The following is a 95,081-nucleotide window of genomic DNA, read 5'->3' on the forward strand; positions in this document are numbered from 1 at the left end:
GAGCACGGTCGCGTTGTCGTCGCCGAGGGCGAGGACGTCGAGTTTGCGGCCCATCGCGATGAGCACCACGACGGCGAGCACCACGATCGGCGTCATCTGCCCGGTCGCCCGCAGATCGGACACCGTCAGCGAACCGCTGCCCCAGGCGAACAGCCCGGACGTCTCCTGCTCGAACATGAGCAGCAGCAGGATGGTCACCGACTGGAGCGCCAGCATCACCGCCGAACCGACGAGCACCAGCCGCGGACTCGCCGAACCTCCGCCCGCCAGCCCCAGCACGATCACGGCCGCGGCGAGCCCGCCCGCGAACGCCGCCCCGCCCACCGGCACGAGCGGCAGGGAAAGCCCGAACGCGGAAATGGCGACGACGGCGAAATGCGCGCCCGCGTTGACCGCGAGCGTGTCGGGTGAGGCGAGCGGATTCCGCGCCACGGACTGCATTCCCGCCCCCGCGACCCCCAGTGCGACGCCCAGCAGCAACGCGGCGAGCAGCCGGGGGACGCGCGAACCCTCCAGTACCGCGAGGGTCTGCGCGTCCCCGTCGCCGAAGATCGCCTTCACCACGTCCAGCGGACCGGACGTGGAAGTGCCCTGGGTCAGATGGAGGCCGGCGAGGACGGCGATCAGTGCCACCAGTGCCGCCGACACCACCGCGGTGCGCACGGCTTGCGGCGCACGCAGGTCCTCGATCATCAGGCGGTGATGGCCTTCACGATCTGGTCGGCCGTGAAGGCGATCGACTTCGGGCCGCCGAAGGTCCATGTCCCGGCCTCCAGCTTGTGGATCTTCTTCGACACCACGAACGGGAGCCGCTGGTACACCGCGTTCTGCGCGAGCCCGGTGGTGAAGACGTCCTCTTCGGACGCGCTGTAGAACAGCACGGTCTTCGGGTCGGTGATCGCGGTCAGGCCCTCGACGTCGGTCTGGCCGAGGCCCCACTGCGGATCGACCTGGCCGGTCCACACGTTCTTCAGCCCGACGGCCTCGGCGGTGTCGGAGACCAGCGAACCCTTGCCGAACGGGCGGATGCTGACGGTGCTGCCTTCGAGGTAGCCGTCGGCCATCAGGAACGGCGTGCCCGTGGCGCCCTTGGCCTCGACGGCCTTCCTGCCCTCGGCGAGTTTGGCGTCCATTTCGGACAGTTGCTTGTCCGCTTCGGACTCCTTGCCGACCGTTTTCGCGATCAGCTTGAAGTCCTCGCGCAGCCGGTCGAAGTTCCGGCTCGCGTCACTGGATTTGGTGACCACGACCGGGACGTACTTCTCGATCTGCGGCACCAGGGTCGAGTCGCGTTCCTCGGCCATGATGACGACCTCGGGGTTCAGCCCGACGATCGCGTCGACGCTGGGTTCGTTGCGCTTGCCGACGTCCTTGACCTCGGCGGTCAGCGGGACGGCCTTGTCCCAGACGTTGTAGCCCGTGACGTCCGCGGCGCCGACCGGCATGACCCCGAGCGAGGCGACCATCTCGGCCTCGCCCCATTCCAGCGCGACGACCCGCTTCGCCGGGGCCTTCAGGGTGACGGCCTTGCCGCGTGCGTCGGTCACCGTCACCGGACCGCTCGCGGCGGCGGGCTCACCCGGCGCGGCGGCGGGGTTCTCGGTGGTGCCGCAGGCGGACAGCAGCAACGCCGCCGTCACGAGGAGGGCGGGGGGCAGCACTCGCATGGTTCTTTCCTGGATCTCTCAGGCGGGCCGGGGCGAATGCCGCCCGAGTGGCCTGCAGTGGACAGCACCCGTGACCGGGTCGTTCGCGACGTGGACGGTGACGCCGTAGGCCTGGGAAAGGTGCTCGGTGGTGAGCACCCGCCCGATGTCACCCGTGGCCACGATCGTGCCCTCGCTCAGCAGCACGACCTCGTCGGCGATGATCGCCGCGTGGTCGAGGTCGTGCAGCACCACGCCGACCGCGACACCCTCGTTGGCGAGATCGCGGACGACGTCGAGGATCTCGACCTGGTAGCGCAGGTCGAGATGGTTGGTCGGCTCGTCGAGCAGCAGCACCGACGTCTGCTGCGCGAGGCAGGACGCGAGCCAGACCCGCTGGAGCTCGCCGCCGGACAGTTCGTCGACGCCGCGTTCGGCCATCGGCGTCACGCCGGTCAGTTCCATCGCGCGGCGGATCGCGGCGGCGCCGTCGGTGTCCACCCCGCGCCAGCCCGAGCGGTACGGGTAGCGGCCGTAGGAGACGACGTCGCGGACCGACACCCCGCTCGGCGTGGGCCGGTGCTGGGTCAGCAACGTGACCTGACGCGCGAACTCCTTGCCGGACAACGCGTTGCCGCCCCAGACAGACCGCTCGCCGAGCCGGACGTTGCCCTCGCGGGGCTTGTGCAGCCGCGCCAGCGAACGCAGCAGGGTCGACTTGCCGGAGCCGTTCGGCCCGACCAGGGCGGTCACCGCACCGGCGCGCAGCGACAGGGACACGCCGTCCACCACGGCTCGCTCTTGGTGCGCGAGCACCAGGTCCTGGCCGGTGAGCAGCGCGTCTTCCGTAGACATGAGGGGAGCCTAACCTAAGCATGCGCTCCGGCCGGTGTCGTGAGTGACACAGCGCGCGGCGTGTTTGTCCGGTTACCGGGAGCGCGCGATCCAGAAAACGTCCAGTCGTCGTCCGTAGCCTTCCGGGCGACGAGGGCAGGGGGAGACGCATGGAAGGCCTGTACAAACTGCTGTGGGACCGCGTGGACACCAACGCCCGGCGCGCGGTCGACGTCTATCTCGGGGAGCTGCCGGATTTCCGGGTGGTGGCCGAGAACGCGGCCGCCCGGACGGCGATGCTGGACTTCGCGGTCCTGCTCAGACGCCGGGAGGCCGAACTCGCCGCCGATGGCGCCGCCTTCGCCGGTGAGGATCTGGCGATGCTGACGGCTTTCGGTGAGCAACGCGGCGCGCAGGGCATCTCGCTGGCTTCCGGGCGGCGCGTCCTCGATCTGCACGACGTGCTCACGCTGCGGGAGATCCACGAAGCGGCCGGGCTGCACGAGGTCACCCACGTGACCGAGATGATCGGCTGGCTTCCCGCCGCCGGCCTCGCCGGGAAGAACGCGTACCTCCAAGGGTTCCTGACCGGGCAACAGCGGGGCTTGTCGTTCGTCGAACGGGCTTCGGAACTCGCCGTGACGCTGCTCGACGACGGAGCCGCGCCTCCCGGGCTTCCGGAAAGCCTCGACATGGTTTCCACCGACAGGTACCTGATCACGGTCGTGCGGTTCTCCGGTGGCCCCCTGCCGTCGGGGGAACGGCGTGACGAGATCGCCGGCACGTTGCTGAAACGCCATCGGGTGCCGATGCTCTGGCGTGAGCCCGGGGAGCTGATCGCGCTTTTCCCTTGTGGGGAACCCGAAACGGCGCGGGAACGCGCGTTGGGTCTGGTCCGCGATTGCGCGGAGGCGACCGGACGGCAGTGCGCCGCCGGCGCGGCCACCGGACGCGTTCACGCGCTCCGGGACACCGCCAGTCTGGCCCGGCGGATCAGCCGGGTCGCCCCCGTGGAGACCAGGCCCGCCCGGCTGCCGGTGATGACCGACGTCTTCGTCGAACTCGGTGTCGCCCGGCTGCCCCCGATCGACGACTGGCTGCGCGGGATCGCGCGGCGGCTGGAGACCGGGCCCGATCTGGTGGCCACGCTCGACGCCTACTACCGGCACGACATGAACCGGCTGCACACCGCCGCGGCGTTGCACATCCACCCGAGGACCCTGGACTACCGGTTCCGGCGGGTCCGCGAGCTCACCGGGCTGGAGCCGGGTTCGTTCCAGGGTGTACGGGTGCTCGGCGCCGTCATCGCCAGGGTGCTCGCCCGCCGCTGGAGCTGACCTTCGCGACGACGGCCCGCGGTTTCCCCGAATCCGCGGGCGGGCGAGTCCGGGATCCGGTATCAAGGTGCCGGTCGCGTGAGGACGCGACAGAAACTGGGGATGTAACAAATGAAGAGATTCCGTCACGCGCTGGTCGTTCCGGCCATCGCGGGCCTCATGCTGAGCGGGTTCACGCCCGCCTTCGCGACCATCGATCCGGTCGACGAAACCCTGCCGATCAACTCGACGGGAATTCCCGCGAAGTACGCCGAGCAGCCGATCAACTGGCATCCGTGCGCGGACGACGAATTGCCGTCCAAACCGCCTGCCGGTGCGGAGAACATCCAGTGCGCGACTTACCTGACGCCGCGCGACTGGACGAACCTCGCCGACACCCGCGATCTCACCATCGCGATCAGCAGGCTGCCCGCCACCGGTACGGCGACACAATCACTGTTCATCAACCCGGGTGGCCCCGGTGCGGCCGGGCGGATCTGGCCGGTGAAACTGCGCAACCAGTCGCGGGTGCGGGCGAATCAGGAGGTGATCGGCTTCGATCCGCGCGGCACCGGGATGAGCACGACGATCACCTGCGGTGGCGCTCTGGACAACCCCGAGTACCTCGACCCGCGTGACCGGGACCCGGCGAACCTGAGCCGCATTCTCGATGTCACGAAGGAGGCTGTCGGGCTGTGCAAAGAGCGGTCCGGCGACCTCGGGCCGTTGATCACCACCGACCAGACGATCCACGACATCGATCTGCTGCGGGTCCTGCTGAATCGGCCGAAGATCAACTGGGTCGGCTACTCGGCGGGCACCTGGATGGGCGCGTACTACGCCCAGCGCTTTCCGGAGCGGGCCGGGCGGTTCCTGCTCGACTCGCCGGTCGAGTTCACCACCACCTGGCAGAAGGCGTTCGACTGGCAGCCGATGAGCTTCGAGCGGCGCTGGCGTCAGGATTTCCTGCCGTGGATGGCGAAGTACGACAAGCTGTATCACTTCGGCACCACCGCCGACGCGGTCCGGGAGACGTTCGAACAGGTCCGTGCGAAGCTGCGAGCGCGTCCGGTGGACTACGGCGGCTTGAAGGTCGGGCCGAACATCCTCGACTCGTTCGCGGCCGAAGGCATTTACGCCAAGAGCCAGTTCCACGGAACGGCGACCATGCTGGTCGACGTCCGCACCCTGACCGAGCAGACCGCGTCCGCCGACGAACGGGCCGCGGCGGCGAACCGGATCTCCTCGGCGCGCCAGCAGGAAGACGTGCTGATCCCGAGGCTCGGCGCGGCCGCCGCCGACTCGTATCCCACCGCGTTCTGGACGATCCGGTGCAACGAGGGCCCGTGGACCGGTGACCGCGACAGCGTCGTCGTGCAGTCACAGCAGTACCTCGACAAGCAGCAGACGTTGGTCGGCGGCAAGTGGATGGTCCAGCCGTGCATCTACTGGAACAAGCCGCGACCGCCGCTGCCGGTCATCGACGGCAAGGGTGTGCCGCCGGTGCTGATGCTGCATTCGGAACATGACCCGGCCACCGCGATCGAAGGAGGCAGGCGCGCGCACGCGGCCTTCGCGGGTTCCCGGATGGTCACCGTCACCGGTGAAGGCGACCATGGCCTGTACGCCACCAGCGGCGCCAACAACAACAAGACGCTGGACAGTGTCGTCCAGGACTTCCTGGCAGACGGTGTGCTGCCACCCGCGGACATGACCGTTCCGGGGATGCCGCTTCCGGTGCCTCCCGGCGCCTGATCGTTCCGTGGCACGTGAGGGCCACCCTCAGGACAGTGGGACGTCCTGAGGGTGGCCCGCCCGCGCGGCTTCCCGCCTGCGCTTGGCCAGCCGCTTCCCGACGATCCCGTGCCGCGGCCCGAACAGGTACACGAGCGTGAACCCGGCACCCTGCACCAGCACGATCATCCCGCCGGACGCGGTGTCGAGGTGGTAGCTCAGGTACAGCCCGGTCACCGCCGCGAGCACCGAGAACGACGGCGCGATCACGAGCATGCGGCCGAACCGGTCGGTCAGCAGGTACGCCGTCGCACCCGGGATGATCAGCATCGCCACCACCAGGATCACGCCGACCACCTGCAGCGCGACCACCGAGGTCAGCGCGAGCAGCCCCAGCAGCGCCGCGCCGAGCAGCCGCGGGTTGAGGCCGATGGCGTGCGCGTGCGTGGGATCGAAGGCGTACAAGGTGAAATCGCGGCGTTTGAGCACCAGCAGGGCGAGGGTGAGCGCGCCGAGGACGCCGATCTGGATCAGGTCCGAGGTGTCGACGCCGAGCAGGTTGCCGAAGATGATGTGGTTCAGGTCGGTCTGGCTCGGTGTCACCGAGATCAGCACGAGCCCGAGCGCGAACAGCGTGGTGAACACGATGCCGATCGCGGCGTCCTCCTTGACCCGGCTGGTGTCGCGGACCACCCCGATCAGGGCCACGGCGAGGAAACCGAAGACGACGGCGCCCAACGCGAAGGGCGCGCCGAGGATGTACGCGAGGACGACGCCGGGCAGCACCGCGTGGGAGACCGCGTCGCCCATCAGTGACCAGCCGATCAGCACCAGCCAGCAGGAGAGCACCGCGCAGACCAGGGAAGCGACGACCGTGGAGGCCAGCGCCCGGACCATGAAGCCGTAGTTCAGTGGTTCGAGGAGGAGGTCGTAGAGGCTCACGCGGGTTCTTCTTCCCGTTGCAGGACATCGAGTCCGAAGGCCAGCGCGAGGTTCTCGGGCCGGAGCACCTCGCCGGGGGAGCCGTGCGCGAGCACCTTGCGCATGAGCAGGATCGCTTCGTCGGCGAGGCCGGGCAGCGCGTGCAGGTCGTGGGTGGAGATCAGGACGGCGGCGCCGTCGGCCGCGAGTTCCTTGAGCAGGCGCGTGATCGTGGCCTCGGACCGTTTGTCCACGCCGGCGAACGGCTCGTCGAGCAGCAGGACCCGGGCGCCCTGCGCGATCCCGCGCGCGACGAACGCGCGTTTGCGCTGACCGCCGGACAGCTGCCCGATCTGGCGGCCGGCGAGTTCGGTCAGTTCCACCCGCTCGAGTGCCTGCTCGACGGCTTCGTGGTCGGCCCGGCGAGGCCGCCGGGTGAAGCCGAGATGCCCGTAACGGCCGGTCATCACCACGTCGCGGACCGAAAGCGGGAACGACCAGTCGACGTCCTCGCTTTGCGGCACGTAGCCGATCGCGCCGGTTTTGCGGGCCCGGGCGGGCGGGCCGCCGTCGACCGACACCGTGCCGGTGTCCGGCCGGACCATCCCCATGATCGTCTTGAACAGCGTCGACTTCCCGGAGCCGTTCATCCCGACCAGCCCGCACACGCGGCCGTGTTCGAGGCTGACGTCGACACCGTCGAGCGCGAGGACCTCGCCGTAGTGGACGGTGACGTCTTCGACGCGGATCGCGGCGGTCACGGCTTCGCCCCGGTGAGCGCGGCCACGATCGTCTTCGAGTCGTGGCGGATGAGGTCGAGGTAGGTCGGCACCGGGCCTTCGGGGCCGGACAGGGAGTCGACGTAGAGGACGCCGCCGAACGCGGCACCGGTCGCGGAGACGACCTGGCGCATCGGGGCGTCGGAGACGGTCGATTCGCAGAAGACCGCGGGGACCTTGTTCTGCTTGACGAATTCGATGGCGCGGGTGATCTGCTGCGGAGTGGCCTGCTGTTCGGCGTTGACCGCCCAGATGTACCGCTCGGTGAGGCCGGTGTCGCGCGCCAGGTAGGAGAAGGCGCCCTCGCAGGTGACAAGCGCGCGCTCGTTTCGCGGCAGGCCGCTCAGCGCGCCGGTCATCTCGTCCTGCACCTGCTGCAGTTTCGCCTTGTAGGCGTCACCGTTGGCCTTGAACACGGCGGCGTCGCCCGAGGAGACCTCGCTGAACGCCTTAACCATGTTGTCGACGTAGATCCCGACGTTCTTCGGCGACATCCACGCGTGCGGGTTCGGCTTGCCCTGATAGGCGTCTTCGCCGATGGCGATCGGCTGGACGCCTTCGCTGACCACCTTGTGCGGCGCGTCGCTCTCGGAGACGAAGCGAGCGAACCAGGCCTCCAGGTTCAGCCCGTTGTCGAGGATCAGATCGGCCTTCGCGGCCTTCTTGATGTCGTCCGGGGTGGGCTCGTAACCGTGGATCTCCGCACCGGGCTTGGTGATCGACTCGACCCGGAGCTTGTCGCCCGCGATGTTCGAGGCGATGTCGGCGAGGACCGTGAACGTGGTCAGCACGACGGGCCTGCTGTCGCTTTGACCGGCGCTGGGGCCGCCGCACGCGGACAGCACGAGTGCCGCGGCCGCGAGCGCGCACACGGTCTTGCCGAGATTCGCCATCCCGTGAGTCTAGAGTTCGGTGTGCCGAACTTCCAACTCTCGTGTGCCTTAAATCTCCGTGGTCGTCCGGTCGCGTTCCTTCACCGTTTCCAGCAGGAGCTGGGAGACGTCGCGCACGGTGACGTTCTGGCCACGCTGCTCGCTCTGGCGCTGGACGAGGCCGTCGTTCAGCATCACGCGGCAGAACGGGCAGCCGGTGACGATGGTCTCGGCGTCCGTGCCGAGCGCCTCGTCGACGCGTTCGAGGTTGATGCGCTTGCCGATCTGCTCCTCCATCCACATCCGCGCGCCGCCGGCGCCGCAGCACAGTGAGCGGTCGGCGTGCCGGGGCATCTCGCTCAGTGTCGCGCCGGTCGCGCCGACGAGTTCGCGCGGCGGTTCGTAGACCTTGTTGTGGCGGCCGAGGTAGCAGGGGTCGTGGTAGGTCACCGGTCCGGCGTCGACCGGTTTGACCGGGGTCAGCTTGCCCGCGCGGACGAGCCGGTTCAGCAGTTGCGTGTGGTGGAGGACCTCGTAGTGCCCGTCCAGTTGCGGGTACTCGCGGCCGAGGGTGTTGAGACAGTGCGGGCAGGTGGTGACGATCTTGCGCGTGCCCGGCTCGCGGCCTTCGAACACCGCGTTCAGCGTCTCGACGGTCTGCTGCGCGAGCATCTGGAACAGGAACTCGTTGCCGGAGCGGCGGGCCGGGTCGCCGGTGCAGGACTCGTCGGTACCGAGGATCGTGTACTTGACCCCGGCCAGATGCAGTAGTTCCGCGGTGGCGCGGACGGTCTTGCGGGCGTTGTCGTCGAAGGCGCCCGCGCAGCCGACCCAATAGACGTACTCGACGTCGTCGGCGAGTTCGCCGTCGAAGATCGGGACCTCGAAACCGAGGTCCTTCGTCCAGGCGAGGCGGTCGGCATTGTTCTGGCCCCAAGGGTTTCCCTTGGTCTCCAGGTTCTTGAACAGAACGCCGAGTTCGCTCGGGAACGCGGATTCGATCATCACCTGGTAGCGGCGCATGTCGACGACGTGGTCGACATGCTCGATGTCGACCGGGCACTGTTCGACGCACGCGCCGCAGGTGGTGCAGGACCAGAGGACGTCCGGGTCGATCACGCCGAAGTCCTCTTTGGTGCCGACGAGAGGACGCTCTTCGGGAGCTTCCTTGCCGTCCAGGATGTAGGGCGCCTTCTCGAAGAGGTGGTCGCGCAGGTCCATGATCAACAGCTTGGGGGACAACGGTTTCCCGGTGTTCCACGCCGGGCACTGCGACTGGCAGCGGCCGCATTCCGTGCAGGTGGCGAAGTCGAGCATGCCCTTCCAGGTGAAGTCCTCGATCTTGCCGCGGCCGAAGGTGTCGTCTTCGCCGGGATCCTCGAAGTCGATCGGCTTGCCGTCCGATTCCATCGGCAGCAGCGGGCCGAGGGCGTCCGGGAGCCGTTTGGCGGTGACGTTGACCGGTGCCAGGAAGATGTGCAGGTGCTTGGAGTAGAGCACGATGGACAGGAACGCCAGCATCACGCCGATGTGCAGCAGCAGCCCCACGGTCTCCAGTGGTTCGTTGAACGCGGGCCCCAGCGGCTCCAGGAGTTCCCCGACGCCGAGGGAGACCCACGCGCCCGACTCGTACGGGAAGACGCCGACCGCCGCCGACGCGCCGCGGAAGAGGAACATCGTCCAGATCACGTTGAAGATCATGAACAGGATCAGCCAGGCGCCACCGGTGTGCGAGCCGAAGAACCGGGACGCGCGGTCCTTGCGCTCCGGGGCCTGCCGGATCCGGATGACCGCGAAGACCGCGAGCGAGACGAGTACGGCGACCGCGATGAAATCCTGCAGGAAGCCCAGTACCGCCCAGTGACCGATGAGCGGGATGTGGAAGTCGTGGTCGAACAGGGCGCCGTACGCCTCGACGTAGACCGACCCGAGGATCACGAAACCCCAGAACGTGAACAGATGCGCGAGCCCGGGAACCGACCACTTCAGCAGTTTGCGCTGCCCGAAGACCTCGGCCAGATGCGTTTTCGCGCGGACGGCCATGACGTCCGAGCGTTTCTCGTCCGGCTGGCCGGACCGGATCAGCCGGTAGAGCCAGGCGGCGCGGCGGGCGGCGAAGGCGAGACCGACGACGGTGATGAGCAGACCGAGGATGAGACGAACGAGCACGAGCCCTCCGGGGGAGAATCGGCTCAGTGAGAGCCGGTGTAGTACCGGCACGCCTTGCAGGCGTACCGCATTTTGGCCACTCGCCACCGTTTCCGGTAGACCTCGAGATGTCCCGGCCGTGGCGGGTGCACGCCGAGTCTTTGGTGACTTCGCCTTTGGTGGCAGCGGATCCGCCGCCCCGTTTCGAAGAGCTCGGTCGCCAGTCCGAGGTAGGCGCGCCTGAGGGCGACCCCGGTTCCCGTCGTGAGGTTGTCCCGGCAGAACCGGTGCAGGAGGGCGAGGTCCGGCAGGCCGGGCGTGGTCACGCCGGGCAGGTGCTCGACGACGCCGAGGCCGGGATGCCCTGGGGGAAGGGAAAAACGCGTCGGGAGTCCACAATGGACGCAGGTGAGCGTGCAACTCAGGCATCGGGTGACATGGCGGATCCGCCGTTCGCGCTGATCCTCGTCGATCACTTCGCGAACGTGCCACCCCATGGAGCCTCCCAAGACCGTGGTGTGTCCTGTGTCACTCTCAATACTGGAGAGTAGGGCTCGCTCCCGGGGCCGCGACAGGTCCAACCGGATGGCATCACCGCCTCCGGTCGGCGTAACCCCCTCTCGCTCCGCATCCAGAGGACTAAACGCAACCCCGGGCACCCGAGACACGCATCCAGAGGACTAAACGCAGCAGTCAGGGTTGGCGGGGGAGCGCATCCAGAGGACGAAATGCGGTGGATCGGGGCGAGCTGCCCTGCCGTCGCTCGCCGGGGCGGGTGTCCCAAAGGCCCCCTTCAGGACGATGAGCGTCTCAAGGGGAGCCTTCGCGACACCCACCCGGCAGAGACGGCGGGGAAGGGCACGCATCCAGAGGACTAAACGCAGCAGTCAGGGTTGGCGGGGGAGCGCATCCAGAGGACGAAATGCAACGCCGGGCACCCGGGGGAGTGCATTCAGAGGACGAAATGCGGGCGCAAGGCGGTACCGCACGGTTGCGCACACCGTGACCCACTCGTAGCCGAAAACCGCCCGCCGGGCGTCACGCGCTGGTTATAGTCCTGACCCGGGGTAATGGGGGAGGGAACGACGGCGATGGGCGGGTTCGTCACCGCGGCTCTGGGGTTCCCGGCCGTGCTTTTCAGCTTCCTGCTGATCGTGGTGATCGGCTACTGGCTGCTGGCACTGCTCGGCGCCGTCGACACCGACGACTTCGACGGCGGCGACGGCCTCCTGGCGGGCTTCGGTGGGGTCCCGCTGTCGCTTTCGCTCTCTTTGCTGATCGCATTCACCTGGTTCGCCAGCCTGGCAGGGACGGTTCTTCTCGATGATCTGGAGCTTTCGACACCTTCGAGGATCGGCCTCGGGACGGGCGTGCTCGTCGTCGCGCTCGTGCTCGGCACGCTCGGGACGAGGGCGGTCGTAGTGCCGCTACGCCGCGTCTTCGGTTCCGCGAAGGAGCCGAGCAGGATGGACTTCGTCGGCCGCGCCGCGGTCATCCGGACCTCGTCGGTGACCCACGACTTCGGCCAGGCCGAGGTCGCCGCCGCCGACGGGTCGACGGCCATTGTGGACGTTCGCCAGGCGGGCGAAGGCAACCTCACGGCGGGCAGCCGCGTAGTTCTCTATGACTACGACTCCGAAGGCGAGTTCTTCTGGGTCGAGTCCTTGGACATCTGAAGCAGAAAAGGAACACTATGGGTGCCATCAGCGTGGGGGCCGGCGTTCTGATCGCCGTGATAGTTGTCATCCTCCTGGTCTTGCTCTTCACCATCACCAGGTTGTTCAAAAAGGTGCCGCAGGGGAAGGCGCTGATCATCTCGAAGGTCCGCCGGGTCGACGTCACGTTCACCGGCGCGATCGTCCTTCCGGTGCTGCACAAGGCCGAGATCATGGACACCTCGGTCAAGGCGATGGAGATCACCCGCACCGGCCGCGAAGGCCTGATCTGCCGGGACAACATCCGCGCCGACATCCGGATCTCGTTCTTCGTGCGGGTCAACAAGACCGTCGAAGACGTGATCAAGGTGGCGCAGGCGATCGGCACCGAACGGGCCAGCCACGAGGCGACCCTGCAGGAGCTGTTCAACGCCAAGTTCTCCGAGGCGTTGAAGACCGTCGGCAAGCAGCTCGACTTCGTGGACCTCTACACCAAACGCCACGAGTTCCGCGACCAGATCATCCGCGTCATCGGCACCGACCTCAACGGGTACAGCCTCGAAGACGCGGCCATCGACTACCTCGAGCAGACGCCGATGGCGCAGCTCGATTCCGCGAACATCCTCGACGCGCAGGGTATCCGCAAGATCACCGAGCTGACCGCGATCGAGCACGTGCGCACCAACGAATTCCGCCGCGGTGAGGAAAAGGAGATCACCCGGCAGAACGTGGACGCCAGGGAGGCGATCCTCGAACTGGAGCGGCGGCAGGCCGACGCCGAGATCAAGCAGCGCCGCGAGGTCGAGACCATGCGGGCGCGCGAAGAGGCGGAGATCGCCAAGGTCCAGGCCGAGGAGCGGCTCAAGTCGCAGGCCGCCGGGCTGCGCACGGACGAACAGCTGGGGATCCAGCACCAGAACCAGCAGCGCGAGATCGAGGTCGCGGGCAAGAACCGCGAGCGCGTCATCGCCATCGAGAGCGAGCGCATCGAGAAGGATCGCCTGCTGGAGGTCATCGGCCGCGAACGCGAGACCGAATTGTCCCGGATCGCCAAGGACAAGGAAGTCGAGACCGAGAAGCGCTCGATCGCCGAGGTGATCCGCGAGCGGATCGCGGTCGAGAAGACGGTGGCGGAGCAGGAAGAGATCATCAAGAAGCTCCGTGTCGTCGAGGAGGCGGAGCGCCAGCGCGAGGCCATCATCATCAGGGCCGAGGCGGAGGCGCAGGAGAGCCTGGTCAAGGACATCAAGGCCGCGGAAGCCGCCGAGGCGGCCTCGAAACACAAGGCCCGCGAGGAACTGACGCTGGCCGAGGCACGTCAGCAGACCGCCGAACTGGAGACCCGCGCGAAGATCCGCCTGGCCGAGGGGATCCAGGCCGAGGAGGCCGCCGTCGGGCTGGCCGCGGCGCAGGTCAAGGAACGCGACGCCGACGCGCTGGAGAAGGTTGGCCGGGCCGAGGCGATCGTCGCGCGCGAGAAGGCGATCGTGCTCGCCGACGGCATGCGCGACAAGCTCAAGGGCGAGGCCGAAGGTCTCACCGAGAAGGCCGCCGCGATGGCCGCGCTCGACAGCGCCAGCCGCGAGCACGAGGAATACCGCCTGCGCCTGGAAGCCGAGAAGGAGATCCGGCTCGCCGCGCTCAACGTGCAGCGTGAGGTCGCCGAGGCGCAGGCCACGGTCCTCGGGATCGGGCTGGAGAAGGCCGACATCGACATCGTCGGCGGCGAGACGATGTTCTTCGAGAAGGTGATCGGCTCGATCGGGCTCGCCAGGAGCGTGGACGGGTTCGTCGAGCATTCCGACGTCGTCCAGACGCTCGGGAAGTCGTGGCTCGACGGTTCGGGCAGCTTCACCGACGACCTGACGAAGCTGGTCGGTTCGGTGAGCACGGAGGACGTGAAGAACCTGACGCTGTCGGCGTTCCTGGCCAAGCAGCTGCAGGCGGGCGGCCCGGACAGCGACAAGCTGCGTGAGCTGCTGTCGATGGCGCAGCGGCTCGGCCTCGCCGACACGTCCGTGGCCGCCCTCGCCCCCGCGAAGCAGTGACGACGACCGAACCGGCGGCACGAACGGAGCAGCTGGACGCGGGCACCTATGAGGTGCTCCGCGCCCGGCTCGCCGCACAGGCCGCCGAACTGGCCAAACGCGCGGACGAACTCAACACGGCACGGCTGGGTGTGTTCGGCAGCGCGCAGCTCGCGCTGATCGGCACCGAGCGGATCCGGACCGCGAACAACTGCGTGCCGAGGGACGTCGTCTCGGTCGGCGGGCGGATGTTGTTCGGCTACAACGTCTTCATCGGGCTCAAACCCGAGACGACGGTCGACGACGTCTTCTCGCTGCACGGCTTCAGCCACGACGAAGAGGCCTTCCGCTTCGACGACGTGCCGTCCGAAGAACTGCCGGGGCTGTTGCGCGACGGGCAGTTCGTCCGTGACTTCGCCGAGCTGTACCGGTACTACCGGCAGGCGAAGCTGCTGCAGCTGCGGCGGGTCGAGGGCAAGCTGCTCGCGGTGTTCCAGATCGGTCCGCGGACCGAGGACATCCGCGTGCTGCGCTGGGGGATCGCCGCCGACGGCACGGTGTCCTATGTGGACAGCAGAGGGGAACGCGACCACGTCTTCCCGCCGTCGCACGACTTCGAATGGATCGAGACCAGCCGCGAGCAGCACGTCCTCGGGCGGCATCCGCATATCTCGATCGAGGACGAGGTGTTCGTCGAGACCGTCGGCGGCAACCTGACGATCAAGGTCGAGAACAACACCGAAACCGGCGAGGGCGTCTACTCCGAACCGGTCGACGAGCCACTGCAGAGCCTGGCCGACGCCGAGGTCTCCTACGCCAGGATCGGCCCGCTGATCCTGCTGCGGATGTTGCCGTACAAGGAGACCGAATACCGGTACCTGGTGTTCAACACCCGCACGCGCGACGTCGTGCGCCTCGACGGGATCGGACAGGCGTGCCAACGGCTGCCCGAGGACCACGGGATCATCTTCCCCGGCGGCTACTACCTCGACACCGGTGTCAGCAAGACGTTCGACACCACTGTGGACGGTCTCGAATTCGAGCGCGTGATCCGCTCGCCCAACGGGGAGGACGTGCTCTACGTCTTCCACGCGCGGGCCGAGGGGCGCACGCTTCTCCTGCCGTACAACGTGATCCGCAAAGAGGTCTCGAACCCGATCCCGTGTCACGGGTACTCGCTGTTCGACGACGGCACGATGGTGCTGTTCCGGGCGCTGTCCGACGAGCCGAGCCGTGTGCACCCGATGCAGGTGTGGCGGACGCCGTTCCAGTCCGACACCTACGCCGCGTCGCAGCCGGCCGGTACAGGGCCGCTGGAGCGGGTCGGCAACGCGGATCTGGTCCGCGGGATCTCCGACTGCCTCTCGATCGGCCGGATGGTCGACGAGATGGCGCCGTCGGCGGCGGTGTTCGAGGCCCTGATCGCCGCGTGCTCCCGCGTCTTCGATCACTACCACTGGCTCGGCGAGACCGAACTCGGCGATCTGCGGGCGCCGCTGTCGGAGGTCCGGGTCACCGCGGAACAGGTGCTCGACGAGTTCGAGACGGTCACCTCGCTCACCGCGCAGGCGGCCGAAGCCGTCGACGAGGCGGCAGCGGAAACCGCGTCGCTGGTGCGCAGGGTCCGCGGCGAGGCACTGAACGCGGCCGACGCGTGGGTGCGGCGCCTCGCCGAAATGCACCGCGCGCGGGGACATCTCGTCACCGTGCGGGAACTGCGGTATGTCGACACCGGCCGCGTGGACAAGCTGATCGCCGACCTCGACACGGAATTCGGCGAGGCCGCGCAGCGCGCCGTGCGGTTCCTGCAGGGCGAGGACGCGTTCACGAGCTATCACGCCGAGGTCGACGGGCTGATCGCCGCCGCGGGCGCGATCGCCACCGTCGCCGAAGCGCTTCCCGTCGCCGAACGGCTGGACGAGCAATCCGGCGGGCTCGAAGTCCTCACCGACGTCGTCGGCGGGCTGGAGATCGCGGACGCCGTGGTGCGGACCCGGATCCTGGAACGCGTCGGCGAGGTCATCGGCGGGGTCAACCGCGCGAGGGCCACCCTCGAAGCGCGGCGCAAGGAACTGCTGGAGACCGAGGGCCGGGCCGAGTTCGCCGCCGAGTTCGCGCTGCTCGCCCAGGCGATCACCGGTGGGGTCGCAGTGGCGGACACCCCGGACCGCTGCGACGAACAGCTCGGCAGATTGCTGCTGCAGCTGGAAAACCTCGAATCGCGGTTCGGCGAGTTCGACGACTTCCTGGTGTCGCTGGGGGAGAAGCGCACCGACGTCTACGAGGCGTTCTCCTCGCGAAAACAGGCGCTGCTCGACGAGCGGGCGCGCCGCGCGGACCGGCTGGTCGATTCGGCGGAGCGGATCCTCGCGAGTGTGACCCGGCGGGTCGGCACGCTCGGTTCGGTCGACGAGATCAACACCTATTTCGCCTCTGACCCGATGGTCGCGAAACTGCGCAGCGTCGTCACCGAACTGCGTGGCCTCGGCGACCAGGTGCGTGCCGAAGAACTCGAAGGCCGGGTCAAGGCCGCCCGCCAGGAAGCGGGCCGCGCGCTGCGCGACCGGCTCGACCTCTACGGCGAGGGCGGCGAGACGATCCGCCTCGGCCGCAACACCTTCGCGGTCAACACCCAGGACATCGATCTCACACTGGTCCCGCACGAGGGCGGGATGAAGTTCGCGATCACCGGGACCGACTACCGGTCTCCCGTACGGGACGAGTCGTTCGAGGCGACGAGGCCGTACTGGGACCAGTTGCTGGTCTCGGAATCGCCCGAGGTCTACCGCGCCGAGTACCTCGCGACGTCGATCCTGTCCGAAGAGCCGGACCTGCTCGACGCCGACCTGCTCGGCGTCGTCCGGCGGGTGGCAGGGGACCGCTACGACGAGGGATACGCGCGCGGAGTGCACGACCACGACGCCGCCGCGATCCTTTCGGCGTTGCTGCGCCTGCGTTCCGCCGCCGGTTTGCTGCGTTATCCGCCCGCCGCGAGGGCGGCCGCACAACTGTTCTGGGCATTCGGCGCGGAAGAAGCGGCGAAGGGCGCCTGGACGACGCGGGCAGCCTCGCTCGCGCGGGTGCGTGAAGCGTTCGGGCACACCACGGCGATCGACGCGCTGGCCAAGGAATTCACCGACGCGATGGCCGCGTTCGCCGAGAACTCGGGTCTGTCACTCGACTTCGAATTCGCCGGCGAGTACCTGTTCGAGGAATTGGCCGACGCGTCACCGGGTTTCGTCACCAGCGGCGGCGCGCGGACACTGCTTGACAAGTTCCGGCTCGACAGGCGCAGTTTCGCCGAAGACCTGCGCGCGCTCGACGATCTCGCCGACCGCCATCAGCTCGCCGAAGCGTGGCTTTCGTCCTTTGTGGACTCCGCTGGGTTGCCCGCTGACGAACTGGCGGAGGCTGTCGCGATCGAATTGGCCGACCTGCCGCGCTACGACTCGTCGGCGGAACTTGCGGCCACTGTGGACGGTCTGCTCGGTTCGCATCCGCGGATCGTCAACCGGTCACTGACCCTGCGGCTCGACGAGACGCTGGCCAGGACGCAGCGCTTTCGGCGGGATCGGGTGCCGGGTTTCCGCGCGTATCAGCGACAGCGCAACGAACTGGTGGCGGCCGAGCGGGACAGGCTGCGGCTGACGGAGTACAAGCCGAAGGTGATGAGCGCCTTCGTGCGCAACCGGCTGCTTGACGAGGTCTACCTGCCGTTGATCGGCGACAACCTCGCCAAGCAACTCGGCGCAACCGGCGATGCCCGCCGCACCGACCAGTCCGGCTTGCTGCTCCTCATCTCGCCACCGGGGTACGGCAAAACGACGCTGATGGAGTACGTGGCGAGCCGTCTCGGGCTGGTCTTCGTCAAGGTCAACGGACCCGCGCTCGGGCACGACGTCACGTCGGTGGATCCGGCGGACGCGCCCAACGCGACCGCGCGGCAAGAGGTCGAGAAGATCTCGTTCGCGCTTGAGCAGGGCAACAACGTCTTGCTGTACCTGGACGACATCCAGCACACCTCGCCGGAACTGCTGCAGAAGTTCATCTCGCTGTGCGACGCGCAGCGGCGGATGGAAGGTGTCTGGGAAGGTCGCACGCGGACCTACGACCTGCGCGGCAAGCGCTTCGCGGTCTGCATGGCCGGTAACCCGTACACCGAACAGGGCAAGCGGTTCCGGATCCCGGACATGCTCGCCAACCGCGCGGACGTGTGGAACCTCGGCGATGTACTGTCGGGCAAGGAAGAGCTGTTCGCACTGAGCTACATCGAGAACTCGCTCACCGCGAACACCGTGCTGGCACCACTCGTCTCGCGCGAACGGTCCGATGTGGACACTCTGGTGCGACTGGCCCGCGGCGACGGCGCCGTCCGTGCGGATCAGCTGAAGCACGCGTATTCGGCGACGGAACTCGAACAGATCCTCGCCGTACTGCGGAAACTGATCAAGGTGCAGCAGATCGTGCTGAAGAACAATCAGGCCTACATCGCTTCGGCGGCGCAGGCGGACGCGTCCCGCGTCGAACCCCCGTTCCAGCTACAGGGTTCGTATCGGAACATGAACAAGCTGGCCGGCCGGATCGTGCCCGCGATGAACGACGCCGAACTCGAAGCGCTGATCGACGACCACTACGCCGGCGAGGCGCAGACGCTGACCTCGGGCGCCGAGGCCAACCTCCTCAAATTGGCCGAACTGCGCGGACGGCTGGGCCCCTCGGAGGCGCAGCGGTGGGCGGACGTGAAGGCGGCATACCTGCGCGCACAGGCACTCGGCGGGGACGACGAGGACCCGATGAGCCGCGCGGTCGGCGCGGTCGGCCTGCTGGCGGACCGGGTCGGCGCGGTGGAAGCGGCTATCGAGCGGGCTTCGGAGCGGATGGTTGTGCGGGATGTGATGTGAAGGGTTTTCGCGAGAGAACTCCCCATTGCCGGAAAACGGTAACGGCTGTGGTGTGCGTGTGATCGGGAATTGTCGGTGGCCGGTCGTATGTTCGTGGGGTGGATACTTTCAAGGCGCCGGTGGCGCTTCTCGAAGAGCTTACTGATCCTTCCGTTTTGGGGTTGGTCAATGGTTCGGTAGTTTCGTTGGATGGCAGGGATTCCGTGGCTGTGGCGCGGGCGGCGTCGGCGGGGATCGCGCGGTTGGAGGCGGTGCGGTTCCGGGCGTTGGCGCAGTTGAGCCGGCATCGTGGGGGTGCGCGGAGTGTGGTGCAGGAGGTGGCGTTCGAGTTGTCTCTTGTGGACAGTCACGCGGGTGCGATGGTCGCGGCCGCTGAGGCGTTGACGACACGTTTGCCGCGCACTCTGGGGTTGATGGATCAGGGGAAGTTGTGTGGTTTCGGTGCGATGAAGGTCGCCACCGCGACGGCGTGGCTGTCGGATGAGGACGCGCGTGCGGCGGACGCGTTGCTGGAGGGTCGGTTGCCGGGCAGGAATGCCGGTCAGGTCCGGAAGGCGGCGAATCACGCGGCGATCAGTGTCGACCGGGAGGGTGCGGACAGGCGTGCCGCGCAGCATCGGGAGGGGCGTCGTCTGAGTCTGCGGCAGGGGGAGGCGGGGGTGGCGTCGATCGAGGTGGAGGACGGCCCGGTGGAGAAGGTCACCGCGGCGTATCGGCGGATCGATCGTGAGGCTCGTGCGTTGCGGGCGGGTGGGGAGTCCCGGACGTTGGATCAGTTGCGGGCGGATGTGGCGCTTGATCTGTTGCTGGGTGGGCGGGGTGGTGCGGGTGAGCGGGCGGAGGTGTTTCTGTATGTGGATTTGTTCACCTATCTCGGGTTGAGGGATGATCCGGCGGAGTTGGCGGGGCATGGCCGGATCCCGGCTGGGCTGNNGCGGCGGATTGTCACGGATCCGTTGTCGGGGCAGGTGCTGGATGTGGGGCGGGATCGGTATCGGCCGTCGGCGGGTCTGGGGGAGTTCGTGCGGGTGCGGGATCGTGAGTGTCGAAGACCGGGGTGCGGGCGTCCCGCGCAGGCGTGCGATCTGGATCATGTGGTGCCGTGGCAATTCGGTGGTCATACCGCTGCTGGTGAGTTGGTCGATCTTTGTCGTCGTGATCATCGGCTTAAGGATGAGCCTGGTTGGGGTTATCGGCTTGCGCCGGATGGGACGTTGACGGTCATTACGCCGACGGGGCGCAGGTATGACAGCAGTCCGCCGCCGCTTCATGAGCCGCGGCCGGAAGGTCTTTGGGGCGAGGAACCGCCGCCGTTCTGAGCCTCTGTTGCCGGGAAACGGTGACGGCCTTCGCCTGGTCTCCGGCCTGGTGTCCTGACCGGTAGATGCCTTCTGTAGTGCTTCATTGAGCGGTGGACACGTCTTGGGCGTTCTCGGCTGGCTGGGGTGGCTTGGCTGGCTGCTGGAGAGGTGTTGGTTCGCGGTCGGGTAGGCCTCTTCTGGGGCGCAGGGGCTGGTTCCCGTCGCCGGATAGTGGCGACAGCAAACACAGGGCGGGACTCCCGTCGCCGGAAAACGGCGACAGTCTAGGCGCGCCTTTCGCGCTCTTGAGTCAAAGTGGATATCTGTAGCCCTGTTAGTGGCAGCGCCGGTACGGCCGACTTGGTCCTGACGACCGAAGTCGCGCCGATTGCTGACCCACAGACGTACTCCATTGCCGAAAAACGGCAACAGCTCGAGCTGGCTCCTGTCAGGGTGCCTATCCGGCGATGTGGCGGTGATGGGTGTGGCTTGGTCGGTGGGAGCGGGACCGGTTCCCTGCCGGACGGGTCTATTTTGCGCCGCCGGGCTGGACCCGTCGCCGGAAAACGGCGACATCTAGGCGCGCCTTTCGCGCTCTTGAGTCAAAGTGGATATCTGTAGCCCTGTTAGTGGCAGCGCCGGTACGGCCGACTTGGTCCTGACGACCGAAGTCGCGCCGATTGCTGACCAACAGGCGCGCTCGATTGCCGAAAAACGGCGACTGCTCGAGCTGGCTCCTTCCGGGAGCGTCTTCCCGGCGGTGGCAGCGGTGATGTGTGCGGCTTGGGTAACTGGAGCAGCGCCGCTTCCCTGCCGGACAGGTCTTCCGTGCCGTCAAGACAGGACTCCATCGCCGCATAGTGGCGACCGCAACTCCGGCTGGGACTCCCGTCGCCGGAAAACGGCGACATCTAGGCGCGCCTTTCGCGCTCTTGACTCGAAGTGGGTATCTGTAGCCCTGTTAGTGGCAGCGCCACTACAGCCGACTTGGTCCTGACGACCGAAGTCGCACCGATTGCTGACCCACAGACGCACTCCATTGCCGAAAAACGGCAACAGCTCGAGCTGGCTCCTTCCGGGAGCGTCTTCCCCGCGGTGGCAGCGGTGATGGGTGTGGTTTGGGTAATCGGAGCAGTGCCGCTTCCCTACCGGACAGGTCTCTTTCGCGCCGGTTCCTGATCAGGAGACGTACTCCATTGCCGAGAAATGGCGACAGCACAAGCTGGCCTCTGCCATAGGCATCTTCCCAGCGTTGCCAGTGGCGACGGGCTTGTCATGGGCGACTGAAGCAGTACCGGTTCCCCTGCCGAATAGCGGCGACAGCACCACCGCCCCGGAAACCCATCGCCGAAAAACGACGACACTCCCAGAACCCCTACCTACCCCACCCCCAAAGCCGCCACCTGCTCCTCAGTAAGCCGTTCCACCAAAGCAACCGCCCGATACCCACCATCACAAGAAACCACCCGCACCGGACCGGCGACATGCGGATGCTCCTCCGCCACCCGCAAAGCAGCCGAAACCCGCTCAGCGGGCCACCCCAGCGCCGCCGCGAGAGCCGGAACCGACAGCGCGCGTCGAGCGTGCAGTAGGGCGGCCAGCGCGGTCAGGGCGTCGCCGACGTAGACCGCGACGCGGTCATCCAGCATGACTTCGTTGATGCGCGCGTGGAATCGGGAGAGATCGTCCATACGCGCACCTGCCGGGGTCGAGGTGCCGAGGACTTCGGCGCCCTGGCGGGCGATCTTGATCCATTCCTGGTTCGCGCGGACGCTTTCGGCCCAGACCCGCTGGGGCATCTCCTCGTCGATGACGTACTGCTCGCGCCGTCCGGTGCGTTCCCGTTTGAGCAGGGCCTGCGTTTCGAGGTAGCGGACGGCGTTCGAGATCGACGCCGGACTCACCTGGAGCCGCTGGGCGAGTTCGGCCGCGGTGTGGACGCCGTCGTCGCTGACGGACAGGCACGCGAGCACTCGCGACATCATCCGGGGCAGTCCGGTGGCCACCATCATCTCGGTGAAGTCCGCCTCGAAGCGGCGCACGGCTTCCGGGTCGCGCCCGTAGTCGTTCGTGACGACGGGGGCGGCGCGGGGGTGGGGCTTGCGGCGCCGCGCCCGTTCGCCGGTGACCCGGCTCGCTTCGTCGGCGCGGTAGCCGGAATGGCCGCTGTTGCGCGCGACCTCGCGGCTGATCGTCGATGTCGGGCGGCCGAGGCGCCGGGCGATCTCGGCGTATCCGAGGCCGTCCTTGAGCCAGGTCGCGATCAGCCGACGGTCCTCCAGGGTCAGCCTGCCGCCCGGCATGGGCGCCTCCTGTGCGTTCACTCGCAGGTCAATGCAATGAACCGTTGCATTCATTGGCAGCATCGTTGCAACGATTTTCGGAAATCTACCAGCAATTACTCCGCAAGGCACCATCTACAACTTTGAGCGATAAGTGAATGCAACGTAGCCTTTGGTCATAGCTGAAGATCTGGGAGGAACAGCTGTGACCACGTCAGTACCCCATCTCGCGGAACTGCCCCTCGAACGCCCGAAGGGCTGTCCGTTCGACCCGCCCGCGGAACTCGCTTCGCTGCGGGACGAGCATCCACTCGTCCGCCTGACCTTCCCCGACGGGCACGAAGGCTGGCTCGCGACGGGTCATGCGATCACCCGCGCCGTCCTCTCGGATCCGCGGTTCAGTGCCCGGCAGGAGCTGATGCACACGCCGCTGCCGGGTGCGGCCGCGATGGCGGAGATGCCGCCCGCGCAGCCGGGGATGTTCATCAAGATGGACGGTGCGGAGCACGCGCGGTATCGCAAGCTGCTCACCGGCAAGTTCACCGTCCGCCGGATGCGGCAGCTCACCGACCGGGTCGAGCAGGTGACCGTCGAACACCTGGACGCGATGGAGCGACAAGGAACGACGGCCGATCTGGTGACCGCGTTCGCGCAGCCCATTCCGGCACTGATGATCTGTGAGCTGCTCGGGGTCCCGTACGCCGACCACGAGTTCTTCCGGCGCAACGTCGCGCCGTTGAACCGGCCGGACGCGCCGTTGGAGGAACAGGAAGCCGCCATCAACGCACTGGGCGGCTACCTCTACGAACTCGTCGTGGCGAAACGGGCCGAACCGACCGACGACATCCTCGGTGAACTGGCCGCCACCGACCTCACCGACGAGGAACTCACCAGCATCGCGTTCCTTTTGCTGGGTGCGGGCCTGGACACCACGGCGAACATGCTGGCGCTGGGTACTTTCGCGTTGCTGAGCAACCTGGACCAGCTCGCCGTCCTGCGCGAGGACCCGGAGAGCATCGACAATGCGATCGAGGAACTCCTTCGTTACTTGACGATCGCGCACACGGGCGTCCGCACCGCGCTCGAAGACGTCGAGATCGGCGGCCAGGTCGTCAAGGCGGGGGAAGTGGTGGCCCTCTCGGCGGGGGCGGCCAACCGCGATCCGCTGAAGTTCCCGGAACCCGACCGGCTCGATCTCCGCCGGAACGCCGCCGGGCACGCCGCTTTCGGGCACGGGGTGCACCAGTGTCTCGGTCAGCAGCTCGCGCGAGTCCAGATGAAGGTCGCCTTCGCCGGGCTGCTCGGCAGGTTCCCGGCGCTGCGCCTGGCCGTTCCGGCCGAAGAGATCCCGCTGCGGACGGATTCCGACATCTACGGGGTGTACGCGCTCCCGGTGGCCTGGGGCTGATCGCGATGAGGATCCAAGTGGACCGGGAACGGTGTGTGGGCGCGGGAATGTGCGTGCTGACCGCGCCGGAGGTGTTCGGACAGGACGAAGAAGACGGCCGGGTCCGGTTGCTGGACCCGGAACCGGCGGAGATCGGCGACGCCGCGCAGGTGTGCCCGGCGGCGGCGATCACGGCGGACGGCTAGCGAACCACCCAGGCCAGGGGGTGCCGGGCGGGCACCCCCTGGCACGGGATCAGCCGACTTCCGCGAGAACCTTGCCGCTGTCGGCGTTCCGCACGGCGGTGCCGGCGTAGTTCTGCTGGACCCTCGCCTTCTCCTGGGTGTTGGGGTTCACGTTGGCGCAGCTGACCCCACCGGTCGAGCCGGACATCAGCGACGAGCACGGCCCGGGCTTCACGTCGGGCAGGCCGAGGCTGTGGCCGAGTTCGTGGGACGCGATCCGGACCTTGTTGTAGCCCTGCTGGACGGCCTGCCTGCCGTACCAGACGGTGACCGTCCCGCCCGGGCGGACCGGGCCCAGGGTGGCGCGCGGCCAGCCGTCGTCGGCGACGATCCGGATGTTGACCCGCTGCCCCGGCGTCGCCTTCACGATGCGGACGTTGGTGACGTTGGTGTTCCAGACGTTGACGCCTGCCGCCACCACGTCCTTGAACTCCGCGGCCTGGCTGTCGTCGTAGGTCAGGGTGGTCGCCATGATCTCGGCCGCCCCGGCGGAGGGCGCCGAGAGCAGCGAAAGGGAGAGCGCGGCGCCGGTGAGCACCGCGGCGAAGGTACGTCGAAGCACGTTTTACTCCTCGCGTTAAGGCGTGCTGGAATTGCGGAGCAGTGTCGACACTTTGTTCCGGCGGGAGGGACCTCTGAGTAGTCCTCCGTTGCCTCCGCGTGATGTTAGGACCTGACAATGCGGTCACGGAACCCGCCGATAGTCGCCTGTCGTTAACCAAGATCTTGACGCGACCGGAAGACTGTGCGGCTATGACGACGGCACGTTTCACTGGACACGAAGAACCCATCCTGGCCGTCGCCGTGCACGGAAACCGGCTGGTCACCGGCGGTACGGACAAGACGGTGCGGGTATGGGACCTGGAGACCGGTGTGCAGCGGTTCGCGTTGCGCGGCCACGATCGGCCGGTGCTCGCGGTGGGCATCTCCGGTCAGTACGTGGTCGGCTGCGATGGGGCGACGGTGCGGCGCTGGCGGCTCACCGGACGCGAGGCGGCCCCCGCAGAGGTCCAGACCACCAAGCGGACGCTGACGGTCGCGGTGGCGAAGGACTTCGCCGTGTCGGGTGCGGGGAGCACGGTGGAGGTCCAGCGGCTGGACGGCGTGACGGTGCGCGGCCTCCGCACCGGTGGCCCGGAGGTCGAATCCGTCGCGGTGACCCCGGACGGCCGGGTCGTGGTCGCCGGCGACGACACCGGCGGCGTGCGGCTGTGGGACGAGGAAGTCGTTACCCACTACCGGTTCGGTGGCGCGGGCTCGGTACATGTGGTCGCGGTTTCGGCCGACGGCGCGCGGATGCTCTCCGGGGAGGGTGAGACGGTCCGGCTGTGGGGTCGACAGAGCGATCCCGCCCTCGTCTTCCGCGGGCACGGTGGGGTGGTCCGGGCGCTGGCCTTCAGTCCGGACGGGAAGCTGGTGCTCTCCGGCGGTTCCGGCGGCGAGGTCTACGTCCGCGACATCGAGAATCCCGCCGAATACACCGTCCTCAAGGGACACGAGGGGAACGTCCGCGCGATCGCCTGCACCGCGGGCAACGAGAAGATCATCTCGGTCGGGGACGACCGCACGATCCGGGTGTGGGACCGCTTCGGCAACCAGATCGACGGCACCGGTTTCGTCGAGCCCAAACCGGGCCGGGCACGGCCGCGGATCACGCCCGACGTCGAAAGCGCGGTCGATCTGATCGGCTTCCAGGACGACGTGCGCACGCTCGCCGCGGTCATCGCCGACCGCGAGACCAGCCCGCCCCTGTGCGTCGCGTTGCTGGGACCTTGGGGCTCCGGTAAGTCGAGTTTCGTGCGGCAGGTGGCGGACCGGGTGGCCGAACTGGCCCGCCGGTCCCGGGGCGACGCCGCGAACAGCGTGTTCGCCGGCGAGATCCGGCAGATCCGGTTCAACGCCTGGCAGTACCACGACGACCATCTGTGGGTCGGTCTCGTGGACCATCTGTTCCGCAACCTCGGCGCGCCCGAGGCGCACGCGGACGCCGACGAGGTCCGTGCCGAACGTGAACAGCTGCGGACCCGGCTCGCGAGCCTGCGGGCCGTGAAGGCGGATTCCCCGCTCACCTGGCGCTGGCGGCTCCTGGTGTCCGGAGTGGACCGGGCCGAACGCCGACGGCGGAGGTTCACCGTCGCCGGATACGCTGTGCTCGGCGTGCTCGGCCTCGCCGCCGCGATCACCGGCTGGGCCTTGTGGCACAACGCGATCCTCGCCGCGGCGGGGGCCATCGTCGCGCTCGGCGCCGTGCTGACCCCGGCGCTCACTACCGCCAGGGCCGCGCTCGCTCCGGTGAAGTCCACATTGGACAAACTGCGGTACGACGTCGACAAGCGGGCGGAACGGTTCGAGACCGAAGTCCGGGAGACCGAGGAACGGCTCCGGCGGCTGGACGCGGCAACGCGCCTGGGTGAGCTGATCGAAGAGGCGAAGACCGGGAGATACGTTGACTACCAAGGGGTTTTCGCCCGCGTCCGGGACGATCTCACGCGGCTGAGCGCGGATCTGGTGGACGCGCGGAAGGAATGGCGGCTGGCAGGCGCCAAGGGGGACCCGCCGCTGGAGCGGATCGTGCTCTACATCGACGATCTCGACCGCTGCCCGCCGTCGAAGGTGATCGAAGTGCTCGCCGCGGTGCACCTGCTGCTGGCACTGCCCGCATTCGTCGTGGTGGTGGCCGTCGATCCGCGCTGGTTGTCGCGCTGCCTCGACCAGCACCATGAGGAGCTGTTCGGGGCCGGGGAGGCGCGACGGGCGGAATACCTCGACAAGATCTTCCAGATCGTGTTCGCCCTGCGCCCCCTGGGTGCCGCGGCCGACGAGCTGATCGACGCCCTCATGCCGATCGAGGGCCGTGAACCGGAATCGCACGGGCACGAGGAATGGCCGGAGGACGGGGAAACCGTCCATCGTGGGGAAAGCGGCGAACCGGTCGAGGTCATCGTCAAGGAGACGGCCCCGCCCACGTTCTACAACATGCGGCCGGACCGGCTGCGGCTCACCGAGGTCGAACGCGATTTCGTCCACGTGCTGCGGAAACGGCTGAACACACCCCGGGAGATCCGGAAACTGGTCAATCTCTACCGGCTGGTGCGCATCGGCATTCCCGACGCGGAACTTTCGCGGTTCGTCGACGGTCCCTACCGGGCGGTGCTGATCCTGCTGACCCTGCTGGTCGCGGATCCGAACGCCGCGCGCTCGACCTTCATCGCGCTTTCCGAAGGGGAATCGCTGTCCGACGCCTTTCCACCTGAATGGCGGCTAGACGTCGAATCCTTCGATGATCTACAGGTCTATCGGAATTGGGTGGGTACCCTCGCCCGCTTCAGTTTCGAAACCTACGATCTGGTGACCGAGGAAACAGAACCGGGAACCACGTTGTAGCTACACTTGCCCGCTACGACGGCGAGGGGGCGCGCATGCGGAGATCAGGCTGGCTTTCGCTCGCCTTCGGCACGCTGGTCGGGACGCTCGTGATCGTCCTGCTGGCGACGGTCGTCACCGCGCCCTCGAACGCGAACAGGGGCGACTGCATCCGGCTGGTCGCCAGTTCCTCCACGGAGAAGGGCGACCTGATCCACGAGCTGGCCGAGCGGTACAACAACACCGGCCGGACGTTCGACGGCGGCCGGTGCGCGAAGGTCGAGGCGTTCAAGAAGACCTCGGGTGCCGCGCTCGACCTCCTCGCCGAGGGCTGGAACGACATCGATGCGCAGCAGCCCGAGCCGCAGGTCTGGCTGCCGAGTTCGTCGCTCTGGCTCGATCTGCTGCGCCAGCGCGGTAAAGGCGGCCTGATCGAGGACGGCCCGAAGACCTCGCTCGCGACGAGTCCGATGGTGATCGCGATGCCGGAGCCGATGGCCAGGCAACTGGGCTGGCCCGACAAGGGCGTCGGCTGGCGGGACGTGCTCGAACTGAACCGCAACGGCGGCTGGGCGGCCAAGGGCCTTCAGTACGCGCAATGGGGCAACTTCACGCTGGGCAAGGACAATCCGCGCCGGTCGACCTCGGGACTCGCCGCGACCATCGCGACCTACTTCGCGGCGACGGGCGGGGATTACGGCAAGATCGGCACGGCGGACGCCGTCCAGTTCGTCCGCGGGATCGAGGCGTCGGTCGCCTACTACAGCGACGATTCGGTGGCGTTCCTGAAGACACTGTACGAAGAGGACCAGAAGCCCACGCCCTACATCAGCGCGATGGCGATGCAGGAACAGATGGTCTATCTCTACAACCACGGCGCGCCGACCGGGGATCCGAAGCAGCTGCGGGACAAGCCCGTCTCCTTGAACCGGCCGCTCGTGGCCGTGCACCCGAGCGAAGGCACGATGCTGATCGACCATCCCTTCCTGACCACGGCCAAGGCCACGCCGGACCAGCGGGCGGCGGCGAAGGACTTCTCCGCCTTCCTGCGGGAAACCGAACAGCAGGACCGCTTCCGTGATCTCGGCTTCCGTGATCCGGAAGGCCGGAGCAACCCGCAGCTGGCGCAGGGCGCGCACACCGCGGAAACCGGGGAGTCGCGGCGCATCGAGATCCCCACCGGCGAGCAGATCCAGAAGATGCTGGACGGCTGGGAGTACACGCAGCGGCGCGGCCGGATCCTGCTGGTACTGGACCTTTCCGGATCGATGAACGAACCGTTCGACAAGACCCGCAAGGACAAGCCGTACTCCGAGCGCCGGATCGACCTGCTGAAACCCGCGATCAAGAAGCAACTGGACTACCTGCATCCCGAAGACCAGGTCGGGCTGTGGACGTTTTCGACGAACGGGTACGAGGAAAAGGTGCCGATCGGCAAGGTGAAGGACGTCCGCCGCTCGATGACCACCCTGGTCGAGAATCTGAAACCGGACGGGGACACGGCACTCTACAAGTCCGTGGTGGACGCCAACGCCAAGATGCGGCGGGAGTTCGACCCGAACGTCATCAACGCCGTCGTGGTGCTGACCGACGGCGTGAACACCGAGGAGGGGACCACCAAGGAGCAGATGCTGCAGGCGATCGATGCCGAGCGGCTGGACAACTCCGTCCGCGTCTTCACCATGGCCTACGGCGCGCAGGCGGACAGCCGCGTTCTCGACGAGATCGCGCAGAAGTCCAAGGCGCGCGGCTACAAGGCCGTCGATCCGCAGGGCATCGACAAGATGTTCGTCAACGTCTTCAGTAACTTCTGACATGGCCGGTCCCGACAACCGCCCCTTCCACGCCGTCACCGGAGTGCTCACGGTGATCGCCGGGCTGCTCGGTCACGCGGTGACCCTGCCGCATCCGCTGGCCTGGCTCTTCGGCGCCGTCGCGGCGCTCGCCGTGCTGATCCCCGCCGAGGTCGCGTTCTTCGTGTTGAACGCCGAGCGGCCGGTGAAGAAGCGGAAGTTCCGCGCGCCGGAACCCGCCGCCGGCTACGACCACTACAGCCTGCTCGGGCGCGCGCTGACGGCCATCGAAAAGGTGCAGCCGGGCGAGACCGATCTCGCGAGCGCCTTCCGGCGGGCGGTGGCGGAACTCGAAGACCGGGCCGGTGACCACGTGGCGGCCGTCGTCGAGCTGCGGGTGACGGTGAAGCAGACCACCGAGAAGCTGGAGCGGCACGCCCGTGACGAGAACCCGGATCCGGTGATGCTCGTCCAGCGGATGATGCTGTACCGGGAACAACTCGAAGACGCGATCGCGGCTGCTGAAGCGGGCTGAGGGCCACGCGACGGTGGCCCGGTCAGGTGCCCCTGTCGGCACGCACGCTAGGTAGCAACTGTGTGGTGATGGGCACGTGGGTCGTGAGTGGTAAGTCGCGTTAGAACGACACTTACCACTCACGACCCACGTGCCCCGCTCCTCAGGTGCCCCGTGTCGGCATGCTGGCGCGGGTAGCAGCTGTGTGGTGAGGGGCGCTTTCCCCGCATCGGATGCGGGGAAGGTCCCCCTCGGTACGCAGCCGTGGGTAGGCGGTGGGCGGGGGCGGTCGTGAGTGGTGAGTCGCGTTAGAACGACACTTGCCACTCACGACCCACGTGCCCCGCTCCTCAGGCGCGCCGTGTCGGCACGCCGGTCCTCAGGTGCCCCGTGTCGGCATGCTGGCGTGGGTAGCAGCTGTGTGGTGAGGGGCGCTTTCCCCGCATCGGATGCGGGGAAGGTCCCCTTCGGTACGCAGTCCGGATTCCCGCATCGTCGCGCGGATCGTGCCCGTCGTGCCCGAATTCCTCGTCAACGAGACCGAGCGTGGAGGATTCAGGACGTTCACCGTCCCAAATCCTCCACACACGACGTCAGCCGCACCAATGGGTAGGTGGATACGAGTCCGTCAGAACGACACTTGCCACTCACGACCCACGTGCCCGGCTCCTCGGGTGCCCCGTGTCGGCATGCTGGCGTGGGTAGCAGCTGTGTGGTGTAGGTCCCGGGGCGGAGACACCGCGGCTGTCGAGCGCCGCCAACCAGGCTGAGTCGCGCTGAGTGTTCGGTGCCGAACAGACTACGGCCGTGCGTCATGCTGATCTGACAGTATGCCGTTGATCGGGCGCCGGGTTGTCGAGGGCGTGGAACATGTGGTCGTACCGGTGGAGCACCGGTTCAGCCTGGAGGAGGCCGTGCTGGCGGTGATGGCCGCCAAGAGCACCGTGCGGCCCGCCCCCGGGATCAAGGTCGCTCCGCTGAAGGTGTCAGAGGTACGGTCAGCGTTGCTCTACGCGGCGAAACACGCCGATAGGCGACACCAGATCGTGGACAGCTATTTCGTCGAGGCCGAAGACGGGCCGTTGCACCGGCTTGCCGAGTGGATCAGATCGGAGCTGGTCCGGCTGGGCATCTTCACCGCGTACGACGGTTCCGCCGCCGGATCGGGTGGCCGATTCGGTTACTCTCCGCGATAGGTGTTCACGACTGCCTGGGAGGGTGTTTCGTGGGTTTGGGCCCGGAGGCCGCCGAAGAAAGAGAACGTCCGTTCCTGGAGCGGCTGGACGAACCCGTCCGTGCCCGGCTGCTGGAGATGGGCACCCCGCAGACCTACGAGAGCAGACAGGCGCTGATGCGCGCGGGCGAGCCCGGCGACTTCGTCATGCTGCTGCGGCACGGCTACGTGAAGGTGACCAGCGCCGACCGGATGGGGGCGACGGTCATCCTCGACGTCGGGGTGCCCGGTGATCTGCACGGCGAGATCGCGGTGATCGCCGGCGGTATCCGGATGGCCGACGTCGTCGCCATCGAGGAGGTCCACGTCCGGCGGATCGCGGCGAGCGAGTTCAACCGGTTCCTGCTGGACCATCCGTCGGCGATGCGGGAGGTGCTCGTCAGTGTCGCCCGCCGGTTCGTCCTCGCCCAGCGGCAGCGGACGCAGTCGTGGAAACCGCAGGCGGTGGCGCGGGTCGCGACACGGCTGGACTACCTGGTCGACGTCTGCGGGATCCGGACGCCGGCGGGCTGGCGGATCGGGATCCCGCTGAGCCAGGACGAACTCGCGCAGTTCATCCCGATGGGCCGGACCATGGTCGCGCAGGCACTGGACAAGCTCCGGAAGGCGGGAGTGGTGGCCAGTTCGCGCCGTGCGATCACCGTCGTCGACCGCGAGGCATTGCGGGTGATCACGGAAAAAGGTGTGACTTAGCTCACTGGCGTTGACCATGGTGAGGTCAGGTTCTGTTCGGTTCCGAACAGAACTTCCGGTGAGGAGTGGGAACACTGCTTCCTGCCGCCAGTTTTCACCGATCAGGGGAGGGGTCGCAGAGATGCAGGTGCTGACCTCAGGCCGATACAACGCGAACACCCATGCCGTGCTCGCCGTCGACATCGTCGGTTCGTCCAAGGCCAGCGATGACCTGCTGGACCCGATGAAGACCGAGATGGAGACGCTGGTCTCCCGCTCCTTCACCGCGGTCGGGCTCGCGCCGGGGGAAGCCCGTCACTTCCGGGAGACCGGGGACGGGCTGATGGTCGCGTATCCGGATCAGGCCGTCGGGCAGCTCTGCGAGGTCGTGTTCCATTTGGACCACTTGCTCCGCTCCCGCAACCGCTACGCCCGCGTCCCGATGCGGGCGCGGGTGGCCGTCCATATGGGACCGATGGCGGACAATCACCGCTACCACCGCACGTACATCACGCTGACCCGGCTGTTGTGCGCTTCGACCTTCAACGACGCCGTCGGTTACTGGTGCCGTCTCGATCCGACCGGTGACAAGTTCGGCGCCGGGATGATCGTCTCGCAATCGGTGTGGCGCAACGTGGTCGAGCCCTTCGGGGTCGCGTTGATCCCGCCAGCGCGCTGCGGCCGGATCAGCGTCACCACCCCGGATTTCGCCGACAGCGCGTGGATCCATCTGCCGGGCCTGGACGCCGACGCCGTACTGGCCGAGGTGAACCCGGCGATGCCGGCGCCGCTCGTGTTCGACCGGGTGAGCCGGTTGTCGACGACGGCTTAGCCCCAGACCGGGCGGCCCGGCTTCCAGGGAGGGAAGGCCGTGTCGTTCGCCGGTTTCTGGCCCGGTACCCCTACGCCGGGCCAGGAACCGGACCCAGCCCCGCAAACCTCAAGCCCCAAGCCTCGTGAGTGGTAATGACGGTTAGAACCGTCATTACCACTCACGAGAGGTGAGCACCGCTACTGCTTGCAGCGTTTGCCGCTGTTGATGCACTTCACCAGCTGGTTCATCAGGCACTGCGACATGACGTTCGCGAAGTCGTCGTGGTCGGAGCGCGGGTTGTGTTTCTCCTGGTCGAAAGCGTCGACCGCGTACTGCCCGGCGGCCTGGATGTTCGGCGGGATGTTGTACACCAGTGTGATCCGCAGCTGCGGCACGTTCTTGAAACCGCGCGGGCATCGCCCGTCGCGGTCGGAGAACACGATATGCGTGCGGTGGTTGGCGCTGTCGGTGTTCTTCCCGTCCCAGCAGTTCGGGAACGCGTGGACACGCGCGATCTTGCTGCCCTGCGGGCAGATCGGGTACAGCTCGGTGAGCCGGTCCTCGAAGCCGGTGCAGGTCCAGCTGGGCCGGGCGTTGGCCGGGCCGTTGGTGCTCTGCTTGGCGTCGCCGTAGAGCACGCGCAGGAACTTCGGCATCGCGACGACGCGGCGGGCGCCGCCGCTGGTGAAGGTCAGGTCCACCTTTTCGGGGCGCTGGATCTCGCCTTCGTTGTCGCCGACCTCGTTGTTGTCGTTGGCGGGGGGCAGGTCGGCGGCCTTGCCGTCGGACTTCTTCTTCTCGACGTCGCCGCCCGCGTTGACGTTGCTGTTCTCGCCGCCGTTGTCGAGGCCGCCCTTGCCGTTCTGCTTCACGGCGCATCCGGCGAGCTGGTCGTCGTTCTTCGCGACCGGCTTGCCCGCCTGCTTCATGCTGTCGGTGATCTTCTTGATCGACGACTTGCGCTTGTTCTTCAGCTCGTCGAGCACCTGGCCGGCCTGTTTTCCTTGCGCCAGCTGGTTGTTCGCGTTGTCGACGTCCTCGTCGATCTTGGTCAGGCCCTCGTTGACCGCGTTCATGGCCTGGTCGGGGACGTCTTCGAGTTCGCTGACCACGTCGGGACAGTCGGCCTGCGGGGAGGCCTCGTCCTTGGCCGCGTTCTTGCGGTCGGCGGCGAGTTTCTCCTCGTTCGCCTTCTCGTTTTCCTCCTCTTCCTCGGTGTTGATCCGGACGACCGGCCAGAAGTAGGCGGACTTGTCGCCGTTCTTGCAGGTGGTGCCCGCGCGCAGCAGGCTCTTGTTGTTGGAATCCGCGTTGGTCGAAAGGTTTCCGACGTAGTCGTGGAGGTGCGCGGCTCCATTGCGGACACCGGGCTGCGCGATGAAGTTGTCGCTGTTGAAGTGGCCGTTCTCGTTGCGGCCACAGTCGACCGTGAACGTCCCCCGGGCGCCTCGTTTCGCGAGGTCGAGGTTGACGTTGGTGCCGCGGGGGACCTTGGTGATGTCGATGAAGAAAGACTTGTCGGCGCTGTCGGCGCTGGCCGCGTCGGGGGTTCCGGTCGTGTTCACCACGACGATCCCGCCGACGGCGAGGGAGAGCGCGATGGCGCCCGTGGCGACCTTGGTGCGGCGCGCCATGCGGTGGCGGCCGGCGGATCTTTGGTTACGGGGCATGGAATTGTTCACCTCGTTCGGTGTCGTTTCGCGGAGCACGGGGGATGCGCCACCGACGTCGCCGGCGCCACTTACTCCGCGTTGGCTGAAACGGCCCCAGTCCGCACGCGGTTCAAAACGCGATCTCGCCGTTATCCTTTCGTTATCTTCCGTGGAGGTGATGCAAGGCACACGAAGGGCGGCCCCGGCCGGTTCACCGGGACGAAAAAGAAGACCCGGCCTCGGGGCAGTCGAGGCCGGGTCCGGTTCGGATCGCCGCAGGTCAGACGTCCACCTTGTCCTTGGGTTCGGCTTCGGTGGCCGCCGGACGGGCGGGCAGGAAACGCTTGAGCAGCGGGAAGAACACGATCAGCAGGATGATCACGTAGACCACGATCGAGAACGGGGTGTTGAAGAGCCCGCCCAGATCGCCGTCGCTCAGTTGCAGCGCGCGCCGCATCTGCTGTTCGGCGGCCGGGCCGAGGATGACGCCGATGATCGCCGGCAGCACCGGCAGGCCGTAGCGGCGCATCGCGAAGCCCAGCAGACCGATCACGAACATCACCAGCAGGTCGAAGATGTCCGCGTTGACCGCGTACGCGCCGACGCTGGCGAAGAACAGGATGCCCGCGTAGAGGTACGGCCGCGGGATCCGCAGCAGCTTCGCCCACAGCGGCGCCAGCGGCAGGTTCAGCACCAGCAGCAGCGTCAGGCCGACGAACAGCGAGGCGATCAGGCCCCACACCAGCGACGACTCCCGCTCGAACAGCAGCGGTCCCGGCTGGATGCCGTACTGCTGGAACGCCGCCAGCATGACGGCCGCGACCGCGGTGGTCGGCAGGCCGAGCGTCAGCATCGAGACCAGCGTCCCGGCGGCGGAGGCCGACGCCGTCGCTTCCGGGCCCGCGACGCCTTCGATGGCGCCCTTGCCGAACTCGTCCTTGTGCTTCGAGAGCCGCTTCTCCGTGACGTAGGAAAGGAATGTCGGGATCTCGGCACCACCGGCGGGCACCGCGCCGAACGGGAACCCGATCAGCGGACCGCGCAGCCACGGCTTCCAGGTCCGTTTCAGGTCGGCGCGCGAGAGCCATGGCCTGCCCACCGGGATGGGCTTGAACGCGTTGCGCCGCAGGTGCGCGGCGACCCAGAGTGACTCGCCGACCGCGAACAGGGCGACCGCGACGATCACGACGTCGATGCCGTCGGCCAGATGCAGCGAGCCGAAGGTCAGCCGCTGCTGTCCGGTCATCTCGTCCAGGCCGACCAGGCCGATGGTGAGCCCGATCAGCAGCGACGCGACGCCGCGGATCCGGGAGCCGCCGAGCACCGAGGTGACCGCGATGAACGCCAGCACCATGATCGCGAACAGGTCCGGCGCGCCGATGTCGACGGCGTGCTTCGCGATCACCGGCGCCAGCACGACCAGCGCGATCGTGCCGAGGATGCCGCCGACGAAGTGCCCGATGGCCGCGGCCGCAAGCGCTTGCGCCCCACGTCCCTTGCGCGCCATCGGGTTTCCGTCGATGGCCGCGACGACCGCCGCGCTCTCACCCGGGGTGTTCAGCAGGATCGACGTCGTCGAGCCGCCGAACATCCCGCCGTAGTAGATCCCGGCGAACATGATGAACGCGCCGGTGGGCTCCAGCCCGTAGGTGACCGGGAGCAGCAGCGCCACCGCCATCGCCGGGCCGATCCCCGGCAGCACGCCGATCGCGGTGCCCAGCAGCACCCCGATCGCCGCCATCGCGATATGGGTCGGCGTCAGCGCGGTGCCGAAGCCGTCGATGAGTTGCTGAAGCATCAGAACACCTCCATCAACGGGCCACCGGGGAGCGGGACACCGAGCAGATTGTTGAAGATCAGGAAGGTCGCGACGGACATGCCCGCCGCGATCAGCGGGTCACGCACCAGGTTGCGGCTGCCGAGGGCGTAGGCCGCGCCCCAGAACAGGATCGCGCCCGAGATCGGGAAGCCGACCAGCCCGATCAGTGCCGCGTTGGCAAGGAAAGCACCGCACAGCAACAGAACCGTGCGGAGGTCGGCGGGTGCGGTGAGGTCGATGTCCTCGCCGCCCTCGGCCTCGCCCTTGCCGCCGCGCAGCACGTCGCGGGCCAGCAGGACGGCGACGATCAGCAGCAGCGAGCCGACGAGGATCGGCACCGCCTTCGGCCCGACCGGTCCGCGCTGGGCGAAGTCGGTGGGAATGCTCAGCGCGTCGGTGAGCACCAGCGCCCCGAGCACCAGAAGTACCACGCTCACGCCGAGTTCGGAGCGCCCTTTCAGCCACGTGGTCATGCCAGACCCAGCTCTTTCAGCACCGTTGCCACTCGCGTGTTCTCCTCTTTGAGAAACGAACCGAACTGTTCCCCTGGCGCGAACGCGCCGGTCCAACCGTTGCGCTGCAAGGCTTCCTGCCACTGCGGCGTTTTCTGCAACCGCTCGAACAGGCCGACCAGCTTCGCGCGGTCCGAGTCGGTGATGCCCGGCGGCGCGACGATGCCGCGCCAGTTGGTGAACTTCACGTCCACACCGGACTCCGACAGCGTCGGCGCGTCGATGCCCGGGATCCGGTTCGCGCTGGTCACCGCCAGCACCCGGAGCGTGCCCGCCTGGATCTGGTCGCGGTACTCGCCGACGCCGGAGACCCCGAACGCGACCTTGCCGCCGAGGACCGACGCGAGCAGTTCACCGCCGCCGTCGAACTGGACGTAGTTGACCGCCTTGGGTGCGAGCCCGACCGCCTTCGCCATCAGCATCGGCGCCAGGTGGTCCGGCCCGCCCGGGGACGAACCACCGCCGACCTGGACCGCGCCGGGGTCCTTCTTCCACGCCTCGATCAGCTGGCCGATGGTCCGGTACGGCGAGTCCTTGCCGACCACGACGATGTCCGACTCTTCGATCAGCTTCGCCACCGGTGTGGTGTCGAGCAGCGAAGACGGCGACTTGTTCGTGAACACGCTGCCGACGACGCCGAGGCCCATGGACATGACGAGTTTGCCGTTGCCGCGTTCGGCCACCGTGCGGCCGAGGCCGACCGTGCCGCCGGCACCGGGGAGGTTGAACACCTCCGCGTTGCCGAGCAGGTCGGCGTCCTCCATCGCCTTGGTCGCCGTCCGGGCCGTGATGTCGTAACCGCCGCCGGGCGCGTTGGGCACGAGTACCCGCAACGACCGGATCTGCGAGCCCTCGTCGGCCTCGCTGCCCGGGGTGAGCAACGGTGGCACCAGCAAGACGGCGACGAGCGCCGCCGCGATGGCCAACCAGTTACTGGGCTTCACTGTGATCCCCGCCTCTCTGCCGCGTGGTTGGACATGTTGCACTCGTGTAAACAGAGATGTCCCGCTTGCGGGCCCAATGGTTGTTGTGTTCGTTTTGGTCACACGGAGGTGGCGATGGGTGTCCGGGGTTCCTTGGCCCGCCAGCTCCTCGTGTGGCAACTCGTAGTCGTCACCTGCCTACTGTGCGCGGTAGGCGTCCTGGCCGTCACCCAGGCGGGGAGCAATTTCCGCACCACCGAGGGACGCCGGGTGCTCTCGGTCGCGGAATCCGTCGCCGCACAGGAGGTCGTGGGCGATCTCGAAAACGGCCCGTTCGAACTCGCCGCGCCCGCGGAGACCGCGCGGAGTCTGTCCGGAGTGGACTTCGTCGTGATCGCCGACGCCGATCGGTACGTGCTCGCCTCGCCCTACCCGGATCAGCTGCGGACGCGGCTCGGGATCGGCGAGAGCACCGTCCTTTCCGGACGATCCTGGGTCGGCGAACTCGACGGCTCGATCGTGGCGCACGTCCCGGTGCTCGACGAAAAGGGCGGCAAGGTGGTCCGGATGGTCGCGGCGGGTTCGAAGTCGCCCGGGTTCTTCGCGGGCGTGCTCGACTCGCCGGACAACGCCTTGCGGGTGCTGGGGGTCGCGCTGGTGATCGGGGTGAGCGGTTCGCTGCTGCTGGCGCGGCGGGTGAAGAACCAGACGCTCGGCCTGGAACCGCACGAGATCACCGCGCTGGTCGAGAACCGGGAAGCGCTCCTGCACGGCATCAAGGAGGGCGTCGTCGGCCTGGATCCGCAGCACCGGATCACCCTGGTGAACGATCACGCCCGCGATCTGCTGGGCCTGCCGGAAGACGCGCTCGGGCGGCCGGTCGACGAACTCCTCGACCTCAACGAGCGGATCCGCGACGTGCTCACCGGCCGGGCGACCGGCGCCGACCAGATCGTGTTGCGGCAGGGGAAGGTGCTGACGCTGAACCGGATGCCGATCGACGTGCGCGGCGCCGTCGTCACCCTGCGGGACCGCACCGACCTGATGACGCTGCGGGACGAACTCGACGCCAGCAGACACGCCACGGACACCCTGCGGGCGCAGGCGCACGAGTTCAGCAATCGGCTGCACACCATCTCCGGGCTGCTGGAACTCGGGGAATACGACGAGGTCCGCGGGTACGTCAGCCGGATCAGCTCGGCGCAGGGGGAGTGGCGGGCGGAGGTCGGCTCGCGGATCGGCGACCCGGCGGTGGCGGCCCTGCTGATCGCGAAGGCGTCGCTCGCGGCGGAACGCGGGGTCGGGCTGCGCATGGCCCCGGACAGCGAACTGGACCGCGTCGAGGACGGGCTGTCCACGGATCTGGTGACGGTACTGGGAAATCTCGTGGACAACGCGCTGGACGCGTTGGGCGGCGAACAGGGCTGGATCGAAGTCGGCGTATGGCAGGAGGAGGACGAAGTGCGTGTGGAGGTCCGAGATTCCGGGCCCGGTGTCGCCCCGGAGATCGCCGAAGAAGTGTTCGAACACGGCTTCACCACGAAGGCCGCGGCGCACGGCCAGCGAGGTCTCGGGCTGGCGCTGATCCGGCAGGCGTGCGTCCGGCGGGGTGGTTCGGTCGAGGTGCACAACTCCGGCGGCGCGGTGTTCACGGCAAGGCTGCCGCGATGATCCGGGTACTCGTCGTCGACGACGATTTCATGGTCGCGAAGGTCCACAGTGGATACGTCGCGCGCACGGAGGGGTTCGCCGTCGTCGGGGTCGCGCACACCGGCGCCGACGCGATCCGGCTGGCACGGGAACTGAAGCCGGATCTGGTGCTGCTGGACGTCTATCTTCCCGATCTCGACGGGCTTTCCGTGCTGCGGGAACTCCGCGCCACCGAGGACGTCGACGTCATCCTGATCACCGCCGCGACCGACGTGGAGACCGTGCGGCAGGCGATGCGGGGCGGGGTCCTGCACTATCTGATCAAACCGTTCGAGTACGCGTCCCTGCGTGATCAGCTGACCCATTTCGCCACGCTGCACCGGCGGCTGGACCGGCTGGCCGAGGCCGGGCAGGCCGACGTCGATCAGGTCTTCGGTGCCCGGCCGAACGCGAAACCCGTGCTGCCCAAGGGACTCACCGTGCAGACCGCGCGGCTGGTGGAGACCGCGCTGCGCGGCGCGCCGGGCGGGATGTCCGCGAGCGAATGCGCCGAGGCGACCGGCGTCGCGCGGGTGAGCGCGCGCCGGTACCTCGAACACTTCGTGGCGACCGGGCGGGCCGAGGTGAACCTCAAGTACGGCGGGACGGGACGGCCCGAGCGGCGCTACGTGTGGAGCTGACGGGCGGTGGAACGCCGGGCAGCAGGTCCTCGTCCGCGGCGCGGAGGCGGGCCAGCGGACCGGTGATCGCGGTGGTGACGACGGCGATCAGCACGATCACCGTGTAGCCGAGCGGGGTGATCAGGCCGTGTTGCAGGCCGACGTTGGCGATGACCAGTTCGGTGATCCCGCGGCAGTTCATCAGCGCGCCCAGCCGCAGCGACTGGCGCCTGCCCTTGCCCGCCAGGGTCGCGGCCCCGGCGGTGCCCGCGAACTTCGAAAGCATGGCGACGGCCAGCCCGGCCCCCAGCAACAGCCAGCCCTCGCGGCCCCCGAAGGCGGCGAAGTTCGCTTTCTGGCCCACGCTGGCGAAGAAGAGCGGGAGCAGGACCACCACCGCGAAGTCGTTCAGCTTTGAGCCGGCGCGGGTGACGACGTCCTGGCCGCGGGGGAGGAGCACCCCGAACAGGAACGCGCCGATGACGGGGTGCAGGCCGATGGCGTCGGTGGCGGCGGCGAACGCCACGGCGCCGGTGACCAGGAACGCCGCGATCGCCCGCTCTCCGGTGCCGCGCCGCCCGGCCCGACGCAGCACGGCCGCCAATGCGGGCCGGACGAGGGTGAACGAGACGATCAGCAACACGACCGCGATCAGGCCGCGGACGACGACCGTGCCCGGGTCGCCCGTCCCCTTGGCGGCGAGTACGACGGCCAGGATCGCCCAGGCCAGCCCGTCCCCGATCGACGCGACGGCGAGCGCGAGGGTGCCGGTCGGCGATCCCTCGACGCGGTGGTCGGTCAGGATCCGCGCGAGGACCGGCATCGCGGTGATCGAGATCGCGAGTCCGAAGAACACCAGGTACGCCGCGAACGGGACGCCTCGCGGGGCGAACCATTCGCCGACCGAGGCGGCGAAACCGAAGCCCGCCGCGAACGGCACGGTGATCGTGCCCGCCACGACCAGGCCGACGGTCCGCCGGTCGCCGTCGAGCAGGTCGGTCCGGAGCTCACTGCCGAGCAGCAGCATGAACACGACCAGCCCGAGCTGCCCGGCGAGATCGATCGTGGTGAGCAGGGCGGGGGTGAACAGCGCGTGATGCGCACCGGGGGCGAGCGCGCCCAGCAGTGACGGGCCGAGGAGCAGGGCCCCGGCCAGTTCCCCGACCACCGGCGGCTGGCGCAGCCTGACGCACAGCGCGCCCGCCAGATGACAGACACCGAGGATGAGGGCCACCACGAGGAGGAACCGGGTGAGCTGCTCGAAGGCGGGCATGACTCTTCTTTCCGTGCGAAGACCTGTTGGGACCTAAGAAAAGTTGGCGAGTTAGTGGCCGGGGCGGTGTCCCCAATGTGGCATTGGGGGCGCTCAAGGTCTCCAATGTGGCATTGGGGACATCACCCGCTCTCGAAGCGCCACTCGCCGACACCATTGAGGCCGTTCCGGGTCACGGAACACCCGCAGTTGGTCGACTACTTGCGGACGTTGGCCGACCGGTATCGCGACGCGACTCGCGTTTAGTGGGCTAAATGCGAGACGTCAGCGCGCGAAGGTGGCCGACCGCGCCAGAGGGGCGACAAGTCAGGCGGTGACGACCAGTGCGCTGTTGAAGCCGCCGTGCCCGCGGGCGAGGACCAGCGCGGTCCGCAACGGGACTTCCCGCGGCTGGTCCAGCACCAGGTCCAGGTCCGCGGCGAACGGCGACTGTCCGATGTGGATGGTCGGCGGGATCGCCGAATCGCGCAGGGACAGCAACGCCGCAGCGACGTCGAGTGGCGCGCCGCCCGCCGAAAGCCGTCCGGTCATCGTCTTCGGCGCGGTCACCGGGACACCGCGGGGGCCGAAGACGGCGGCGAGCACGCCTGCCTCCTCGGCGTCCTGCGCGGGCACCCCGCTCGCGTCCGCGAACACGACGTCGATGTCCGACGCGTCGAGCCGGGCGTCGTCGAGGGCGAGTTCGATCGCGCGCCGCAGTCCCGGTGGGCGCCCCGAGCCGGGGCGCGGATCGAACGTCGAGGCGTGGCCCGCGATGGCGCCGTACCGGTGCCCGGCCCCGCGTTCGGCCGCGGCCGCCGGGTCTTCCAGCACCAGCAGCGCGCCACCCTCACCGGGGACACCGCCGGAAGCGGCCGCGTCGAACGGCAGGAACGCCCGCGCCGGATCCGCTTCCGGGCTCATCGTCCCGCTGCGGGTCAGGCACAGCCACGACCACGGGCACAGTGACCCGTCCACCCCGCCGGACAGCATCACCGTGGTGCCGGACCGGACGGCGCGCCGGGCCTTCGCCAGCGCGTCCAGACCACCCGCCTGCTCGGCGACCAGCGCGGAACCCGGTCCGCGCATGCCGTGCCGGATGGAGATCTGCCCGGTGTTCACCGGATAGAACCACGCGAACGACTGGTACGCGCTGACGTACGCGCCGCCCTTGCTCCACAACGCTTCCAGCTCACGCTGGCCGAATTCGAAGCCGCCTGCCGAGGCCGCGGTGACCACACCGCAGGCGAAGTCCGGCATCCCCGCCGGGCTCACCCCGGCGTCGGACAGTGCCTCCTCGGCGGCCACCAGCGCGAGCCGGGTCATATGGTCGGTCTGCGGCAGGAGACGGCTCGGCAGATGGTCCTTGGGTTCGAAGTTCACCTCGCCCGCCACATGTGCCCGATAGCCCGACGTGTCGAATCGGCTCACCGGGGCGAGCCCGCTGCGGCCCGCCAGCGTCGCCGCCCAGAACTCCTTCACCCCCCAGCCGTTCGGCGCCACCACGCCGAGCCCGGTCACCGCCACGGGGTCGCGTTCGTCCTCACCCGGCACCTGAGCGTCCTTTCTCTCGTGCAGCACGGAAGTTCAGTGGTTCTTGACGAAGTCCCACAGGGACTCGGCGAGGTAGGCGACCATCTCCGGGGTGAGCAGCGGGTGCACGCCCACCCAGAAGGTCCGCTCGGCGATGACGTCCGAAGTGGACAGATCGCCGGAGACCCGGTACGACCGGCCCTCGTAGGCCGGGTGGCGGGTCAGGTTCCCGGCGAAGAACTGGCGGATGCCGATCTTCCGCGCATCGAGGAACCGCACCAGTTCGAGCCTGCTGAAGGGCGCGTCGGCCCCGACGGTGATCGCGAACCCGAACCAGCTCGGATCGCTGCCCGGCGTCGGACGCGGCAGCACCAGGTTCGGGATGTCTTCGAGCGCGTCGCGCAGCAGACGCCAGTTGCGCCGCCGGGCGTCGGCGAACGAGGGCAGTTTCGGCAGCTGGGTCAGCCCCAGCGCGGCCTGGATGTCGGTCGACTTGAGGTTGTACCCCACATGCGAGTAGGTGTACTTGTGGTCGTAGCCCAGCGGCAGGGTGCCGAGCTGGTAGGTGAACCGCTTGTGGCAGGTGTCGTCCTCACCGGGCAGGCACCAGCAATCCCTTCCCCAGTCCCGCATCGACTCCACCACGCGGCCCAGCACCAGGTTGTCGGTCGACACACAGCCGCCTTCGCCGGTGGTGATGTGGTGCGCGGGATAGAAGCTGACCGTGGAGAGATCGCCGAAGGTGCCGGTGGCCTTGCCGCGGTAGGTCGAACCGAGCGCGTCGCAGTTGTCCTCGATGAGGAAGAGCTCGTTCTCGTCCGCGATCTGGGCAATTTCGTGGGCGGCGAAAGGGTTTCCGAGGGCGTGCGCGAGCATGATCGCCTTCGTGCGCGGGCCGATGGCCGCCCGGATCTGGTCCGGGGTCGGGTTGTACGTGCCCAGTTCGGAGTCGACGAACACCGGGACGAGCCCGTTCTGCAGGATCGGGTTCACCGTGGTGGGGAATCCCGCCGCCGTGGTGATCACCTCGTCGCCGGGCCGCAGCGCGCGGTCCTCCAGCCGGGGCGAGGTCAGCGCCGCCAGCGCGAGCAGGTTCGCCGAGGAGCCGGAGTTCGTCAGGTAAGCCTTGCGCCGTCCCAAAGACTGCGCGAACCGCCGCTCGAACTTCGTGGCGATGGCCCCGGAGGTGATCCGCAGATCCAGCGCGGCGGCCACCAGTGCGACGCGGTCTTCCTCGTCCAGCACCGAACCCGCCGGATTGATCGGGGTCACCCCCGGCACGAACTTCACCGCCGGGCGCTGCTCTTCGTGGTAACTGCGGACCTGATCGAGGATCCGACGGCCTAGCTCGCTCATGCCATGCCCTTTCTCGCTCCGGGTGCGGGCTTCCCGGCAGACGATGAGGCGCCCGGTTCGAGCGCGGGTCCAGCCGTCGCGCTCCATCCGCGCTCGACGCGGCGGACCGAGCATTCGTCGCGTACTGAGCCGAAATCTGAGGAGTGGCGCCATGAAAGCACTCGTGCTGGCAGGCGGAACCGGAAGCCGCCTGCACCCGCTGACCTTCTCCCTGCCCAAACAGCTGATCCCGGTGGCGGGGCGGCCGGTGCTCGAACTCTGCCTGGAGAACATCCGCGCGCTGGGCGTGCGCGAGGTCGGAATGATCGTCGGCGACCACGCGGACCAGATCGCCGAGGTGATCGGGGACGGATCGCGGTTCGGCCTGCGCGTCACCTATCTTCGGCAGGATCGCCCCGCCGGACTCGCGCACTGTGTGCTGCTGGCACAGGATTTCCTCGGGGACGACGACTTCGTGATGTACCTCGGCGACAACGTGCTCGTCGGCGACCTGGCCGCCGCCGCGGAGCGGTTCCGGGCCGAACGCCCGGCGGCCCGGCTGATGGTGGCGAAGGTGAGCCAGCCCAGCTGTTACGGCGTGGCCGAACTGGACGCCGCCGACGCGGTGCTGTCGGTGGCGGAGAAGGCCGAGAAGCCGCCGAGTGATCTGGCGATCATCGGCGTCTACTTCTTCACCGGCGCGATCATCGAGGCGGCGCGGAGAATCCAGCCCAGCGCACGGGGGGAACTCGAGATCACCGACGCGATCGCGGCGTTGATCGACGAGGGACTGCCGGTGGTGGCGAGCCGGTTCTCCGGGATGTGGAAGGACACCGGCACCGTCGAGGAACTGCTGGAGTGCAACCGGTCCCTGCTCTCGGAGCTGCCGGGCCGGATCGACGGCGACGTCGACGCCGAAAGCGTGTTGCGCGGCACGGTGGTCGTCGAAGCGGGCGCCAGCGTGGTGCGGTCCACGATCCAGGGGCCGGCCCTCATCGGGGCGGGCAGCCGGGTCACCGGCAGCCGGATCGGCCCGTCGGTGTCGATCGGCGAGGACTGTGTCGTGACCGGCGCGGGGGTGACCGATTCGATCCTCATGGCGGGCGCGAGCGTCCGCGGACTCGCCGAGGTGACCGGTTCGCTGATCGGCCGGGAGTCCGAATTGGACAGTACGTCGGCACCGTCGACGCACCGGCTGCTGCTCGGAGACCGGTCCCGGCTGGGCCTGACCGCGGGACCGGCGCGATGACCGCGCCCAGTCTGCTCTCCTCGACCGCCGAGCGGTTCACGCGGTCGGCCGAGGCCACCGACAGCCCGATCTCGCCGAACGCCGGGTTCGCGGCATGGTTCGCGGCCCGGTCGGCCGCGCATTCCTACACCGTCGAGCGGGTGCCGCTGACGGAACTGCCGGGCTGGGGGTTCGAGCCGGGGACCGGCGACCTGCGGCACACCAGCGGCCGGTTCTTCGGCTTCACCGGCGTGCGGGTGCGGACCGGTCGCGGTGACTGGGAACAGCCCATCATCGACCAGCCGGAGATCGGCATCCTCGGCCTGGTGACGCGGGACTTCGGTGGCGTGCCGCATTTCCTCGTCCAGGCCAAGATGGAACCGGGGAACACCAACCTCGTCCAGCTCTCGACGACGGTGCAGGCGACCCGCGGCAACTACCTGCGCGCCCACCAGGGGCTGCCCACCCCGCATCTGGAGCACTTCCTGCCGCCGCGGCCGGGCCGGGTGCTGGTGGACCGGATCCAGGCCGAGCATTCCCAGTGGTTCCTCGGCACGCACAACCGGAACATGGTGGTCGAAACCGACCAGACCGTGCCGATCGGGCCCGACCACCGGTGGCTCACCCTCGGCCAGCTCTGGGGCCTGCTCGGCCACGACAATCTGCTCAACTCCGAAACCCGCACGGTGCTTTCGTGTGTTCCGGTCGCCTCCCCGCCCGCGAACACCGGCGACCCGTACCGGGACGCCCTGCGGCGTTCGCTGGCCGGTCCCGGCGTCGACGACGACCTGCTCACCTGGTTCAACGACGGCAAGGGGGCGATGGAGCCGGTCGCCAGGACGTGCGGGCTCGCCGAGGTCGATGGCTGGCGGCTCGCGGACGGCGGCATCGAGCACGAGAGCGGCCGCCACTTCCGTGTCGTGGGAGTGCGGGTCGAAGCGCCGACGCGCGAGGTGACCCGGTGGAGCCAGCCGCTGATCGAGCCGGCCACGCCCGGGCTGTACGGGTTGCTGGTCCAGCGGTTCGACGGCGTGCTCCGGATCCTGATGCACGCCCGGGCCGACGCCGGCTCGTCCCGGTTCACCGAATTCGGGCCCACCGTCCAGTGCTGCGACCTCGGTGACCGGCCGGTGCCCTTCCGCGCCGAGGTCGTCGCAGAACCGGGACCGGGCGTCGTGCGGCACGACTCACTGCAGTCCGAGAAGGGCGGCCGCTTCCTGAACGCGGTCAACCGCTACCGCGTCGTCGAACTGCCCGCGGACCGGCCGGTGCCCGTCCCCGACGGCTATCGCTGGCTGAGCCTGCGCCAGGCACTCGACCTGATGGCCCAGCCCGATCAGGTCAACATCCAGGCCCGAACCCTGCTCACCGCGCTGCTGAGCACCTGGTGAAAGGAGAAACGATGTCGTTCACCCCGGCCGAATCGGCCTATCTCGACGGCCAGACCTTCGCCCGGCTGGCGACCGTCGGCCCGGACGGCCCGCACGTCGTCCCCGTCGGTTTCCGGCACAACACCGAACTCGGCACCATCGACATCACCGGCCGGGATCTCGCGGCCAGCCGCAAGTTCCGGGACGTGCTGCGCGAACCGAGGGTCGCGCTGATCGTCGACGACGTCCCGCCGGGTTCGCCGCCGTCGCCTCGCGGTCTGGAGATCCGGGGCACGGCGGAGGCGCTGGGTACCGGGGACGCGGCGCTGATCCGCGTCCGGCCCCGCCGGGTCGCGGTCTGGGGGATCGACGCCCACTGGAGCGAGGGCGTCCGTAGCAGGGACCTCATCGTGAAGGAGCACAGCGCGTGATCGGCGAACTTCCCGCATTCCCCTGGTCGGCACTGATGCCCCTGCGCGCGTTGGCGGCGGAGCATCCCGACGGCATCGTCAACCTCGCCCTCGGCACCCCGGTCGATCCGTCGCCCGCGGTGGCGCGGGCCGCGCTGGCGGCGGCGGCCGACGCGCCGGGACATCCGGCGACCGAGGGCACACCCGAATTCCGGGAGGCGGCCACCCGCTACCTCAAACGGCGGCTCGGCGCGGAGGTCGCCGAAACGGCCGTGCTGCCCGCCGTCGGCACCAAGGAGCTGATCGCCTGGCTGCCCGCCGCGCTCGGTCTCGGCCCCGGCGACACGGTGGCCTACCCGCGGTTGTCGTTCCCCACCTACGACGTCAGCGCCCGGCTCGCCGGGGCGACCCCACTGGCGGTGGACCTGACCGCGGGGCCGCCCGCGTCCGCACCGAAGCTGCTCTGGCTGAATTCGCCGTCGAATCCGGACGGCCGGATCCTCACGGCGGCGGAATTGCGCGAATACGTCGAATGGGGCAGAAAGCACGGCGTGCTCGTGGTCAACGACGAGTGCTACATCGAACACGGCTGGACCGCCGAGCCGGTTTCGATCCTGCACCCCGACGTCAGCGGCCCCGGCCACGAGGGGGTGCTCGCGGTGCATTCGCTGTCCAAGCGGTCGAATATGGCCGGGTACCGCGCCGGATTCGTGGCGGGTGACGAACGGCTGGTGCGCACGCTGCTCGAGGTGCGACGGCACGCGGGGCTGATCGTGCCCGCCCCGATCGCGGCCGCGATGACCGCCGCGCTGAACGACGACGACCACGTGCACGAACAACGTCTCCGGTACGCCAAACGCCGGAAACTGCTGCTGGACGCCTTGCTCGGCCGCGGTTTCCGCGTCGACGGCTCGGCGGGGTCGCTGTTCCTGTGGGCGACCGAGGGCAGGCCGTGCTGGGACACCACGCGGAACCTGGCCGGACTGGGCATCCTGGTGGCACCGGGGGAGATCTACGGCCCGGCGGGGGAGAACCACGTCCGGCTCGCCCTCACCGCCACCGACGAGCGGATCGCGACGGCGGTGACCCGGTTGCGCCGGTGATCTCCCGTGTATCCCGATGATGTTACGATTTTGGCTTCACTGAGCCGAAATCCGGAGGCACCGAATGCTGCGAGGGCTGCTGCCGGGCACGACACCGCTGCGCACCTCAAGGGATTTCCGGCTGCTCTGGCTGTCCGGTTTCGTGACGTCGTTCGGGACCGTGCTCACCCTGCTGGCCATTCCGGTGCAGATCAAGGAGCTCACCGGCTCCCCGCTCGCCGTCGGCCTGATGGGCACGGTCGAGCTGGTGCCGATGGTCGTCTTCGGTCTCTACGGCGGTGCGCTCGCCGACGCGATCGACCGCCGCCTGATGGTGCTGTTCACCGAAATCGCGCTCGGCCTGCTCTCGGTGGGCCTGCTGCTGAACGTGCTGCTGGACCGGCCGCTGCTCTGGCCGCTCTACGTCGCCGTCGGCGCCGCGGCCGCCGTGGGCGGACTGCAGGGTCCGGCGATGACCGCGATCATCCCCCGGCTGGTGCCGCCCGAGCAGATGACCGAGGCGCTGGCGCTCAACTCGTTGCGCGCCAACACCTCGGCGATCGGCGGTACCGCGGTGGCCGGTGTGCTGATCTCCGTGCTCGGCCTGCGGGCGGCCTACCTGATCGACGTCGTCACCTTCGCGGTGTCGGCGCTGCTCATCTTCTGGGTCCGGCCGCAGCCGGTGGGCGAGCACGCGTCGCCGCCCTCGCTGCGTGCGATGTCCGAAGGTGTCCGTTATGCCCTCAGTCGTCCCCTGCTGGTGGGCAGTTACCTGGTGGACCTGGTGGCCACGGCGCTCGCGCTGCCGTTCGCGTTGTTCGCGTTCCTGGCGTCGGACATCGGCGCGCCGTGGGTCCTGGGCCTGATGTTCTCCGCGACCGCGGCCGGCGGCCTGATCGCGGCGGCGACCAGCGGCTGGTCGTCGCGGATCCGGCGGCACGGCGTCGCGATGCTCGTCGCGGCGGCGCTCTGGGGGGTGGCGATGATCGGGGTCGGGCTGAGCCCGTGGTGGTGGCTGACGCTGGTGATGCTCGCCTTCGGCGGCGCGGCCAACTTCGTCGCCGACCTTTTCCGCGGCACGCTGTGGAACCACGTGGTCCCGGACAGGCTGCGCGGCCGCCTCGCCGGGATCGAGATGCTGGTCGGCTCGGCCGGGCCGCAACTGGGTGACCTGCGGGCGGGCCTGTTCGGCGGGCTGCTCGGGATCCGGCGCGCGGTCTGGACCGGTGGGCTGGCGAGCGTGGCGGGCATCGGCCTGGTCGCGGCGGGCGCGCGTTCGCTCGTCCGGTACGAGTACCGGCGGGAAGAGTCGCCGACGCCGGCGACCTGACGCCGGTGGTGACGCCCGAGGGGCGGGGCGGCGGATCCACCCCCCGGGCGGGTTTCAGGCCGGGACGGGCAGCATGCCGGCGGCCCGCGCCTTGTTCACCGCGTCGATCCGGGAGACCGCGCTCAGTTTCACGAAGATGTTGCGGAGGTGGCGTTTGACCGTGCCGATGGTGATCCGGAGCCGGCTCGCGATCTCGGCGTTGCTCAGCGCCTCGGCGACCAGCAGGATGATCTCCCGCTCGCGGCTCGACAGTCCCAGCTCACGGGGACGCACGATCGACGCGATCCCGAGTCGTGAGGTCACGATGAACACCAGTTCGTGGTCTCCGCTCACCCCGCGGACCACGGAGACCAGGTGCTCCCCCGAAACGTCTTTCGGGAGGTACGCGCTGACGCCGGAGCCGAGGAAGGCTTCCGCGGCCCCGGGCTGCTCACTCTGGCTGAGCACCACCACGCGGTAGCCGTGCCGCTGGCGGAACAGCCGCGCGAGTCCCGCCGCCGTGGTCCGGTTCGGGGCCGCTTCCTCCATGCCGTACAGCACGACGTCGACGGGCTGGCGATGCAGGACTTCGATCGCCTGGTCCACGCTGCCCACGGCGGCGCACACGGCGAAGTTCTCCTCGGCGGCGAGGAAGGATTGCAGACCCATACGGAAGACCGGGTTCGGTTCGACGACCAGGATCCTCGTGGCGTTGTTTGCGTACGGCAAAACATCTCCTTCCGGTCAGGAACGAACACGCGGAGTCACTTTCGTGCCTGTCGGAAGGAATCATTCGGGGCGGAGCCTCCTGTGCCGCGCACCGTTTCTTTGTGGTTGCTCGAAACCGGATCAACCATTCTCGGAAAATGGTTGGATCGCAATTTTACCCCCAAGCAATGCCTTCAACCCCAGGAACGCAACTCCCCGTGTGCGCTTTTCTATCGGACGCCTCGGGGGGCTCGTAGCCGAGGTTAACGATTCGGCGAAGGCTTGGAATCGGCCATTGAGGTGACCCGGCCGCGCGCCGCGAGTAGTTGTCCTCAAGTGGACAAAGAGGACGAGTTTCGCTATTTGGCCCTGGCATTCTGGGCGATAAAGGAATAGGTAATGTATCCTTTACTCTGCCGCCTGCCTGCTGGGATTCATCCTCTTGCCCGACGATTAATCGCGAATCGAAGCCGGAGTCGCACGAGTGCCGAGAGTGATATTCGAATGCTGTTTCGGACGGTTTCCGTCATGATACGACGAATGGTCCACAGTGCGGGAAGATTATAGCACGCGAAGTATCCTTGTCGATCGCGGCGAATTCAGGTAATGCGACCCGGAGTGGTGAAAATTAATCTCGTGAATTAACGGCAAGCGGGTTGATGGTGGCGGGATCGTGTCGCTTTTCGTGCGTTTGCTCCCTTTGAGTGCCTTTCGTCCCGCTTCGGGCTTCCGGTCCGGCAAGTACGTGAAGGCCCCCTTCGCAGCGCTAGACGCAGTGAAGGGGGCCTTCACGTCGTGGTTCCTGGTTCGAGGGGGCCCGCAGGACCGTGGGCGCTTGAGCCCTGACGGAGGGGCCGCAGGGCAGCGCAGGTAGTCGACTAAATGCGCCCGGGCCTCAAGGCCGGTCCGGCGGCAGGGTCAGTGCCGAACGGTGGACGGCGTCCTGCCGCGAGGCCGCGCCCAGCTTCGCGACGATGTTGTGCACGTGCCGTTTGACGGTGCCGTCGCTCAGCTGCAGTGTCCTGGCGATCTGCCGGTTGGTCATCGACCGGGCCATGAGCCGGACGATCTCGCGCTCCCGCGGCGAGAGCACGGTGTGCTCACTGGTGAGCAACGAAGGCAGCGCGGCCTGAGGTGCGGAAACGAAGATCCATTCGTCGTTGTGCCCGATTTCCCTGATCACCGAGACCAGGTGGTCGTCGGTGACCTCTCTCGGCAGCCTGCCGCGGACCCCCGGCCGCAACAGCAGATGCGCCGCGGACGCGCGGGAGTGCCTGCCGACCAGCAGCAGCACCTGCTGGTCGGCGCGCGCGGCCAGGATCCGGTCCAGTTCGGCTTCGACGTCCGCGTCCGGGTCGTCGCTGCCCAGCAGCACGAGATCCGGCAGTTCCCGCATGATCGACGGGGCCGCGGCGGTCGCGTCGGCGGCCGTGCCGACCACCCGCAGCCCCGCGGAGTCGAGCAAGGACTTCAGGCCGCCGCGGAAGACGGGATTACCTTCGACGATCAGGACGCGCGTACCGGTTCTCATCGGCCCTCCCCGGGCAGCACACCTAGAGATCGAGCCGGATCCGGTACCGGTCCAGCCAGGAATTGAGCCACAGCGCCATCTCCAGTCCGCCGCGGTCGTAGGACCGGCTCTGCTCCCGCAGGGGACGGGCCAGCAGCGCGCGCACCCGTTCCCGGTCCAGCAGCGGCCGCACCGGCGCGTCCGGATCGGCGTCCACCCGCGCCAGCTCCTCCCGGAGCGCCTTCTCGTAGCCGACGTCCAGCGTGGCCGGGTACGGCGTCTTGGGCCGCTCCAGCACCGAACGGGGCAGGAGATCGGCGACGGCGGCGCGCAGCAGGCTCTTTTCCCTGCCGTCGAACGACTTCCACGCCCAGGGCACGGAGAACACATACTGCACCAGCCGGTGATCACAGAACGGGACGCGCACCTCCAGGCCCGCCGCCATGCTCATCCGGTCCTTGCGGTCCAGCAGGGTCTGCACGAAACGGGTCAGGTTGAGGTAGGACAGCTCGCGCATCCGCCGCGCCGTCCCGCTTTCCCCCGCCAGGCGCGGAACCTCGGCGAGCGCGTCGCGGTAGGCACCCTCGCGCCGGGACGGCAGGTCGAGTTTGGCGACCAGGCCGCGGTCCAGCAGCGACGTCCCGCCGAAGTAGCGCGCCGAACCCGAGGTGAGCCAAGGGAAGGTGTCGGCGCCGATCGCGTTCGGGTTGTGGAACCACCGGTAGCCGCCGAAGAGTTCGTCGGCGGATTCCCCGGAGAGGGCCACCGTCGCGTGCTTCCGGATCGCGCGGGAGAGCAGGTACAGCGAGGGCCACATGTCACCCCAGTACGCCGGCGGGAGGTCGACGGCCCCCAGGACTGCGTGCCGGACGGCCGGATCGGTCAGCCCGGCGCTGTCGAGGAGCACCTCGTGGTGTTCCGCGCCGACATGCGCGGCGACCTCCCTGGCGAACGGCGCGTCGGCGCCGCCCCGGACCGCGTCCGGGGTGAACACCGCGGCGGCGTCGGCGAAATCGACCGAGAACGAGCGGATCCTCCCGGTGCTGTGCCGCGCGGCGAGCGCGGTGATCGCCGACGAATCCAGCCCGCCCGACAGGAGTGTGCACAGCGGCACGTCGGACACCAGCTGGGATTCGACCGCGGCCGAAAGCAGTTCGCGCACCGTGGCGATCGTGGTGTCGAGGTCGTCCATGTGCTCCTCCGCCTGGAGCGCCCAGTAACGCCGTTGGACGGCTCCGGCGGTGTTGATCCGGAGCGTGTGGCCCGGCCGCAGTTCCGCGAGCGCCGAGAACACGGCGTGCCCGGGTGTCTTGACCATGTCCAGCGCTTCCGACAGCCCGTCGGCGTCGACGGTGCGCCGCACCGCCGGATGGGCGAGGACCGCCTTGGGCTCCGAACCGAACAGCACTCCGTCGGAGGTCCGGTGGTAGTACAGCGGTTTGACGCCCATCCGGTCGCGGACCAGCAGCAGTTCCCGGCGGCGGTGGTCCCACACCGCGAACGCGAACATCCCGTCGAGCCGCTCCGCGACGTCCTCGCCCCACCGGAGGTAGGCCTGCAGGACGACTTCGGTGTCGCCGCGGGTGCGGAACCGGTGGCCGTGGCCCTCCAGTTCCGTGCGGAGCGCGGCGAAGTTGTACACCTCGCCGCAAAAGGTGATGGTCGCCAGCGGCCGTCCGTCGGCGTGGGCCGTCATCGGCTGGGTGCTGCCCGCCGGGTCGAGCACCGCCAGCCGCCGGTGGCCCAGCGCCACCGGACCGTCGACGAACAGGCCCTCGTCGTCGGGGCCACGGCACGCCATGGTGGCGGTCATGGCCGCCAGCACGTCCCGGTGGCCCGCGAGATCCCGGTCGAAGCTCGCCCAGCCGGCGATTCCGCACATGTCGTTCCTTTCGGTGGCGCGAACAGGGTCAGCCGACCGCGCGGAGGCGTTCGTTGATCTCCGCGAGCAGCAGTCGCGGCGTCTTCGCGTTGGCGACGATGTCGTCCCCGACGGAGATGCCGTAGTCGCGTTCGACGCGGTTCACCGTGTTGAACATGGCGAGGGAGTCGTAGCCGAGTGCTTCGAACTCCATGTCCAGGATGTCGCCGGTGTAGTCGATCGATTCGTCTTCGCCCGCGCTCTCGCTCAGCAGGGCGAGCAGCTTGTCGAGGCTCAGGATGGTGGCCATGGGTACTCCTTGGGAAAAGGTTGTCCGGCCTGGACAGACAACCCTTTTCCCTTTGAGGGCCCTTAGAGCAGCTTCAGAGCGCCGCCGGGGCGGGCACCCGCCGCGGCGGCGGGCCCTGCACCGGCCGGTAGCCGGTGATCTCCGTCGACAGCAGGCCTTCGCCGTGGGACAGCCCCGGCAACTGCTGGTCGAACCGGTGTACCTCACCGGTCGGCAGGGTGCCGCCGAGTTCGGCCCTGGCGCCGCGGATGCTGGATTCCGTCACCAGGCCGCCGAATTCGACCAGCCGGGAGAGTGTCGCGCTCACCGCGTCGGCGGGCAGTTCGATCTCGAACCGGCTGACCGGCTCCAGTACCTCGGTCCCGGCCCGCCGCAGCGCTTCGGCGAAGGCCAGCGGGGCGACCTTGCGGAAGTCACCCGCGGCGCTGATCGGGCTGAAGTACCCGGTGCGGGTCACCGTCACCGCGCAGTCGACGACCTCCCAGCCGTGCAAGCCCTTCGACAGCGCCATCGCCACGGATTCCTCGATCCCCTTGTGGAACGCCAGCGGCAGGGAGCCGAGTTCGACGTCCAGCCCGAAGGTCAGGCCCGAACCCGGCGCACCCGGCCCGACCCGCAGCCCGAGTGTGGCGAAGAACGGGTTGCGGCCGTCACCGATCTCCCACACCGATTCGCCGACGCCGGTCGGCCGCTCGACACAGACGGTCTGCGTCCCGGTGAACTCGACGGCGAGCCCGCGTTGCTCGGCGAGGGTCTCCCGGATGACCTCCTTCTGCACCTCGCCGTAGAGCCGCACGGTGATCCGCCGCGTCTCGTCGTCCTGCGCGACGGTGATCAGCGGATCCAGTTCGGCGAGGTCCCGCAGGCCGGCGAACAGGGCCGGGGTGTCCGCCGGGTTCACCGGCCGCACCACGGTTTCCAGGCTGGGCGGGGGGAAATGCGCGGCTTCCGCCCTGCCGTCCTCGACGCCGATCCGGTCGCCGATCCGGATCTCCTTGAGCCCGCTGACCTTCGCGATCCGCCCTGGTCCGGCGGCGGATTCGACGGTGTCCAAACCCCGCTCGAAGACTCTCACCGCGGTGATCTTCCCGTCGAAAACGCGTAATCCGCCGGGGCCGGGCCGATGAAACCGGACGGTTTCCCGTGCGCGTAATTCGCCGGAGAAAACCCGGACATAAGCGATCTTTTCCCCGGCGTTACCCCGTTCGATCTTGAACACGCTCGCGCGTAATTCGCCGTCGGACGCCGTTTCGGTCGCGCCGCCGAGGAAGTCGCGGATTCCCGCGGTCACCTCGGCGACTCCGTCCCCGGTGCGGGCCGAACCGAAGAACACCGGGGAGACGAGGCCGCGCCGGGTCTGGCGGATCACTTCCGCCCGGTAGTCCTCCGCGGTCAGCGAGTTCTCGTTCTCGAGGTAGGCGGAGAGGAACGTGTCGCTGTGCTCGGCGAGTAATTCGGCGAGGGCAGGCGACGGTGTGAGCGGTTTCGGCACGCTACGCGCGTCGAGAGTGCCCAAACCGTCCACTTCGGACATCACGGCACAACTCAGGCCGAGACGTTCGGTCAGATCCGCGATCAGGCTCTCGTACCGGGCGCCGCCCCGGTCGATCTTGTTCACGAACACCAGGACGGGAATGCGCAGGCGCGCCACGGCGCGCATCAGCACCCTGGTCTGCGCCTGTACCCCTTCCACCGCGGAGACGACCAGGACCACGCCGTCGAGGACCCGCAGGGCGCGCTCGACTTCGGCGATGAAATCCGGGTGACCGGGGGTGTCGATCAGGTTGACGTGGACGTCGTCGAGCGCGAACGACACGACGGCCGAACGGATGGTGATACCGCGACGGCGTTCCATCTCCATCGAATCGGTCTGCGTGTCTCCGCTGTCGACACGGCCGATCCGGTCGATGACGCCGGCGTGATGGAGCAACCGCTCCGTGAGGCTGGTCTTACCGGCGTCGACGTGGGCGAGGATCCCGATGTTGACGTGCTGCATGGATGAATGGCTCCAGTGCTGTCGAAAGGTCCATACGACTGGGGGACTCGACAGCGCACCTCACACCATTCTCCTTTCAGCGGAACGTCATTCGATTCGCGATCTTACCAGCAGAACACCCCCGCCGGTGGTGCGTTCACTCGCCGCGCGCTCGAAGTCCTGTCGAAGGCGGGTTCCTAGCGTCCGAGGTCGAACCGACTCCGGAAGGTAGGCGCGATGCGAATTCTCTTTGTTGCCGCGGCAGGGGCGCACGTCCCGTGGATCGTCCCGCTGAGCTGGGCCTGCCAGCTGGCGGGGCACGAGGTGCGGGTCGCCGTCCGCCCGCTCGGCGTCCAGGCGCTGTCGAACGCCGGGCTGGCGGTGGTCCCGCTCGGTGACGAGAAGGCCATCCAAGAGGCCCAGAACCGGCACGCGGGTCTCGCGTACAAGGGCAGCCCGCGCACCCTCAAGGGCAACTGGGTCACCCAGCCGGATCTGCTCGACCCCGAACTGCGGGTCGACATGGCCAGCCGCATCCTCGCCGCGGCGGAAGGGCAGGCGGCCGACGCCGTCGAGTTCGCGCGGTCGTGGAAGCCGGATCTGGTGGTGCACGATTCGGCGGCGACCGTCGGCCTGGTGGCCGCGGCGGCGGCCGGGGTGCCCGCGATCGGCCACACCTTCGGCTTCGCGTTCGGGTTCGACTACCGTGCGCCGGAACTGACCGCGGTCTACGAACGCCTGTTCACCCCGCACGGTCTCCAGCCGGTCTTCGACGAGGCATACATCGACCCGTGCCTGCCGAGCCTCCGCGACCCGCACCGCATCCCGTGGGCGCCGATGCGCCTGGTGTCCTACAACGGGCCGCTGATCGAGCCGGACTGGCTCGTGCGGCGGGACGACCGCCCGCGCGTCGTCGTCACCCCCGGCCTCACCACCACGTTGCTGGACAAGCTGATCGGCCGGATCGTCGACGGCGTCGGCGGTCTCGGCGCGGAAGTGATCGTGGCGGTCGACCGTGCCTCGCGTGCGGGGATCGCCGCCCGCGACAACGTGCGGATCGTCGAGAACTTCCCGTTCAGCCTGCTGCTGCCGACCGCCGACGCGGTCGTCCATCACAGCGGCGTCGGCACCGGGATGAACACCGCGTCGAACGGGGTGCCGCAGGTCGTCATGCCGCAGAGCGCGGTGCAGGACTTCTGGGCCGAGAAGATCGTCGGCACCGGCGCGGGGATCTCCGTGCCGGACCCGGACACCGCCCCCGCCGACGCGATCGCCGACGCGGTCGGCGCGGTGCTCACCAAACCCGAGTACCGCGAGAGCGCGCAGGCCCTGAAGCGGGAGAACGAGGCCCAGCCGACGCCCGGCGCGCTGGTCGGACTGCTCGAAGAGTTCGCGCGGGGAGCCGACGCCTGCAACAGCCCGCTGGTCGTCACGGCGTGAGCGAAGGGAACGAGATGACCGAGTCCACCGAACGCCACGACGTCATCGTCATCGGCACGGGGCTGTCCGGGACGATGCTGTCGTCGATCCTGGCGCGCAAGGGTTTCTCGGTGCTGATGCTGGACGGCGCCCACCATCCGCGGTTCGCCGTCGGCGAGTCGACGATCGGGCAGACCCTGAGCGTGCTGAAGCTGATCGCGGCCCGCTACGACGTGCCGGAGATCGCCGATCTGGCGAGTTTCCAGACCGTGCAGTCCAAAATCAGCAGTTCGCACGGGGTGAAGAGCAACTTCGGGTTCGCGCTGCACCGGGACGGCGAGGAGCCGGATCCGCGCGAGACCAACATGTTCCGCATCCCGTCGGCGATGGGGCAGGCGGCGCACTTCTTCCGCCAGGACACCGACGCGTACATGCTGCACACCGCGATCCGCTACGGCTGCCGTGCCCGGCAGAACTACCGGGTGGACCGCATCGACCTCGGCGAGGACGAGGTCGTCGTGCACGGCGTCGACGGCAGCAGCCATCGCGGCCGCTACCTGGTCGACGCCAGCGGGTTCCGGTCGCCGCTCGCCGCGCAACTGAACCTGCGGGAGCGGCCCAGCAGGCTCAAGCACCACGCCCGCTCGCTCTTCACCCACATGATCGGCGTCCAGCCCGCCGACGACCACCTCGGCTTCGGCCCGGCGGATCAGCCGCCGGTCCCGTTCAACGAGGGCACCATGCACCACATGTTCGAACGGGGCTGGATGTGGATCATCCCGTTCGACAATCATCCCGGCGCGACGAATCCGTTGTGCAGCGTGGGTATCCAGCTCGACCCGCGCCGCTACCCCGCCCGCCCCGACCTGACCGCGGAGGAGGAGTTCTGGGCGCACGCCAACCGGTTCCCCGCGGTCGCCCGGCAGCTGGCCGGGGCGCGGACGGTCCGGGAATGGGTGCGCACCGACCGGATGCAGTACTCGTCGACGAAGACCGTCGGGCACCGCTGGTGCCTGATGTCGCACGCCGCGGGGTTCATCGACCCGCTCTTCTCCCGCGGCCTTTCCAACACCAGCGAGGTCATCAACGCGCTGGCGTGGCGGCTGATCGAGGCGCTGACCGAGGACGACTTCTCGGCCGACAGGTTCGAGTACGTCGAGACGCTCGAACAGGGCCTTCTCGACTACAACGACCGTCTCGTCAACGGTGCCTTCGTCGCCTTCGAGCACTACGACCTGTGGAACTCCCTGTTCCGTGTCTGGGCGGCGGGCAGTGTGCTCGGTGGCAAGTATGTGCTGAACGCGTTGCGTGCGGCACGGAGCGCCGGGTCCGACGCGCCGCTGCGCGCGCTGGACGACACGAAGTACCCCGGCCTGTGGTGCCCGACGGACTTCTACGCCGAATTGTTCGAGGACGTCGTCTCCGCGTGCGAACGGGTGGACGCCGGTTCGCTCGCCGCGGAGGAGGCAGCGGCGACGCTCGCCGCGAAGGTCCGCGCCGCGGACTGGATGCTGCCGCCGCTCGACTTCAACCGTCCCGAGGTCCGGTTCATCGACCCGACCGAGGAACGGATGGCGTTGATCGGTGACTGGGCGGCCGCGCATCCGCGGCCGGAGATCCGCGAGTTGCTCGCGGCAGCCGTCCCGACGCACTGAAGTGCTCACCCGGCCGGCCGCCGGTCCTGCCAGGGACCGGCGGCCGGCCTTTCGTTTCCCTTTGACACGTAAGGAGAACTCGGATGACCGACTATCAGGTGGTGGTCGCGGGCTGCGGCCCCGTCGGCGCCTTCCTCGCCGCCGAACTCCGGCTGGCCGGGGCTTCGGTGGTGGTACTCGAACGGCTCGCCGAACCGGATCCGCACTCGCGGGCGTTCCGGCTGCAGACCCGGACTCTGGAGCTGCTCGACCACCGCGGTCTCCTCGGCCGCTTCGAGGCCACGGCGATCAAGATCCCGAAAACGCATTTCGCCGCCATCCGCCCGCCGCTGCTGGACCTCGACCGGCTCGACAGCGAGCATCCGTTCACCCTCGGCATCCCGCAGGCCCGGACCGAGGCCTACCTCGAGGAACACGCCCGCGGCCTCGGCGCGGAGATCCGGCGCGGGCACGAGATCACCGGGCTCGACCAGGACGACGCGGGCGTCCGGATCGCGGTGAGCGGCCCGGACGGCGACTACGAGCTCACCGCCGGATACCTGGTCGGCTGCGACGGCGGGCGCAGCACCGTGCGCAAACTCGCCGGTATCGGATTCCCCGGCCGCGCGGGTCAGGTTTCCGCGTTGCTCGGTGATGTCACGCTCGACGCGCCGGACGAGTTCCCGTCCGGGATCCCCGGCACGGTACGCACGCCGGACGGGCTGGTCATGGCCGTCGGCATGCCCGGCGAGGGCATCCGGGTCTTCACCTGCGAATTCGGCCGTGAGGTGCCCGGCAGGGACGTCCCGGTGACCTTGGAGGAACTGCGTGCCGCGGTGCGCCGCGTGACCGGCCGCGACATCGGGATGAGCGAGCCGACGTGGCTGGCCCGGTTCACCGACGCTTCGCGGCTGGCGGACTCCTACCGGAAGGGACGGGTGTTCCTCGCCGGCGACGCGGCGCACGTCCACTTCCCGATCGGCGCGCAGGGACTCAACCTCGGCCTGCAGGACGCGATGAACCTCGGCTGGAAGCTGGGCGCGCGGCTGACCGGCACGGCGGGGGAGGAGCTGCTGGACACCTACGACCGGGAACGCCGTCCCGCGGCGGAGCGCGTCATCCTGGAGACCCGGGCACAGCTGGCGCTGATGGATCCGGCCGAGACCATCGACCCGGTGCGGGAACTGTTCCGCGAACTGCTCGCGATCGAGGAGGTGAACCTGCACCTTTCGCGGCTGCTCACCGGCCTCGACGCGCGGTATCCGGCGCCGGAGGGCGCGCATCGGCTGGTGGGCGGGCTCGTCCCGCCGGTGGCGCTGGACGGCGGGGTGCGGGTGGCCGAACTGCTGCGTTCGGCGCGGCCGGTGCTGCTCGATCTGACCGGGCGGTTCCCGGTGCCGGAAGGCTGGGCGGACCGGGTCGAGCGGGTCGAGCACAAGGCGGCGGAGGGTGCCGGCCCCGCCGCGATCCTGATCCGCCCGGACGGGTACGTGGCGTGGGCGGCGGAGGAGGGTGACGGCGACCAGGGCCTCGCCGAGGCACTGACGACCTGGTTCGGAACTCGGTGAGCTGACTTTCCCCACGCGCTCGGCCGCACTGCCAGGAACTTGAGGTCGGAAGCTTGGTCTTGTCAAGGTGTTTGCCCAGCTTGAGAGCTTTCCCCGGTGGCGACGGCCCGATGCGGATGGCGGTCGGCCGACGGCGAAGTGTCGTCAGTCCGTGAAGGCCTCCTTCCCTACTCTGAAGGTCAAGGTTCCGGCAAAGTCGCAGAGCGCTGCTGGTCAGTGCTGCTCTTGTCGCTGCCGGCAGGGTCCGGTCTGGCGATCCGAGTTACTCGGGAGGTCTGGGCCCGGTCGGCAGGAGGCGTCTCGTAGGGACCCTTTGAGACGTTCAGCGTCTCAAAGGGGGCCTTTGGGACGCTGCCGTTGCCGTGCTTCTCAAGTACGTCGGCGAAATGTCTCCAATGTGGCATTGGGGACACTCAGCGTCCCCAATGCCACATTGGAGACACGGGCAGGCGCCTACCTTCGCCTCGTCGCCCGACAAAAGGAAGGCCGCCTCACCGGTGGGGGATCCGGCGAGGCGGCCTTCTTCATGGGTGTCCTCTGTGGACAGTACACACAGGAGGGACACGGGTCCGGGCTCAGACGTCGATCTCGACGTCCTCGTCGACCTTGATGTTCTTCAGCAGCAAGCTGATCAGGAGACCGGCGGCGACCACCGGGACGGTCCAGAGGAAGACCTCGGAGATCGCGTCCGCGTACGCCTGGTGCACTAGCGCCTGGGTCTGCGGCGAGAGCGAGCCGAGCGAATCCGCCGACGCGGTCTTCTCGGTCAGCCCCACCGTGGCCAGCCGCGAGCCGAGCCAGCCCGAGAACAGCGCGGCCATCACGGCGAACCCGACCGCGCCGCCGATCCGCTGGGAGAACGTCCCCGCCGCGACCGCGGCGCCCATGTCGGCCTCGGGCGCGGTCACCTGGATCGCCACCAGCAGCGGCTGCATGCACAGCCCGATCGCGATCCCGAACAGCGCCATGTACGCCATCAGCAGGAACTGGCTGGTGTCCGGGGTCATGCTCGCGAACAGCAGGAGCGAAACGACGCCGAGTGCGGTGCCGAGCACCGGGGCCCATTTGTACCGCCGCCACTTGGTGATCAGGTTGCCGCTGACCGTCGAGACCACCATCAGGGCGAGGATGTTCGGCAGCTGCAGCAACGCGGTGTTCGTCGCGGTGCGCCCCATGGCCAGCTGGACGAACAGCGGCACGAAGGCCGGGACGACGGTGGCCCAGGTGTGCACGAAGACGTTGGCCAGGCAGGCGAGCGTGACCGACGAGACCTTGAACATCCGCGGCGGCATGATCGGTTCCGGCGCCGTCAGCTGCCTCGCCACGAACAGCACCAGCAGGACCGCGGACGCGCCGATGAGCAGCAGAATCGTGGAGGAGCCCCAGTCGTACTCGCCGCCGCCCCACGAGGTGACCAGCGTGATCGCCACGACCAGACCGGCCAGCAGGGCGAAGCCGAGGAAGTCGATCGGCCGGTCGGACCGCTTGGGCGGCAGCTTGAGCGCGCGGAAGATCGCCACCAGTGCGATCAGGCCGAGCGGCAGGTTGATGTAGAAGATCCAGCGCCAGGACAGCGCGTCGGTGAGCAGGCCGCCCAGCAGTGGTCCGGCGATCGCGCCGACACCGAGCACGCTGCCGAACATGCCCATGTACTTGCCGCGGTCGGCGGGCGGGACGACCTCCGCGATCACCGTGATCGTCAGCACCGTCAACCCGCCGGCACCGATCCCTTGCACGGCACGGAAAGCCACGAGCTGGAACATGGTCTGGGCCAGTCCGCTGAGCGCGGAACCGAGGAGGAAGGTGCTCAGCGCGAACAGGTACAGCCGTCGCGTGCCGAACATGTCGGAAAGCTTGCCGTACAACGGCGTGGTGACGCCCGCGACGATCACATAGGTGTTGAAGAGCCAGGAAAGGTAGGGAAGGCCGTCGAGTTCGCCGACGATCTTCGGCGCCGCCGTCGACACGATCGTCAGGTCCAGCGCGCTGAGGACCATGCACACCATGATCGAGACGACGATGACGCGGAGCTGACCTCCCTGGAGTCTGCCCGGCTGCGCTTCTTGCTCTGTGGCCATTGCGGTGCCTTCCGGTGGATGAGGGCATGGTCGGGCGCCGGCCCTCCGTGCGAAGGGCCGGGAAGTGCGGTGGAGCTCAGAGACCGCGCTCGAGCAGGTCCAGTGCTTCGTCGACGAGGTCTTCGACGGTCTTGCCCGGAACCGACCACGAAGCCCGTGCCGCGCAGTGCATCGCGCCGAACACCGACGTCACGAGCAGGCTCGGGTAGATCGGATGCGGGGAGTCGTCGCCGAGTCGCGCGGTGACGGCGTCGATCAAGGCCGGGAAGATCTCTTCTTCGTCTTCGGGTTGAGCCAGGGTGAGCAGTTCCGGATGCCGTTGCCAGAGTTCGAGTTCCTCCGGCGACGGCGCGTACGAATCGGCGATCTGCCTCGCCACGCCCCGCAACGACCGCAACGGCGACTCGTCCGCGGGCTGGGCGTTGAACAGGTCCAGCAGTTCCTGTGCCGTCCAGTTGCTGTCCGGCGTCAACGCTTCTTCCTTGCTGGAGAAGTAGTTGAAGAACGTCCGCGGGGCGATGTCGGCCGCCGTGCTGATGGCGTCGACCGTCACCTCGCCGGGACCGCTCGCCAGTGCGAGCCGGACGGCGGCCATCTTGATCTCGTGCCGTTTCCGGGCACGATGACGTTCCCTGCGGGACATGGATTGCACAGTATGCCAACTTTGCACGGTCTGCAAGTTAGGATTCGGGGAGTACGTCAGCTTCCCGTACCGCCAGTGCTCAGCCTTCGGTGGCATGGGTGAGCGCCACCGCCATCGTGTCCTCCTCGGCGGGCCACGTGCCGTAGCGGCGTCGCCAGTACAAGAGCGGGCCCCGCGCCTCGTGCGCCGCGCCCTGCGTGATCGCGCCGAGCACCACGACGTGATCGCCCGCCTCCACCGTCCGGACGACCTGGCATTCGGCGTGCGCGACGGTGTCCCACGGCAACCAGGGGAGTCCCGAGCGCGGCTGGGCCTCCCAGGGCACGGAGGCGAACCGGTCGCCGGTGCGGGAGGCGAACAACGCGGAGGTCTCCGCACTGTTGTCGCGGAGGAAGTTGACCACGAACCCGCCGCGTTCGACCAGGGCGGCGAGTACGGAACTGGCGCGGTGCAGGCAGACCAGCAACAGCGGCGGCTCCTGCGAAACACTGCAGGCGGCACTGCACGTGACGCCGACGGGCGCGCCCGCACTGTCCAAAGTGGTCACCACGGTGACGCCGGAGGGGAACGCGCTCATGATCGACCGGAAGGTCTCCGGATCGACGACCTGTGTGGGAAAAGGGGTTTCCGTCATACCGCCCACGGTGCCCATCCGGTTTCGAGGGTGGGTGGTGCGGGTCTCGTGAGTGGTAATGACGGTTATATTGTGAGGTAAGGCAAACGTGGCGTGATCGACTCGATGCCGTGAAGGTCCCCTTGCCTACCCTCAAGGTAGTAAAGGAGGCCTTCACTACTTGGCGACCTACGTGGGACTCTCTCACGAGACCGGGGCCGGTCCACAAAGGACGGTTTGCGGCGACTCGGTGTCCGGTTGATGCCTAAAGGCACGTTCCTGAACGGGGTCGTGAGTGGCAAAGAGCGTTCTAACGCTCCTTGCCACTCACGACCACCTCGCGAAACCGCACAAACGACCCAAGTCGGACACTTGTCTTCAGAAAAGTGTCTCTCGGGGCCGTGGCCCGGCTTCTGCCAGCCAGTCCGGACGCTCGCCGGGGCACGACATCTTTGCCTTACCCCTCAAATAGCCGTCATTACCACTCACGAGAACCAGCGCGGTCCGGTCCTACAACGGCGGCCCGAACCAGGTCCGGAGAGCCGCGTCGAGGCCCGCTCCGTCCTCGGCCGGATCGCCTGCCCAGCAGACGTATCCGTCCGGCCGGACGAGCATCGCCGGCCCCTCGACCTCTCCTTCGACGACCGCCACCCGGTCCTTCCACTTCTCCGCGGAAGCCCCGGTCAGCACGCCGAGGCCGTCGTGGAAGTACTCGCTGAGCCGCCGGACGCCGTCCGGGGTCCGCACGTCCAGATCGGGCATGCGCGCCCCGGTGAGGGGATGCTCGCCGGGCAGGTCGTACCGCACGTCGAGCGCCGAGCCGAGGCCGGTGAAGTAGCGGTTGACCTGGTCGATGCGCAGCAGATCGGTGAAGGTCTCCCGGACGGCGTCGAGGCGGGGATCGGGGTCGAACAGCGCGCACTGGGTCCGGGTGTTGCGCAACACCGTGCGCCCCACCGGATGCCGCTCGGTGTGGTAACTGTCGAGCAGCGCGCCGTCGCCCCAGCCGTTCACCACCGCCGCGAGTTTCCAGCCGAGGTTCATCGCGTCCTGCAGGCCCATGTTGAGCCCCGGCCCGCCCGACGGGAAGTGCACGTGGGCGGCGTCGCCCGCGAGCAGGACCCGGCCTTCCCGGTATCGCTCGGCCTGGCGGGAGACGTCGGTCAGGCGCGTGAGCCACTGGATCCCGGTCAGACCGCAGTCGTGGCCGACGAGTTCGGTGATCGCCGCGCGCATCTCCTCCTCGGTCACCGGCCGGTCGCGATCCGGCCAGACGTGGTCGTAGCGGAACACCATGGCGCGGTAGACGCCGGGTTCGAACAGCGGCACCGCCGAGAACCACGCCCGCAGATCGCGCCGGATGACGCCGTACGGGCGCAACGGGCCCATGCCCTCACCCTCGGGCAGCTCGCCCGAGAACTCGGCGTCGGCCATGAGTACGGCCAGCCCCGGTTCCTGTCCGGGGAAAGGGATCCCGGCCAGTTTGCGGGTCCGGCTGCGGCCACCGTCGCAGCCGACGACGTAGCCCGCCCGCACCCGGTATTCGCCATCGGGCCCGGTGATGGTGGCCGTGACGCCGTCCTCGTCCTGCGCCAGCGCGGTGAGTTCGTGCCCGCGGCGGATCTCGGTGCCCAGTTCCTCGGCGCGTGCGGTGAGGAGGCGTTCCGTGTCGACCTGTTTCTGGTACAGGCCATAGGGATGCCGGGTTTCCAGCGATTTGTAGTTCAGTCCGACCGGCAGGCTGGCGAAGTGCCCGCCCGAAAGCAGCGGGGCGCCCTCCAGGAACCGGTCGTGGATGCCGCGCAGTTCGAGGAGTTCGATGCTGCGGGCGTGGATGCCCAGCGCCTTCGAGAACGGGTAGGGCCGTGCCAGTCGTTCGACGACCAGCGGGCGGACCCCGGCCAGCCGCAGTTCGGCGGCGAGCATCATTCCGGTCGGCCCGCCGCCGACCACCAGGACGTCGTAGTCCACTTCGCTCCCTCAGTTCGGTTTGACCGCGATCACGAAGTGGTCGCGCGTGATGGTGTCGGTCCGGAAGGCGCGTTCGTTCCGGAAACCGGCCGCCGCCAGCCATTCCCGGCAGTCCTCGACGCTGTACTGCGAGTTGTCGTCGCGGATGATCGCGCTGTTGATGCGCTGCAGCAACGTGTCGAGCCGTTCGTCGGCGCGGTCGATCATCGCGTCGTAGACGACGATCGTCCCGCCGGGCGGAAGTGCCGCGTACGCGCGGTCGATCAGGTCGAGCCGCGATTCGGTGGGCCAGTCGGCGAGGACGTGACCCAGGATCAGGACGTCCACCGCGGGCATCAGCTGGGTGAAGAAGTCGCCGCCGGTGAACTTCACCCGGTCGGCGACGCCGAGATCCTTGAGCAGTTCGTCCGCCAGCGGCGCCAGTCCCGGCAGGTCGAAGACCTCGCCGGTCAGATGCGGGTGGGCGAGCGCGATCCGCGCCGCGACGTTGCCCCGTGCGCCGCCGATGTCGGCGAAGCTGCGATAGCGGCTCCAGTCGATCTCACGGGCGAGCTCGTCGCCGGTGAACCCGTTGTGCGCGTCCATATGCGCCATCACGTGCCGGGCCTTGTCGAGATCCTGGTACACCGTCGGGTAGGCGGCGGGGCCGAGACCCGCCACCGGGGACGTCGCCTTGCCCTCCCGCAGCGCTTCGGTGAGTTTGCCCCACGCGTGGTAGTGCATGTTCGCGTGCTGTTTGGCGGTGCCGCCCAGATACGTCGGGGCGCCGGGGACGAGGAACTCCGAGGCCAGGTCACTGTTGCGGTAGCCGGTACCGTCCCTTTCGAGCAGGCCGAGTTCGCACAGGACGTCCAGGAATTCCGGGAACAGCCGGTGTTTCACGCCGAGCGCGAGACGGACGGATTCGGCGGTGGCCGGGGCTTCGGCGAGCAGTTCGAACACGCCGAGTTCCACCGCGCTCTGCATCGCCTTCGCCCGGAAATAGGCGGTGTTCAGCTCGATCACCGCTCGGGCACGAGCCACGGCGGTCGTGGTTTCTTCGGGCATGGAAGCACCTTTCCGCTGGCCGGCGCGGCGGGAACCACGCCGTGGACGGCGTTCACCGTGACAGCGCCGGTTCGTGCGGCCGTCGAGCGCGCCGCGTCCAAGGCGAGTCGAAGCCCGTACGAGCGCGGGCGCGCATCCTCGGCCGGTACCAGCGGCAGAGAGAGGTGGCGGATGCGGCGAGCGCGACGAGTGGTGGTGACCGGGATCGGGGTGGTGGCCCCGGGCGGGATCGGCACCCGGAACTACTGGGATCTCCTGACCGCCGGAAGAACGGCCACCAGGACCATTTCCCTGTTCGACGCCGGCCCTTTCCGGTCGAGGGTGGCCGCGGAATGCGACTTCGACCCGGTGGCGGCCGGACTGAGCCGTCGTCAGATCCGGGCGTGGGACCGGACGACGCAGTTCGCCGTCGTCGCCGCGCGTGAGGCGCTGGCCGACAGCGGGCTCGACGGCGCGGTGACGCCCGAACGCACCGGCGTGATGGTCGGTACCGCGTGCGGGATGACGATCAGCCTCGACCGGGAGTACGCGATCGTCAGCGACGAGGGGAGCGGCTGGCTGGTCGACGACCGGCACGGCGCGCCCTATCTGTACGACTACTTCGTGCCGTCTTCGATGGCGAAGGAGATCGCTTGGGAGACCGACGCGCAGGGCCCGGTCGGCATCGTCTCCACCGGCTGCACCTCGGGGATCGACGTCCTGATCCACGCGAGTGACCTGATCGCCGACGGCGCGGCCGACGTCATGGTCGCCGGCGCCTCCGACGCGGCGATCTCCCCGATCACCGTGGCCTGTTTCGACGCGATCAAGGCCACCACGCCGCGCAACGACGATCCGGCGACCGCGTCCCGGCCGTTCGACCGCACCCGCAACGGGTTCGCCCTCGCCGAGGGGGCGGCACTGCTCGTACTGGAGGAGTACGAACACGCCCGGCGCCGCGGTGCGCACATCTACGCCGAGATCGCGGGGCACGCGTCCCGCAGCAACGCCTATTCGATGACCGGCCTCCGGCCCGACGGCGTGGAACTCGCCGACGCGATCACTTCGGCCATGGACATGGCGCGGCTCGACCCGGCCGCCCTCGACTACGTCAACGCGCACGGTTCCGCGACCAAACAGAACGATCTGCACGAAACGGCGGCGTACAAACGGAGTCTCGGCCGGCACGCGTACCGCGTGCCGGTCAGTTCGATCAAGTCCATGATCGGGCATTCGCTCGGCGCCGTCTGCGCGCTGGAGGTGGTCGCCTGCGCGCTCGCCATCGAGCATTCGGTGATCCCGCCGACGGCCAACCTGACCGAGCCCGACCCCGAACTCGATCTCGACTACGTGCCGGTGACCGCTCGCGAGCAGCGGACTAACGCGGTGTTGAGCGTGTCGAGCGGCTTCGGCGGCTTCCAGAGCGCGATGGTCCTCACCCGCCCCTGAGCTGAAGGGAACTTTCCCCGCATGCGACGCGGTGAAGGGCGCTTTCCCCGCATCAGATGCGGGGAAAGCGCCCTTCAGCTCCAGGGGTCACGGAAGGGACTGGAGCAGGTGCTCGGCCGAACGCGGGCGCGCGACGCCGACCAGCACGTCGTGATGCAGCTGGTGCAGGGGCTGTGAGGGCTCGATGCCCAGCTCGCGGTCGAGAGTGCGCTGCAGGCGCTGGTAGGTCTCGAGCGCGTCCGCCCGCCGCCCGACGGCGTGCAGCGCCACGATGAGCTGTTCGTGCAGCCATTCGTCGTACGGATGCGCGTGGGTCAGGAAGCGCAGCTCCGGGATCAGTTCGCGATAACGCCCCAGATGCGCGTCGGCAAGTGTCCGCATGCGCAGCGCGCGCATCCTGATCTCGTCGAGATGCGTGATGTAGGGCGTGAGCACCGGGCCCGCCGGGATGTCCGAAAGCACCGGTCCGCGCCACAAGGCCAGAGCCGCGCGGAGCCGGTCGGCCGCCCGCACCGCGTCACCGGCGACCAGCGCGGCCCCGCCTTCCTCGGTCAGCCGCTCGAAGACGAACGTGTCGATCTCCGACGGGTCGGCGTGCAGGACGTAGCCGGGAGCGCGGGTGGTGATGAACGGACCGGAAAACCTTGACCGGTACCGTTTTCGGAGCTGGTAGATGTAGGTCTGCGCGGTGGTGAGCGCGCTGCGCGGCGGCTGTTCACCCCACAGTTCGTCGATGATGGCGGACCGGTCGACGACCTGGTTCGCCCGCAGCAGCAATTGGGCCAGTGTCCACCGGATCTTGGTGGCCGAAGGCAGGTCGAGTTCTCCGTCGAAGTGGACCTCGAGCGGTCCCAGCAAGGTGAAGATCATGGCTCCTTGCTACCCGCCCCGACCGCGCTTCCGGAAGCGAAATCGCCTTAAGTGGCAGGGAAAACGGGCTCGCCGACGAGTCCGCATCCGTCCGGGGGAACAGTCCGCCTCAACCCCGGGGTACCCCTCGCGCGGCCCGGCGGCGGGGCATCCGGGAATGCCCCGCCGCCCGCTCAGTCCGCGTCGACGAGCGCGACCGCGCGTGCCCAGCCCGCACCCGCGCCCGCGAGCTTCACCGGCAGGCAGCTGACGGTGAACCCGGTCGGCGCGGGCAGCGCGGCGAGATTGGCCAGCCGCTCGATCTGGCAGTACTCGCGTTCCCTGCCGAGGAAATGTGACGGCCACAGCACACCGTCGTCCCCGGTCCGCTGGTACTCGCGGATCATGTGACCGAACGGCGCGTCGAGACTGAACGCGTCGGTGCCGATCACCCGCACGCCCAGGTCGAGCAGGAACGCCGTGGCCGACCGGTCGAGCCCGGTGAAATCGGTGAAATAGGCCGGGGTACCGGACCGGACGTCCGCACCGGTGCGCAGCAGCACGATCTCGCCGGGACCCGGGGTGTGCCCGATGTCCGCACAGGCGCGGCGCAGGCGGGCGGCGTCGACCGTGCCGGTGCCCGCGTCGCTGATGTCGAGCAGCACCCCCGGCCCGATGAACCATTCGAGCGGTAGTTCGTCGATGTGGCGCGGAGTCCCGTACGACGTCTTCGTGCCGTAGTGCGACGGTGCGTCCACGTGGGTGCCGGTGTGCGTGGTCAGCGTCATCGTGTCGAGGCTGAGCAACTCGCCGTCGGGCAGCACGGCCGGATCGAAGTCGAGTCCGTGGTTGTCCCGCATGCCTTCGGCCATGTGCGCGGCGCCTTCGGCCGGGGAAAGCACCTCGTGCACGACGGGGTTCGGTTCCCAGACCTTCGCGTCGACGGGCGTCGAGAGATCGATGATCCGCACGTCAGACCTCCTCGGTCCGGATGGCTTTCGCCTGCCGCAGGCCGACGTCGCGCAGGACGGTGGTCAGCTCCGCGGTCACCGAACCCTTCGCCGCCAGATGGCCGTCCGGCCTGATCAGCGCGAACCCGCCGGCCGGGATCCCGACCGTGGTCCGCACCGCGCGGCCGGGGTCGGTGAGCGGTTTCGCCCGGCAGACCGGGACCGGCGCCGCCGACAGCGTGCGGACCGAGACGCCCGCCCCGTGCCCGTCGATGACGTCGTCGAGCACGGCGGCCACGGCCGCGTCCTGCCCGGCGTCGGCCAGCAGCGTCCACCGGGGGTCGGTGAGTTCCGCGCCGAGCGCCCGCCAGCCGGGATGCGCGGCGGCCTCCCGCTCCGACCAGGCGACGCGGTGGCCCGGCCGCAGCCCGGTCCCGTCCCCGGCGGCCAGGCTGAGCGGGCTGCCGGCGTAGTCCAGCGCCAGTCCGGACATGGTGGTCATGATCTTGCGTTCGACCCGCCTTTTCAGCGGCTTCACCAGGTTCAGGAACCCCAAGCCGAGCGGCAGGGCGACCGGCGCGACGGCGTTGCGCAGGGCGATCAGCGCGGTCGCGGTGCGCGTGGTGCGCAACAGCGTCTCGCCGACCGGCGCCCGCTCGTGCTGGTAGCTGTCCAGCAGTTCCTCGCTCGCGTGCCCGCGGATGACGTCGGCGAGCTTCCACGCGAGGTTGTACGCGTCCTGGACGCCGGTGTTCATACCCTGTCCCGACGCCGGGCTGTGCACGTGCGCCGCGTCGCCCGCGACGAAGCACCGGCCCTCGCGCATCCGGTCGATCATGCGCTGCTGGATGGTGAACACCGAAACCCACGTCGGCAGCTCCACGCGGACCTCGCGGCCGAGCGCCCGGGTGATCTTGGCCCGGAACCGTTCGGCGACCTGGCGGGGGTCGGCGGACTGGGCGGTGTCGGCGGTGTCGACCAGCCGCCACTTGCCGGGAGCGGGGAACGGCACCATCAGCACCGTGCCGTCGTCGCCGTGGATCCAGTGCAGGCTGTCGCGCGGCAGGTCGGCGTCGAGGACGGCGTCGGCGATCAGCCACGTCTCCGTCGACTCGCCCGCCAGCTTCAGCCCGAGGGCACGGCGGACCGTGCTGTGCCCGCCGTCGGCCCCGATCAGCCACGGGACGACGCACCGCTCTTCCCGGCCGGAGGCGTGCCGCAGCCAACCGGTCACCTCGTTCGCGTCCTGTTCGAGGCGGGTCAGTTCGACCCCCCATTCGACTTCGACGCCGTGCCCGGCCAGCGCGGTCCGGAGCACCTCCTCGGTGAGGACCTGGTCGATCTGCAGGGTGAAGGGGTACCGGGTGGGCAGGTGGTCGTACCCGCTGCCGAACCGGATCATCGCGCGGCCGTTGCGGTGCATGGTGAAACCGTCGACACGCTGTCCTCGGCCGAGGATCTCCCCGGCCAGGCCCATCTGTTCGTAGATCTCGAGGGTGCGGGCGTGGGTGGCGGTCGCGCGGCTGGTCACCGCGGGGCCGTCGGCGCGGTCGACCACGCGGACCCGCACCCCGCGCCGGGTGAGTTCGAGCGCGGCGGTGAGGCCGACCGGTCCCGCACCGGCCACGAGGACGTCTGGGATCTGCTCCATCAGCGGTTCACTCCTTCTCCGGGCAACCACGGGAGAGTCCAAGGCCGGCTTCGATTCCCGGACGCCGCTCGTTCGAGCAGCGGCTCGGCGGTCACTCGAACCGCGGCCGAACGCCTTGCCGCACCGTCGATCCGACCAAGTCCGGAAAGGAGCCGACTCGATGCCGGAAGAGGAGCACGGGGTGGTGGCGGGTCCGCCGCTCGCGGTACTGGGCGCGCTGCCCGGCGGGCCGCGGGTCGAGCAGCTGCTCGAACGGGCGGTGGGCGCCGCGCCCGGCAGGCTCGCGGTCGCCTCGCTCACCTACGCCGAACTCGACCGGGCCTCGACCCGGTTCGCGCTGGCACTGCGGGCGATGGGGATCGGGCCGGGTGACGTCGTGGCCCTGCCGATGGCACTCGACCGGCGGTTCGCCATCGGGTTCTTCGGGATCGCGAAGGCGGGTGCGGTGAGCGCGCTCGTCAATCCGCTGCTGCGGGAAGAGGCGCTCGCGCACGTGCTGGCGCTCTGCGGGGCGAGGACGGCGTTCGTCACCGAAGGCCAGCACCGGGTGCTCGCGGCGGTCCGCGATCGGTTGCCCGCACTGGAGAACGTCTTCCTGCTCGGCGACGGCGCGGTGACCGGTCTGTCCTCAATGGACGATCTGATCGCCGCGGCCCCCGAGGCGGTGCTGCCGGAACCCTCCGCCGGGCCGGACGATCTCGCCTGCCTGCAGTTCACCAGCGGCACCACCGGACCGGCCAAGGCGGTGCGGCTCAGCCACCGGAACCTCACCGTCAACGCGGCGCAGACCGCGTGGTGCCACCGGTTGTCGGCGGATTCGGTACTGGTGAACCACTTGCCGACCTTTCACCTGATGCACCTGACGATCGGCGTCACCGTCGCGGCCCGGCACGTGCTGTGTCCCGGAGACGACCTCCTCGGGGCGATCGCGACGGCGCGGGCCGAAGGCGGGACGCATTTCTACAGCCTGCCGGTGCGGCTGGCCAGGCTGGCCGCCCGGCCGGAGCTGCCCACGCTGCGGGTGCCGTCGCTCCAGGCGATCCTCTCCGGCGGTTCGGCGATGCCGCCGTCCGCGACGGACACCCTGTCCGCCGCGTTCGGCGTGCCGGTCGTCCAGGGTTTCGGGCTGGCCGAGACGGCGCCGTCGACCCACCTCGGCAGTCTCGACCGGCCCAAGACGGGCTCGTCCGGACCGCCCGTCCCCGGCACGTTCGCCCGCGTCGTCGACCTCGACACCGGGGTGCCGCTCGAACCGGGCTCGAACGGGGAGATCCAGGTCCGCGGCCCGCAGCTGATGCTCGGCTACCTCGGCCGGGACGCGGCCGAGGATCTGCCCGGCGGCTGGCTCGCCACCGGCGACGTCGGCCATCACGACGAGGACGGCTACCTGTTCGTCGTGGACCGGATCAAGGACGTCTTCAAATGCGACAACTGGCTGGTGACCCCCAGCGAGATCGAGAAGGTACTGCTCCGGCATCCCGGGGTCGCCGACTGCGTCGTCCTCGACCTGCCCCACGAATTCAGCGGGGCGGTCGCGCACGCCGTCGTCGTCCCCTCGGCCGAACCGGCCACGGCCGGGGAACTGGCGACCTTCGTCAACACCCGGCTGCCCTACTACGAACACCTGCACGGAGTCCATTTCGCCGACTCGGTCCACCGGTCGCCGACGGGCAAGGTGCAGCGGCGTGATCTGCGAGAACAGTTGATGGCGAAGACAAGGAGCTAGCGTGTTCATCTTCATCGACCGGATGACCGTGACCGGTGACCTGGCGGACTACCAGCGGATCATCGGCCGGATCTCCGAGCATATGGCGGCCCAGCCCGGTTTCCGGACCCACCGGCTGTACCGGAACTCGAAGAACCCCCTCGAATACGTGGAAATCGCCGAATGGGAGAACGCGGACCTGCACAAGCGGGCCACCGGGCAGCCGGGATTCCGCGAGCCGCTCGGTGAGCTGCTGAAGCACGCCACCGTCGAATTCGCCACCTACGAACAGGTTTCCGGGCACGACGCCGCCGAGGTGACCCGGTGAGCGCGACGGCCCTGCCGCGTTCGGTGCGGCGCTTCCGGGAGCTGTTCCTGAGCGCCGCCTGCGCGGCCGCCGTCCGTGCGGCGGCCCGGCTCGGGCTCGCGGACGCCATCGGCGACGAAGCCGAGCCGGTGTCCACAGTGGCCGATCGGCTGGGCGTGGACACCGGGGCGCTGCGACGGCTGCTGCGAGCGCTGGCCAGCAACGGCATCTTCGCCGAGGCGCCGGACGACGGCTTCGTGCATACGGACATGTCGAAGCTGCTTCGCGAAGACGCGCCCCGCAGCCTGAAGTACAGCGCCCTCTGGGCGACCGAGCCGTGGACGTGGACGCTGTGGCCGCACCTCGACGAGGCCGTCCGCACCGGTGAACCGGTCTTCGAAGACTTGCACGGCAAGGACTTCTTCGGCTACCTCCACGCCGAAGCCCCGGAGTCGGCGGAGATCTTCGACCGCGCGATGACGCAGTCGAGCAGGCTTTCCGCGATCGCCATCGCGGACGAGCTGGACCTCTCCGGCGCCGAAGTGGTCGCCGACATCGCCGGTGGCCAGGGGCATGTCCTGGCGACGTTGCTCGAACGCCACCCCGGTCTCCGCGGTGTGCTGTTCGACCTGCCGGAGGTCGTCGCCAACGCCGATCCCCGCCTCGTCGGTGAGGGGCCGCTGGCGTCCCGGACCGCGCTCGTGCCCGGTGACTGCCGCCACGGCGTCGCCGCGGACGCGGATGTGTACGTGCTGAAGAACATCCTCGAATGGGATGACGAAAGCACCATCGCCACGCTGCGCGGGATCGCCGAGGGCCGTCCGGGAGCACGGGTGTTCGTCCTGGAGAACCTGCTCGACGGCAGCCCGGAACTGAAGTTCACCACGGCGATGGATCTGTTGCTGCTGCTGAACGTCGGCGGCCGCAAGCACACCAGGGACGGGCTCGCGGACCTCGTCCGGCGGTCGGGGCTGCGCCTCGACGAGGTGCGCCCGGTGAACTCCTATCTCCATCTGTTCACCTGCACCGTTCCGGAATAGCGGGCCGTGCCCGCCGGTCCCGAGGGGCCGGCGGGCACCTTGCCGAGAGGACGTCGTGTCCGACATCGCCTTCCTGTTGCCCGGCCAGGGCGCTCAGCACCAGGGCATGGCCGTGGAGCTGTACGGCGAGGAGCCCGTGTTCACCGCCGTGCTGGACGAACTGTTCGGCTTGCTCGGCGCCGAGGGCGCGGCCCTGCGCCGGGATTGGCTCAGCGCGGAACCGTCGGTACCGCTGGAAGACGCGTCGAGGGCGCAGCCGTTGTTGTTCGCCGTCGGATACGCGCTCGGCCGGACGCTGATCGCGCGCGGCGTCGTGCCGTCCGCGTTGCTGGGACACAGCATCGGCGAGTTGGCCGCGGCCGCGCTCGCGGGGGTCTTCGACCTGCCGCACGCGGCGCGGATCCTGTCCTGCCGGAGCCGCGTGCTGGGCGAGGTGCCCGCCGGAGGACTCCTCGCCGTCGCGGCCCGCCCCGAAGTCCTCACCCCGTACCTGACCGGTGAGGTCGTGATCGGCGCGTACAACGCTCCCGCGCAGACAGTGCTGGCCGGTCCGGCGGGGCCGCTCGCGGAGGTGGCCGTCCGGCTCGCCGGGGCGGGCCTGGTCCACCAGCGCGTCGCGGCCCGGCAACCGTTCCATTCCCCGGCCGTGGCCGAGGCGGCGACCCGGTTCGAAGCCGGGTTCACCGCCGCGGACCTGCGTCCGCCGTCGATCCCGGTGTATTCCACCAGAACGGCTTCGCCGGTGACCGCCGACGAGGCGGTGAGCCCGGAGTTCTGGGCCGGGCAGCTGGCCGCCCCGGTCCGCTTCCGGTCCGCTTTGGACAGTCTGCTCGACGGCGGCGCGCGGATCCTGCTGGACCTCGGTCCACGTGGGCTTTCCCTGCTGGCCCTGCGGCATCCGCGGGTCCGCGGCGGTGGTCACCGGGTGCTCGGCGCCCTGCCGACCACCGCCACCGGAACGCGCACCACCTGGACCGCACTCCTGGACTCCCTGGACTCGCTTGCCTCCCTGGACTGACCGCCTGGTACCGATCGTTTTGCGCGTGAAGGCCCCCTTCCCTCTTCTCAGCCGAGGGAAGGGGGCCTTCACGCGCAACAGGAGACGGTCAGGGCAGGTCGTCGCGCGTCACGAAGCGGGCCTTCACGCGCAGTTCGCCGTTCTCTCGCACCAGGATGTCCCGGCAGACGCAGGTCCGGCGCAACTGGGGATCCTTGCCCTGGAACGTCGAGAACACCAGCGCGTAGCACGTCGCCTGGAGGTTCCCGTCGGGCAGTTCCTCGACGTCCACCATCCCGTGCCAGTGCCGCCGCTGCTCGCCGGCGGCCTTCTGCTCGGCCGCGGCCTTGCTCATGGTCGCGATCAGTTCGGCACGGCCGCGCAGCGGTTCCGGCTCGCCGGGGCCGGTGAAGGTGCCGTCCTCGGTGAAGGTGGCCGCCCACTCCTCGGCGGCACCGGCGTCGAGCAGGTGCATGTGCCGCGCGTAGAACTGCTGGACCTCGACATACGGGCTCACGGTGTCTCCTCATCCTCGGTGTCCACCGAGGATCACCCGGCGGCTTCGATTCCCGTTCGCGCGCGAGGCGTCCATCCCTGCTGGACGTCTGCTCGAAGCCGGGCCGCGATCGTGGGCGTACCCAGCCGACGAGGAATGGAGACAGCAGTGCGGAAATCGATCGTCGAAGACCAGGTGATGGTGGCGGCTCCCGCCGAACTGGTCCGCCAGCTGATCTGTGACGTGACTTCCTGGCCACAGTGGTACCGACCGGCCGTGCACGCCGAATTCCTCGAACCCGACCTGATCCAGCACTGGATGCTCGTCGACGACCACAGCGTGCAGACCTGGCGTGAGCGGCGCCGTCTGTCCGACGACGGCACGCAGGTCATCGCGGTCCGCGAGGTCGGCGGCGCGCCGGACGTCACCACCTGGACCGTCGAGGAACAGCCGTACGGCAAGACGGCGCTGCGGGTCCGGGCGGAGGTCTCCGCCGGCAGCAGGGAAGCCGACGAGGCTCTCGCGGACGGGTGCCGCGAATTCCTGGACGCCGTCCGCGACCGGGCCGAGCGGGCGGAGGAACTGGACCGCCTGGTCATCTCCTTCGAGGACCCGCTTTTCGTCTCCGGTGGACTGGAGGACTGCTACGACTACCTGTTCGAGGCGGACAAGTGGCCGGAGCGCGTTCCGCACGTGCTCGCCCTCGATCTGGAGCAGCCCTCGCCGACGGTCCAGTTCTTCGACATGGACACGCGCTCCGCGGACGGTTCGGAGCACACCACCCGTTCGGTCCGGATCTGCCTGAGCGGCAACAAGATCGTCTACAAGCAGATCAAGCCGCCCGCCACGATGGACGCGCACACCGGCCACTGGACGTTCACCGAGACGCCGGAAGGGATCCTGCTCGGCGCGCGGCACACCTGCACCATCAGGCCGGAGGGCCTGCATCTCCTGGGGGAGGGCACCACCGTCGAAGGCGCCCGCCGGTACCTGCGGAAGGTGCTGAGCGCCAATAGCATGGGCAACCTCCGCCTGACCAAGGAGTACGCCGAGGAGCGCGCCAAATGACCGGGGGAACGCTCGAACCCCGCACGGACGAGGTGCTCGCCGGCGCGGCCGTCTACAGCCGGAAGCCCATCCTCGCCGCGTATGACCTGTGGGTGCTCGGATTCGTGTGCTCGCGGGTGTGGCGCTGCCCGAGTACCCAGATGAAACGGCTGTACGACCGCAACGTCGACGGGCGGCACCTCGACCTCGGTCCCGGCACCGGGTACTTCCTCGACAAGGCTCGGTTCCCGGTCCCGGATCCGTCGATCGTGTTGCTGGACCTCAACGAAGACGCCCTGCGCCGCACCGGTGCGCGGCTGGCGCGGTACCGCCCCGAGGCCTACCGGCGTGACGTGTTCGAACCGCTCGACCTCGGCGAGGCGCGCTTCGGTTCGGTGGGCCTGAACTTCCTGCTGCACTGCCTGCCCGGTTCGATGGCGCACAAGGCGACGGTGTTCGACCAGGTGCTGCCCTACGTCGAACCCGGCGGCCGGATCTTCGGCAGCACCGTGCTCGCGCGCGGCGTCGAGCACGGCAAGCTGGCGCCGAAGGCGCTGGAATCGCTCAACGGCGACGGCGTGATGAACAACCTCGAAGACTCCTTCGAGGAACTGGACGCTCAGCTGGCCGCGCGGTTCTCGCGCTATCGCTTGTGGGCACAGGGTTCGGTGGGGTTGTTCGAGGTGACGGTGCTCTGACCGAGGTCAGGGTTCGAGTGTGGAGGATTTGGGACGTTCAACGTCCCAAATCCTCCACACTCGGGGTGTGCAACGACGAAGAGGTGCCCGACCTGCAAAATGCCGACTTCGCCGGGACCCGACCTTGGAAGTCCGTGAAGGACTCCTTCCCCACTCGGGTTGTGCCAGGTTCTGGGGTGCATGTCCCCGATCCTCTGTTGATCAAGCTTCACAAACCGGCGTGCCCCGCGCCCATGAAGGAATTGGGACACTCAACGTCCCAATTCCTTCACCGACGGCTGGACCATGACGAAGAGGTGCCCGACCTGCAAAATGCCGACTTCGCCGGGACCCGACCTTCACGGACCGGCTTCGCGAGCCCCGTCAGGCAACGTCCTGGTCCGGCGGCTTCGCGACGGCGACGTCGGCGCGGAGCCCGGCGATCAAGCGGGAGAGCCCGTATTCGAACGAGGCGGCCGGATCCTCGTCGTGGTCGTCCTCGGCGCGCTGCTGTTCGTCGATCGCGCAGCCGAGGGTGTACCGGCTGATGGCGAGAATCGCGTGCGTCGCGTCTTCTTCGGTGAAACCGGCTGCCAGCAACGGTTCGATCAGCGGCGTCATCGCCGAACGCTCGGTGGGGCGGGAGCCGGCGTGCAGGCGCGCGCCGTCCCGGTAGGACAGCAGGGTGCGGCGGATGGTGCGGGCGCGCCGGGTCAGCCACGCGGCCCAGTCGCCCGCCGCGGGATCGCCCAGCGGCGCGAGTTCGTCGTCCAGCATGGTTTCGGCCATCTGGTCGAGCAGTGCCTGCTTGCTCTTGAAGTGCGTGTAGAGCGCGGGGCCACGCACGCCGAGCTTTTCCCCGAGCTTGCGCAGGCTCAAGCCGTCGAGCCCGACCTCGTCGAGGAGTTCGAGCGCGGCTCGAACGTAGCCATCCCGTCTCACGACCATGCGCACACTTTCGCCCGTCCGCTGTGGACTTGACAACTCGACCGAATCTTATCACTGTTAAGATCTTAACGCCGATAAGATTGGCTGGTGGGATGATCGGGTGTCCCGGGGACGAGCGCATCACTCCCGCCCTGTGGGGGATGGCGGCGATCCTGACCCTCGGCGGATTCCTGTCGATGTTCACGTCGACGGTCGTCAACGTCGCGCTCGGCACGATCGCGGCGGAGTTCCACGCACCGCTCGGGACAGCTCAGTGGATCGCCACCGGTTACCTGCTCGCGCTCGCCGCGATGGTGCCGGTCAGCGGCTGGGCGAGTCGCCGGTTCGGGGCGACCAGGCTCTGGCTGGGCTGCGTCGGCCTGTTCGCGCTGTTCTCGGGGCTCTGCGCGGCGGCGACGTCGATCGAGGCGCTCATCGTTTTCCGTGTCCTGCAAGGCGCCGCGGGCGGGCTGCTGGTCCCGGCGGGGCAGATCCTGTTCGCGGTGGCGGCGGGGCCGAAGCGGCTCGGCCGGATGATGACCGTGCTGAGCATCCCGATCTATCTCGCGCCGGTGCTCGGCACGCTGTCCGGCAGCCTGCTCGCCGAAGGACTCGGCGTGCCGGCGCTGTTCCTGGTGAACGTGCCGATCTCGGTGCTCAGCCTGCTGCTGGGCCGGAAATGGCTGCCGAGGGAAAGCCCGGAAGCGGCGCGGTCGCTGGACCTGCGCGGTCTGCTCCTCACCGTGTCCGGCCTGCCGTTACTCGTCTACGGCGTCGCCGAACCCGCCCCGCTCCCGGCGATCGCCGGTGCGATCCTGCTCGCCGTCTTCGCCGTCACCGCGCTGCGCTCGCGGGCCCCGTTGCTCGATCTGGGCCTGTTCCGCGACGGCGCCTTCGCCGCGGCCGCCGCCGTGATCTTCTGCATGGGGATCGCGGTGTTCGGCGCGATGATCGTCCTGCCGCTCTACTACCTCGACGTCCGGCACGAAAGCCTCGTCGCCACCGGCCTCCTGACCGCGCCGCTGGCACTCGGAACCGTGGTGGCGCTGCCCCTCGCGGGCAGGCTGACCGACCGGATCGGTGGCGCGCGGGTGATCTTCGCCGGGCTGATCGTCACGATCGCAGGCACGGTGCCGTTGGCGCTGCTCACCGGGTCCGATGGCTACGGATGGCTCTCGGCCGTGCAGATCGTCCGGGGCTGCGGCATCGGGCTGACCACGACCCCGGCCCTCGCCGCCGGGCTGATCCTGGTGGCCAAGGAACGGATTTCGCACGCCATGCCGATCTTCGCCATGCTGCAACGGATCGGTGCGTCCTTCGGGACGTCCATCCTGACCGCGGTCGTCTCCGCGCGGCTCGCCGCCGCCCCGGGCAGCGCGGAGGCCATCGCGGACACCCACTGGTGGATCGTCGGGGTGACCGCGATCGTGCTGATCCCGTCGTGGATCCTCGTCCGCGCGGAGTCCCGGCGCCGGATGTCCAAAATGGACTGAAGGTGGGCCGGTGGGTTTGTTCCCGTCCGGACGCCGACGGCGGTCCCGGATGTCCGGTGCGCGTCCCGGCCGTGGCCTTCGGGACACCGCGTGCGGAACGCCGTAGGCTCAGCTGAATGAGCACGGCATCCACCACGGAGCATCCGATGGTCGAAACCCGGCACCAGACCCAGTTGCTCACCTTGCTGCGGGACGAGGGCCCGATGTCCCGGGTCGAACTGGGGGAGCGGCTGGAGCTGCCGCGTGCCCGGGTGGGTGCGGAGGTCACGCGCCTCGCCGAGGTCGGCCTCGTCGAGACGGCGGGTCCGTCGGCGAGCCGGGGCGGCAGGCGTTCGACGCTGGTGCGGCTGGCGGGAGACCTGCGCGTGCTCTCCGTCGACGTCGGCGCGACGTCGGTCGGGGTCGCCCTCACCGACGCTTCGTGCGAGGTGCTGGTGCACACCGTCGAGGACTGCGACGTCCGGAAAGGGCCGCACGCCGTCCTCAAACGGGTCGTGGAGCTGGCGGAGAAGATCCGCGAAGAGGTGCCGGGCAGGCTGATCGCCGCCGGGATCGGCCTGCCTGGACCGGTGAGCTTCGCCGAAGGTATGGCGGTCGCCCCGCCGATAATGCCCGGCTGGGACCGGTTCTCCGTGCGCGACCATCTCGGCGGGCTGCTGCGCTGCCCGGTCACCGTCGACAACGACGTGAACTCGATGGCCCTCGGGGAACGGCACGCCGGGGTCGCCCGCTCCATCGACGACCTGGTGTTCGTCAAGATCGGGACCGGTATCGGCTGCGGGATCGTGCTCGGCGGCAAGGTGTACCGCGGGGTCGCGGGTACCGCGGGCGACATCGGGCACATCCGCCTCGACGACTACGGCCCGACCTGCGCCTGCGGCGAGACGGGCTGTCTCGAGGCGTACTTCGGCGGCGCCGCGCTGGCCCGCGACGGGCTGACGCTGGCGCGCAGCGGCCGGTCGGCGTACCTCGCCGACGTCGTCGCGGACCGCGGCGCGATCACCGCCCAGGACGTCGGCCGCGCGGCGGCGTCGGGCGACTTCGGCGCGGTGAACCTGATCCGCGACGGCGGACGGCGGCTCGGTCAGGTGGTCGCCTCGCTGGTGAGTTTCGTGAACCCGGGCATGGTCGTGATCGGCGGTGGCGTGGCGCAGCTCGGCCATCAGCTGCTCGCCGAGATCCGCAGCTCGGTCTACCGGCGGTCGCTGCCGCTGGCGACCGGGAACCTGCCGATCGTGCTGTCCGAACTCGGCGACACCGCCGGTGTCATCGGCGCGGCCTGGTCGGCCACGGACCGCGCGTTCACGTTGAGTAGCTGAGGCGGTGGAACTTCGTTGCGCCGCATCGGAATCACCGGGCACTCGAATCTGTCCACGACCACCGTGCCGTTGATCGCCGATGCTCTTCACCGGACAACGCGGCCGACTTCGACGAGCTGCTCGCTCGGGCGGTGGTCGTCGACACCCTGCCGTTCCCGGAGTCCGGCCGCGAGGCCTGCATGGCGGCCAGCGAACGGGTGCTGGACGGGATCGAGGCCCTGATCGCGGTCTGGGACCGGGGGTCCCTCCGGCGGTCATGGCGGGACCGCCGACGTCGTCGAGGCGGCGCGTGCGCGTGGTCTGCCGGTGACGATCGTGTGGCCCGACGGCGCCTTTCGCGAGTGACACCGCGAGACCATCGGGGCGGCTGGTCGACTACGGACCGGGTTTCACCCTGTGTAGCTGTTGCCCCGGTTCGCGGGCGGCAGGTGCCTCCCGGCCGCACTGTGTGACGGACCCGAGGGCGCCCTTCACCGCACGTTGGGCACTCAACTGATTCCGATTAGTAACGTCAAGATCGTACAGACTTTTGCTCGAAAAGTACGAAAGTCTGTACCGATCCGAACGGCTATTCGGGTGACGGCGGGCATTTCTGTCTTATTGTCACCTTGACGAGTGACAGCAGTCACCCTACTTTCGCTGGCTAAGTAACAAAGTTTGTTACGGCCGATTCGTAAGTGAGGGCAGTGTGGCCGCGACGGAATCCGGGCAGCTCGACCCGGTCAGCCCACGCACGGCGAACCTCGCCGCGCTCCTGCGGGCGCTGCGCGCGGGGCCGCTGTCGCGTACCCAGCTCGCCGCGCGGTGCGGGCTCACCAAGGGGGCCGTCTCCGGGCTGATCGCCGAGCTGTCCGAGCGCGGTCTCGTCCGCTCCGCCGGACTCAAGGCAGGCGCCAACGGCAGGCCGAGCCAGCTGGTCGAGCTGAACGGCGCGAGCGCGTACGGGCTCGCGTTGAGCGTCGAGGCCGACCGCTTCGCCGCCGTCGTCACGAACCTCGACGGCCGTGTCGTCGCCGAACGGTCGGAGGCCGCGGACGTCGCCGCGCTCGGCCTCCACCGCAGCATGGACGAACTCGCCTTCCTCGCCGGTCAGGTGCTGCGCGACGACCAGCCGGTCGGGGTCACGGTCTCCGTGCCGGGCCTGGTCGACTCGGCCGCCGCCGTGTTGCGGTTCGCCCCGACGCTGCGCTGGCGCGACGCCGAGATCGCCGACCTGCTGGCCGCCCGGCTCGGCCTCGCGGCCGACGCCATCGGGGTCGACAACGAGGCCAACCTCGGCGCGGTCGGCGAGTCGGTCGCGGGCGCCGGGCGCGGGGTCCGGGAACTCTTCTACCTCAGCGGCGGGATGGGCGTCGGGGGCGGGCTCGTCTCCGGTGGCGCGATCCTGCGCGGTGCCAGGGGTTTCGCCGGCGAGGTCGGGCATATCACCGTCGACCAGTCCGGCGAGCAGTGCCAGTGCGGCCGGATCGGCTGCCTGGAGACCAAGGCCGGGCTCAACGCCGTGGTGCGGGGCGCCGCCTCGCCGGGAGACCCGCTGCACGACCCCGCGCTCGGCGTCGACGGCCGGGTCGGGCTGCTCAAACATCGCGTGCAGCGCGGTGACCAGCGCGCGGTCGCGGCGGTCGCGGAACTCGGGGTCGCGCTCGGCATCGCGGTGTCCACTGTGGTCGATGTCCTCGACCCGGACGTCGTCGTGCTCGGCGGGTACTTCGCCGAGCTGGGCGAGTGGCTGGTCGAGCCGGTGCGCCGCGAACTGTCCGCGCGGCCGCTCGGCCACGAGCCCTCCTGCCGCGTCGAGCCGTCCCCGCTGGGCACCACCGCGGCGCTGCGCGGAGCCGCGCACCTTGCCACCGAACGGCTTTTCGCCGATCCGACCCTCGTCCCATTCGTCGATTCTTCGGAGAACACAGCGGAGGCGCCGGCATGACCTTGCTCTCGGTCCGGGGGATCGTGAAGACCTTCCCGGGGGTCCGCGCGCTCGACGGGGTCGACTTCGACGTCGAACCCGGTGAGGTGCACTGCCTGCTCGGCCAGAACGGCGCGGGCAAGTCCACGCTGATCAAGACGCTCGCCGGGGCGCACCGTCCCGACGGCGGCGAGATCTTCTGGCAGGGCGAGCCGGTCACGCTGCCCTCGCCGGTCGCCGCGCTGAAGCTCGGCATCGCCACCATGTATCAGGAACTCGACCTGGTGCCGGGACTTTCCGTGGCGGACAACATCTTCCTCGGCCGCGAACGCGCGTCGTTCGGCTTCACGCGGATCAGTGAATCCCGCGCCATGGCCGCGAAACTGATGGCCCGGCTCGGGCATCCCGAGATCGCGCCGTCGACCGAGGTCGGCAAGCTCTCCGCCGCCGGGCAGCAGCTGGTCTCGATGGCGCGGGCGCTCGCCTACGACGCCAAGCTGCTGGTGATGGACGAGCCCACCGCGGCGCTGGCCGGGGAAGAGGTCGACAACCTGTTCCGCATCGTCGGCGAACTGACCGCCGAGGGGGTCGCGATCGTCTACATCTCCCACCGGCTCGAAGAACTGCGCCGGATCGGCCACCGCGTCACCGTGCTCAAGGACGGCAAGACCGTCTCCACCGGCCTCGACGCCAAGGAGACGCCGACCTCGGACCTCGTCACGCTGATGGCGGGCCGCAAGGTCGAGACCGTGTTCGGCCCGCGTCACCAGGAACACGTGGACCCGGACACCGAGGTGCTCAAGGTGGAGAACCTGACCACCGCCGGTGAATTCGAGAACGTGAGTTTCACCGTGCACGCCGGTGAGGTCGTCGGCATCGCGGGCCTGGTCGGTTCGGGCCGCAGCGAACTGCTGGAGACGATCTTCGGCGCGCGCAAACAGGACGCGGGCTCGGTCTCGGTCGACGGGAAGACCGTCCGGGCGGGCAGTGTGTCCGCGGCGGTCAAGGCCGGAATCGGGCTGGCCCCGGAGGAACGCAAGAGCCAGGGCCTGCTGCTGGACCTTCCCGTGGTGCACAACGTGACCCTGGCCAGCCTCACCAGATACGCGACGTTCGGCTTCACCGAGCGGTCGAGGGAACTGGAAGACGCCGGGGAAAGCCTGCGGCGTCTCGATCTCCGGCCCGCCGATCCGCGGCGGATCATCCGCACGCTGTCCGGCGGCAACCAGCAGAAGGCGGTGCTCGCGCGCTGGCTGGTCCGCGGCTGCCGGGTGCTGCTGCTGGACGAGCCGACCCGCGGGGTCGACGTCGGCGCGCGGGCGGAGCTGTACCGGCTCATCGCCGAACTGGCCGCGACCGGGGTCGCGATCGTGCTGGTCAGCAGCGAGATCCCCGAAGTACTCGGACTGTCCGACCGGGTGCTGGTGCTGCGTGAAGGACATGTCCTGGCTGAAAAGCCGTCCGCGGAGCTGACAGAGGCGGAAGTGCTCGACGTGATTCTCGAGGGGAGTGCGGCGTGACTGACCAAGCCGAGTCGGTGCGTACGGGAAACGCCGTGGAACCCGTGCCACCCAAGGAAAAACGGAAGACCCTGGCGCTCGACACCCGGCTGCTGGGACTGACCGGTGTGCTGGTGATCCTGTGCGTCATCGGCCAGGTGACCCGGCCGGACCAGTTCTTCACCGACGGCAACATCTCGACGATCCTCCGGCTGGCCGCGGCCATCGGCGTGGTCAGCGTCGGGATGACGTTCGTGATCATCGCCGGCGGCATCGACCTCTCGGTCGGGTCGATCGTGGCGCTCTCCAGCGTCTGGCTGACCACACTGGCCACGCAGTCCTACGGCCCGTTCGTGATGATCCTTTGTGGACTCCTGGTCGGCCTCGGCTGCGGTCTGGTCAACGGCATCCTGGTGTCCTACGGGAAGATCGTGCCGTTCATCGCGACACTGGCGATGTACGTCTCGGCCCGCGGGCTCGCGGAACGCATCAGCGGCCGCCGTACGCAGGTGGTGGCGGAGGCGGGCTTCCTCGACTTCTTCCGCGGTGACCTGCTCGGCATCCCGGTGCTGATCTGGATGTTCGCGCTGGTGTTCGCCATCGGCTGGGTGCTGCTGAACCGCACCACGTTCGGCCGCCGCACCTTCGCGGTCGGCGGCAACGCCGAGGCGTCGAGGCTGGCGGGGATCAACGTCAAGCGGCACACCGCACTCGTCTACGGCGTCGCCGGACTGTGCTGCGGTATCGCCGCGCTGATGGTCGTCGCCCGCACCACCGCGGGCGCCTCGACCAACGGCATGCTCTACGAACTCGACGCCATCGCGGCGGTCGTCATCGGCGGCACCCTGCTCACCGGTGGCCGCGGCTCGCTCATCGGCACCCTGATCGGCGTGCTGATCTTCACCGTGCTGTCCAACATCTTCACGCTCAACAACCTGGACACCGACATCCAGAACATCGCCAAGGGCGTGATCATCGTGCTGGCCGCGCTACTGCAGTTCCGCTCCGTCAAGAAGACAAAGACGAGTACTTGATCACCGTGGATGGAGAATCGTCATGACCGAACAATCCCTGCATCGCCGCCGCTTCCTGCTGGGAGGCGCGGCCGTCGGAGCGGGTGCGCTGCTGACCGCGTGCACCTCGAACGAGGCGCCGGCGCAGAACAACGCGGCCAACGTCGCCAACGCCGGGGCGAACTCGCAGCCCGGGAACCCCGTCACCATCGGGTTCTCGGCGCCCGCGGCCGACCACGGCTGGATGGCGGCCATCACCAAGAACGCCCGCGCTCAGGCGCAGAAGTTCAGTGAGGTCACGCTCAACGCGACCGAGGGCACCAACGACGTCAACCAGCAGATCTCCCAGGTGGAGACGCTGATCAACGCCAAGGTCAACGTGCTGGTGATCCTGCCGTTCGACGGCAAGGCGCTCACCGCCGTCGGCCAGCAGGCGATGGACGCCGGGATCCAGGTGATCAACCTCGACCGCGTCTTCGACACCCCGCTCGCGTACCGCACCTGGATCGGCGGCGACAACTACCGGATGGGCGTCAACGCCGGGAACTACATCGCCAAGCAGATGAAGGCGAAGAACATCGCGAGCCCGGTCATCGGCGAGGTCGCGGGCATCGACTCGCTGCCGCTGACCCAGGAACGCAGCAAGGGGTTCAAGGACGCCTTGGCACGGCAGGGTTTCGCGGTCGGCCCTCGGGTTTCGGCGCAGTTCACGCCGGAGTCGGGTGAGCAGCAGACCTCGAACCTGCTGCAGTCCGCGCCCAAACTGGACGCGCTCTGGAACCACGACGACGACCAGGGTGTCGGCGTGATCGCGGCGATCAACAACGCCAACCGCAAGAACTTCCTGATGGTCGGCGGCGCGGGTTCGAAGAACGCGATGAACCTGATCAAGTCCGACGCCGAGCCGCTGAAGGCGACGGTGCTCTACAGCCCGTCGATGGCGTCGAGCGCGATCTCGCTCGCCCGGCTGCTCGGCCAGAACAAGGGCGCGGGCGATTTCGCCGAGCACGAGATCCCGTCCGAGATCACCACGTACTCCGCGGTGGTCACCAAGGAGAACGTCGACCAGTACATGGACGTCGGCTTCGACTCCTGATCCAGCAATCCCGACACACGCAGGCGGACCTAGGAGGGGCATGAGCACGGCAAAGGAAACCATCGGGATCGGCATGGTGGGTCACTCGTTCATGGGTGCGGTGCATTCGCAGGCATGGCGCAGTGTGCACCGGTTCTTCAGCCCACCGCTGATCCCGAGACTCGCCGTGCTCGGCGGCCGTGACGAAGGACGGGCCAAGGCGGCGGCGGAGCGGTTCGGCTGGGAGGACGTCGAGACGGACTGGCGCGCGCTGATCGCCCGCGACGACGTCGACCTGGTCGACATCTGCACGCCGGGTGACAGCCACGCCGAGATCGCGATCGCCGCGCTCGAAGCCGGAAAGCATGTGCTGTGCGAGAAACCGCTGGCCAACAGCCTCGCCGAAGCCGAGGCGATGGCGGAGGCGGCGGCGAAGGCACGCGCCAACGGCGTCCGGTCGATGGTGGCGTTCAACTACCGCCGGGTGCCCGCGCTCGCGCACGCCAGGACGCTGGTCGCGAGCGGGGCGCTCGGCGAGATCCGCCACGTGCGGTCGATGTACCTGCAGGACTGGCTGTCGGATCCGGAGTCGCCGATGACTTGGCGGCTGAACAAGGACAAGGCGGGTTCCGGCGCGCTGGGCGATCTCGGCGCGCACATCGTCGACGCCGCCCAGTTCGTCACCGGCGAGACCATCACCGGGGTCTCCGCCTTGACCAACACCTTCGTCTCCGAACGGCCCGACGGCCAGGGCGGTACGGGACAGGTCACGGTCGACGACGCCGCGCTGTTCCTCGGCCGGTTCTCCGGCGGGGCGGTGGCGAGTTTCGAGGCGACCCGGTACGCGCTGGGCCGCAAGAACTCGATGCGGCTGGAGATCAACGGATCGAAGGCGAGCCTCGCGTTCGACTTCGAGTCGATGAACGAACTGTCCTTTTTCGACGGTGGCGGTCCCGTCACCGAGGCTGGGTTCCGCCGGATCCTGGTCACCGAACCCGAGCACCCCTACGTCGGGGTGTGGTGGCCGCCGGGACACCTGCTCGGCTACGAACACACCTTCACCCACGAGGTCGCCGACCTGCTGGCCGCGATCGGTGAGGGCGCGGATCCCGAACCGTCCTTCGAGGACGGGTTGAGGGTTCAGATGGTCCTCGACGCGGTCGAGCGCAGTGCCGCGGAAGAGGCCCGATGGACCACTGTGCCCGGCGTCACCACGAGGGGAAGTAACTGAGTAGTAGATCCCGCCGAAAGTCGCATGGACATACCTCACTGCGACTAGGTTCGATCCGAAACGTCCGACCATCCGAGGAAGTAAATCGTGGACGTTCCGGATCTTGGAAAGGTGGAGAAATGCCTGCTCACGAGCGCACAGGCATCTGGCTGATCGGTGCGAGGGGGTCGGTCGCCACGACCGCCGCGGTAGGGCTGCTCGCCCTGCGCGCGGGAGTCACGGACGGTGGTGGCTGCGTCACCGAACTGCCCGCGTTCGCCGGGGTTCCGTTGCCGGGCTGGGACGAACTGGTCCTTGGCGGGCACGACATCGCGCACACCCCGCTGGAGAAGCGCGCCGAACAGCTGGCGCACGCCGGCGTGTTCGGGCACTCGGTGTTCTCGGCGGTCCGGTCCGGACTGGCCGAAGTGGACGCCGAGATCCGCGACGGTTACCACCCGGCGACGCATACCGGTGCCCAGGCCGACGCCGCCGCCCGGCTCGGCGCGGACATCCGAGCTTTCGCGGACCGGCACGACCTCGCGCGGGTCGTGGTGGTCAACGTGTCCTCCACCGAGGCCCCGTGTCCCCACCTTCCCGAACACGACGACCTCGACGCTCTCGAAGCCGCGCTCGCGGATCCGGCGAGGGCGGTCCTGCCGTCCAGCTCGCTGGCGGCCTACGCGGCGCTGAAGGCGGGAAGCCCGTACGTCGAGTTCACGCCGTCCGCCGGGGTCACCCTGCCCGCGTTGCGGCAGCTCGCCGAGCGGGAAGGCCTGCCGTACGCGGGATGCGACGGCAAGACCGGGGAAACGCTGCTCCGCACCGTCCTCGCGCCGATGTTCAGCGCGCGGGCGCTGAAGGTCCGCTCCTGGGCGGGCACCAACCTGCTCGGCGGCGGCGACGGCGAGACCCTCGCCGACCCGGTGACCGCGAACAGCAAACTGGAATCGAAGGCGCGCGGGCTCGCGGCACTCCTCGGCGAGGAGGTCACCGCGCCGCTGCACATCGACAACGTGCCCGACCTCGGCGAGATCAAGACCGCGTGGGATCACGTGTCGTTCGAGGGTTTCCTCGGCGCGCGCATGAGCCTGCAGTTCACCTGGACCGGCTACGACTCCGCGCTCGCGGCGCCGCTGATCCTCGACCTCGCGAGGCTCGTCACCGCCGCGCACGCCGCCGGGCAGAGCGGCGCGCTGACCGAACTCGGCTTCTTCTTCAAGGATCCGCTGGGCAGCGACGAACACCGCTTCGCCGAGCAGACCGCCCGCCTGATCGCGTGGGCGGAGGCTCTGTGAAGGCCGCCGCTGTGAATTCATACGTGGAACTCGTCCGCGCCCCCGCCGCGCTGACGGTGCTCGGTGACACGGTCGCCGGGTCCGCCGCCGCGGGGCTCAAGATGACCGGGCGACGGCTGCTGCTGCCGCTGTCCTCGGTCGCCTTCTACTGGGCCGGGATGGCCCTCAACGACTGGGCGGACCGGAAGCTCGACGCCGTGGAGCGTCCCGAGCGGCCGATCCCGTCCGGGCGGGTGAGTGCCGGCGCGGCGCTCACCACCGGCGCCGCGCTGACCGCGACCGGGCTCGGCCTGGCCGCGCTCGGCGGCGGCCGTCAGGCGATGCGCATCGCGGTCCCGCTGGCGGCCGCGGTGTGGGCCTACGACACCGTGCTCAAACCGACCCCGGCCGGACCGGTGGCGATGGCGGCCTGCCGCACGCTCGACGTCCTGCTGGGCGCGGGCCTTGAAACTCGCCGTGCTCTTACTGCCGCGGCCGCCGTCGGCGTGCACACGCTCGGCGTCACGGCGCTCTCCACCGGCGAAGTGCACGGCGCGAATCCGGCGACGGCCCGTGCCGCGCTGGCCACCAGCTGCGCGGCGACAACGTTGGCATTGACCGGACCCGCACGTGGGGGCTGGTATCGCGCGGCCTCGATGGCGGCCGGTTCGGGCTACGCGGGCCTGGTCGGCCGGGCGCAGGCGGACGCCGTCCGCGACCCGTCGGCGAAGTCCGTGCGGTCGGCGACCAAGAACGGCATCCACGGCATGGTCCCGCTCCAGGCGGCGGTCACGGCCAAGGGCTCGGTACTGGGGGCCGCGCTGATCGCGGCCGCGCTGCCGATCGCCCGCAAGCTGTCGAGGAAGGTGAGCCCCACATGACGTTCTCCTTGGGATACGGCACCAACGGCTTCTCCAACCACCGTCTCGACGACGCGCTCGCGGTGATCGCCGACCTCGGCTACACCGGGGTGGCGCTGACCCTGGACCATGACCATCTCGATCCGTTCGCCGACGATCTGGCGCGGCAGGTCGACCACGTGGCGTCCCGGCTTTCGGCGCTCGGCCTGAACTGGGTCGTCGTCGAGACCGGCGCGCGCTACCTGCTCGACCCGTGGCGCAAGCACTCGCCGACCCTGCTGTCGGACGACCCCGCACTCCGGATCGACTTCCTCGCGCGGGCCCTGCGGATCGCCGGGGACCTCGGCGCGGACTGTGTCTCGTTCTGGTCCGGTGTGTCTACTGTGGACACAGAGGTCGCTTGGTCGCGGTTGCGTGAAGGGGTCGCGGCGGTCCTGGAGCACGCCGCACGGCTGAACGTGCGGCTGGCCATGGAACCCGAGCCCGGGCACCTCGTGCAGCATCTGAGCCAGGTCCTGGACCTGCGCAAGGAACTGGGCGACCCGGAGCTGTTCGGGGTCACGCTCGACGTCGGGCACTGCGTCGCCGTCGAGCCGGTCAACGCGGCCGAATGCGTCCGCCTCGCCGGTCCGCTGCTGTGGAACGTGCAGTTGGACGACATGCTGCCGAGGGTCCACGAGCATCTGGAGTTCGGCGACGGGCACCTGGATCTGCCCGGCACGCTCGCCGCGCTGGCGGAGATCGGCTACACCGGGCTGGCCGCGGTCGAACTGCCGCGGCACAGCCACGCCGCGCCGGACACCGCGCGCCGGGCTTTCGAAGCGCTCACCGCGGCGATGCCGCAGACGTGGTCGGCCAAGGCGGAACGCCGGATCCGGGAGAAGCCGTCGGCGATCGGCTCGCTCTTCCCGGCCGTCGGCCGCGAGGTCGGCCGTGAAGCGCTGAAGCCGGAGAGCGATCCGCAGGGGCTGGTCCACGGCACCGTGGACGACCGGGCGCGCGTCCGGCTCGTGGCGGTGCTGGCCGAAGTCCTCGACGACGCGGCGCTGGCCGCCGAGCTGCGGGATCTCTACCGCTACGGCGACGACGCCGAGCGGCGAGGAGTGCTCCGCGCGCTCAACGAGCTGGACTCCCCGGACGCCGAAGTCACCGATACCGGGATCCTGCTGGTCGAAGACGCCTTGCGCGCCAACGACATCCGCCTGGTCGCCGCCGCGATGGGCGGCTTCGCCGCGCGGTTCCTCGACGACCACACCTGGCGGCACGGTGTCCTGAAATGCGTTTTCGTCGGCGTCCCGCTCGCCGCCGTCGCGGATCTCGAAACCCGCGCGGACGACGAGCTGAGGCGCATGCTCGCCGACTTCGCCGACGAACGCAGGGCGGCCGGACGTGACGTTCCCGCCGACGCCCTCGAACTCCTCAAGGAGAACTAGCAGTGCGTATCTTCGATCCCCACATCCACATGTCCTCCCGGACCACCGACGACTACGAAGCCATGTACGCGGCCGGTGTCCGCGCGCTCGTCGAACCGGCGTTCTGGCTGGGCCAGCCGCGCACCAGCGTCGGCTCGTACACCGACTACTTCGACGCCCTCATCGGCTGGGAACGGTTCCGCGCCGCGCAGTTCGGCATCCGCCACCACTGCACGATCGCGCTGAACCCCAAGGAGGCCAACGACCCCCGCTGCCGCGAAGTGCTCGACGTCCTGCCGAGGTACCTCGCCAAGGACGGCGTCGTCGCGGTCGGCGAGGTCGGCTACGACTCGATGACCAAGGAAGAGGACGAGGTCTTCTCGCGGCAGCTGGCGCTGGCGCTGGAGCACGACCTCCCGGTCCTGGTGCACACGCCGCACCGCGACAAACTGGAGGGCACCAAGCGCACGCTCGACGTCGTCCGTGAGGCCGGGATCGCGCCGGAGCGCGTGGTCGTCGACCACCTCAACGAGGTCACCGTCAAGCTGGTCAAGGATTCCGGCGCCTGGATGGGGTTCTCCATCTACCCGGACACCAAGATGGACGAGCACCGGATGGTCGAGATCCTGCGCCAGTACGGGCTGGACAACATGATCGTCAACTCGGCCGCCGACTGGGGTCGCTCGGATCCGTTGAAGACCGCCAAAACCGGGCAGGCGATGCTCGACGGCGGCTTCACCGAGGCAGACGTCGACAAGGTGCTGTGGCAGAACCCTGTCGAGTTCTACGGGCAGAGCGGGCGGCTCACCCTCGACCCGCTGCCCGGGTTCACCGGCGAGGCGGCGACCTTCGAGGGCAACTCGGTTCTGCGAGGTGCCCGCAAATGATCTCCTACTGCACGAACGTCCATCCCGCCGAGGACGTCGACGGCATCGTCGCGCAGCTGGAGCGGTACGCGCTCCCGGTGCGTGAGCGGCTGGGCGTCGACCGGCTCGGCGTCGGGCTGTGGCTCTCCGCGCCGGTCGCGCGCGGGCTCGCCGAAGACGCCGGGGCGCGCAAGCGGTTCCGTGCCGAACTCGACGCCCGCGGGCTGTCGGTGTACACGCTGAACGCGTTCCCGTACGGCGGATTCCACGACGACGTCGTCAAGCACGCGGTTTACCGTCCTGAGTGGACTCATCCGGACCGCGTCGCCTACACGATCGACTGCGTGAACGTGCTCGCCGACCTGCTCGTCGAGGACGCTTCGTACGGCAGCATCTCCACACTGCCGCTCGCCTGGCGTGAACCGTGGGCCGAGCAGGACGACCGACGCGCCACCGAGGCCTTCGCCGAGGTCGTCCGCGCGATCGGTGACCGGCCGATCAAGCTGGCCGTCGAGCCGGAACCCGGTTGTGTGCTCGACACCGTCGCCGACGCGCTCGCCTGGTTGTCCGGCCGCGTCGACCCGGAGTACGTCGGACTGTGCCTGGACACCTGCCACCTCGCGGTGTCGTTCGCCGACCCGGCGGAGACCCTCAAGGCGATCGTCGAGTCCGATGTGGACATCGTCAAGGTGCAGGCTTCCGCCGCGCTGCACGTGGAAAACCCCGCCGAAGCCCGTGAGGTGTTGGCCGCGTTCGCCGAACCGCGGTACCTGCACCAGGTCCGGGAGCTTTCGGGCGGCGTCGTGCACAAGGCCGACGACCTGCCCGAGGTGTGGACGGAGTTGCCGGGGGAGGGGCCGTGGCGCGTGCACTTCCACATGCCGCTGCACCAGGCCCCGGCCGCGCCGCTGTCCACCACGACCGACGTCCTGCGCACCGTCGCCGCCGGGTTGCCCGGCGAACCGCATATCGAGGTCGAGACCTACACCTGGAGTGTCCTGCCGGACGCCGGTGACCTGGTCGGCGGGATCGCCGCCGAACTCGAGTGGGCACAGGCGAACCTCGTCAAGGAAGGGGTGTCCGCGTGAAACCCTTGGTCGTCATCGACGTCGTCGGGTTGACCCCGAAGGCGTTGCGGGACATGCCGAACCTGTCCGCCGTCGGCCGCGACGGCTGGCAGGCCGAACTGGGCACGGTGCTGCCCGCCGTCACCTGCAGCGCGCAGTCGACCTTCCTCACCGGGCTCATGCCCGCGCAGCACGGGATCGTCGGCAACGGCTGGTACTTCCGCGATCTCGGCGAGATCTTCCTGTGGCGCCAGCACAACCGGCTCGTCGGCGGGGAGAAGCTGTGGGAGACCGCGCGGGCGGCGCACCCCGGCTACACGTCGGCGAACGTGTGCTGGTGGTACGCGATGGGGATGAGCACCGACGTCACGGTGACCCCGCGGCCGATCTACCACGCCGACGGCCGCAAGTCGCCGGACGCCTACGTGCGGCCGCCGGAACTGCACGATCAGCTGACCGGCGCGCTGGGGGAGTTCCCGCTCTTCCAGTACTGGGGCCCGACGGCGTCGCTCAAATCGAGCAAGTGGGTCATCGGCGCGTCGCGGCAGATCCTGCGCGAGAAGCGTCCCGACCTGTTGCTGACCTACGTCCCGCACCTCGACTACGACCTGCAGCGCTTCGGCCCCGACGCGCCTCAGGCGGCATTGGCGGCGCGGGAGCTGGACAACGCGCTGGCGCCGCTGCTCGACGACGCCCGCAACGCCGGGGCGACCGTGGTCGCGCTCAGCGAGTACGGGATCACCAACGTGCACCGGCCGGTCGACATCAACCGGGCACTGCGGCGCGAGGGTCTGCTGGAGGTCTACACGCAGGCGGGTATGGAGTACCTCGACCCGTGGGCGTCGCGGGCGTTCGCCGTCGCCGACCACCAGGTCGCGCACGTCTACGTCCGTGACGAGTCCGATGTGGAGCGAGTGCGCTCCATCGTCGGCGAACTGACCGGCGTCGACGAGGTCCTCGACCGCGAGGCGCAGGCCCGCTACGGGCTTGACCACGAACGCGCCGGCGAACTCGTCGCGGTCGCCGAGCCGGACTCGTGGTTCACGTACTACTACTGGCTCGACGACGCGCGGAAGCCCGACTTCGCGCGCGGCGTGGAGATCCACCGCAAGCCGGGCTACGACCCCGCCGAGCTGTTCTTCGACCCGGAGGACAAGTTCGCCAAGGCACGGGCCGGGCTCAACCTGGCGAAGAAGTTCGCCGGACTGCGCTACGCGATGGACGTCGTCCCGACCGATCCGCGCTGGGTGCGTGGTTCCCACGGACGGCTCCCGGATTCCACAGAGGACGGTCCGGTGCTGCTGTGCAGTGACCCGGCCTTCCAGCCCTCCGGTCGTATGGGGGCGACCGACGTCCACCCGTTGCTGTTGGCACTGCAGGGATTGAAGTGACAGTGGGGCGTCGGTGAAGGTGGTCGTGAGTGGTAAGTGACGTTCTAACGACACTTACCACTCACGACCACCCCGACCCACTCCCACCCGCCACCTCCCCTACCCGCCCT

At 68.9% G+C, this 95,081-nt stretch carries 76 protein-coding genes (1 of these 76 running past the window's edge); 44 read left to right on the plus strand and 32 right to left on the minus strand.

Annotation, left to right across the window (positions count from 1 at the left end):
• The 3 genes in view from L324_RS15490 to L324_RS15500 are tightly spaced (at most 18 nt apart) and all read right to left on the minus strand, a layout consistent with a single transcriptional unit that may run on beyond the window.
• On the minus strand, window positions 1-693 hold the 5' end (the start) of the coding sequence (locus L324_RS15490) for an iron ABC transporter permease (protein WP_037307898.1). The gene continues 1,347 nt to the left of window position 1, outside the view; 693 of the gene's 2,040 nt are visible here — the first part of the coding sequence; the start codon lies at window positions 691-693; its stop codon lies beyond the left edge, outside the window.
• Window positions 693-1,667, minus strand: coding sequence for an ABC transporter substrate-binding protein (locus tag L324_RS15495; RefSeq protein ID WP_037307901.1), 975 nt, complete (start codon window positions 1,665-1,667; stop codon window positions 693-695). The genes L324_RS15490 and L324_RS15495 overlap by 1 nt, the downstream gene beginning before the upstream one ends.
• Window positions 1,668-1,685: 18 nt before the next feature.
• Window positions 1,686-2,501 (minus strand): ABC transporter ATP-binding protein, encoded by an 816-nt coding sequence (locus L324_RS15500; RefSeq protein WP_037307904.1) that lies wholly within the window; start codon window positions 2,499-2,501, stop codon window positions 1,686-1,688.
• Between the two features lie 149 nt (window positions 2,502-2,650).
• Here L324_RS15500 and L324_RS15505 point away from each other — a divergent pair, with 149 nt between their 5' ends.
• Entirely contained in the window at window positions 2,651-3,817 is a 1,167-nt protein-coding gene (locus L324_RS15505) for a PucR family transcriptional regulator (RefSeq protein ID WP_037307907.1), read from the plus strand.
• 111 nt (window positions 3,818-3,928) lie between these two features.
• The gene (locus L324_RS15510; RefSeq protein ID WP_037307910.1) at window positions 3,929-5,551 is read left to right on the plus strand and encodes an alpha/beta hydrolase; all 1,623 of its coding nucleotides are present in this window, start codon (window positions 3,929-3,931) and stop codon (window positions 5,549-5,551) included.
• 27 nt (window positions 5,552-5,578) lie between these two features.
• Here L324_RS15510 and L324_RS15515 read toward each other — a convergent pair whose 3' ends face one another.
• From L324_RS15515 to L324_RS15535, 5 genes are read right to left on the minus strand one after another with little or no spacing between them, the layout of a single operon-like run.
• Window positions 5,579-6,472: a metal ABC transporter permease gene (locus L324_RS15515; protein ID WP_037307913.1), complete on the minus strand. Its 894-nt coding sequence runs from the start codon at window positions 6,470-6,472 to the stop codon at window positions 5,579-5,581.
• Entirely contained in the window at window positions 6,469-7,212 is a 744-nt protein-coding gene (locus tag L324_RS15520) for a metal ABC transporter ATP-binding protein (protein ID WP_037307916.1), read from the minus strand. Before L324_RS15520 ends, L324_RS15515 begins: the two co-directional genes overlap by 4 nt.
• A complete protein-coding gene (locus L324_RS15525) occupies window positions 7,209-8,123 on the minus strand; it encodes a metal ABC transporter substrate-binding protein (RefSeq protein ID WP_037307919.1) in 915 nt (304 codons plus the stop codon). Before L324_RS15525 ends, L324_RS15520 begins: the two co-directional genes overlap by 4 nt.
• A 48-nt stretch (window positions 8,124-8,171) precedes the next feature.
• The gene (locus tag L324_RS15530; RefSeq protein WP_037307922.1) at window positions 8,172-10,271 is read right to left on the minus strand and encodes a heterodisulfide reductase-related iron-sulfur binding cluster; all 2,100 of its coding nucleotides are present in this window, start codon (window positions 10,269-10,271) and stop codon (window positions 8,172-8,174) included.
• 23 nt (window positions 10,272-10,294) lie between these two features.
• Entirely contained in the window at window positions 10,295-10,747 is a 453-nt protein-coding gene (locus L324_RS15535; protein WP_037307925.1) for a hypothetical protein, read from the minus strand.
• 594 nt (window positions 10,748-11,341) lie between these two features.
• On the opposite strand from L324_RS15535, the gene L324_RS15540 reads away from it, so the two are divergent.
• The 4 genes from L324_RS15540 to L324_RS15555 all read left to right on the plus strand — a co-directional run bounded on the left by L324_RS15540 (window position 11,342) and on the right by L324_RS15555 (window position 20,152).
• Window positions 11,342-11,926, plus strand: a complete 585-nt coding sequence (locus L324_RS15540) for a hypothetical protein (protein ID WP_037307928.1) — start codon at window positions 11,342-11,344, stop codon at window positions 11,924-11,926.
• An 80-nt stretch (window positions 11,927-12,006) separates the two neighbouring features.
• On the plus strand, window positions 12,007-13,953 hold the full coding sequence (locus L324_RS15545) for an SPFH domain-containing protein (RefSeq protein WP_235783543.1): 1,947 nt from the start codon (window positions 12,007-12,009) through the stop codon (window positions 13,951-13,953).
• Window positions 13,950-18,833: a DNA repair ATPase gene (locus tag L324_RS15550; RefSeq protein ID WP_037307934.1), complete on the plus strand. Its 4,884-nt coding sequence runs from the start codon at window positions 13,950-13,952 to the stop codon at window positions 18,831-18,833. The genes L324_RS15545 and L324_RS15550 overlap by 4 nt, the downstream gene beginning before the upstream one ends.
• A gap of 155 nt (window positions 18,834-18,988) precedes the next feature.
• Window positions 18,989-20,152, plus strand: coding sequence for an HNH endonuclease signature motif containing protein (locus tag L324_RS15555; RefSeq protein ID WP_328286151.1), 1,164 nt, complete (start codon window positions 18,989-18,991; stop codon window positions 20,150-20,152).
• Window positions 20,153-21,513: 1,361 nt separating this feature from the next.
• On the opposite strand, the gene L324_RS15565 is transcribed toward L324_RS15555, so the two are convergent.
• Window positions 21,514-22,437, minus strand: coding sequence for a helix-turn-helix domain-containing protein (locus L324_RS15565; protein ID WP_037307940.1), 924 nt, complete (start codon window positions 22,435-22,437; stop codon window positions 21,514-21,516).
• Window positions 22,438-22,621: 184 nt separating this feature from the next.
• Here L324_RS15565 and L324_RS15570 point away from each other — a divergent pair, with 184 nt between their 5' ends.
• Together L324_RS15570 and L324_RS15575 are read left to right on the plus strand one after the other, a co-directional pair.
• Window positions 22,622-23,824 carry a cytochrome P450 gene (locus tag L324_RS15570; protein ID WP_037307943.1) on the plus strand — a complete coding sequence of 401 codons (1,203 nt, stop codon included), beginning with the start codon at window positions 22,622-22,624 and terminating at the stop codon, window positions 23,822-23,824.
• Window positions 23,825-23,829: 5 nt separating this feature from the next.
• Window positions 23,830-24,009: a ferredoxin gene (locus tag L324_RS15575; protein ID WP_037307946.1), complete on the plus strand. Its 180-nt coding sequence runs from the start codon at window positions 23,830-23,832 to the stop codon at window positions 24,007-24,009.
• 49 nt (window positions 24,010-24,058) lie between these two features.
• Here the strand turns inward: L324_RS15575 and L324_RS15580 are convergent, their stop codons facing one another.
• Window positions 24,059-24,610, minus strand: a complete 552-nt coding sequence (locus L324_RS15580) for a snapalysin family zinc-dependent metalloprotease (protein ID WP_037307949.1) — start codon at window positions 24,608-24,610, stop codon at window positions 24,059-24,061.
• A gap of 191 nt (window positions 24,611-24,801) precedes the next feature.
• On the opposite strand from L324_RS15580, the gene L324_RS15585 reads away from it, so the two are divergent.
• From L324_RS15585 to L324_RS15610, 6 genes are all read left to right on the plus strand, one after another.
• On the plus strand, window positions 24,802-27,432 hold the full coding sequence (locus L324_RS15585) for a P-loop NTPase fold protein (RefSeq protein WP_037307952.1): 2,631 nt from the start codon (window positions 24,802-24,804) through the stop codon (window positions 27,430-27,432).
• 35 nt (window positions 27,433-27,467) lie between these two features.
• On the plus strand, window positions 27,468-29,225 hold the full coding sequence (locus tag L324_RS15590) for a substrate-binding and vWA domain-containing protein (RefSeq protein WP_037307956.1): 1,758 nt from the start codon (window positions 27,468-27,470) through the stop codon (window positions 29,223-29,225).
• Window position 29,226: 1 nt separating this feature from the next.
• Window positions 29,227-29,739 carry a hypothetical protein gene (locus L324_RS15595; protein ID WP_037307959.1) on the plus strand — a complete coding sequence of 171 codons (513 nt, stop codon included), beginning with the start codon at window positions 29,227-29,229 and terminating at the stop codon, window positions 29,737-29,739.
• An 809-nt stretch (window positions 29,740-30,548) separates the two neighbouring features.
• Entirely contained in the window at window positions 30,549-30,914 is a 366-nt protein-coding gene (locus L324_RS15600) for a hypothetical protein (RefSeq protein ID WP_037307962.1), read from the plus strand.
• A 29-nt stretch (window positions 30,915-30,943) separates the two neighbouring features.
• Entirely contained in the window at window positions 30,944-31,645 is a 702-nt protein-coding gene (locus L324_RS15605; protein ID WP_037307965.1) for a Crp/Fnr family transcriptional regulator, read from the plus strand.
• A gap of 121 nt (window positions 31,646-31,766) precedes the next feature.
• Window positions 31,767-32,456 (plus strand): hypothetical protein, encoded by a 690-nt coding sequence (locus tag L324_RS15610; protein WP_037307968.1) that lies wholly within the window; start codon window positions 31,767-31,769, stop codon window positions 32,454-32,456.
• Between the two features lie 179 nt (window positions 32,457-32,635).
• Here the strand turns inward: L324_RS15610 and L324_RS15615 are convergent, their stop codons facing one another.
• The 4 genes from L324_RS15615 to L324_RS15630 all read right to left on the minus strand — a co-directional run bounded on the left by L324_RS15615 (window position 32,636) and on the right by L324_RS15630 (window position 37,347).
• Window positions 32,636-34,072 (minus strand): DUF1996 domain-containing protein, encoded by a 1,437-nt coding sequence (locus tag L324_RS15615; protein WP_152546868.1) that lies wholly within the window; start codon window positions 34,070-34,072, stop codon window positions 32,636-32,638.
• A 298-nt stretch (window positions 34,073-34,370) separates the two neighbouring features.
• A complete protein-coding gene (locus L324_RS15620) occupies window positions 34,371-35,888 on the minus strand; it encodes a tripartite tricarboxylate transporter permease (protein ID WP_037307971.1) in 1,518 nt (505 codons plus the stop codon).
• Complete coding sequence (locus L324_RS15625) at window positions 35,888-36,382, minus strand: tripartite tricarboxylate transporter TctB family protein (protein ID WP_037307974.1); 495 nt, start codon at window positions 36,380-36,382, stop codon at window positions 35,888-35,890. The genes L324_RS15620 and L324_RS15625 overlap by 1 nt, the downstream gene beginning before the upstream one ends.
• Entirely contained in the window at window positions 36,379-37,347 is a 969-nt protein-coding gene (locus L324_RS15630; protein WP_081736349.1) for a Bug family tripartite tricarboxylate transporter substrate binding protein, read from the minus strand. The genes L324_RS15625 and L324_RS15630 overlap by 4 nt, the downstream gene beginning before the upstream one ends.
• A gap of 132 nt (window positions 37,348-37,479) precedes the next feature.
• Between L324_RS15630 and L324_RS15635 the strand changes: the two genes are divergently transcribed.
• Both L324_RS15635 and L324_RS15640 read left to right on the plus strand, forming a co-directional pair.
• Entirely contained in the window at window positions 37,480-39,015 is a 1,536-nt protein-coding gene (locus L324_RS15635; protein WP_037307979.1) for a sensor histidine kinase, read from the plus strand.
• Complete coding sequence (locus tag L324_RS15640) at window positions 39,012-39,674, plus strand: response regulator (RefSeq protein ID WP_037307982.1); 663 nt, start codon at window positions 39,012-39,014, stop codon at window positions 39,672-39,674. The genes L324_RS15635 and L324_RS15640 overlap by 4 nt, the downstream gene beginning before the upstream one ends.
• Here L324_RS15640 and L324_RS15645 read toward each other — a convergent pair.
• The 3 genes from L324_RS15645 to rfbH form a co-directional block, all read right to left on the minus strand.
• Complete coding sequence (locus L324_RS15645; protein ID WP_051173915.1) at window positions 39,625-40,926, minus strand: cation:proton antiporter; 1,302 nt, start codon at window positions 40,924-40,926, stop codon at window positions 39,625-39,627. The two genes, L324_RS15640 and L324_RS15645, sit on opposite strands and share 50 nt — an antisense overlap.
• A gap of 306 nt (window positions 40,927-41,232) precedes the next feature.
• Window positions 41,233-42,486, minus strand: a complete 1,254-nt coding sequence (locus L324_RS15650) for a ketosynthase chain-length factor (RefSeq protein ID WP_152546867.1) — start codon at window positions 42,484-42,486, stop codon at window positions 41,233-41,235.
• 6 nt (window positions 42,487-42,492) lie between these two features.
• On the minus strand, window positions 42,493-43,794 hold the full coding sequence (gene rfbH / locus L324_RS15655) for a lipopolysaccharide biosynthesis protein RfbH (RefSeq protein WP_037308119.1): 1,302 nt from the start codon (window positions 43,792-43,794) through the stop codon (window positions 42,493-42,495).
• A 151-nt stretch (window positions 43,795-43,945) separates the two neighbouring features.
• Between rfbH and L324_RS15660 the strand changes: the two genes are divergently transcribed.
• The 5 genes from L324_RS15660 (at window position 43,946) to L324_RS15680 (ending at window position 49,193) form a co-directional block, all read left to right on the plus strand.
• Window positions 43,946-45,022 (plus strand): glucose-1-phosphate thymidylyltransferase, encoded by a 1,077-nt coding sequence (locus L324_RS15660; protein ID WP_037307985.1) that lies wholly within the window; start codon window positions 43,946-43,948, stop codon window positions 45,020-45,022.
• Window positions 45,019-46,392 carry an NDP-hexose 2,3-dehydratase family protein gene (locus L324_RS15665; protein ID WP_037307988.1) on the plus strand — a complete coding sequence of 458 codons (1,374 nt, stop codon included), beginning with the start codon at window positions 45,019-45,021 and terminating at the stop codon, window positions 46,390-46,392. The genes L324_RS15660 and L324_RS15665 overlap by 4 nt, the downstream gene beginning before the upstream one ends.
• A gap of 11 nt (window positions 46,393-46,403) precedes the next feature.
• A complete protein-coding gene (locus L324_RS15670) occupies window positions 46,404-46,802 on the plus strand; it encodes a PPOX class F420-dependent oxidoreductase (protein ID WP_037307990.1) in 399 nt (132 codons plus the stop codon).
• Window positions 46,799-47,884, plus strand: coding sequence for a succinyldiaminopimelate transaminase (gene dapC, locus L324_RS15675; protein WP_037307993.1), 1,086 nt, complete (start codon window positions 46,799-46,801; stop codon window positions 47,882-47,884). The genes L324_RS15670 and dapC overlap by 4 nt, the downstream gene beginning before the upstream one ends.
• A 64-nt stretch (window positions 47,885-47,948) precedes the next feature.
• Complete coding sequence (locus L324_RS15680; protein ID WP_037307996.1) at window positions 47,949-49,193, plus strand: MFS transporter; 1,245 nt, start codon at window positions 47,949-47,951, stop codon at window positions 49,191-49,193.
• Window positions 49,194-49,247: 54 nt separating this feature from the next.
• Here the strand turns inward: L324_RS15680 and L324_RS15685 are convergent, their stop codons facing one another.
• The 5 genes from L324_RS15685 to L324_RS15705 form a co-directional block, all read right to left on the minus strand.
• A complete protein-coding gene (locus L324_RS15685) occupies window positions 49,248-49,901 on the minus strand; it encodes a response regulator transcription factor (RefSeq protein WP_037307999.1) in 654 nt (217 codons plus the stop codon).
• Between the two features lie 874 nt (window positions 49,902-50,775).
• The gene (locus tag L324_RS15690) at window positions 50,776-51,411 is read right to left on the minus strand and encodes a response regulator transcription factor (protein WP_037308002.1); all 636 of its coding nucleotides are present in this window, start codon (window positions 51,409-51,411) and stop codon (window positions 50,776-50,778) included.
• 22 nt (window positions 51,412-51,433) lie between these two features.
• On the minus strand, window positions 51,434-53,272 hold the full coding sequence (asnB, locus tag L324_RS15695; protein WP_037308005.1) for an asparagine synthase (glutamine-hydrolyzing): 1,839 nt from the start codon (window positions 53,270-53,272) through the stop codon (window positions 51,434-51,436).
• Window positions 53,273-53,300: 28 nt separating this feature from the next.
• Complete coding sequence (locus L324_RS15700) at window positions 53,301-53,561, minus strand: acyl carrier protein (RefSeq protein WP_037308008.1); 261 nt, start codon at window positions 53,559-53,561, stop codon at window positions 53,301-53,303.
• A 73-nt stretch (window positions 53,562-53,634) separates the two neighbouring features.
• A complete protein-coding gene (locus L324_RS15705) occupies window positions 53,635-55,557 on the minus strand; it encodes an elongation factor G (RefSeq protein WP_037308011.1) in 1,923 nt (640 codons plus the stop codon).
• 216 nt (window positions 55,558-55,773) lie between these two features.
• On the opposite strand from L324_RS15705, the gene L324_RS15710 reads away from it, so the two are divergent.
• The 3 genes from L324_RS15710 (at window position 55,774) to L324_RS15720 (ending at window position 60,157) form a co-directional block, all read left to right on the plus strand.
• The gene (locus L324_RS15710) at window positions 55,774-56,976 is read left to right on the plus strand and encodes a nucleotide disphospho-sugar-binding domain-containing protein (protein WP_081736350.1); all 1,203 of its coding nucleotides are present in this window, start codon (window positions 55,774-55,776) and stop codon (window positions 56,974-56,976) included.
• Window positions 56,977-56,990: 14 nt separating this feature from the next.
• A complete protein-coding gene (locus tag L324_RS15715) occupies window positions 56,991-58,610 on the plus strand; it encodes an NAD(P)/FAD-dependent oxidoreductase (protein WP_037308122.1) in 1,620 nt (539 codons plus the stop codon).
• An 83-nt stretch (window positions 58,611-58,693) separates the two neighbouring features.
• Window positions 58,694-60,157, plus strand: coding sequence for an FAD-dependent monooxygenase (locus tag L324_RS15720; RefSeq protein WP_037308015.1), 1,464 nt, complete (start codon window positions 58,694-58,696; stop codon window positions 60,155-60,157).
• Between the two features lie 575 nt (window positions 60,158-60,732).
• Here L324_RS15720 and L324_RS15725 read toward each other — a convergent pair.
• The 5 genes from L324_RS15725 to L324_RS15745 all read right to left on the minus strand — a co-directional run bounded on the left by L324_RS15725 (window position 60,733) and on the right by L324_RS15745 (window position 66,509).
• A complete protein-coding gene (locus L324_RS15725) occupies window positions 60,733-62,235 on the minus strand; it encodes an MDR family MFS transporter (protein WP_037308125.1) in 1,503 nt (500 codons plus the stop codon).
• A 76-nt stretch (window positions 62,236-62,311) separates the two neighbouring features.
• Complete coding sequence (locus tag L324_RS15730) at window positions 62,312-62,878, minus strand: TetR/AcrR family transcriptional regulator (protein WP_161780861.1); 567 nt, start codon at window positions 62,876-62,878, stop codon at window positions 62,312-62,314.
• 79 nt (window positions 62,879-62,957) lie between these two features.
• Window positions 62,958-63,512, minus strand: coding sequence for a flavin reductase family protein (locus L324_RS15735; protein WP_037308128.1), 555 nt, complete (start codon window positions 63,510-63,512; stop codon window positions 62,958-62,960).
• A gap of 489 nt (window positions 63,513-64,001) precedes the next feature.
• Window positions 64,002-65,462 carry an FAD-dependent monooxygenase gene (locus L324_RS15740; protein ID WP_037308017.1) on the minus strand — a complete coding sequence of 487 codons (1,461 nt, stop codon included), beginning with the start codon at window positions 65,460-65,462 and terminating at the stop codon, window positions 64,002-64,004.
• Between the two features lie 9 nt (window positions 65,463-65,471).
• The gene (locus L324_RS15745) at window positions 65,472-66,509 is read right to left on the minus strand and encodes a methyltransferase (protein ID WP_051173917.1); all 1,038 of its coding nucleotides are present in this window, start codon (window positions 66,507-66,509) and stop codon (window positions 65,472-65,474) included.
• Between the two features lie 171 nt (window positions 66,510-66,680).
• Between L324_RS15745 and L324_RS15750 the strand changes: the two genes are divergently transcribed.
• Window positions 66,681-67,937, plus strand: a complete 1,257-nt coding sequence (locus L324_RS15750) for a beta-ketoacyl-[acyl-carrier-protein] synthase family protein (RefSeq protein WP_037308019.1) — start codon at window positions 66,681-66,683, stop codon at window positions 67,935-67,937.
• 87 nt (window positions 67,938-68,024) lie between these two features.
• Here L324_RS15750 and L324_RS15755 read toward each other — a convergent pair whose 3' ends face one another.
• The 3 genes from L324_RS15755 to L324_RS15765 form a co-directional block, all read right to left on the minus strand.
• The gene (locus L324_RS15755) at window positions 68,025-68,807 is read right to left on the minus strand and encodes an AfsR/SARP family transcriptional regulator (protein WP_051173918.1); all 783 of its coding nucleotides are present in this window, start codon (window positions 68,805-68,807) and stop codon (window positions 68,025-68,027) included.
• A 173-nt stretch (window positions 68,808-68,980) separates the two neighbouring features.
• Entirely contained in the window at window positions 68,981-69,757 is a 777-nt protein-coding gene (locus L324_RS15760) for a cyclase family protein (protein ID WP_037308022.1), read from the minus strand.
• A gap of 1 nt (window position 69,758) precedes the next feature.
• Complete coding sequence (locus tag L324_RS15765) at window positions 69,759-71,387, minus strand: FAD-dependent oxidoreductase (protein ID WP_037308025.1); 1,629 nt, start codon at window positions 71,385-71,387, stop codon at window positions 69,759-69,761.
• A 160-nt stretch (window positions 71,388-71,547) separates the two neighbouring features.
• Between L324_RS15765 and L324_RS15770 the strand changes: the two genes are divergently transcribed.
• The 4 genes from L324_RS15770 to L324_RS15785 are packed head-to-tail and all read left to right on the plus strand — an operon-like array spanning window position 71,548 to window position 75,457.
• Window positions 71,548-73,113, plus strand: coding sequence for a class I adenylate-forming enzyme family protein (locus L324_RS15770; RefSeq protein WP_051173919.1), 1,566 nt, complete (start codon window positions 71,548-71,550; stop codon window positions 73,111-73,113).
• Between the two features lies 1 nt (window position 73,114).
• Window positions 73,115-73,420, plus strand: a complete 306-nt coding sequence (locus tag L324_RS15775) for an antibiotic biosynthesis monooxygenase family protein (RefSeq protein ID WP_051173920.1) — start codon at window positions 73,115-73,117, stop codon at window positions 73,418-73,420.
• A complete protein-coding gene (locus L324_RS15780; protein WP_037308031.1) occupies window positions 73,417-74,439 on the plus strand; it encodes a methyltransferase in 1,023 nt (340 codons plus the stop codon). The genes L324_RS15775 and L324_RS15780 overlap by 4 nt, the downstream gene beginning before the upstream one ends.
• Before the next feature lie 55 nt (window positions 74,440-74,494).
• Entirely contained in the window at window positions 74,495-75,457 is a 963-nt protein-coding gene (locus L324_RS15785) for an acyltransferase domain-containing protein (protein ID WP_051173921.1), read from the plus strand.
• Between the two features lie 88 nt (window positions 75,458-75,545).
• Here L324_RS15785 and L324_RS15790 read toward each other — a convergent pair whose 3' ends face one another.
• Window positions 75,546-75,953, minus strand: coding sequence for a nuclear transport factor 2 family protein (locus L324_RS15790; protein WP_037308033.1), 408 nt, complete (start codon window positions 75,951-75,953; stop codon window positions 75,546-75,548).
• A 147-nt stretch (window positions 75,954-76,100) separates the two neighbouring features.
• On the opposite strand from L324_RS15790, the gene L324_RS15795 reads away from it, so the two are divergent.
• Together L324_RS15795 and L324_RS15800 are read left to right on the plus strand one after the other, a co-directional pair.
• Complete coding sequence (locus tag L324_RS15795; RefSeq protein WP_051173922.1) at window positions 76,101-77,000, plus strand: SRPBCC family protein; 900 nt, start codon at window positions 76,101-76,103, stop codon at window positions 76,998-77,000.
• Window positions 76,997-77,677 (plus strand): class I SAM-dependent methyltransferase, encoded by a 681-nt coding sequence (locus tag L324_RS15800; RefSeq protein ID WP_201769660.1) that lies wholly within the window; start codon window positions 76,997-76,999, stop codon window positions 77,675-77,677. Before L324_RS15795 ends, L324_RS15800 begins: the two co-directional genes overlap by 4 nt.
• 363 nt (window positions 77,678-78,040) lie before the next feature.
• Here L324_RS15800 and L324_RS15805 read toward each other — a convergent pair whose 3' ends face one another.
• A complete protein-coding gene (locus L324_RS15805; RefSeq protein ID WP_037308039.1) occupies window positions 78,041-78,604 on the minus strand; it encodes a TetR/AcrR family transcriptional regulator C-terminal domain-containing protein in 564 nt (187 codons plus the stop codon).
• A gap of 92 nt (window positions 78,605-78,696) precedes the next feature.
• On the opposite strand from L324_RS15805, the gene L324_RS15810 reads away from it, so the two are divergent.
• The 13 genes from L324_RS15810 to L324_RS15870 all read left to right on the plus strand — a co-directional run bounded on the left by L324_RS15810 (window position 78,697) and on the right by L324_RS15870 (window position 94,971).
• Complete coding sequence (locus tag L324_RS15810) at window positions 78,697-80,076, plus strand: DHA2 family efflux MFS transporter permease subunit (RefSeq protein WP_037308042.1); 1,380 nt, start codon at window positions 78,697-78,699, stop codon at window positions 80,074-80,076.
• A 116-nt stretch (window positions 80,077-80,192) separates the two neighbouring features.
• Window positions 80,193-81,395: an ROK family transcriptional regulator gene (locus L324_RS15815; protein ID WP_037308045.1), complete on the plus strand. Its 1,203-nt coding sequence runs from the start codon at window positions 80,193-80,195 to the stop codon at window positions 81,393-81,395.
• A gap of 688 nt (window positions 81,396-82,083) precedes the next feature.
• A complete protein-coding gene (locus L324_RS15820) occupies window positions 82,084-83,322 on the plus strand; it encodes an ROK family transcriptional regulator (RefSeq protein WP_037308048.1) in 1,239 nt (412 codons plus the stop codon).
• Entirely contained in the window at window positions 83,319-84,821 is a 1,503-nt protein-coding gene (locus tag L324_RS15825; protein WP_037308051.1) for a sugar ABC transporter ATP-binding protein, read from the plus strand. The genes L324_RS15820 and L324_RS15825 overlap by 4 nt, the downstream gene beginning before the upstream one ends.
• 35 nt (window positions 84,822-84,856) lie before the next feature.
• Window positions 84,857-85,834, plus strand: a complete 978-nt coding sequence (locus L324_RS15830) for an ABC transporter permease (RefSeq protein ID WP_235783546.1) — start codon at window positions 84,857-84,859, stop codon at window positions 85,832-85,834.
• 22 nt (window positions 85,835-85,856) lie between these two features.
• Entirely contained in the window at window positions 85,857-86,909 is a 1,053-nt protein-coding gene (locus L324_RS15835) for a substrate-binding domain-containing protein (RefSeq protein WP_037308054.1), read from the plus strand.
• Window positions 86,910-86,949: 40 nt separating this feature from the next.
• The gene (locus L324_RS15840) at window positions 86,950-88,119 is read left to right on the plus strand and encodes a Gfo/Idh/MocA family protein (protein ID WP_037308057.1); all 1,170 of its coding nucleotides are present in this window, start codon (window positions 86,950-86,952) and stop codon (window positions 88,117-88,119) included.
• Window positions 88,120-88,238: 119 nt separating this feature from the next.
• Window positions 88,239-89,396, plus strand: coding sequence for an inositol-3-phosphate synthase (locus L324_RS15845; RefSeq protein ID WP_037308060.1), 1,158 nt, complete (start codon window positions 88,239-88,241; stop codon window positions 89,394-89,396).
• 11 nt (window positions 89,397-89,407) lie between these two features.
• The gene (locus tag L324_RS15850) at window positions 89,408-90,256 is read left to right on the plus strand and encodes an SCO3242 family prenyltransferase (protein WP_037308147.1); all 849 of its coding nucleotides are present in this window, start codon (window positions 89,408-89,410) and stop codon (window positions 90,254-90,256) included.
• Window positions 90,253-91,668 (plus strand): EboA domain-containing protein, encoded by a 1,416-nt coding sequence (locus L324_RS15855; protein ID WP_037308063.1) that lies wholly within the window; start codon window positions 90,253-90,255, stop codon window positions 91,666-91,668. Before L324_RS15850 ends, L324_RS15855 begins: the two co-directional genes overlap by 4 nt.
• Window positions 91,669-91,670: 2 nt before the next feature.
• Complete coding sequence (locus tag L324_RS15860) at window positions 91,671-92,534, plus strand: TatD family hydrolase (protein WP_037308066.1); 864 nt, start codon at window positions 91,671-91,673, stop codon at window positions 92,532-92,534.
• A complete protein-coding gene (eboE, locus tag L324_RS15865; RefSeq protein WP_037308069.1) occupies window positions 92,531-93,601 on the plus strand; it encodes a metabolite traffic protein EboE in 1,071 nt (356 codons plus the stop codon). Before L324_RS15860 ends, eboE begins: the two co-directional genes overlap by 4 nt.
• Complete coding sequence (locus tag L324_RS15870) at window positions 93,598-94,971, plus strand: alkaline phosphatase family protein (RefSeq protein WP_037308072.1); 1,374 nt, start codon at window positions 93,598-93,600, stop codon at window positions 94,969-94,971. The genes eboE and L324_RS15870 overlap by 4 nt, the downstream gene beginning before the upstream one ends.
• The last annotated feature ends 110 nt before the right edge of the window (window positions 94,972-95,081 follow it).

Source organism: Amycolatopsis orientalis DSM 40040 = KCTC 9412 (genome assembly GCF_000478275.1).
Taxonomy (GTDB): domain Bacteria; phylum Actinomycetota; class Actinomycetes; order Mycobacteriales; family Pseudonocardiaceae; genus Amycolatopsis; species Amycolatopsis orientalis.

What these genes read in the sequence shown, in the direction of transcription:
- L324_RS15495 (WP_037307901.1), bottom strand. Translation starts at nt 1,667, where the DNA reads ATGCGAGTGCTGCCCCCCGCCCTCCTCGTGACGGCGGCGTTGCTGCTG.
- L324_RS15500 (WP_037307904.1), bottom strand. Translation starts at nt 2,501, where the DNA reads ATGTCTACGGAAGACGCGCTGCTCACCGGCCAGGACCTGGTGCTCGCG.
- L324_RS15505 (WP_037307907.1), top strand. Translation starts at nt 2,651, where the DNA reads ATGGAAGGCCTGTACAAACTGCTGTGGGACCGCGTGGACACCAACGCC.
- L324_RS15510 (WP_037307910.1), top strand. Translation starts at nt 3,929, where the DNA reads ATGAAGAGATTCCGTCACGCGCTGGTCGTTCCGGCCATCGCGGGCCTC.
- L324_RS15525 (WP_037307919.1), bottom strand. Translation starts at nt 8,123, where the DNA reads ATGGCGAATCTCGGCAAGACCGTGTGCGCGCTCGCGGCCGCGGCACTC.
- L324_RS15535 (WP_037307925.1), bottom strand. Translation starts at nt 10,747, where the DNA reads ATGGGGTGGCACGTTCGCGAAGTGATCGACGAGGATCAGCGCGAACGG.
- L324_RS15540 (WP_037307928.1), top strand. Translation starts at nt 11,342, where the DNA reads ATGGGCGGGTTCGTCACCGCGGCTCTGGGGTTCCCGGCCGTGCTTTTC.
- L324_RS15565 (WP_037307940.1), bottom strand. Translation starts at nt 22,437, where the DNA reads ATGCCGGGCGGCAGGCTGACCCTGGAGGACCGTCGGCTGATCGCGACC.
- L324_RS15575 (WP_037307946.1), top strand. Translation starts at nt 23,830, where the DNA reads ATGAGGATCCAAGTGGACCGGGAACGGTGTGTGGGCGCGGGAATGTGC.
- L324_RS15585 (WP_037307952.1), top strand. Translation starts at nt 24,802, where the DNA reads ATGACGACGGCACGTTTCACTGGACACGAAGAACCCATCCTGGCCGTC.
- L324_RS15590 (WP_037307956.1), top strand. Translation starts at nt 27,468, where the DNA reads ATGCGGAGATCAGGCTGGCTTTCGCTCGCCTTCGGCACGCTGGTCGGG.
- L324_RS15595 (WP_037307959.1), top strand. Translation starts at nt 29,227, where the DNA reads ATGGCCGGTCCCGACAACCGCCCCTTCCACGCCGTCACCGGAGTGCTC.
- L324_RS15600 (WP_037307962.1), top strand. Translation starts at nt 30,549, where the DNA reads ATGCCGTTGATCGGGCGCCGGGTTGTCGAGGGCGTGGAACATGTGGTC.
- L324_RS15610 (WP_037307968.1), top strand. Translation starts at nt 31,767, where the DNA reads ATGCAGGTGCTGACCTCAGGCCGATACAACGCGAACACCCATGCCGTG.
- L324_RS15615 (WP_152546868.1), bottom strand. Translation starts at nt 34,072, where the DNA reads ATGGCGCGCCGCACCAAGGTCGCCACGGGCGCCATCGCGCTCTCCCTC.
- L324_RS15620 (WP_037307971.1), bottom strand. Translation starts at nt 35,888, where the DNA reads ATGCTTCAGCAACTCATCGACGGCTTCGGCACCGCGCTGACGCCGACC.
- L324_RS15625 (WP_037307974.1), bottom strand. Translation starts at nt 36,382, where the DNA reads ATGACCACGTGGCTGAAAGGGCGCTCCGAACTCGGCGTGAGCGTGGTA.
- L324_RS15635 (WP_037307979.1), top strand. Translation starts at nt 37,480, where the DNA reads ATGGGTGTCCGGGGTTCCTTGGCCCGCCAGCTCCTCGTGTGGCAACTC.
- L324_RS15640 (WP_037307982.1), top strand. Translation starts at nt 39,012, where the DNA reads ATGATCCGGGTACTCGTCGTCGACGACGATTTCATGGTCGCGAAGGTC.
- L324_RS15645 (WP_051173915.1), bottom strand. Translation starts at nt 40,926, where the DNA reads ATGCCCGCCTTCGAGCAGCTCACCCGGTTCCTCCTCGTGGTGGCCCTC.
- rfbH (WP_037308119.1), bottom strand. Translation starts at nt 43,794, where the DNA reads ATGAGCGAGCTAGGCCGTCGGATCCTCGATCAGGTCCGCAGTTACCAC.
- L324_RS15660 (WP_037307985.1), top strand. Translation starts at nt 43,946, where the DNA reads ATGAAAGCACTCGTGCTGGCAGGCGGAACCGGAAGCCGCCTGCACCCG.
- L324_RS15665 (WP_037307988.1), top strand. Translation starts at nt 45,019, where the DNA reads ATGACCGCGCCCAGTCTGCTCTCCTCGACCGCCGAGCGGTTCACGCGG.
- L324_RS15670 (WP_037307990.1), top strand. Translation starts at nt 46,404, where the DNA reads ATGTCGTTCACCCCGGCCGAATCGGCCTATCTCGACGGCCAGACCTTC.
- L324_RS15680 (WP_037307996.1), top strand. Translation starts at nt 47,949, where the DNA reads ATGCTGCGAGGGCTGCTGCCGGGCACGACACCGCTGCGCACCTCAAGG.
- L324_RS15690 (WP_037308002.1), bottom strand. Translation starts at nt 51,411, where the DNA reads ATGAGAACCGGTACGCGCGTCCTGATCGTCGAAGGTAATCCCGTCTTC.
- asnB (WP_037308005.1), bottom strand. Translation starts at nt 53,272, where the DNA reads ATGTGCGGAATCGCCGGCTGGGCGAGCTTCGACCGGGATCTCGCGGGC.
- L324_RS15700 (WP_037308008.1), bottom strand. Translation starts at nt 53,561, where the DNA reads ATGGCCACCATCCTGAGCCTCGACAAGCTGCTCGCCCTGCTGAGCGAG.
- L324_RS15705 (WP_037308011.1), bottom strand. Translation starts at nt 55,557, where the DNA reads ATGCAGCACGTCAACATCGGGATCCTCGCCCACGTCGACGCCGGTAAG.
- L324_RS15710 (WP_081736350.1), top strand. Translation starts at nt 55,774, where the DNA reads ATGCGAATTCTCTTTGTTGCCGCGGCAGGGGCGCACGTCCCGTGGATC.
- L324_RS15715 (WP_037308122.1), top strand. Translation starts at nt 56,991, where the DNA reads ATGACCGAGTCCACCGAACGCCACGACGTCATCGTCATCGGCACGGGG.
- L324_RS15720 (WP_037308015.1), top strand. Translation starts at nt 58,694, where the DNA reads ATGACCGACTATCAGGTGGTGGTCGCGGGCTGCGGCCCCGTCGGCGCC.
- L324_RS15725 (WP_037308125.1), bottom strand. Translation starts at nt 62,235, where the DNA reads ATGGCCACAGAGCAAGAAGCGCAGCCGGGCAGACTCCAGGGAGGTCAG.
- L324_RS15730 (WP_161780861.1), bottom strand. Translation starts at nt 62,878, where the DNA reads ATGTCCCGCAGGGAACGTCATCGTGCCCGGAAACGGCACGAGATCAAG.
- L324_RS15735 (WP_037308128.1), bottom strand. Translation starts at nt 63,512, where the DNA reads ATGACGGAAACCCCTTTTCCCACACAGGTCGTCGATCCGGAGACCTTC.
- L324_RS15745 (WP_051173917.1), bottom strand. Translation starts at nt 66,509, where the DNA reads ATGCCCGAAGAAACCACGACCGCCGTGGCTCGTGCCCGAGCGGTGATC.
- L324_RS15750 (WP_037308019.1), top strand. Translation starts at nt 66,681, where the DNA reads ATGCGGCGAGCGCGACGAGTGGTGGTGACCGGGATCGGGGTGGTGGCC.
- L324_RS15755 (WP_051173918.1), bottom strand. Translation starts at nt 68,807, where the DNA reads ATGATCTTCACCTTGCTGGGACCGCTCGAGGTCCACTTCGACGGAGAA.
- L324_RS15765 (WP_037308025.1), bottom strand. Translation starts at nt 71,387, where the DNA reads ATGGAGCAGATCCCAGACGTCCTCGTGGCCGGTGCGGGACCGGTCGGC.
- L324_RS15770 (WP_051173919.1), top strand. Translation starts at nt 71,548, where the DNA reads ATGCCGGAAGAGGAGCACGGGGTGGTGGCGGGTCCGCCGCTCGCGGTA.
- L324_RS15800 (WP_201769660.1), top strand. Translation starts at nt 76,997, where the DNA reads ATGACCGGGGGAACGCTCGAACCCCGCACGGACGAGGTGCTCGCCGGC.
- L324_RS15805 (WP_037308039.1), bottom strand. Translation starts at nt 78,604, where the DNA reads ATGGTCGTGAGACGGGATGGCTACGTTCGAGCCGCGCTCGAACTCCTC.
- L324_RS15810 (WP_037308042.1), top strand. Translation starts at nt 78,697, where the DNA reads ATGATCGGGTGTCCCGGGGACGAGCGCATCACTCCCGCCCTGTGGGGG.
- L324_RS15815 (WP_037308045.1), top strand. Translation starts at nt 80,193, where the DNA reads ATGAGCACGGCATCCACCACGGAGCATCCGATGGTCGAAACCCGGCAC.
- L324_RS15825 (WP_037308051.1), top strand. Translation starts at nt 83,319, where the DNA reads ATGACCTTGCTCTCGGTCCGGGGGATCGTGAAGACCTTCCCGGGGGTC.
- L324_RS15835 (WP_037308054.1), top strand. Translation starts at nt 85,857, where the DNA reads ATGACCGAACAATCCCTGCATCGCCGCCGCTTCCTGCTGGGAGGCGCG.
- L324_RS15840 (WP_037308057.1), top strand. Translation starts at nt 86,950, where the DNA reads ATGAGCACGGCAAAGGAAACCATCGGGATCGGCATGGTGGGTCACTCG.
- L324_RS15845 (WP_037308060.1), top strand. Translation starts at nt 88,239, where the DNA reads ATGCCTGCTCACGAGCGCACAGGCATCTGGCTGATCGGTGCGAGGGGG.
- L324_RS15855 (WP_037308063.1), top strand. Translation starts at nt 90,253, where the DNA reads ATGACGTTCTCCTTGGGATACGGCACCAACGGCTTCTCCAACCACCGT.
- eboE (WP_037308069.1), top strand. Translation starts at nt 92,531, where the DNA reads ATGATCTCCTACTGCACGAACGTCCATCCCGCCGAGGACGTCGACGGC.